The organism is Pseudomonas sp. ADAK7, from assembly GCF_012935675.1.
Taxonomy (GTDB): Bacteria; Pseudomonadota; Gammaproteobacteria; order Pseudomonadales; family Pseudomonadaceae; genus Aquipseudomonas.
The window spans coordinates 5606745-5720054 of the sequence record NZ_CP052861.1 but is presented as its reverse complement, the minus strand read 5'-3'; the positions used below and the strand labels follow the sequence as shown (position 1 = coordinate 5720054).

General features: G+C 60.0%; 109 protein-coding genes, 1 other RNA gene, 1 pseudogene and 1 riboswitch (2 of these 112 running past the window's edge). Of the genes and pseudogenes, 48 read left to right on the top strand and 63 right to left on the bottom strand.

All coding sequences use genetic code 11. From position 1 onward, the window contains the following. The 3 genes in view from msrA to msrB are tightly spaced (at most 43 nt apart) and all read right to left on the bottom strand, a layout consistent with a single transcriptional unit that may run on beyond the window. On the bottom strand, positions 1 to 289 hold the 5' end (the start) of the coding sequence (gene msrA, locus HKK53_RS26335) for a peptide-methionine (S)-S-oxide reductase MsrA (protein WP_169373181.1). It extends 419 nt beyond the left edge of the window; only the first 289 of its 708 coding nucleotides appear in the window; its start codon is at positions 287 to 289; its stop codon lies off the left edge, out of view. A gap of 31 nt (positions 290 to 320) precedes the next feature. Then, positions 321 to 2072 (bottom strand): cytochrome c biogenesis protein DipZ, encoded by a 1752-nt coding sequence (locus tag HKK53_RS26330; RefSeq protein ID WP_169373180.1) that lies wholly within the window; start codon positions 2070 to 2072, stop codon positions 321 to 323. 43 nt (positions 2073 to 2115) lie between these two features. Continuing rightward, positions 2116 to 2634, bottom strand: coding sequence for a peptide-methionine (R)-S-oxide reductase MsrB (gene msrB, locus HKK53_RS26325; protein ID WP_169373179.1), 519 nt, complete (start codon positions 2632 to 2634; stop codon positions 2116 to 2118). 152 nt (positions 2635 to 2786) lie between these two features. Between msrB and HKK53_RS26320 the strand changes: the two genes are divergently transcribed. From HKK53_RS26320 to HKK53_RS26305, 4 genes are all read left to right on the top strand, one after another. Further along, positions 2787 to 3503 carry a response regulator transcription factor gene (locus HKK53_RS26320; protein ID WP_169373178.1) on the top strand — a complete coding sequence of 239 codons (717 nt, stop codon included), beginning with the start codon at positions 2787 to 2789 and terminating at the stop codon, positions 3501 to 3503. Then, complete coding sequence (locus tag HKK53_RS26315; RefSeq protein ID WP_169373177.1) at positions 3500 to 5014, top strand: sensor histidine kinase; 1515 nt, start codon at positions 3500 to 3502, stop codon at positions 5012 to 5014. Before HKK53_RS26320 ends, HKK53_RS26315 begins: the two co-directional genes overlap by 4 nt. A gap of 36 nt (positions 5015 to 5050) precedes the next feature. Continuing rightward, positions 5051 to 5572 (top strand): DUF6622 family protein, encoded by a 522-nt coding sequence (locus tag HKK53_RS26310; RefSeq protein WP_169373176.1) that lies wholly within the window; start codon positions 5051 to 5053, stop codon positions 5570 to 5572. Between the two features lie 91 nt (positions 5573 to 5663). Then, the gene (locus tag HKK53_RS26305; RefSeq protein WP_169373175.1) at positions 5664 to 6368 is read left to right on the top strand and encodes a hypothetical protein; all 705 of its coding nucleotides are present in this window, start codon (positions 5664 to 5666) and stop codon (positions 6366 to 6368) included. Between the two features lie 79 nt (positions 6369 to 6447). Here HKK53_RS26305 and HKK53_RS26300 read toward each other — a convergent pair whose 3' ends face one another. Both HKK53_RS26300 and HKK53_RS26295 read right to left on the bottom strand, forming a co-directional pair. Next, positions 6448 to 6942, bottom strand: coding sequence for a RidA family protein (locus HKK53_RS26300; RefSeq protein ID WP_169373174.1), 495 nt, complete (start codon positions 6940 to 6942; stop codon positions 6448 to 6450). Positions 6943 to 7083: 141 nt separating this feature from the next. Further along, positions 7084 to 7578 carry a RidA family protein gene (locus HKK53_RS26295; protein WP_169373173.1) on the bottom strand — a complete coding sequence of 165 codons (495 nt, stop codon included), beginning with the start codon at positions 7576 to 7578 and terminating at the stop codon, positions 7084 to 7086. A 121-nt stretch (positions 7579 to 7699) separates the two neighbouring features. Here HKK53_RS26295 and HKK53_RS26290 point away from each other — a divergent pair, with 121 nt between their 5' ends. Beyond that, positions 7700 to 9118, top strand: a complete 1419-nt coding sequence (locus HKK53_RS26290) for an aminotransferase-like domain-containing protein (protein ID WP_169373172.1) — start codon at positions 7700 to 7702, stop codon at positions 9116 to 9118. A 118-nt stretch (positions 9119 to 9236) separates the two neighbouring features. Here HKK53_RS26290 and HKK53_RS26285 read toward each other — a convergent pair whose 3' ends face one another. Further along, on the bottom strand, positions 9237 to 9689 hold the full coding sequence (locus HKK53_RS26285; protein WP_169373171.1) for a hypothetical protein: 453 nt from the start codon (positions 9687 to 9689) through the stop codon (positions 9237 to 9239). A 668-nt stretch (positions 9690 to 10357) separates the two neighbouring features. On the opposite strand from HKK53_RS26285, the gene HKK53_RS26280 reads away from it, so the two are divergent. Next, positions 10358 to 11050 (top strand): hypothetical protein, encoded by a 693-nt coding sequence (locus tag HKK53_RS26280; protein WP_237150607.1) that lies wholly within the window; start codon positions 10358 to 10360, stop codon positions 11048 to 11050. Between the two features lie 79 nt (positions 11051 to 11129). Here the strand turns inward: HKK53_RS26280 and cyoE are convergent, their stop codons facing one another. The 7 genes from cyoE to hmpA all read right to left on the bottom strand — a co-directional run bounded on the left by cyoE (position 11130) and on the right by hmpA (position 18665). After that, the gene (gene cyoE / locus HKK53_RS26275; RefSeq protein ID WP_149658140.1) at positions 11130 to 12017 is read right to left on the bottom strand and encodes a heme o synthase; all 888 of its coding nucleotides are present in this window, start codon (positions 12015 to 12017) and stop codon (positions 11130 to 11132) included. 11 nt (positions 12018 to 12028) lie between these two features. Next, positions 12029 to 12364: a cytochrome o ubiquinol oxidase subunit IV gene (gene cyoD, locus HKK53_RS26270; protein WP_054045505.1), complete on the bottom strand. Its 336-nt coding sequence runs from the start codon at positions 12362 to 12364 to the stop codon at positions 12029 to 12031. Then, positions 12364 to 12990: a cytochrome o ubiquinol oxidase subunit III gene (locus HKK53_RS26265; protein WP_169373170.1), complete on the bottom strand. Its 627-nt coding sequence runs from the start codon at positions 12988 to 12990 to the stop codon at positions 12364 to 12366. The genes cyoD and HKK53_RS26265 overlap by 1 nt, the downstream gene beginning before the upstream one ends. A gap of 3 nt (positions 12991 to 12993) precedes the next feature. Next, on the bottom strand, positions 12994 to 15024 hold the full coding sequence (cyoB, locus tag HKK53_RS26260) for a cytochrome o ubiquinol oxidase subunit I (RefSeq protein ID WP_169373169.1): 2031 nt from the start codon (positions 15022 to 15024) through the stop codon (positions 12994 to 12996). A gap of 3 nt (positions 15025 to 15027) precedes the next feature. Beyond that, positions 15028 to 15972 carry a ubiquinol oxidase subunit II gene (gene cyoA / locus HKK53_RS26255; protein ID WP_149658142.1) on the bottom strand — a complete coding sequence of 315 codons (945 nt, stop codon included), beginning with the start codon at positions 15970 to 15972 and terminating at the stop codon, positions 15028 to 15030. Between the two features lie 800 nt (positions 15973 to 16772). Beyond that, positions 16773 to 17282: a disulfide bond formation protein B gene (locus HKK53_RS26250; RefSeq protein ID WP_169373168.1), complete on the bottom strand. Its 510-nt coding sequence runs from the start codon at positions 17280 to 17282 to the stop codon at positions 16773 to 16775. A 201-nt stretch (positions 17283 to 17483) separates the two neighbouring features. Beyond that, positions 17484 to 18665, bottom strand: a complete 1182-nt coding sequence (gene hmpA, locus HKK53_RS26245; RefSeq protein ID WP_169373167.1) for an NO-inducible flavohemoprotein — start codon at positions 18663 to 18665, stop codon at positions 17484 to 17486. Positions 18666 to 18813: 148 nt separating this feature from the next. On the opposite strand from hmpA, the gene norR reads away from it, so the two are divergent. The 5 genes from norR (at position 18814) to HKK53_RS26220 (ending at position 23314) form a co-directional block, all read left to right on the top strand. Continuing rightward, positions 18814 to 20364, top strand: coding sequence for a nitric oxide reductase transcriptional regulator NorR (gene norR / locus HKK53_RS26240; RefSeq protein WP_169373166.1), 1551 nt, complete (start codon positions 18814 to 18816; stop codon positions 20362 to 20364). Positions 20365 to 20633: 269 nt separating this feature from the next. Next, complete coding sequence (locus tag HKK53_RS26235) at positions 20634 to 21536, top strand: chemotaxis protein CheV (protein ID WP_169373165.1); 903 nt, start codon at positions 20634 to 20636, stop codon at positions 21534 to 21536. 26 nt (positions 21537 to 21562) lie between these two features. Beyond that, complete coding sequence (locus HKK53_RS26230) at positions 21563 to 22021, top strand: GNAT family N-acetyltransferase (RefSeq protein ID WP_169373164.1); 459 nt, start codon at positions 21563 to 21565, stop codon at positions 22019 to 22021. A gap of 133 nt (positions 22022 to 22154) precedes the next feature. Beyond that, positions 22155 to 22481: a hypothetical protein gene (locus HKK53_RS26225; RefSeq protein ID WP_169373163.1), complete on the top strand. Its 327-nt coding sequence runs from the start codon at positions 22155 to 22157 to the stop codon at positions 22479 to 22481. A gap of 83 nt (positions 22482 to 22564) precedes the next feature. Further along, positions 22565 to 23314, top strand: a complete 750-nt coding sequence (locus HKK53_RS26220; protein WP_169373162.1) for a YkgJ family cysteine cluster protein — start codon at positions 22565 to 22567, stop codon at positions 23312 to 23314. Positions 23315 to 23371: 57 nt separating this feature from the next. On the opposite strand, the gene HKK53_RS26215 is transcribed toward HKK53_RS26220, so the two are convergent. Then, the gene (locus tag HKK53_RS26215) at positions 23372 to 24514 is read right to left on the bottom strand and encodes a transporter substrate-binding domain-containing protein (protein ID WP_169373161.1); all 1143 of its coding nucleotides are present in this window, start codon (positions 24512 to 24514) and stop codon (positions 23372 to 23374) included. A gap of 141 nt (positions 24515 to 24655) precedes the next feature. Then, a complete protein-coding gene (locus tag HKK53_RS26210) occupies positions 24656 to 24913 on the bottom strand; it encodes a hypothetical protein (RefSeq protein WP_169373160.1) in 258 nt (85 codons plus the stop codon). Between the two features lie 368 nt (positions 24914 to 25281). Here HKK53_RS26210 and HKK53_RS26205 point away from each other — a divergent pair, with 368 nt between their 5' ends. From HKK53_RS26205 to HKK53_RS26175, 7 genes are all read left to right on the top strand, one after another. Further along, positions 25282 to 26442, top strand: a complete 1161-nt coding sequence (locus HKK53_RS26205; RefSeq protein WP_169373159.1) for an efflux RND transporter periplasmic adaptor subunit — start codon at positions 25282 to 25284, stop codon at positions 26440 to 26442. Then, positions 26439 to 29531: a multidrug efflux RND transporter permease subunit gene (locus HKK53_RS26200; protein WP_169373158.1), complete on the top strand. Its 3093-nt coding sequence runs from the start codon at positions 26439 to 26441 to the stop codon at positions 29529 to 29531. Before HKK53_RS26205 ends, HKK53_RS26200 begins: the two co-directional genes overlap by 4 nt. 9 nt (positions 29532 to 29540) lie before the next feature. After that, a complete protein-coding gene (locus HKK53_RS26195; RefSeq protein ID WP_169373157.1) occupies positions 29541 to 30218 on the top strand; it encodes a heavy metal response regulator transcription factor in 678 nt (225 codons plus the stop codon). Beyond that, positions 30208 to 31572: a heavy metal sensor histidine kinase gene (locus HKK53_RS26190; RefSeq protein ID WP_169373156.1), complete on the top strand. Its 1365-nt coding sequence runs from the start codon at positions 30208 to 30210 to the stop codon at positions 31570 to 31572. Before HKK53_RS26195 ends, HKK53_RS26190 begins: the two co-directional genes overlap by 11 nt. A 251-nt stretch (positions 31573 to 31823) precedes the next feature. Further along, positions 31824 to 32048, top strand: a complete 225-nt coding sequence (locus HKK53_RS26185) for a hypothetical protein (protein WP_169373155.1) — start codon at positions 31824 to 31826, stop codon at positions 32046 to 32048. Positions 32049 to 32292: 244 nt separating this feature from the next. Next, positions 32293 to 33561, top strand: coding sequence for an OprD family porin (locus HKK53_RS26180; RefSeq protein ID WP_442962296.1), 1269 nt, complete (start codon positions 32293 to 32295; stop codon positions 33559 to 33561). A gap of 179 nt (positions 33562 to 33740) precedes the next feature. Then, positions 33741 to 35243 (top strand): sensor domain-containing diguanylate cyclase, encoded by a 1503-nt coding sequence (locus tag HKK53_RS26175; RefSeq protein ID WP_169373153.1) that lies wholly within the window; start codon positions 33741 to 33743, stop codon positions 35241 to 35243. Positions 35244 to 35406: 163 nt separating this feature from the next. Here the strand turns inward: HKK53_RS26175 and lpxC are convergent, their stop codons facing one another. The 18 genes from lpxC to rsmI all read right to left on the bottom strand — a co-directional run bounded on the left by lpxC (position 35407) and on the right by rsmI (position 54952). Then, on the bottom strand, positions 35407 to 36318 hold the full coding sequence (lpxC, locus tag HKK53_RS26170) for a UDP-3-O-acyl-N-acetylglucosamine deacetylase (protein ID WP_054045542.1): 912 nt from the start codon (positions 36316 to 36318) through the stop codon (positions 35407 to 35409). 112 nt (positions 36319 to 36430) lie between these two features. After that, positions 36431 to 37624: a cell division protein FtsZ gene (ftsZ, locus tag HKK53_RS26165; protein WP_033061342.1), complete on the bottom strand. Its 1194-nt coding sequence runs from the start codon at positions 37622 to 37624 to the stop codon at positions 36431 to 36433. Positions 37625 to 37690: 66 nt separating this feature from the next. Beyond that, the gene (gene ftsA, locus HKK53_RS26160; RefSeq protein ID WP_054045544.1) at positions 37691 to 38950 is read right to left on the bottom strand and encodes a cell division protein FtsA; all 1260 of its coding nucleotides are present in this window, start codon (positions 38948 to 38950) and stop codon (positions 37691 to 37693) included. Positions 38951 to 38965: 15 nt separating this feature from the next. Beyond that, the gene (locus HKK53_RS26155; RefSeq protein ID WP_054045546.1) at positions 38966 to 39835 is read right to left on the bottom strand and encodes a cell division protein FtsQ/DivIB; all 870 of its coding nucleotides are present in this window, start codon (positions 39833 to 39835) and stop codon (positions 38966 to 38968) included. 4 nt (positions 39836 to 39839) lie between these two features. Further along, complete coding sequence (locus HKK53_RS26150; RefSeq protein ID WP_169373152.1) at positions 39840 to 40796, bottom strand: D-alanine--D-alanine ligase; 957 nt, start codon at positions 40794 to 40796, stop codon at positions 39840 to 39842. Further along, the gene (gene murC / locus HKK53_RS26145) at positions 40793 to 42253 is read right to left on the bottom strand and encodes a UDP-N-acetylmuramate--L-alanine ligase (RefSeq protein ID WP_169373151.1); all 1461 of its coding nucleotides are present in this window, start codon (positions 42251 to 42253) and stop codon (positions 40793 to 40795) included. The genes HKK53_RS26150 and murC overlap by 4 nt, the downstream gene beginning before the upstream one ends. Beyond that, positions 42246 to 43316 (bottom strand): undecaprenyldiphospho-muramoylpentapeptide beta-N-acetylglucosaminyltransferase, encoded by a 1071-nt coding sequence (gene murG, locus HKK53_RS26140; RefSeq protein WP_169373150.1) that lies wholly within the window; start codon positions 43314 to 43316, stop codon positions 42246 to 42248. Before murG ends, murC begins: the two co-directional genes overlap by 8 nt. Continuing rightward, positions 43306 to 44523 carry a putative lipid II flippase FtsW gene (gene ftsW / locus HKK53_RS26135; RefSeq protein WP_169373149.1) on the bottom strand — a complete coding sequence of 406 codons (1218 nt, stop codon included), beginning with the start codon at positions 44521 to 44523 and terminating at the stop codon, positions 43306 to 43308. The genes murG and ftsW overlap by 11 nt, the downstream gene beginning before the upstream one ends. Next, entirely contained in the window at positions 44520 to 45866 is a 1347-nt protein-coding gene (murD, locus tag HKK53_RS26130; RefSeq protein ID WP_169373148.1) for a UDP-N-acetylmuramoyl-L-alanine--D-glutamate ligase, read from the bottom strand. Before murD ends, ftsW begins: the two co-directional genes overlap by 4 nt. Before the next feature lie 5 nt (positions 45867 to 45871). Next, positions 45872 to 46954 (bottom strand): phospho-N-acetylmuramoyl-pentapeptide-transferase, encoded by a 1083-nt coding sequence (gene mraY, locus HKK53_RS26125; protein WP_169373147.1) that lies wholly within the window; start codon positions 46952 to 46954, stop codon positions 45872 to 45874. Beyond that, positions 46954 to 48321: a UDP-N-acetylmuramoyl-tripeptide--D-alanyl-D-alanine ligase gene (locus tag HKK53_RS26120; RefSeq protein WP_169373146.1), complete on the bottom strand. Its 1368-nt coding sequence runs from the start codon at positions 48319 to 48321 to the stop codon at positions 46954 to 46956. The genes mraY and HKK53_RS26120 overlap by 1 nt, the downstream gene beginning before the upstream one ends. Further along, positions 48314 to 49777, bottom strand: coding sequence for a UDP-N-acetylmuramoyl-L-alanyl-D-glutamate--2,6-diaminopimelate ligase (locus HKK53_RS26115; protein WP_169373145.1), 1464 nt, complete (start codon positions 49775 to 49777; stop codon positions 48314 to 48316). The genes HKK53_RS26120 and HKK53_RS26115 overlap by 8 nt, the downstream gene beginning before the upstream one ends. Then, entirely contained in the window at positions 49777 to 51519 is a 1743-nt protein-coding gene (locus HKK53_RS26110; protein WP_169373144.1) for a peptidoglycan D,D-transpeptidase FtsI family protein, read from the bottom strand. The genes HKK53_RS26115 and HKK53_RS26110 overlap by 1 nt, the downstream gene beginning before the upstream one ends. Continuing rightward, the gene (gene ftsL / locus HKK53_RS26105; RefSeq protein WP_133840304.1) at positions 51516 to 51809 is read right to left on the bottom strand and encodes a cell division protein FtsL; all 294 of its coding nucleotides are present in this window, start codon (positions 51807 to 51809) and stop codon (positions 51516 to 51518) included. Before ftsL ends, HKK53_RS26110 begins: the two co-directional genes overlap by 4 nt. After that, positions 51806 to 52753: a 16S rRNA (cytosine(1402)-N(4))-methyltransferase RsmH gene (rsmH, locus tag HKK53_RS26100; protein WP_169373143.1), complete on the bottom strand. Its 948-nt coding sequence runs from the start codon at positions 52751 to 52753 to the stop codon at positions 51806 to 51808. The genes ftsL and rsmH overlap by 4 nt, the downstream gene beginning before the upstream one ends. Continuing rightward, positions 52750 to 53205, bottom strand: a complete 456-nt coding sequence (gene mraZ, locus HKK53_RS26095) for a division/cell wall cluster transcriptional repressor MraZ (RefSeq protein WP_008025967.1) — start codon at positions 53203 to 53205, stop codon at positions 52750 to 52752. The genes rsmH and mraZ overlap by 4 nt, the downstream gene beginning before the upstream one ends. A gap of 411 nt (positions 53206 to 53616) precedes the next feature. Then, an RNA gene (gene rnpB, locus HKK53_RS26090) (RNase P RNA component class A) lies at positions 53617 to 53970 on the bottom strand. Between the two features lie 76 nt (positions 53971 to 54046). Then, positions 54047 to 54952 carry a 16S rRNA (cytidine(1402)-2'-O)-methyltransferase gene (rsmI, locus tag HKK53_RS26085; protein WP_169373142.1) on the bottom strand — a complete coding sequence of 302 codons (906 nt, stop codon included), beginning with the start codon at positions 54950 to 54952 and terminating at the stop codon, positions 54047 to 54049. Positions 54953 to 55128: 176 nt separating this feature from the next. Between rsmI and HKK53_RS26080 the strand changes: the two genes are divergently transcribed. From HKK53_RS26080 to HKK53_RS26065, 4 genes are all read left to right on the top strand, one after another. Beyond that, positions 55129 to 56961, top strand: a complete 1833-nt coding sequence (locus HKK53_RS26080; protein ID WP_169373141.1) for a penicillin-binding protein activator — start codon at positions 55129 to 55131, stop codon at positions 56959 to 56961. Then, a complete protein-coding gene (locus tag HKK53_RS26075) occupies positions 56961 to 57323 on the top strand; it encodes a YraN family protein (protein ID WP_007904371.1) in 363 nt (120 codons plus the stop codon). Before HKK53_RS26080 ends, HKK53_RS26075 begins: the two co-directional genes overlap by 1 nt. Before the next feature lie 104 nt (positions 57324 to 57427). Then, on the top strand, positions 57428 to 58021 hold the full coding sequence (locus HKK53_RS26070; protein ID WP_007904374.1) for a phosphoheptose isomerase: 594 nt from the start codon (positions 57428 to 57430) through the stop codon (positions 58019 to 58021). Further along, complete coding sequence (locus tag HKK53_RS26065) at positions 58018 to 58596, top strand: BON domain-containing protein (protein WP_169373140.1); 579 nt, start codon at positions 58018 to 58020, stop codon at positions 58594 to 58596. The genes HKK53_RS26070 and HKK53_RS26065 overlap by 4 nt, the downstream gene beginning before the upstream one ends. 51 nt (positions 58597 to 58647) lie before the next feature. Here the strand turns inward: HKK53_RS26065 and HKK53_RS26060 are convergent, their stop codons facing one another. The 7 genes from HKK53_RS26060 to rplM all read right to left on the bottom strand — a co-directional run bounded on the left by HKK53_RS26060 (position 58648) and on the right by rplM (position 63531). Then, a complete protein-coding gene (locus HKK53_RS26060; protein ID WP_123410151.1) occupies positions 58648 to 59061 on the bottom strand; it encodes a ClpXP protease specificity-enhancing factor in 414 nt (137 codons plus the stop codon). 16 nt (positions 59062 to 59077) lie between these two features. Beyond that, positions 59078 to 59695: a glutathione S-transferase N-terminal domain-containing protein gene (locus HKK53_RS26055; protein WP_008155978.1), complete on the bottom strand. Its 618-nt coding sequence runs from the start codon at positions 59693 to 59695 to the stop codon at positions 59078 to 59080. A gap of 150 nt (positions 59696 to 59845) precedes the next feature. Next, positions 59846 to 60625 (bottom strand): cytochrome c1, encoded by a 780-nt coding sequence (locus HKK53_RS26050; RefSeq protein ID WP_149661099.1) that lies wholly within the window; start codon positions 60623 to 60625, stop codon positions 59846 to 59848. Continuing rightward, positions 60625 to 61836, bottom strand: a complete 1212-nt coding sequence (locus tag HKK53_RS26045) for a cytochrome b (RefSeq protein WP_169373139.1) — start codon at positions 61834 to 61836, stop codon at positions 60625 to 60627. The genes HKK53_RS26050 and HKK53_RS26045 overlap by 1 nt, the downstream gene beginning before the upstream one ends. After that, positions 61836 to 62429 (bottom strand): ubiquinol-cytochrome c reductase iron-sulfur subunit, encoded by a 594-nt coding sequence (gene petA / locus HKK53_RS26040; RefSeq protein ID WP_054045584.1) that lies wholly within the window; start codon positions 62427 to 62429, stop codon positions 61836 to 61838. The genes HKK53_RS26045 and petA overlap by 1 nt, the downstream gene beginning before the upstream one ends. Positions 62430 to 62695: 266 nt before the next feature. Continuing rightward, on the bottom strand, positions 62696 to 63088 hold the full coding sequence (rpsI, locus tag HKK53_RS26035) for a 30S ribosomal protein S9 (RefSeq protein ID WP_003216038.1): 393 nt from the start codon (positions 63086 to 63088) through the stop codon (positions 62696 to 62698). Positions 63089 to 63102: 14 nt separating this feature from the next. After that, positions 63103 to 63531, bottom strand: a complete 429-nt coding sequence (gene rplM, locus HKK53_RS26030) for a 50S ribosomal protein L13 (RefSeq protein WP_007905295.1) — start codon at positions 63529 to 63531, stop codon at positions 63103 to 63105. 245 nt (positions 63532 to 63776) lie between these two features. Between rplM and HKK53_RS26025 the strand changes: the two genes are divergently transcribed. Then, positions 63777 to 64817 carry an NADP(H)-dependent aldo-keto reductase gene (locus tag HKK53_RS26025; RefSeq protein ID WP_169373138.1) on the top strand — a complete coding sequence of 347 codons (1041 nt, stop codon included), beginning with the start codon at positions 63777 to 63779 and terminating at the stop codon, positions 64815 to 64817. Between the two features lie 121 nt (positions 64818 to 64938). Here HKK53_RS26025 and HKK53_RS26020 read toward each other — a convergent pair whose 3' ends face one another. Beyond that, the gene (locus HKK53_RS26020; RefSeq protein ID WP_169373137.1) at positions 64939 to 66075 is read right to left on the bottom strand and encodes an acyl-CoA dehydrogenase family protein; all 1137 of its coding nucleotides are present in this window, start codon (positions 66073 to 66075) and stop codon (positions 64939 to 64941) included. Positions 66076 to 66318: 243 nt separating this feature from the next. On the opposite strand from HKK53_RS26020, the gene HKK53_RS26015 reads away from it, so the two are divergent. After that, positions 66319 to 67215: a GlxA family transcriptional regulator gene (locus tag HKK53_RS26015; RefSeq protein WP_178117501.1), complete on the top strand. Its 897-nt coding sequence runs from the start codon at positions 66319 to 66321 to the stop codon at positions 67213 to 67215. A 175-nt stretch (positions 67216 to 67390) separates the two neighbouring features. On the opposite strand, the gene zapE is transcribed toward HKK53_RS26015, so the two are convergent. The 3 genes from zapE to HKK53_RS26000 form a co-directional block, all read right to left on the bottom strand. Next, a complete protein-coding gene (zapE, locus tag HKK53_RS26010) occupies positions 67391 to 68485 on the bottom strand; it encodes a cell division protein ZapE (protein ID WP_169373135.1) in 1095 nt (364 codons plus the stop codon). Between the two features lie 91 nt (positions 68486 to 68576). Further along, entirely contained in the window at positions 68577 to 69932 is a 1356-nt protein-coding gene (locus HKK53_RS26005) for a tryptophan--tRNA ligase (RefSeq protein WP_169373134.1), read from the bottom strand. Between the two features lie 24 nt (positions 69933 to 69956). Further along, entirely contained in the window at positions 69957 to 70586 is a 630-nt protein-coding gene (locus HKK53_RS26000; RefSeq protein ID WP_169374295.1) for an alpha/beta hydrolase, read from the bottom strand. 144 nt (positions 70587 to 70730) lie between these two features. On the opposite strand from HKK53_RS26000, the gene HKK53_RS25995 reads away from it, so the two are divergent. Continuing rightward, entirely contained in the window at positions 70731 to 71165 is a 435-nt protein-coding gene (locus tag HKK53_RS25995; RefSeq protein WP_169373133.1) for a YhcB family protein, read from the top strand. A gap of 87 nt (positions 71166 to 71252) precedes the next feature. Here HKK53_RS25995 and HKK53_RS25990 read toward each other — a convergent pair whose 3' ends face one another. Next, the gene (locus HKK53_RS25990) at positions 71253 to 71975 is read right to left on the bottom strand and encodes an OmpA family protein (protein WP_169373132.1); all 723 of its coding nucleotides are present in this window, start codon (positions 71973 to 71975) and stop codon (positions 71253 to 71255) included. A gap of 102 nt (positions 71976 to 72077) precedes the next feature. After that, positions 72078 to 72722, bottom strand: a complete 645-nt coding sequence (locus HKK53_RS25985; RefSeq protein WP_169373131.1) for an MBL fold metallo-hydrolase — start codon at positions 72720 to 72722, stop codon at positions 72078 to 72080. Here HKK53_RS25985 and HKK53_RS25980 point away from each other — a divergent pair. The 3 genes from HKK53_RS25980 to HKK53_RS25970 are packed head-to-tail and all read left to right on the top strand — an operon-like array spanning position 72721 to position 76338. Next, positions 72721 to 74844 (top strand): protein kinase domain-containing protein, encoded by a 2124-nt coding sequence (locus tag HKK53_RS25980; protein ID WP_169373130.1) that lies wholly within the window; start codon positions 72721 to 72723, stop codon positions 74842 to 74844. The genes HKK53_RS25985 and HKK53_RS25980 overlap by 2 nt on opposite strands. Before the next feature lie 25 nt (positions 74845 to 74869). Then, the gene (locus HKK53_RS25975; RefSeq protein ID WP_133840291.1) at positions 74870 to 75544 is read left to right on the top strand and encodes a vWA domain-containing protein; all 675 of its coding nucleotides are present in this window, start codon (positions 74870 to 74872) and stop codon (positions 75542 to 75544) included. Between the two features lie 2 nt (positions 75545 to 75546). Next, complete coding sequence (locus HKK53_RS25970; RefSeq protein ID WP_169373129.1) at positions 75547 to 76338, top strand: PP2C family serine/threonine-protein phosphatase; 792 nt, start codon at positions 75547 to 75549, stop codon at positions 76336 to 76338. Positions 76339 to 76378: 40 nt separating this feature from the next. Here the strand turns inward: HKK53_RS25970 and HKK53_RS25965 are convergent, their stop codons facing one another. The 5 genes from HKK53_RS25965 to HKK53_RS25945 all read right to left on the bottom strand — a co-directional run bounded on the left by HKK53_RS25965 (position 76379) and on the right by HKK53_RS25945 (position 86047). Further along, positions 76379 to 79117 (bottom strand): LuxR C-terminal-related transcriptional regulator, encoded by a 2739-nt coding sequence (locus HKK53_RS25965; RefSeq protein WP_169373128.1) that lies wholly within the window; start codon positions 79115 to 79117, stop codon positions 76379 to 76381. Between the two features lie 286 nt (positions 79118 to 79403). After that, positions 79404 to 80768 carry a DUF1329 domain-containing protein gene (locus HKK53_RS25960; protein WP_133840288.1) on the bottom strand — a complete coding sequence of 455 codons (1365 nt, stop codon included), beginning with the start codon at positions 80766 to 80768 and terminating at the stop codon, positions 79404 to 79406. A 28-nt stretch (positions 80769 to 80796) separates the two neighbouring features. Further along, entirely contained in the window at positions 80797 to 82686 is a 1890-nt protein-coding gene (locus HKK53_RS25955) for a DUF1302 domain-containing protein (RefSeq protein ID WP_169373127.1), read from the bottom strand. Positions 82687 to 83032: 346 nt separating this feature from the next. Continuing rightward, complete coding sequence (locus HKK53_RS25950) at positions 83033 to 84715, bottom strand: fatty acid--CoA ligase (RefSeq protein WP_169373126.1); 1683 nt, start codon at positions 84713 to 84715, stop codon at positions 83033 to 83035. A gap of 147 nt (positions 84716 to 84862) precedes the next feature. Continuing rightward, positions 84863 to 86047: an MFS transporter gene (locus HKK53_RS25945; RefSeq protein WP_169373125.1), complete on the bottom strand. Its 1185-nt coding sequence runs from the start codon at positions 86045 to 86047 to the stop codon at positions 84863 to 84865. An 85-nt stretch (positions 86048 to 86132) separates the two neighbouring features. Between HKK53_RS25945 and HKK53_RS25940 the strand changes: the two genes are divergently transcribed. Continuing rightward, on the top strand, positions 86133 to 86906 hold the full coding sequence (locus HKK53_RS25940; protein ID WP_169373124.1) for an AraC family transcriptional regulator: 774 nt from the start codon (positions 86133 to 86135) through the stop codon (positions 86904 to 86906). A 66-nt stretch (positions 86907 to 86972) separates the two neighbouring features. Here the strand turns inward: HKK53_RS25940 and HKK53_RS25935 are convergent, their stop codons facing one another. After that, complete coding sequence (locus HKK53_RS25935) at positions 86973 to 87602, bottom strand: LysE family translocator (RefSeq protein WP_169373123.1); 630 nt, start codon at positions 87600 to 87602, stop codon at positions 86973 to 86975. 154 nt (positions 87603 to 87756) lie between these two features. Between HKK53_RS25935 and HKK53_RS25930 the strand changes: the two genes are divergently transcribed. From HKK53_RS25930 to HKK53_RS25920, 3 genes are all read left to right on the top strand, one after another. Further along, on the top strand, positions 87757 to 88722 hold the full coding sequence (locus tag HKK53_RS25930; RefSeq protein WP_169373122.1) for a 2-hydroxyacid dehydrogenase: 966 nt from the start codon (positions 87757 to 87759) through the stop codon (positions 88720 to 88722). A gap of 33 nt (positions 88723 to 88755) precedes the next feature. Continuing rightward, complete coding sequence (locus HKK53_RS25925) at positions 88756 to 89754, top strand: class I SAM-dependent methyltransferase (RefSeq protein WP_169373121.1); 999 nt, start codon at positions 88756 to 88758, stop codon at positions 89752 to 89754. A 40-nt stretch (positions 89755 to 89794) separates the two neighbouring features. Beyond that, positions 89795 to 89919, top strand: a riboswitch (yybP-ykoY riboswitch). An 88-nt stretch (positions 89920 to 90007) separates the two neighbouring features. Beyond that, positions 90008 to 90592, top strand: coding sequence for a TMEM165/GDT1 family protein (locus HKK53_RS25920; protein ID WP_054045620.1), 585 nt, complete (start codon positions 90008 to 90010; stop codon positions 90590 to 90592). Positions 90593 to 90777: 185 nt separating this feature from the next. Here HKK53_RS25920 and HKK53_RS25915 read toward each other — a convergent pair whose 3' ends face one another. Continuing rightward, positions 90778 to 91596: a M48 family metallopeptidase gene (locus HKK53_RS25915; RefSeq protein WP_169373120.1), complete on the bottom strand. Its 819-nt coding sequence runs from the start codon at positions 91594 to 91596 to the stop codon at positions 90778 to 90780. 264 nt (positions 91597 to 91860) lie between these two features. On the opposite strand from HKK53_RS25915, the pseudogene HKK53_RS33075 reads away from it, so the two are divergent. Both HKK53_RS33075 and HKK53_RS33070 read left to right on the top strand, forming a co-directional pair. Further along, positions 91861 to 93147 (top strand): annotated as a pseudogene (locus tag HKK53_RS33075) (HAMP domain-containing protein); the annotation flags it as partial. Between the two features lie 12 nt (positions 93148 to 93159). After that, a complete protein-coding gene (locus HKK53_RS33070; protein WP_442962295.1) occupies positions 93160 to 94002 on the top strand; it encodes a methyl-accepting chemotaxis protein in 843 nt (280 codons plus the stop codon). A 105-nt stretch (positions 94003 to 94107) separates the two neighbouring features. Here the strand turns inward: HKK53_RS33070 and HKK53_RS25905 are convergent, their stop codons facing one another. The 3 genes from HKK53_RS25905 to HKK53_RS25895 are packed head-to-tail and all read right to left on the bottom strand — an operon-like array spanning position 94108 to position 95222. Then, on the bottom strand, positions 94108 to 94731 hold the full coding sequence (locus tag HKK53_RS25905) for an SOS response-associated peptidase (protein ID WP_054045626.1): 624 nt from the start codon (positions 94729 to 94731) through the stop codon (positions 94108 to 94110). A gap of 35 nt (positions 94732 to 94766) precedes the next feature. After that, positions 94767 to 95027, bottom strand: a complete 261-nt coding sequence (locus HKK53_RS25900) for a putative signal transducing protein (protein WP_123509219.1) — start codon at positions 95025 to 95027, stop codon at positions 94767 to 94769. A gap of 12 nt (positions 95028 to 95039) precedes the next feature. Next, complete coding sequence (locus HKK53_RS25895) at positions 95040 to 95222, bottom strand: CPXCG motif-containing cysteine-rich protein (RefSeq protein ID WP_008153387.1); 183 nt, start codon at positions 95220 to 95222, stop codon at positions 95040 to 95042. A 142-nt stretch (positions 95223 to 95364) separates the two neighbouring features. Between HKK53_RS25895 and HKK53_RS25890 the strand changes: the two genes are divergently transcribed. Next, positions 95365 to 96528 (top strand): 1-acyl-sn-glycerol-3-phosphate acyltransferase, encoded by a 1164-nt coding sequence (locus HKK53_RS25890; protein WP_178117465.1) that lies wholly within the window; start codon positions 95365 to 95367, stop codon positions 96526 to 96528. Positions 96529 to 96644: 116 nt separating this feature from the next. Here HKK53_RS25890 and HKK53_RS25885 read toward each other — a convergent pair whose 3' ends face one another. Next, positions 96645 to 96929: a hypothetical protein gene (locus tag HKK53_RS25885; protein WP_169373117.1), complete on the bottom strand. Its 285-nt coding sequence runs from the start codon at positions 96927 to 96929 to the stop codon at positions 96645 to 96647. A gap of 174 nt (positions 96930 to 97103) precedes the next feature. Here HKK53_RS25885 and HKK53_RS25880 point away from each other — a divergent pair, with 174 nt between their 5' ends. Beyond that, positions 97104 to 97310, top strand: coding sequence for a hypothetical protein (locus HKK53_RS25880; protein WP_010458215.1), 207 nt, complete (start codon positions 97104 to 97106; stop codon positions 97308 to 97310). Between the two features lie 170 nt (positions 97311 to 97480). Here the strand turns inward: HKK53_RS25880 and HKK53_RS25875 are convergent, their stop codons facing one another. Further along, a complete protein-coding gene (locus HKK53_RS25875) occupies positions 97481 to 98065 on the bottom strand; it encodes a YajG family lipoprotein (protein WP_169373116.1) in 585 nt (194 codons plus the stop codon). A 205-nt stretch (positions 98066 to 98270) separates the two neighbouring features. Between HKK53_RS25875 and HKK53_RS25870 the strand changes: the two genes are divergently transcribed. Then, the gene (locus tag HKK53_RS25870; RefSeq protein ID WP_169373115.1) at positions 98271 to 98504 is read left to right on the top strand and encodes a hypothetical protein; all 234 of its coding nucleotides are present in this window, start codon (positions 98271 to 98273) and stop codon (positions 98502 to 98504) included. Between the two features lie 738 nt (positions 98505 to 99242). Continuing rightward, positions 99243 to 100751 carry a malate dehydrogenase (quinone) gene (mqo, locus tag HKK53_RS25865; RefSeq protein ID WP_169373114.1) on the top strand — a complete coding sequence of 503 codons (1509 nt, stop codon included), beginning with the start codon at positions 99243 to 99245 and terminating at the stop codon, positions 100749 to 100751. Between the two features lie 201 nt (positions 100752 to 100952). Here the strand turns inward: mqo and HKK53_RS25860 are convergent, their stop codons facing one another. From HKK53_RS25860 to HKK53_RS25850, 3 genes are all read right to left on the bottom strand, one after another. Further along, positions 100953 to 101240: a PA4642 family protein gene (locus HKK53_RS25860; RefSeq protein WP_169373113.1), complete on the bottom strand. Its 288-nt coding sequence runs from the start codon at positions 101238 to 101240 to the stop codon at positions 100953 to 100955. Between the two features lie 63 nt (positions 101241 to 101303). After that, complete coding sequence (locus HKK53_RS25855) at positions 101304 to 101789, bottom strand: hypothetical protein (protein ID WP_169373112.1); 486 nt, start codon at positions 101787 to 101789, stop codon at positions 101304 to 101306. 183 nt (positions 101790 to 101972) lie between these two features. Further along, positions 101973 to 102530 (bottom strand): hypoxanthine-guanine phosphoribosyltransferase, encoded by a 558-nt coding sequence (locus HKK53_RS25850; RefSeq protein ID WP_133840271.1) that lies wholly within the window; start codon positions 102528 to 102530, stop codon positions 101973 to 101975. A 164-nt stretch (positions 102531 to 102694) separates the two neighbouring features. Between HKK53_RS25850 and upp the strand changes: the two genes are divergently transcribed. Beyond that, positions 102695 to 103333, top strand: coding sequence for a uracil phosphoribosyltransferase (upp, locus tag HKK53_RS25845; protein ID WP_123410117.1), 639 nt, complete (start codon positions 102695 to 102697; stop codon positions 103331 to 103333). Between the two features lie 2 nt (positions 103334 to 103335). Beyond that, positions 103336 to 104610 carry a uracil-xanthine permease family protein gene (locus HKK53_RS25840; protein ID WP_121757255.1) on the top strand — a complete coding sequence of 425 codons (1275 nt, stop codon included), beginning with the start codon at positions 103336 to 103338 and terminating at the stop codon, positions 104608 to 104610. 45 nt (positions 104611 to 104655) lie between these two features. On the opposite strand, the gene hemH is transcribed toward HKK53_RS25840, so the two are convergent. Together hemH and HKK53_RS25830 are read right to left on the bottom strand one after the other, a co-directional pair. Then, positions 104656 to 105681, bottom strand: a complete 1026-nt coding sequence (gene hemH, locus HKK53_RS25835) for a ferrochelatase (protein ID WP_169373111.1) — start codon at positions 105679 to 105681, stop codon at positions 104656 to 104658. Positions 105682 to 105694: 13 nt separating this feature from the next. Next, on the bottom strand, positions 105695 to 106597 hold the full coding sequence (locus HKK53_RS25830) for a TIGR01777 family oxidoreductase (RefSeq protein ID WP_169373110.1): 903 nt from the start codon (positions 106595 to 106597) through the stop codon (positions 105695 to 105697). Between the two features lie 196 nt (positions 106598 to 106793). Between HKK53_RS25830 and HKK53_RS25825 the strand changes: the two genes are divergently transcribed. From HKK53_RS25825 to HKK53_RS25790, 8 genes are all read left to right on the top strand, one after another. Next, positions 106794 to 107780: an NAD(P)/FAD-dependent oxidoreductase gene (locus tag HKK53_RS25825; protein WP_169373109.1), complete on the top strand. Its 987-nt coding sequence runs from the start codon at positions 106794 to 106796 to the stop codon at positions 107778 to 107780. Continuing rightward, entirely contained in the window at positions 107777 to 107992 is a 216-nt protein-coding gene (locus HKK53_RS25820) for a TIGR02450 family Trp-rich protein (RefSeq protein ID WP_169373108.1), read from the top strand. The genes HKK53_RS25825 and HKK53_RS25820 overlap by 4 nt, the downstream gene beginning before the upstream one ends. Before the next feature lie 239 nt (positions 107993 to 108231). After that, a complete protein-coding gene (locus HKK53_RS25815; protein ID WP_169373107.1) occupies positions 108232 to 109191 on the top strand; it encodes a YbgA family protein in 960 nt (319 codons plus the stop codon). After that, a complete protein-coding gene (locus HKK53_RS25810; protein WP_169373106.1) occupies positions 109192 to 110133 on the top strand; it encodes a MerR family transcriptional regulator in 942 nt (313 codons plus the stop codon). Between the two features lie 20 nt (positions 110134 to 110153). Further along, entirely contained in the window at positions 110154 to 111599 is a 1446-nt protein-coding gene (gene phrB / locus HKK53_RS25805; protein WP_169373105.1) for a deoxyribodipyrimidine photo-lyase, read from the top strand. Next, on the top strand, positions 111592 to 112014 hold the full coding sequence (locus HKK53_RS25800) for a nuclear transport factor 2 family protein (protein WP_169373104.1): 423 nt from the start codon (positions 111592 to 111594) through the stop codon (positions 112012 to 112014). The genes phrB and HKK53_RS25800 overlap by 8 nt, the downstream gene beginning before the upstream one ends. Continuing rightward, positions 112011 to 112793, top strand: coding sequence for an SDR family NAD(P)-dependent oxidoreductase (locus HKK53_RS25795; protein WP_169373103.1), 783 nt, complete (start codon positions 112011 to 112013; stop codon positions 112791 to 112793). The genes HKK53_RS25800 and HKK53_RS25795 overlap by 4 nt, the downstream gene beginning before the upstream one ends. Continuing rightward, positions 112790 to 113310, top strand: the 5' end (the start) of a protein-coding gene (locus tag HKK53_RS25790) for an NAD(P)/FAD-dependent oxidoreductase (RefSeq protein ID WP_169373102.1). Its footprint extends 727 nt past the window's final position; only the first 521 of its 1248 coding nucleotides appear in the window; its start codon is at positions 112790 to 112792; the stop codon falls past the right edge of the window. Before HKK53_RS25795 ends, HKK53_RS25790 begins: the two co-directional genes overlap by 4 nt.

Genomic DNA, 113310 nt, shown 5'->3' with positions numbered 1-113310 from the left:
CCCCCTCGCTGACCTTCTCGTAGTCAGCGGTATTAGCCGCGCCTCCGGCATAACCGGACACGGCTTTCTTCACGCCCTTTACATGCTGGAACACACCCTGGACACCCCAGAAACAACCGCCGGCGAAGACGGCGGTTTCGCTGTGGGCCTGGGTGGTTTCGTCAAGGGTCGGCGCCGGGATAACCACGGCATCTTCAGAAGCACCGAACGAGAATGCCGAGCATTGGCCGATAACACTGGCCGCTGCCAGGCCCAGCAAGGTACGGCGCCAGGTGAGTGAGGTTTTCATGGGGCTGACTCCTTGGAAAATGGGATCGTTATCAACCAAACGTGAAGGCATACGCCGAGACACCCGGGTCGAGAAACTCGATGCTGAAGGTCCGGTCCGAGACATCGCCGGACTGGCGCACCAATTGATACAAACGTTGTTCAGTCACGCTGCCGCTGCCATCGGGCGCCACATCAGTGCCGTGGGCATCGCCCGGTGCCTTGCCGTCGATCAGCACTTTGAAGCGCACCGGTTTGCCGTCAGCGCCAGGGCCCAGCACCAGGTGCAAATCGCGAGCATGGAAGCGGTAGACGATGCGACTGGCTGGCGCGCTGGACGTGGCGCGTTCCGGGCCGACGTTCCATTGCCCGCCCAGGGTCCAGTCATTGAGGGTCAGCTGGGCTGGCGGGGTGTACGTCGCCACCTTGTCAGGCACCAGGCTGGTATCCGGTACGAAATGTTCCGCACGCTGGTAGCCGACATAGGTTTCCGGCGACAGCACTTCCTTCATGTCCGGGGCGAGTTGTACGCCTTCGGCGCTGGCATTGATCAGGCCGTCCGCCACCTTCGTCGCCCCTGCTTCACGCAGTAATTGCTGGATCACCCGCTCCGATTCGGCGTACTCGCCTTCGCCAAAGTGGTGATAACGGATGCGCCCCTGGGCGTCGGCAAAGTAATGCGCCGGCCAGTACTCGTTGTTGAACGCGCGCCAGATCTTGTAATCGTTATCGATGGCCACCGGGTAGTTGATGCCCAGGTCCTTCATGGCCTTGGTGACGTTGCCGACATTGCGTTCGAAGGCGAACTCCGGCGCATGCACGCCGATCACCACCAGGCCTTGATCGCGGTACTTCTCGGCCCAGGCTTTCACATACGGCAGCGTGCGCAGGCAGTTGATGCAGGAGTAGGTCCAGAAATCCACCAGCACGACTTTGCCCTTCAACGCCTCGGCGGTGAGTGGTGGTGAGTTGAGCCATTGCACGGCGCCGTCCAGCGGCGGGAGGTTGCCCTCGACAGGCAGTGTGCCGGGGGTTTTGTCCGCCACTTGCAGGGCACTGCCCGACGTCGGGTTGTTCGGTGATTTACCGGCCAGTCGCCCGACCAATGCCTGTTCGATGCCGCCGGTGGAAGCCGTCGACACCCGTGCCAGAATCCCGGTATCCAGACCCAAAGCGATGGCCGCCACACCGGCCAGCATCAGCGCGCCGAGCCCACGCCGCACCCATTCGCCAGCGCCGATCGAGCGTTTCATCGCCGCGAACACCTTACCGCCAAGAAGCAGCGCCACCGCCAGGGACGTTGCCGCACCGGCGGCGTACGCCAGCAGCAACAACGTGGTGCCGATGCTCGCCCCTTGCAGCGCCGCCCCCGTCAGCACCAACCCCAGAATCGGCCCGGCGCACGGTGCCCAGAGCAGGCCCGTGGCGACGCCGATCAGGAACGAAGCGCCGGGACGCGGCCGGGCATCGGCGCCCGCCACTTCCGACAACCGACTGCCGGCCGCGACCAACGGACGGGTCAGACGATCAGCCAGCTTGGGCAACAGCAGCGTCAATCCAAACAGCGCGACAAACACCAGCGCGAGCCAGCGACCGTATTGATTGAGCTGCACCACCCAGCCGCCGCCCACTGCCGCCAACGTGGCGACGAGCGCGAAAGTCATGGCCATCCCCACCAGCAGCGGCAAGCCACTTTTGACAAAAGGCTGCCCGGTGCGCGCAAAGACAAATGGCAGGACCGGCAGAATGCACGGGCTGACAATTGTCAGCACACCACCGAGGTAAGACAGAACCAGAAGCCACATAGCGTCGACCTGCATCAAATGAGAGAAAGTGAGTGCCCGCGGATCAAGCCGTCTGCGGCTCGAAGGTCATGGCCAGGCCATTCATGCAGTACCGCAGCCCCGTGGGTTTTGGCCCATCGTCGAAGACATGACCCAAGTGACCGCCGCAACGCCGACAGTGGACTTCTTCGCGCAACACGCCAAACGAGCGGTCTTGACGCGTGGCAACGGCCTTGTCCAGCGGCGCCCAGAAACTCGGCCAACCGGTGCGGCTGTCGAACTTGGTATCGGATGAAAACAACGGCAGGTCACACCCGGCGCAGGCAAACGTGCCCGCCCGATGCTCGTTGTTCAATGGGCTGCTATAGGCCCGCTCGGTGCCTTCTTCACGCAGGATTTCGTACTGTTCGGCGCTGAGGATGGCGTGCCATTCGCTGCCCGTGTGGGTCACCTCGAACACCTCAGCCGCATCAGCATCACTGAGCAACGCCGAACTCGCCGCAAATTTTGGCAATACACCGATCACCAGGGCTGCAGCCCCCAGCCCGCCGCTGGTTAAAAGAAATTGTCTGCGTGAAAACATGGCCGTCTCCAAAAATCCCAGGTACCTGTCATGGAACACAGCCTAGGCTTGGGTTGATCGCCAAATCCTCACGGGGAGTTAAACAATTCGTGATAACTCCGCCCGAGGAAAACCCGCACAATGTGCCCATTCGCAGCAAAGGATTGAGCTTCATGGAACAGACCAAACGTGTCCTGGTGGTCGAGGACGACCTGCATATCGCCGACCTTATCTGCCTGCATCTGCGCGATGAGCAGTTCGAGGTGGTGCATTGCGCCGACGGGGACGAAGGCATGCGTCTGTTGCAGCAAGGAAGCTGGGACGCGCTGATCCTCGACCTGATGCTGCCCGGTGTCGACGGCCTGGAAATCTGCCGCCGCGCCCGGGCCATGGCTCGCTACACACCGATCATCATCACCAGCGCCCGTTCCAGCGAATTGCACCGCATCCTCGGTCTGGAGCTGGGCGCAGACGATTACCTGGCCAAGCCGTTTTCCATGCTGGAGCTGGTGGCCCGGGTCAAGGCGCTGCTGCGACGGGTCGACGCCATGGCCCGCAACCTGAAAATGGACGCCGGCAGCCTGACCGTCGACGGCTTGTCCATCGACCCGATCACCCGCGACGTCTCCCTCGATGGCCGCCGCTTGGACCTCACGCCGCGGGAGTTCGACCTGCTGTATTTTTTCGCCCGCCAACCGGGCAAGGTTTTTTCGCGCATGGACCTGCTCAACGCTGTGTGGGGCTACACCCATGAAGGCTACGAGCACACGGTCAATACCCACATCAATCGCCTGCGGGCCAAGATCGAGAAGGACCCGGCGCAACCGGCGCGCATTCTCACGGTGTGGCGACGCGGTTACAAATTCGCCGCAGCGGAGGACCAGCCATGAGACTGACCCTGACGCAGCGCCTGTCCCTGGTGTTCGCCGTGTTGCTGCTGGTGTGTTGCGGCACCTCGGCGTGGATGCAGGTGCGCGCCAACCAGATGCATGAGTTGGAAGTGGTGCAAGGGCTGTCCCGGGACCTGGCCCAGCACATTGCCCGTGACACCGTGCTGATGGACGCCAAGGGCCTGATGCCCAACGCCGTGCGCGACCTGTTCGGCCAACTGATGCTGGTCAACCCGAGCGTCGAGGTTTATCTGCTGGACACTCAGGGGCGGATTGTCGGCAGTGCCGCGCCGGAGGGACGGATACGCCGCAATCAGGTCGATCTGCAGCCGATCCAGCATTTGCTCAAGGGTGACGCGCTGCCGATTCTTGGCGATGACCCGCGTAGCGTCGATGGCCGCAAGGTGTTCAGCGCCGCGCCGTTGCAGGTCGACGGCAAACCGGCTGGCTACCTGTATGTGGTGTTGCTCAGTGAAGAACACGATCGCTTCGCCGAACGCGGTGCGACCAGCGCCGCGCTGAATACGGCGCTGCTGTCCATCGGCCTGGTGGCGCTGTTATGCCTGATTGCCGGCCTCACGGCGTTTGCCCTTATCACCCGACCGCTACGGCGCTTGACCGAGACCGTCAGCCAGTTCGACATTGACGGCATCCCGGTCACACCACCCACGGCAGTCCCGGTGGAAAAAGCCGCCAGCCACGATGAAATTGCCGTCCTCGACGCCGCGTTCCGGCAGATGCAAACCCGTCTCAGCGAACAATGGCGCTCGCTGACCCGCCAGGACCAGGAACGCCGCGAACTGGTGGCGAACATCTCCCACGACCTGCGCACGCCGCTCGCTTCGCTGCACGGTTATCTGGAAACCCTGTCGCTCAAGGACGCGACACTGTCCTCCGCCGACCGCCGACGCTATCTGGGCATCGCCCTTGATCAAAGCCGCAAAGTCGGTGGCCTGGCGCAATCGCTGTTGGAACTGGTGCGGCTGGAACACGGGTTTGTGCAACCGGTGCTCGAGCGTTTCTCCGTGACCGACCTGGTGCAGGACATCTTCCAGAAATTCGAACTCACCGCCGAAGCGCGCCAGGTGGAACTCAAGGCCACCTTCGCCCCCAACGTTTCCGCCGCCTGCGCCGACCTCGGGCTGATCGAACGGGTGCTGACCAACCTGTTCGACAACGCCCTGCGCCATACACCCCAGGGCGGTGAAATCGAACTCAGCCTGCGACCTCAAGGTTCTTTCGTCGAAGTGACCATCAGCGACACCGGACCCGGCATCGCCGCCGAACTGCGCGAAGGTTTGTTCCTGCGGCCATTCAACATTGGCGGCGCACGGCGCGATGGTGGGCTGGGGTTGCGGATCGTGCATCGGATCCTGCAACTGCATGGCCGCGACATCCAGTTGATCGATATTCCGGGACGCGGCGCAACCTTCCGCTTCACGTTGCCCGTGGATGAGCAAACGGCCGAGCAAATGGTGGTTCGTTCGATGAATCTGAACTCGCCGGGTTAATATCCCGGCACTCAATTTCGGCAAGGATGCTGCGTCATGTTGAACGCCCTGCAAAACACCCCGCTGTGGGTTTACGTGGTATTTCTGCTGCTGTGCTACGACGGCATCAAAACCCTGTCCCCAACTCGAGAAAGCAAAACTTCATTGCTGATCACGCCGGCGATTCTGCTCGCTTGGTCGCTGTATTCTCTGAATCTGACGCTCAATCCACCGTTGTCGCTGACTTGCTGGTTGATCGCGGTCTTGATCGGCAGCCTCGCTGCGCTGTTGATTTTCTCGCGCAAGGGCATCGAGCTGGATGATCCGGAAACCGGGCTGATCCTGCCGGGTTCGTTCAAGGCACTGACGCTCTACCTCATGTTTTTTGCCGTGAACTATTACTTCGGCTATCAGGCCGAGGTGCAGCCAGAACTGTCGGTGACGCTGCAGATGGTGTTGTTCAAGGCGTGTACGTCAGGCTTTGTCAGCGGGTTGTTCTGTGGGCGGACGATCAAGCTATACCGTGTGTTTCGATCATTGACGCAAAAGTCTTTGGCCCGCTCGCCTGTTGGGTCGTGACAACACGGCGCGGGTCCAATAGATTAGGCGGCCTGAAAAGGCCCAGCGCTTTCTCGTCTCAACTCAAGTTAAAAGAAGTAGTGAAATTTCAATGTCCGATTCCAATACCGCTGAATCCGTAGTCACCTTGTCGTCCAAAGCGGAATACGAAAACTCCATCAATCTTTCACAGCATGTGCCCCAGGCCAAGACCATCAGCGAGATGGTGCTGGACGCTTTCCAGTCCACTCGCGAAAGCGACCAGATCCGCGAGCTGCGCGCCGCGATCCGCCACGCTCACGACAGCTTCGACGACGATAAAGCCTACGAACTGATGGGCGAACTCAAGCAGCTCAAGGACGCCGAGGCGTCCGACATTGCCGCCCTCGAAGACCTGAGCAGCAAATTCCCGATCAGCCGCATCCTGTCCAGCTTCAAGGACGACCCGGCGTTTCAGGAAATCGTCTACGGCCTGGCGCTGAAGGTGCTCAACCAGACCCATCAAGCCATCAGCAACCCGGGCAGCGGCAAGAGCAAGACCGCTCGGGCGAAGAAAGAAGTCGAAGTGTTCACCATCAGCAAGGATGGCGTGAATGTCACCCTGCCGTTGCGCACACCACGCTCACGCCTGAACGTTGACCGCGAAGCCCTGGAGTTCCTCGGTTTCACCTTTGTGGGTGAAGGTGAGGAAGCGGAGCTGGAAAGCGAAACGTTCCTGGACAACGCCGGGACTGAACAAGCGGTCAACCGCAAGAACATCATCACCGCGCTGCAGCAACAAACCGCGTTCGAGGGTTACAGCATCACCGCGCAGTAATACAACCTGGCGGTACGGCAAAACCGAAGCCCCGCGCTGACGCTCAGCGCGGGGCTTTTTGTTGCCCGGATCAGCGGCGTTACAACGCGGGAGGACGTAGAGCAACCATCATATCCAGCTCCACAGCCGCGTTTTTCGGCAGTTGATAAACCCCGATCGTCACTCGTGTATGTTTCCCGGCATCACCCAACACATGCCTGAACACATCCGATGCGCCATCGGCCACTTCGCTCAGCTCAACAAAGTCCGCTGTCGACTTTATGTGCACCGTGATGCGCAACAGCGACTTGATTTTATCCAGCGAACCGATGGTTTCGACAATCAATGCCAGGCCACGCATCGCACAAATGCTGGCGGCGACTTGTGCATCGGCCAGGGTCAATTCAAGGCCCACTCTGCCGGGGTACTGAACCTTGCCATGCTTAAGCGCAATCAACCCGCTGACATACAGTTCATTGTTGTGCCGAACCAGTGGCTCGAAATGCCAACCGGTGGTGCTTTCGCCGTAAATGTCGTAGTCAAGTTCAGTTGCCAGGGCGATGAAGCGTTCATCGCACGTCATGTGGTCAGTCATTTCCCCCCACCTACCCCTTTTACCTATCCATTAGTAATCCAACTTCTGACAGATTAGCCCAAGGTGGGTCTTCACCACGCCCCTGAATGAAAAAGCCCCGCGCTTCTTGCAAAGGCGGGGCGTTTTAACCGCTGATTTCATTTACAGCGTCTTGGGTTGCAAGGCGACGATCATATCCACTTCTACCGGGGCGTTTTTCGGCAGTTGATAAACACCGACGGTCGTTCGGGTATGTTTACCGGCATCGCCCAGCACATGGGTAAAGACATCCGATGCACCGTTGGCCACTTCACTGAGATCAACGAAATCAAAGGTGGATTTGACATAGACCGTGATGCGAATCAGTGACTTGATGTTATCCAGTGAACCGACGGCATCCATGATCAGCGCCAGTGCGCGGATGGCGCTGATGCTGGTGGCGGCCTGGGCGTCCGCGAGGTTGAGTTCCAGTCCCACTCGGCCGGGGTACTGAATTTTGCCGTTCATTCGCGGCACCAGGCCACTGACGTAGAGTTCATCGCCATGGCGGATCAGCGGGGAGTAATGGCCGCCGACGGTGTTCTCGTCGTAGATGTCGAAGCCGTGCTCCCTGGCCAGCTCGATAAAGCGTTCGTCGCGGGTGGTTGGCTTGTTCATTGACTGCACCTTCTTGATCATTCAGGCAAACACGCCGTCGAGGGTAAGCACAGTCGCTTGCCTTGAGCAGGGCAAGTTCGGATAGAATCCAGCGAACTTTACTGCCAGGGAGACCAGTAAAATGCAGGCTCAACGCGCCGTGATTGCCGCCATTGAGTTCCAGCCGGGCGTGCCGCTGGTGCAGCAGATCGTTGATCAATTGTCCGTCGCCATCAGCCAGGGCGGGCTGCCCCACGGCGCCAAGCTGCCGCCGATCCGCGAACTGGCCGAGCTGTTGAGTGTGGGCAAGTCCACGGTGGTCGACGCCCTCGATCACCTGCGCGCCAAGGGTCTGGTGGTGTCACGCCAGGGCTCCGGGCATTACGTGCACCGTTCCAGCACGACCATCCCGATCGAATCCGGCCCGGACTTGCAGCCCCAGGACACCCTCAGCGTCGTACGCCGTGCCGTGCTGGTGGATAACGGCGCCCTGCGCCCCGGTTGCGGGTTCCTGCCCTCTTCCTGGCTGCCTGCCGAAGAACTGCTCAAAGCCGTGCGCGGCACCCTGCGCGCCACCGCCCTGCGCATGGGCGAATACGGTGTGGTGGGCGGTTACCTGCCGCTGCGCCAGGCGTTGCGGGTCAAGCTGTCGACCTTCGGCATCGAAGTGCCGGTGGAACAGATCATCACCACCTCCAACACCATGCAGGCCATCGACCTGCTGATGCGCCTGTTGATCAAACCCGGCGACACGGTGATGCTCGACGATCCGTGCTACTTCAACCTGCACACCAACCTCGCGCTGCATGGCGCCAGGGTCATCACCATCCGCCGGGATTGCGACGGCCTGGACCTCAATACCTTCGAGCAACAGGTGATCGCCCACAAACCCGTGCTCTACATGACCAACAGCACACTGCACAACCCGACCGGACACTCGTTCTCCCCGGCCCAGGCTTATCGTTTGCTGGAGTTGAGCCATCGGCATGGTTTCCACATTGTCGAAGACGATTTGTATGGCGACCTGCAGCAACGCCGGACACCGCGCCTGGCGGCGAGCGGGTTGGACAATGTGAGTTACGTGTCCGGGTTCTCCAAGACATTGACCGCCAATAGTCGGGTCAGCTATGCCGTGTTATCGCCGCAATTGGCGGCACGGCTGATCACCGTGAAAATGGCCTGCGGTGGCGTGACTTCGGAGTTTGCGGAGCAGATTACCTGCACCATGCTCAGCAATGGCAGCTATGCCAAGCATGTGCGGCGCACGGTGGATCGGTTGTATGAATCAAGCAGTCGGGTGGCGCGCTGGTTGGTCGAGGCCGGATGTTCGGTGTCATCCCTGCCCGGTGAAGGCCTGTTTATCTGGACGCGTTTACCCGATGGGGTGCACGCCGAAACACTGGCGCGCAAAGGCCTGGAAAACGACCTCGTCCTCGCTCCTGGCACCTTGCTCAGCAAAGCGCCTGACGCCAGCCATTTTTTGCGATTCAACGTGGCGCATAGCGATCAACCTCAGGTGCGTGAGCGATTCTTCCGCCTGCTCGACACACCTCACAAATAATCGATCGCACTTTCCATACGGACTGCGCCTGGCTGGCATTTGCTGACATCAACTCCCGTCCTGAACGAAAAGCGCCGCTCTTCTCTCGAAGGCAGGGCTCTTGTCACGCAGCCTGCTTTCAGGAAATCGTGGAACGCTGCTCAGCCTCATAATGCCGAGTCTGAAATGGCATGAGGGTTTGAGCCTTTAAGCCAAGGCCTTCACTTAACCCCCAGGAATCGGCAAGTTCATCACGACGAAGGCGAAGTGGAGTAACTGCTTGAAGCTTCACATCTTGCTTGGAAGTCGTGTACGCAAAAAGCTCCAGCACGTTGAAGGTTTCCAGCACGCGGCTATCAGACACACACGCAAAACGGGTGAAACGCTCGAGCAAGTAGCCTGCACGACGAACCTCGATCTCAGCAGAGTGACGACTCAAAAATGCTGTGACTTCACTTTCAAGATTCGCGTTCGAGTACCAAACAGCCTTGGCCGCACTGACAAGCGCAGCATCATCTGCCTGATTCAAAGGGCTTTTGACCAGCGTGTCCAAAGCGGCTGAGAGGACGTGGCCGTTACGGGACTTCGTCATCTGCATTCTCCAGATAATCTTGCAAAATATTGTCGAGGACTGAGGTTGGTGGCTCTTTGTTGCCAACCTATACATCAATCGCCTGCAATGCCAGTCGACGAAGTTCTGTGGTCAGTATGAAACCACTCCTGAGAAGCGCCTTGATATCGCCGATGTCCTGATCCGTAGCCCTACCCAATTTCCTATCGCCAAAGCAGGAGACAACATCTACCGCCCACTCGTACCTAGTGCAGCTGAGTTTTCTCACTTTGAACATCCTGATTCCTTTTCCAACGCGATACTTTATCGCTTGGTAATCCAACGCGTCCTTGCCTGAAGCCCTATGATTTTTAGTGCAGCCCTATCGGAGTTCGACGCGTCCTGAACAGTACCGTTTTGTCGCGTTATCTTGCCTTCACGCTGAGCTTTCATTTCGGCCACGCCCAACATCAACTCTTCAAATAAATTTCGTTTTTTCATAACACTCCGATTTTGTAACGAAGGCCTCAAAGCGGGGGAAACATCCATCCTTGTTGATAGGAAGCCAAATGTGCCATGGAGCATCCATTCACTACAATTAAGTGCTCGGTGAACCGTACCTGGCTGATTAGGCGATGGCGCTAGGACATTTCCCAAATCCCAGACAGCGCTTTCCTAAAGGACTTGGTCCATCGCTGTCGGTGATGGTTATGAGTGAGGAGATTTTAATGGAGTTGTTCAGTTACAAGATGACCCATGACACAGGGTTCGCGCCTAACCCCTTTGGCCATACGCTCACGCTGGCTACCTGCAAGCCATCGATTCGTCTGCATAAGCGCGTGGGGCAGTGGATCGCCGGGTTCACTTCGGTGACATTGAACCGTGACCCTGTAGGTGAAGAGCGATTGGTTTACTTGATGCGGATTGGCGAGAAATGCCATGTGCGCGATTACTTCAGCGATCCTCGCTTTCAAGACAAGGTTCCGGGTTCTCATCTAAATGACCCTATCGCCAAAGCAGGAGACAACATCTACTGCCCACTCGTACCTGGCGCAGCTGAGTTTTCTCACTTTGAACAGCTAAAGAATGAGAACCACTGGGCAGATTGCGGACCAAGTAGAACTCATTTGGAGGAAGACATCTCCGGCCAATACGTGTTGGTAGCAGATGTGTTTTATTACTTTGGTTCTTGCCCATTAAGCATCCATGACTTCTGCCGGCCTCAAATACCGAAGGGTCAGGCAAACCATGGGTACCTAACGCAATCAGAGCAGGCGGAACGTTTCATTCGGTTCGTTCAAGACAACTACAAGCCCGGAATACAGTGCAGCCCCACCAAGTGGCGGTCATGCGAAGCGATTGAAAAATCTTTCGACACAGGGAAGTCTTACGGCTCATGTTGATGAAGATCACCGGAACAAGGCCAATAAAAAACCCCACTCTCCTCTCAAAGGGCGGGGCTTTTCGTACAGCAGCTAAACCTTACGGCGCATAAGTCAGCAACAGCTCACTCGGCACTTTGAAGTCCAGCGACATCATTACGCTCAACGCGGTAATGGTGAAGATCGAGAACACGAACAGCTTGCGTGCCCAGACCGTGTCATCCACTGCCTTGTAGCCGGTCCAGGCCATGTACAACCAGTACATGCCCATGGCCGCGGCGACGGCGAGGTAGCTCATGCCGGCGTAGCCGCTGAAGGTCAGCATCAAGGTCGCGATCAGGAAGGCCAGGATGTAGAGCAGGATGTGCTTCTTCGCTACTTGAATCCCGCGCTTCACTGGCAACACCGGAATCGATGCGGCCAGGTAATCGTTGAAGCGGAAGATCGCGATGGCGTAGGAATGCGGCATCTGCCACAGGCTGAACATCACCAGCAGGGTCAGCGCGGCCATGTCGAAGCTGTTGGTCACGGCGACGTAGCCGATCACCGGTGGCATCGCGCCCGACAGACTGCCCACCAGCGTGCCGTGAACCGACTTGCGCTTGAGGTACAGGCTGTAGAAGCCGACGTAGATGACAAAACCGATCACCGCGAACAGCGCGGCCAACGGGTTGGCCACCTTGTACAACAGTGCAACGCCGGCGATACCCAGGACGGTCGCGTAGATCAGGGCCAGTTTCAGGGAGATCAAGCCCTGGACCAGCACCCGGTTCTTGGTGCGTTCCATCTTCAGGTCGATGTCGCGGTCGATGCAGTTGTTGAACACGCAACCGGAAGCCACCACCAGGGACGTGCCGATCATGGCGGCCAGGAAGATGGCCAGATCGACATGCCCTTTCGAGGCCAGGAAAAATCCGCCCGCCACAGAAAGCACGTTACCGAAAATGATCCCCGGTTTGGTGATTTGGATAAAGTGCTTAAAGGACATCCGGACTTTCCTCAGTGCGCCATCATGACGGTGTGGATGCTGAACATGATCCACAGCGACAAGCCAACCAGCAGGACGATCACCATCGCAGCGAACACAAACGCAATCACGTTGTTACGCTGGGCGGCGGAGCGGTCCAGGTGGAGGAAGTACACCAGGTGAACCAGCACCTGGATCACGGCGAAGGCCAGTACGATCCACAGCGTCCAGACTTTCGGCAGCGATGGGTACATCACCAGGCCGAACGGAATGATCGTCAGGATCACCGACAGGATGAAGCCGATGGCGTAGGACTTTACGCTGCCATGACCGGCGTCGTGGCTATCGTGGGAATGTGCATTAGCCATTACAGGGTCCCCATCAGGTAAACAACGGTGAATACGCAGATCCAGACCACGTCCAGGAAGTGCCAGAACAGGCTCAGGCAGCTCAGGCGGGTCTTGTTGGTCGACGTCAGGCCGTGCTTGTTGACCTGATACATCATGATCGCCATCCAGATCAGGCCGCTGGTCACGTGCAGACCGTGGGTGCCGACCAGGGTGAAGAACCCGGACAGGAAGCCGCTGCGGCTAGGGCCGTAGCCTTCGGAGATCAGCATGTGGAACTCGTTGATCTCCATGCCGATGAAGCCCAGGCCGAACAGGAAGGTGATGGCCAACCAGCCCAACACTGCCTTCTTGTTGCCCTTGAACAACGCCAGCATGGCGAAGCCGTAGGTGATCGAGCTGAGCAACAGGCAGGCGGTTTCGCCCAGCACGTAGGGCAGCTCGAAGATGTCGTGGCCCGACGGGCCACCCGCTACGTTGTTAACCAGTACCGCGTACACCGCGAAGATCGACGCAAACAAAATGCAGTCGGTCATCAGGTAGAGCCAGAAACCGAATACGGTCATCTCGCCCGAGTCGTGGTGATGGTCATCGTGCCCATGTCCATCGACATGGACGTGTCCAGCATTGGTCACTAAGTTCGACATGGTTTAAGCCTGTTCCAACGAGGTTTCAACACGGGTGGCGCCAGCCGGGATTTTCCCTGCTGCTACCAGACGCTTGTGCTGCTCGGCTTCGATGCGCTCGATCACGTCGACCGGCACCATATAGCCCTGGTCATCACGGGCAGCATGGATTACGAAGTAGATCACGGTACCGGCGAGGCCGAAGATGGCCATCCACCAGATGTGCCAGATCATGGCGAAACCGAACACGGTCAACAGAGCACCCATGACCAGGCCGGTCGCGGTGTTGTTTGGCATGTGGATCGGCTCGTACTTGGCCGGAGTCTGGTACGCAGTACCGTTTTCCTTGGCTTCAGTGAACGGGTCGATGCCTGGGGCTTTCGGCAGTACGGCGAAGTTGTAGAACGGCGGTGGCGACGAGGTCGACCATTCCAGCGTGTGGGCATTCCACGGATCGCCGTGTTCGCACATGTTCTCTGGCTTCTTGCGGTCACGCACACTGACGTACAGCTGGATCAACTGGCAGGCGATACCGACAGCGATCATCACCGCGCCGAACATGGCGACGTGCAGGTAAGGCACCCACTCAGGGTTGGTGGTGGCGTTCAGACGACGGGTCATGCCCATGAAGCCCAGTGCATAGAGCGGCATGAACGCGACGAAGAAGCCCGAGATCCAGAACCAGAACGCTGCCTTGCCCCAACCTTCGTGCAGCTTGAAGCCGAACGCTTTAGGGAAGAAGAAAGCGAAACCAGCGATGTAGCCGAATACTGCGCCGCCGATGATCACGTTGTGGAAGTGAGCGATCACGAACAGGCTGTTGTGCAGCACGAAGTCAGCACCCGGGATGGCCAGCAGTACGCCGGTCATGCCGCCGATGGCGAAGGTCACCATGAAGCCCAGGGTCCAGAGCACCTGGCTGGTGAACTGCAGGCGTCCGCGGTAGATGGTGAACAGCCAGTTGAATAGCTTCACCCCCGTCGGAATCGAGATCAGCATCGTCGCCAGCCCGAAGAAGGCGTTGACGCTCGCACCCGACCCCATGGTGAAGAAGTGGTGCAGCCAGACCATGAAGCCCAGGATCGAGATCGCGCCCGAGGCGTAGATCATCGAGTGGTGGCCGAACAGACGCTTGCCGGAGAAGGTCGAGATGACTTCGGAGAAGACCCCGAACGCCGGCAGAATCAGGATGTAAACCTCGGGGTGACCCCAGGCCCAGAACAGGTTGACGTACATCATTGGATTGCCACCAAGTTCATTGGTGAAAATGTGGAAATCCATGTAACGGTCAAGCGTCAGCAGTGCCAGGGTAGCGGTCAGAATCGGGAACGAAGCGACGATCAATACGTTGGCCCAGGTGCAGGTCCAGGTGAAGATCGGCATGTCCATCATCTTCATGCCCGGGGTACGCATTTTCAGCACGGTGGCCAGGAAGTTGACCCCCGTCAGTGTCGTACCTAGCCCGGACAGTTGTAATGCCCAGATGTAGTAGTCCACACCAACGCCCGGGCTATAACCCAGTTCCGACAGCGGTGGATACGCAACCCAACCGGTACGGGCGAATTCGCCGACACCCAGGGACACGTTTACCAGCACAACGCCGGACACCAGCAGCCAGAAGCTCAAGGAGTTCAGGAACGGGTAGGCAACGTCACGGGCGCCGATCTGCAGCGGCACTGCAAGGTTCATCAGGCCGGTGAAGAATGGCATCGCCATGAAGATGATCATGATCACACCGTGAGCGGTGAAGATCTGGTCATAGTGTTCAGGTGGCAGGTAGCCAGGCGAGCCCTCGGTGGCCAGGGCCAGCTGGGAACGCATCATGATGGCGTCGGCAAAACCGCGCAGCAGCATGATCATGGCGACGATGATGTACATCACGCCGATTTTCTTGTGGTCGACCGACGTCAGCCACTCGGTCCACAGGTAGGTCCACTTCTTGAAATAGGTGATCAGCCCGAATACCGCCAGACCACCGAGCGCGATCATGGCGATGGTAATCATCACGATCGGTTCGTGGAACGGGACCGCTTCCCAACTTAATTTACCAAACATCGTTTACTCCTCTGCCCCGGCAGCTGAATGCGAACTCATGTCCATCCCTTCCATGGCGGCCATTTCGTGCTCTTTTTTCTCGTGATGCATTGGCTGGCCCGGTTTCATGCCTTCGTACTTGTCGACGATGATCTGGAACAGGTTTGGCGTGAACGAGGAGTAGAGCTCGACTGGGTTGTTCTGGCTTGGTTTGGAAAGGGCTTCGTATTCAGCTTTTTCCAGCTGTTTAGGTGCCTTCTTGACATCACTGACCCAGGCATCGAAATCCGCCTGGGAAGTGGCGATAGCTTTGAACTTCATGCCGGTGAAACCCGCGCCGCTGTAGTTGGCGGAGATACCGTCGAATTCAGCGTTCTGGTTGGCAATCAGGTGCAGCTTGGTTTCCATGCCCGCCATCGCGTAGATCTGGCCACCCAGGCCCGGGATGAAGAACGAGTTCATCACGGTGTCAGAGGTGATTTTGAAATTGATGGGCGTGTTGGCCGGGAACACCAGTTTGTTAACGGTGGCGATGCCTTGTTCCGGGTAGATGAACAGCCACTTCCAGTCCATGGAGACCACCTCAACGGTGATCGGCTTGACGTCGGATTCCAGCGGCTTGTAAGGGTCCAGGGCGTGGGTCGAAATGTAGGTCACGTAACCCAGGGCAATGATGATCAGGACTGGAACAGCCCACACCGCGATTTCGATCTTGGTGGAGTGCGACCACTTTGGCGCGTACACCGCGTTCGGGTTGGAAGCGCGATATTTCCAGGCGAACAGGAACGTCATGACGATGACCGGCACAACGACCAACAGCATCAGCAGCGTTGCGGTGATGATCAGGTTTCGCTCATCCAGGCCGACCTGGCCCTTGGGGTCGAGCAAGGTCATGTTGCAGCCTGACAGCAACAACGTGCCGAGCAGCGGCAATAAGCCTAGTAGTCTGGGGTACCTGTTTTTACTCATCTCACGACCTCTAAAGCAGCTTGCGCAATGCAGTTGGGTTTTGATCGCCAACACTTCACCCTGCCAAGGGTTGGCATTTTTCTTGGATTGAATAAGGGCTGCCCGTCGCGCGTCAGACGCTGTTCGACAAATCCTGGGCTAGCGGTGAGTTCTTATTCGAATTCGTGGTCAAAGGCCTTGTTACAGACCAATTCCATTTGGTGCGGATAGTCGGAAAGGCACCGACACCTGGGAGTCGCATAAAGCCGTCAGGCCTTTCGACGCCCTATCTGCTCAGTAGAGAGCAGCGCCGGGAATTCAGTGCGGGCGATTGTAGATACGTCGCGACGCATAAACCATGTCTCATCCCGAAATAATTTTTATCCATTCCAGCAACAATCATTAACGGATTTTGCAAAAGTTCGGCATGGTATCGAAATTAATTCTCAACAAAAACACCAAAATTTGTGGGGCTACCACCCTCGGTTCAGACAGCCTTCATGGCGCGTGGCCATCCGCCAGGGCCACCAAAGCCCCGGTCAGCAAGGGGTCTGGCGATTCGCCGGCGCTTGTTAAAACTGCCTGTTACACCATTGAGATGAACAAATGGGCTGAGGCTAAAATCGACTCAAATCGTTGCGTAGCTATGCACCGATTCCGCGCCTTGAAATGAGTTGCGACACTCCAGCTGTGACAACATGTCGCACACGTTGCGCACCCTTCGCTGTCGCACATCACGATCTGTTTACTTGCGCTCTGAAATGCAAAACGCCCCGGCCCTCTCAACGAGGACCGGGGCGTTTTTTGTTTGCTGCCGCGGGTTAGCGCAAGGCCTTGCGGTTACGCGAGACCAGCAGCGGCACCAGCACCACCACGAGTACAAACGACACCAACGCCCACTGCGCCAGCGACAGGCCGAGGATCGGCGGGTACGGCGTGTCGCAGAAGCCATCGACCTGGAAGCCCAGCGGGAAGATCTTCGCCAGCGGCAGGCCATCGACGATCGGTTGCAGCACATCAACGCCGCAGCTCACCGCCGGGTAGAACTGCGTATAGACGTGATGCCCGGCCACCGCGACGCCACCAAGCGCGCAGATCACCACCAGCACCTCGAACACCGTGAGGCTGCGACGGGTGCGCATGGCCGCGCCGATGAAGGCGAAGATGGCGATCAGCAGCAACGCATAACGTTGCAGGATGCACAGCGGGCACGGTGCTTCTTCCAGCACCACCTGCATGTACAGCGCGCCGCCGATCAGTGCCAGGCAGATGATGCCCAGCAACACCAGGTAACGCCGCTCACGGCCCAATCGCATCGTTTCGTCACTCATCGCGTTTCCCTTCTGAATATCAATTGCCGGAAGTCTACACGCAGACCATGGCCGTTGAGAGCCTGGCGCGCGCCGGTAGCTGTCGGGGAATAGACGATAGGCTGGTTAAGGAGGGATTAAGTCACGGCTCAAGATCGAGGTGGAGCAAGGCTTGCCCGCGATTGAAGCGACGCGGTGAGACCGACTCACCGCGCCTACTGATTACTCCAGAGCAGAAGCCGGCCCAAAGAACTCATAACGGCTTTGCTTCTCCGGCACACCCAACGCTTTCAAATGACGCTTGATCGCCGCCATAAAGCCTTTAGGCCCCAGGAAATAAGCATCCAGGTCCCGCTGCTGCGGCAACCAGGCGCCCAACTGCTCCTGGCTCAACAACCCGACCTTGTCCGCCGCCGGGCTCACGCCGTCATCTTCGGCGTAGCAATAGAAGCGCTTGAGTTGCGGATGACGCTCGGCCAAGCCGTCAATCCAGTCACGGAACGCGTGGACGCTGCCGTTACGCGCGCAGTGGATAAAGTGCACCGGCCGTTCGGTGGCCAGCGCCGCTTCAAGCATGGCGATGGTCGGGGTGATGCCGACGCCGCCACTGATCAGCACCAATGGTTTGTCGCTGGCGGTCAGGGTGAACTCCCCCGACGGTGGGAACAACTGAATGGTCGCGCCGACATGCAGTTGATCGTGCAAGTGGTTGGAGGCGCGGCCACCGGCTTCGCGCTTGACGCTGATACGGTACTGGCCGTTGTCCGACAGGGACGACAACGAGTAATTACGACGAATCTCTTCGCCATCAAGGATCAGCTTCATACCGATGTACTGGCCCGGCTCGGCGGCGAGGATCGGGCCTTTGTCGGCCGGTTCGAAGTAGAACGAGATGATTTCCGCGCTTTCCTCGACCTTGGCCACGACGATGAAGTCCCGCGCCCCGCGCCAGCCGCCGGGTGCCTGTTCTTTCTGGTCGTAGATGCTGGTTTCCGCGCCGATCAGGATGTCGGCCAATTGGTTGTAGGCCGCACCCCAGGCACCGATGACTTCCGGCGTGGCGATCTCTTCGCCCAGCACTTCGGCGATGGCGCGCAGCAGGCAGGTGCCGACAATCGGGTAATGTTCCGGGAGGATTTGCAGGGCCACGTGCTTGTTAATGATCTTGGCCACCAGATCGCCCAATTGGTCGAGCTGATCGATGTGACGTGCGTACATCAACACGCCATTGGCCAGGGCCCGGGGCTGATCACCGCTGGCCTGGTGGGCCTGGTTGAACAGCGGGCGGACTTCCGGGTATTCGGAGAGCATCATGCGATAGAAGTGAGTGATCAGCGCTTCGCCACCGCTTTCCAGCAACGGCACGGTGGATTTGACGATGGCACGGTCTTGAACGCTAAGCATTAGGGCGACTCCTGAGCTTTTATGTGATTACCCTAGGCTTATCAGTTTCCATGCCAACAATTTAAACCATAAAAATCAACAACTTAAATACTACGTAGTCATATCGACACTGACTGCTTTATAGTCATCTCGACTACACGGAGTCACTATGACTGCAAAATCACTGCTCACCGCCCTGCTGCCCCTGGTCTCCGACCTGTCCCGCGAATTGCCCGAAGGTGAGCGCTATCGGCGCCTGCTCGAAGCCATGCGCGCCCTGCTGCCCTGCGATGCCGCCGCCCTGCTGCGCCTCGACGGTGAATGGCTGGTGCCGCTGGCCGTCGACGGTTTGAGCACCGACACACTCGGCCGACGCTTCAAAGTCAGTGAACACCCGCGCTTCGAAGCGTTGCTCAGCAGCCCGGGCCCGACCCGCTTCGCCGCCGACAGCGACTTGCCCGATCCTTATGACGGGTTGGTCGATGGCTTGGATGAGCACCTGGAAGTCCACGATTGCATGGGCTGCCCATTGTTTATCGATGAACGCCCGTGGGGCCTGCTGACCCTCGATGCGCTGGACCCGGAGCGCTTCGAGCCGATCGAACTCGACGCCCTGCAAGCCTTCGCCAGCCTCGCCGCCGCCACCGTCAACGCCGCCGAGCGCATTCAGCGACTGGCCAATCGCGCCGAAGACGAACACCAGCGCGCCGAGGTTTACCGTCAGGCCAGCGGCCAGCAGAACCGCGAGATGATCGGCCAGAGCAAGGCCCACAAACGCCTAGTAGAAGAAATCAGCCTGGTGGGCGGCAGCGACCTGACCGTGCTGATCACCGGGGAAACCGGGGTCGGCAAGGAACTGGTGGCCCAGGCGATTCACGCCGCCTCCGGGCGCGCCGACAAACCGATCATCAGCCTCAACTGCGCCGCCCTGCCGGACACTTTGGTGGAAAGCGAACTGTTCGGCCATGTCCGTGGCGCGTTCACCGGCGCGACCAGCGACCGGCGCGGCAAGTTCGAACTGGCCAATGGCGGCACGCTGTTTCTCGATGAAGTCGGCGAACTGTCCCTGACCGTGCAGGCCAAGTTGCTGCGGGTGCTGCAAAGCGGCCAGTTGCAGCGCCTGGGTTCGGATAAAGAGCATCAAGTGGACGTGCGGCTGATCGCGGCGACCAACCGTGACCTGGCCGAGGAAGTACGCAGTGGCCGCTATCGCGCCGACTTCTACCATCGCCTGAGCGTTTATCCGCTGCTGGTCCCGGCGCTGCGGGATCGCGGGCGCGATGTGTTGCTGCTCAGCGGCTTTTTCCTGGAACAGAACCGTTCACGCATGGGCCTCAATAGTCTGCGCTTGAACAGCGATGCCCAGGCAGCGCTGCTCGCGTATCAGTGGCCGGGGAACGTGCGGGAGCTGGAGCACTTGATTGGCCGTAGCGCATTAAAAGCGTTGGGCAACTGCAAGGAGCGGCCGAAGATTCTCAGTTTGAGCGCCGCTGATCTGGATTTGCCCCACGGCAGTGTTGAAGTGCCTGCCGAGCAACCGGCGGTCAGCCCTGTGGCTTTAGTCTCGGGTGACTTACGGGTCGCGACCGAGGATTATCAGCGGCAACTGATCAACGCTTGTCTGGAACGCCACCACCACAATTGGGCGAGCGCGGCCCGTGAGCTAGGCTTGGATCGGGCAAACCTGGGGCGGATGGCCAAGCGGTTGGGGATGAAATAACCCGCACCCTGTAGCAGCTGCCGAAGGCTGCGTTCGAGGACGAAGTCCTCGCCACCCGGGCAAAACGCAGTACACCTGTTGCACCGCAAGCTCAGGTTTTACGACTGCTTCGCAGCCGGACGCAGCCTTCGGCAGCTGCTACAGAGATCGCACTGGTCGGCAATGCGGGGATTTAGCCTAAAGCCTGCCCCCAACAAGTCGATAACCCGGCATCAATAGCTTCTGGCGATTCTTTACTCGCCCATCACCTTTGTCCAAAGAAGGTTTTTATGTCCTCCACCAAAGCCCGCGCAGATTCACTTTCGCTTCTTCTGTTTACCTTGCGCAGCGGCAAGCTGATGGCGATCAACCTGCTGAAAGTCAGTGAAATCATCCCCTGCCCGCCGCTGACCAAGCTGCCGGAGTCGCATCCCCACGTCAAAGGCATCGCCACCCTGCGCGGCGCCTCGTTGTCGGTGATCGACCTGAGCCGCGCCATTGGCGAGCGACCGCTGGAAGATCCCAACGGTGGCTGCCTGATCGTCACTGACGTCAGCCGCTCCAAGCAGGGCCTGCACGTGCAGGCCGTGAGCAAGATCGTCCACTGCCTGACCACCGACATCCGTCCGCCGCCCTTCGGTTCCGGCGGTGTGCGTTCTTACATCACCGGCGTGACCTCGGTCGACGGCGTGCTGGTGCAAGTGCTGGACATTGAAAAGGTCATCCACGGTATCGCCCCGGCGCAGATCGAAACGGCCCCGACCGAGCTGAGCATGGAAGACGCCGAAGTCTTGGGCAACGCGCGAATCCTGGTGGTCGATGACAGCCAGACTGCGCTGCAGCAATCAGTACACACCCTGCGCAACCTCGGCCTGCAATGCCACACCGCCCGCAGCGCCAAGGAAGCCATCGACTGCCTGCTGGACCTGCAAGGCACCGCCCAGCAGATCAACCTGATCGTCTCGGACATCGAAATGTCGGAGATGGACGGCTATGCCTTCACCCGCACCCTGCGTGAAACACCGGACTTCTCGCACCTCTACGTGCTGCTGCACACCTCGCTCGACAGCGCGATGAACAGCGAAAAGGCACGCCTGGCCGGGGCGAACGGGGTGCTGACCAAGTTCTCCTCGCCGGAACTGACCAAGTGCCTGATCGAAGCCGCCAAGGCTGTCGCCGAACAGGGTTACTGAGTTTGGCCGAGGAATTTTGCTTTCTGATGCGGCGCAACCTCGCTGAAGCCGTGCCCGCCAGCGCCTGGCCCAGCGGCGTTGAACTGTGCCACTACCGCCCGGAACTCGCCGAAGCCGTGCATCAGTTGATGGAGACGGGTTATCGCGAAGGCGGCGGTCGGGTGCCGGCGCTGGAGGTCTGGCAACAGCGTTTTGAAACTGATCCCGAATACGATCCGAGCCTGTGCTTTATCGCGCTGGATGACGAAGGGATCGTTGGCGTTTGCCAGTGCTGGACCAGCGCCTACATCAAGAACCTGGTGGTGCATCCCCGCGCGCAAGGGCTCGGTCTGGGCCGGGCCTTGTTGCTGCATGCTTTCAAAGTGTTTCAGCAGCGCCGCGAGGGGTTTGTCGATTTGAAGGTGCTGGAAGACAACCTTCGGGCCCAGCGGTTGTATGAAAGCGCCGGAATGCGGGTGGTTCGGCGGGAGCCGGTGCCGGTCTGATAAACCGCCTTCGCGGGCAGGCACAAACACAAATCTGTAGGAGCAAGGCTTGCCCGCGAAGAGGCCCGCACAAACACCCCATCACCATCAGGCATACTCCAACCTTGGCCAACACGCACAAGGATGCCCATTGATGAAAACCACCACCCTACTCTTCCTCAGCCTCACCGCCCTCGCCTCCCAGGCTCACGCTTCCAGCCCCGACGCCTGGGCTGCCTATGACAAAGCCGTACTCGCCAGTTGTACCAAGGCCAGCGGCCTGAAGGACGCCAAACCCGTCGGCACCGCCGCGCAATTCGACGACCGCGTCGGCTATACCGCGCTCCTGCTGCAAGGCCAATACCCGCAAAAACACATGAAGGGCCAGCAAGGCACCGAGTTGTGCCTCTACAACAAGAAAAGCAAAACCGCCTACGTGACCGAATGGGACTCCATCCGTCCGGCCGCCCAAAAGCCGTGAATGGCGCATAACTTGCTTCGGGACCTGCCTTGGCGGTGGCTTTCTGTCGCCCTTTCATGCTCTCACCGGCGGCCGTTCGATCAATGAATACGACGTTTTCCTGCGTAGGTTGCGGCAAATGCTGCAACGATCACCACGTTCCCCTGACCCTGGCCGAAGCCCGCATGTGGGCGAACGACGGCGGTCAGGTGATCGTGCTGGTGGAAGGTTTCCTGGGCAATGGCCTGGGCCTGCCGGAGCAGCAACGCGAGCATGCCGAACGCCGGTCGGTAAGGGTTCGAAGCGGCGCCAGCGACGCCTACGTGGCCATCACCTTCGCCGCCTACAACGTCGGCCCCTGTCGGAATCTTGACGAAGACAACCTCTGCCGCATCTACGAACGCCGGCCGCTGGTGTGCCGCATCTATCCGATGGAAATCAATCCGCACATCCCGCTGAACCCGGCAGTGAAAGAGTGCCCGCCCGAGTCGTGGCAACAGGGCCCGGATTTGATAGTGGGTGGGCAATTGGTGGATCAGGAACTGGTGGCGTTGATCCAGCGTTCGCGCCAGGCAGATCGCGACGACGTTCAAACCAAGGATGCGATCTGCGGGTTGCTGGGGATTCGCACCACAGCGCTGAAAGGCGATGGGTTTACCGCCTATCTGCCAGAGATGGGAGCGTTTGCTTCAGTCATTGATCAGGTTGCAACGCGACCGCTGGACGCACCCGACAGTGAATGGCTGTTTCATGTCTCGGGCGAGGACATTGCCGGGCAAGTGCTGGCCGCCGGGGCTGACGTGGCGATTGAAGCACCGCTCAACTATGCGTTTATCTCGCTGCGGGCGGCTTGAGCCCAGGCAACTGATCGTGCCCACGCTCGTGGGAACGATCAATCCAGGCTGCTGCCCCTAGCGAGCGGCGACCGCCAGGCATTCAACTTCAACCCGCGCATCCAGCACCAACGCCTTGGCCGCGAATGTCGTTCGAGCCGGTAAACGATCCGCCGGGAAGTAGCGCTGGTATACCTCGTTCATGGCTTTGAAATCCTTGATGTCGGTAAGGATGACCGTGCATTTGGCCACATGGGCCAGGGACGAGCCGCTGCGTTGCAGTGCGCTGCGCAGGTTCTCCATGGTCTGGGTCATCTGCGGGCCGATGCCGCCCTTCACCAGTTCACCATCCGCCCCGATACCGAGTACACCCGACAGATAAACCGTCTCGCCGACTTGAACGGCATCGGAGAACGGCAGGCCTTCGTCGTTTGGCAAGTAGCTGGGCGAATCCGCCGTTGCCGGTGGCAGGTAGCGTTGGGTAATCGCCTGGTACTGGCCGTTTTGCTTGAGCCGCTCGAGTGCCGCGTTCAGGTTGTCGCGCAACGCGCTGTCGCTTTTGCGCAGGGCCATCGCCACGCCACTGCCCAGCATCGGATCCTTGAGCGCGGCCCCGGCAAAGGCGAAATCGCGACCATGGGGATGGTTCAGCAATGCATGGGTGATTTCGATGGAATCTTGCAGGGTGGCGTCGATTTCCCCGGCCTGCAGGGCGGCAATCAGTTGATCGTTGAATTGGAAGCTGCGCACCGTCACGCCCGCTTCAGCCCAGCGCGCCTTGGCAAACGCTTCGCGGCTGGTGCCCGCCAGGACGCCTACACGTTTGCCCTTGAGCGCTGCCGCCGTGGGTTGCAGGCCTGACCCGTCACGGGCCACCAGTCGACTGCTCAGCGGGTAAAGGTTGTCGGTGAAATCGATCCGCTCACGACGCGCCGGAGTGGCGGTCATCGGCATGATCACGTCGAAACGATTGGCTTCAAGGGCTTCGATGTTGGTGGCGTAGTCCTGGTCGACCCAGACACAGCGGGATTGGAGTTCGGCACACAACGCATTGCCCAACTCGATGTTCAGCCCGACCAACTCGCCGCTGTCGTTACGGCTCTCGAATGGCGGAACCAGAGCTTCGACGCCGAAGCGAATCTGAGGCTCGACCGCAGACGAAACACAACCGCTGGTCAGAATCGCCAGCGACAGGACAGAGAGGATTTTCAGTAGGGGCATTTCGATGGCCTTCGTCGAGAATTCAGGGACCTGAATCTTCGACGAGTGGCCACCGACTTTCCCAGAGGACGAATCGCTCATCCTTGTGGGAACTGTCTCGATGACAGGGAGACTTTTTACCAACCCAAGAAGGGCTGACGGTCAGCGTTTACCCATCGAACGACGAGTACCCGGTGGCGCTGCGCCAGGGGTCTTGGTGTGGCCGTTCTTGGCGCCGTTCTTGTACCACGGCTGGTTGGCGTTCTTGGCCGCGGCCAACTCGCCCGGCTTGAACGGAAACTTGAACGCCGGGATCGCGACTTTGGTTTCGCTGTCTGCGCTGGAGTCGACGCTGTCTGGCAGGTCTGCCGGGTCGTCGCTCAAGGCGTCGGCGACCGGCGGTTGTGTCGGGGAAGTCATGAAAGCTCCGGGTGGTGCACAAAGAGTCGGGCCCGGTGGGTGGACCGCGAAAGGCGCGAGTATACCTGTGTCGGGAGCGGCAAGCTGCAAGCGGCGAGTTTCAAGCGACAAGTAGTCGGTCTGTGGGTTTGGCGGTGACGGGTCTGACGCCTTCGCGGGCAAGCCTCGCTCCTACAGGGAATGCATTCCAAATGTAGGAGCAAGGCTTGCCCGCGATGAACGATAACTCGGTCTATCTGGCGAAATACGCCTGCCAAACTGACAGCCCCGTCAGTTAGCAGTCACCTTCCTGACCGGGTAACAGGACTATAAGAGGAGGTATAAAATCTGACCCTGTTCCCGTCCCTCTAGCCCGGCGCCCCACTCGCATGCGAATTCAGAAAAAAACCGCCTTGATCGCAGCCCCTCTGATTGTCCTGGCAGCGTTGGGCCTGTGGTACGCGACCAAACCGGCCACCGCCAAACTGGCCGCGCCAACTGCGATTCCGGTGCGGGTGGTCGCGGTCGCCGCGAAGGACGTGCCGCGCTATGTCAGCGGCATCGGTTCGGTGCTGTCCCTGCACAGCGTCGTGGTGCGGCCGCAGATCGACGGCATCCTTACCAAGCTGCTGGTCAAGGAAGGGCAACTGGTCAAGACCGGTGACTTGCTCGCAACCATCGACGACCGCTCGATCCGTGCCAGCCTCGACCAGGCCCGCGCCCAATTGGGTGAAAGCCAGGCGCAACTGCAAGTGGCGCTGGTCAACCTCAAGCGCTACAAGCTGCTGAGTGTCGATGACGGCGTGTCCAAGCAGACTTACGACCAGCAACAAGCCCTGGTCAACCAACTCAAAGCCACCGCCCAGGGCAATCAAGCCTCCATCGACGCGGCGCAGGTGCAGCTTTCCTACACGCAGATTCGCTCCCCGGTCACCGGTCGCGTCGGGATTCGTACGGTGGACGAAGGCAACTTCCTGCGCATGACCGACGCCCAAGGGCTGTTCACCGTGACGCAAATCGACCCGATTGCCGTGGAGTTTTCCCTGCCGCAGCAAATGCTGCCGACCCTGCAAGGCCTGATCGGCGACCCGCAACGCGCCCAGGTCAAGGCCTACATTGGCGCCGACACCGATGGCGAAACCGGCAACCTGCTGGGCGAAGGTCACCTGACCCTGATCGACAACCAGATCAACGCCAACACCGGGACCATCCGCGCCAAGGCTGAATTCAACAACCCCGGCCAGAAGCTTTGGCCTGGCCTACTGGTCACGGTGAAAATTCAGACAGCGCTGGATAAAGATGCGCTGGTGGTGCCGCCGACGGTCGTACAACGCGGCCTCGATCAACATTTCGTGTACCGGGTAAAAGGCGACAAGGTTGAGACCGTGCAAGTGCAAATGGTCTACCAAGGCAGCGGCCAGGACATCATCAGCGGCGTCAAACCGGGTGACGTACTGGTCAGCGATGGCCAGTCGCGGCTCAAGCCCGGTTCCACGGTGCAGGTGCTGACCGACCCGCCACAAGTGGTGCAAGCGGAGCCTAAACAATGAGAGGCCCGTCCGCGTGGTGCATCGATCACCCGGTCGCCACCATTCTGTTGACCTTTGCCCTGGTGCTGCTGGGCGTCATCGCCTTCCCGCGCCTGCCCATCGCGCCACTGCCGGAAGCCGAATTCCCGACCATTCAGGTGAACGCGCAACTGCCCGGCGCCAGCCCCGACACCATGGCGTCATCGGTGGCCACACCGCTGGAAGTGCAATTCAGCGCCATCCCCGGCATGACCCAGATGACGTCGAGCAGCGCCCTCGGCTCCAGCCTGCTGACCCTGCAATTCACCCTCGATAAAAGCATCGACACCGCCGCCCAGGAAGTCCAGGCCGCGATCAACACCGCCGCCGGCAAACTGCCCAAGGACATGCCGACCCTGCCGACCTGGAAGAAGGTCAACCCGGCCGACAGCCCGGTGCTGATCCTCAGTGTCAGCTCAACCCAGATGCCGGGCACCGAGCTCAGCGACCTGGTGGAAACCCTGCTCTCGCGTCAGATCAGTCAGATCGACGGTGTAGGCCAAATCAACATCACCGGTCAGCAACGTCCGGCGATCCGCGTCCAGGCCTCGGCGGACAAGCTCGCGGCCATCGGTCTGACCCTGGCGGACATTCGCCTGGCGATCCAGCAGACCAGCCTCAACCTGGCCAAAGGTGCGTTGTATGGGGAATCGAGCATTTCGACCCTGTCCACCAACGACCAATTGTTCCACCCCGACGAATACAGCCAGCTCATCGTTTCCTACAAGGACGGTGCACCGGTTCACCTGAAAGATGTCGCCAAAGTCGTCAACGGTTCGGAAGATGCCTACGTCCAGGCGTGGGCCGGCGATCAACCCGGGGTGAACCTGGTGATTTCGCGGCAACCGGGGGCGAACATCGTCGAGACCGTGGATCGCATTCAAGCCGCTTTGCCGGGCCTGGAAGCGATGTTGCCGGCCTCGGTGCAGGTCAAGGTGTTGATCGACCGCACCCAGACCATTCGCGCCTCGTTGCACGAAGTGGAAATCACCCTGCTGATCGCGATCATGCTGGTGGTGGCGGTGATGGCGCTGTTCTTGCGCCAATGGTCGGCGACCATGATTGTGTCGGCGGTACTCGGTGTGTCGCTGACCGCCAGTTTCGCCCTGATGTACATCATGGGTTTCAGCCTGAACAACCTGACCCTGGTGGCGATCGTGGTGGCCGTGGGGTTTGTGGTGGACGATGCGATTGTGGTGGTGGAGAACATCCACCGGCATCTGGAGGCCGGCGACGGCATGCGCGAGGCGGCGATCAAGGGCTCCGGCGAGATTGGCTTCACCGTGGTTTCGATCAGCTTCTCGCTGGTGGCGGCGTTTATTCCGCTGCTGTTCATGGGCGGCGTGGTCGGGCGGTTGTTTAAGGAATTCGCCCTGACCGCGACTTCGACCATCATGATTTCGGTGGTGGTGTCCCTGACCCTGGCACCAACCCTGGCCGCGCTGTTCATGCGCGCCCCCGTCCATCACGCCCACAGCAAAAAGACCTTCGGCGACCGCTTGCTGGCCGGTTATGAGAAGAACCTGCGCCGCGCCCTCGCCCATCAGAGAACCATGATCGGCGTGTTCTGCCTGTCGTTGTGCCTGGCCATTGCCGGTTACATCTTTATCCCCAAGGGCTTCTTCCCGGTCCAGGACACCGGTTTCGTCCTCGGCACCACCGAAGCGGCTGCCGATATTTCCTACGGCGACATGGTGAAAAAACACCTGGCGATGGCGGAAATCGTCGCCGCGGATCCAGCGGTTCAGGCGTTCTCCCACTCGGTCGGCGTATCCGGCAGCAACCAGACCATCGCCAACGGCCGGTTCTGGATCGCCCTGAAGAAACGCGGCGACCGCGATGTCAGCGCCAGCCAGTTCATCGACCGGATTCGCCCGCAACTGATGAAAGTCCCCGGCATCGTGCTGTACCTGCGCGCCGGCCAGGACATCAACCTCAGCTCCGGCCCGAGCCGCGCCCAGTACCAATACGTACTCAAGAGCAACGACGGCCCGACGCTCAGCACCTGGACCCAGCGCCTGACGGACAAGCTGCGGACAAACCCGGCGTTCCGCGATATTTCCAACGACTTGCAACTGGGCGGCAGCATCACCCACATCAGCATCGACCGCAGTGCGGCCGCGCGTTTCGGCCTGACCGCCAGTGACGTCGACGAAGCGCTGTACGACGCTTTCGGCCAGCGGCAGATCAACGAGTTCCAGACCCAGATCAACCAGTACAACGTAATCCTGGAACTGGACACCAAGCAGCGCGGCAAGGCCGAGAGCCTGAACTATTTCTACCTGCGCTCGCCGTTGAGCGGGGAGATGGTGCCGTTGTCGGCCCTGGCGAAGTTCGATGCGCCGACCATTGGCCCGTTGTCCATCGCCCACGACGGGATGTTCCCGGCGGCCAACCTGTCGTTCAACCTGGCGCCCGGCGTCGCGTTGGGTGATGCGGTGATTCTGCTCAACCAGGCCAAGGCTGAAATCGGCATGCCGGCGGCCATCAGTGGCAACTTCCAGGGCGCGGCCCAGGCGTTCCAGAGTTCGCTGGCCAGCCAACCGTGGCTGATTCTCGCGGCACTGGTGGCGGTGTACATCATTCTCGGCGTGCTCTACGAGAGCTTCGTCCATCCACTGACCATCATCTCGACCCTGCCGTCGGCCGGGCTCGGCGCGGTGATCATGCTGTGGATCTGGGGCCAGGACTTTTCGATCATGGCGCTGATCGGCCTGGTGCTGCTGATCGGCATCGTCAAGAAAAACGGCATCCTGATGATCGACTTCGCCCTCGAAGCCCAGCGCAAGGGTGGCTTGCCGCCGGAAGAGGCGATTTTCCAGGCCTGTATCACTCGATTCCGGCCAATCATCATGACCACCCTCGCCGCCCTGCTCGGCGCGTTGCCGCTGATGCTCGGCTACGGCACCGGCGCCGAACTGCGCCAGCCATTGGGGATTGCCGTAGTCGGCGGGCTGCTGGTGAGCCAGGCGCTGACGCTGTTTACCACTCCGGTCATATACTTGTGGCTTGAGCGGCTTTTCCATCGGCCCAAACCCGCACCGCTACCGGTGCTGGCGACCACAGACTGAGGCGGGGTCATGCGCGTTCTGATTATCGAAGATGAAGAAAAAACCGCGGATTATCTGCACCGCGGCCTGACGGAACAGGGTTACACCGTGGACCTGGCGCGGGACGGCGTCGAAGGCCTGCACCTGGCGCTGGAAAGCGACTACGCGGTGATCATCCTCGACGTCATGTTGCCGGGCCTCGACGGCTTCGGCGTGCTACGGGCCTTGCGCGCGCGCAAACAAACCCCGGTGATCATGCTCACCGCCCGCGAGCGTGTGGAAGACCGGATCAAAGGCCTGCGCGATGGCGCCGACGATTACCTCGGCAAACCGTTTTCCTTCCTTGAACTGGTGGCGCGCCTGCAAGCCCTGACCCGGCGCAGTGGCGGCCATGAACCGGTGCAAGTGAGCATCGCCGACCTGTGGATCGACTTGATCAGCCGCAAGGCTACTCGCGCCGGCGCGCGTCTGGACCTGACGGCCAAGGAGTTCTCGCTGCTCAGCGTGTTGGCGCGTCGGCAAGGTGAAATTCTGTCGAAAACGGCGATTGCCGAGATGGTCTGGGACATCAATTTCGACAGTGACGCCAACGTCGTCGAAGTCGCGATCAAACGCCTGCGGGCCAAGCTCGACGGGCCATTTGACGAGAAACTGCTGCACACCATCCGCGGCATGGGTTATGTGCTGGAGAGCCGTGGTGTCCAGTAACTCGATAGCGCTACGGTTGAGCGGGATGTTCACGCTGGTGGCGCTGCTGGTGTTTCTGCTGATCGGCTGGGCCTTGTACCAGCAGGTCGACAAAGGCCTGGGCCTGTTGCCCGAAGCCGAGCTGGATGCGCGTTACAGCGTGCTCGAATCCACGGTCGGCCGATACGGCACGCCCGAGCATTGGGTGAAGATCAACAACAAGCTCAAGCTGCTCGGCGAAGAAGACAAGCGCATCAGTTTCTGGATCGTCAGCGGCGATTCGCAGTACGAATACGGCAACATTACTCCGCAGATCCGCGCCTTCGCCGAAGGGCCGTTGGGGCGGCGCGACTTGCTGTTGCCGGATCATTCCTCTCCGCTGAAAGTGCTGGTCAGCCAGTTCCCGGCCAAGGACCAGCGCCCGGCGCTGCGCTTCATGATCGGCATCGACACCGAGACGTTTCTGCAGACTCAGCATCATTTGCTGATCGCTCTGATCAGCCTGGCGATCATCGGCGTGCTGCTCGCCTCGGCGCTGGGTTATTGGGTGGCGCGGATTGGCCTAAAACCGTTGATCAAGTTGTCCCAGGAAGCCCAGCGTCTGGCACCGCCGTTGCGTTCCGGCCGTTTGCGCCTGTCGCCGTTGCCACCGGAGCTGGATCAGTTTGTCAGCTCATTCAACTCGACCCTGGAACGGGTCGAACAGGCCTATTCGCGGCTGGAGTCGTTCAACGCCGACGTCGCCCACGAATTACGCTCGCCGCTGACCAATCTGATTGGCCAGACCCAAGTGGCGCTGACCCGCGGGCGTTCGGCCGAACATTACTTCGAAGTGCTGCAATCGAACCTCGAAGAGCTGGAGCGGTTGCGTTCGATCATCAATGACATGCTGTTTCTCGCCAGCGCCGACCAGGGCAGCAAGGCCACCAAACTGACCTCTACCTCACTGGCCGATGAAGTGGCGACGACCCTGGAGTATCTGGATTTCATTCTGGAAGATGCGCAGGTTCAGGTGCAGGTCAGCGGAGATGCGCAGGTGCGGATCGAGATCGCACATCTGCGTCGGGCGTTGATCAACTTGCTGAGCAACGCGGTGCAACATACCGAGCCTGGGCAGGTGATTCAGGTGCGCATTGAGGTCGAGGAGCATCAGGTGAGTATCGGTGTGGCCAATCCGGGGTCGCCGATTGCCAGCGAGCATTTGCCGAGGTTGTTTGAGCGGTTTTATCGGGTGGATGCGTCGCGCAGCAACAGCGGGAACAACCATGGGTTGGGTCTGGCGATTGTGAAGGCGATTGCGCTGATGCACGGCGGGGACGTGTTTGTGCGCAGTGATCATGGGATGAATACCTTCGGCATCCACCTCCCCGTCTGACTGTGGCGAGGGAGCTTGCCCCCGTAGATCGTTCCCACGCTCTGCGTGGGAATGCAGCCCGGGACGCTCCGCGTCCCATTGGAACGCGGAGCGTCCCTTGAGGCATTCCCACGCAGAGCGTGGGAACGATCAACACTCAACTGTTGCTTCCAACGCAACAGTCCTTTCTGAAATCCGCTCTGTTTCCCATCGCCCATGAACCTTAACCTTGGCGCACCAAACAGCACTTGCCAAGCAAGAAGGTTTTAAAGATGTCCAACACTATGGGTATTGCCAGCGCTTTCGTTTTGTCGACTTTGTTCCTGTCCCCGTTCGCCATGGCTGAAGAGTCGCCAGCTTTCGTCGCGCAAAATGCGGCGCGGGCCAAAGCGTTCGAACAATCCCAGGCCGAGTTGACCGCCAAGGCCCACGAGGCTGAGCAAACCCCTCAAGCGTCCACTTCTGCAGCCAAGCCACAGGTTGAGAAAGACAGCTGACCCACCGTATCGCTCTGTTTCCCTCGACACTTTTCATTGGCTCTTTCCTTTGAAAAGTTGTCTTCAAAGCCGCTGCTATCAGCGGCTTTTTTTATTGTGCAGAAAACACGCCTCGCTTCGTCTCCCTAAACAAGAAATAAAAAACGTCGATCCATGAACTGACGTTAATGACCCAAAAGGAGCTGTACCGCACGTGTCTTTTTCTCTAAAGCTCAGCCCGTTGTTCATTGCAATCGCTGCAACGATGGCCACCAACACCCAGGCCGCCGATGACTCCAGCCGCGAAGGTTTTGTCGAAGGGTCGAGCCTCAACCTAAACGCCCGCAACTACTACATGAACCGCAACCGGCATCAGAACACCGATGACAACATCGAGTGGGGCCAGGGTTTCCTCGGTAAATTCGAATCCGGTTTCACCCAGGGCACCGTTGGTTTCGGCCTTGATGCCCACGCCATGCTCGGGTTGAAACTCGACGGCGGTGGCGGCACTGACGGTTCGAGCATCCTGCCCATCAGCGATGGCAACGGCAAAGCACCGGGCTCGTTTTCCACGGCCGGCGGTACGTTGAAAATGCGTGCCTTTGATACCGAATTGAAGGCCGGTGACCTGTTTCTCACCAACCCGGTGATCGCCGGTGGCGACAGCCGCATGCTGCCTCAGACCTTTCGCGGCGTCAGCCTGACTAACCACAGCTTCGACGGTTTTCTCATCGAAGGCGGCCAGGCCAGCTTCACCAAACCTTACAATCAGAGCGGCCACACGCGAATCGGCACCTCTTATGGCAGCCTCACCGATGGCGACGACAGCCAGCACCTGAACTGGGCCGGTGTGGCCTGGAGCGGTTTGCCGGGCCTGACCAGCAGCCTGTACGCGTCTGAGCTCAAGGACATCTGGAACCAGTACTACTACGATCTGGATTACACCTACCAGCTCAATGACCTGGTCAGCCTCAACCCGGGCCTGCACTTCTATCACACACAAGACACCGGTGACGCGCTGCTGGGCAACATCGACAACAACACCTACAGCCTGCATTTCACCGTCGGCGTGGGCAATCACAGCGTCACGGCCGCGTACCAGCGGGTCAACGGCAACACGCCGTTCGACTACATCAGCCAGGGTGACAGCGTCTTTCTGGACAACTCCCAGCAGTACTCGGACTTCAACGGCCCGAACGAGCGCTCGTGGAAACTCAAGTACGCCTACGATTTCGTCGGGCTCGGCCTGCCTGGCCTGACCTCGGCGGTTTCCTATTCACGGGGTGAAACCGACCTGACCAAGGTCGACCCGGACAGCAAGGGCTACGCCTCGTGGTACAGCGCCGACGGCAAACACGCCAAGCACTGGGAACGCGACATTGATCTCAAGTACGTGGTCCAGGAAGGCAAGGCCAAGGACCTTTCGCTGCGCCTGCAATGGGCGACCAACCGTGGCGGCAATGGATATGGCGCGCTGGATCAGGACACCGATGAATACCGCGTGATCGTCGATTATCCGATCAACGTGTTCTAAAGCCTGTAATAAATCAAAAGGCCAGCATGTTTTGCTGGCCTTTTTTTCGCCCCACATTTATACATTCGCCAAGTAACAGCCGAATATCCATGACTGATTGCTGCGATGAGCGCGCGCCCTTCGGGAAACGACGTTTATGGAACTACGCTTATTAAGTCCCTTCAGCAGACATCAGAACCATGACAGCAAGCCCAACCCCCTACATTCCAGGCAGGACCGGACGTCCCGTGCTCCTGCTGATTCTCGGCAGCGGCCTGACTGTCATCGCGATCCTCAGCATCGTTGCCTTTCTGCTGATCCGCGAACACGCCAACGCCCAGCAGGACGCGACACGCGGCGCGACCACCATCGCCCAGTTGATCGACGCCGATGTGTTGCGCACGGTCGAACTCTACGACCTGACCCTGCAAGGGCTGATTGCCGCCTCGCAACGCGATGACTTGAAACAGATGTCAGCCCAGGTCCGCCACCTGGTGCTGTTCGATCGCTCCACCACGGCCCGCTTCAAGGGCGACATTCTGTTGCTGGACAAGCACGGCGAGGTACTGGCCGACTCGTCGCTGATCGAGCCCAAACCAGGCAACTTCGCCGACCGCGACTATTTCCTGGCCCATATCTCCAACAGCGATACCGGAATGTTCATCAGCCGCCCGTTCAAGCCTCGCTGCGATTGCGAAGATGCCGACCAATGGCGGATCAGTTTCAGCCGGCGCATCGCCTCGCCCACCGGGGAGTTCCTTGGAGTGGCCGTGGCGTCGATGCGCCTGGCGTACTTCGATGAGTTGTTCAACAGCCTGAACATCGGCAGTGACAGCACGCTCAACATCATCAACAACGATGGCCTGCTGCTGGCGCAAAAGCCTTACTTGGAAAATGACTCGATCGGCAAAAGCTTTGCCAGCCGGCCAAACGTCGTGCGAATCCTGCGCGAGGGCAGCGGCAGCTTCAGCAGTGTGTCGAGCATCGATCACCAGAAGCGCCTGTACACCTTTTCCAGGGTCGGCAACCTGCCATTGACGGTGATCGTCGCCCTCTCCAGCAACGAGGTGTTCGCCACTTGGGAGCGAACGGCGGTGGTGATCAGCGGCGCCACCGGCGTGCTGTGCATCGGGCTGCTGTGGCTGACCTGGCTGCTGTGTCGCGAATTGCGCCTGCGCCACAACGCCGAGCAGGAACTGTCGCAACTGGCGGCCACCGATGCCTTGACCGGCATGGCCAACCGTCGAACCCTGGATCAGGTCCTGCGCCACGAATGGTTTCGCGCCCAGCGCTCGGGTCAGTCGTTATCGGTATTGATGGTCGATGCCGACCACTTCAAGGCGTTCAATGACCGGCATGGCCATCAGGGCGGCGATGATGCGCTGCGTTCGTTGGCCAAGGTGATCAGCGCCAATGTGCGGCGGCCAGGCGACTTGGTCGCCCGCTATGGGGGTGAGGAGTTTTCGGTGATCCTGCCGGAAACCGACAGCGCGGGGGCGCGTCAGATTGCCGAAGCCATCCGTGTCGCCGTGGAGCAATTGCCGTTGGTGGCGGGGGCTGATTCGCCGATGACGGTCAGTATCGGGATCAGTACCTGGACCAGCGCGAGCGAGACCACCCTGGAACAATTGCTGTTTGCGGCGGACAAGGCGTTGTATCAGGCCAAGGAAGGGGGGCGGAATCGAGTCGTTGCCGCGCAATGATCGTTCCCACGCTCCGCGTGGGAATGCCTCACCGGACGCTCCGCGTTCGGCTCTGGATGGGACGCGGAGCGTCCCGGGCTGCATTCCCACGCAGAGCGTGGGAACGATCGGCATAAAAAAAGGCCACCCGAAGGCAGCCTTTAAAAACTAGAGAGGTTTTTGCTTACACGGCCGCAACAGGACGCATGTAAGAGATCGGTGCGGTGCTGGCGTCTTCGAAAGTCACGACTTCCCAAGCATCTGTCTGCTCAATCAACTTGCGCAGCAGCTGGTTGTTCAATGCATGTCCGGACTTGAAGCCCTTGAACTCACCAATCAGGCTATTGCCCAGCAGGTAGAGGTCACCAATTGCATCGAGGATCTTGTGCTTCACGAATTCGTCTTCATAGCGAAGGCCGTCTTCGTTCAGTACACCATCCGCGTCGACCACAATAGCGTTTTCAACGCTGCCGCCGAGTGCGAGGTTGTGCTTGCGCAGGTACTCGATGTCACTCATGAAACCAAAGGTACGGGCGCGGCTGACTTCTTTTACGAACGAAGTGCTGGAAAAATCCACGCTTGCACTTTGTGTGCGGTTACGGAAAACCGGGTGATCGAAATCGATCTCGAAGCTCACTTTGAAACCTTCGAAAGGGACGAAAGTGGCGCGCTTGTCGCCGTCTTCCACTGTCACTTCCCGCAGGATCCGGATGAACTTCTTGGCCGCGTCCTGTTCTTCCAGGCCGGCCGATTGAATCAGGAATACGAAAGGTCCAGCGCTACCATCCATGATCGGGACTTCGGACGCGGAGAGCTCGACGTAGGCGTTATCGATGCCCAGGCCAGCCATGGCCGAGAGCAAGTGCTCCACCGTATCCACTTTGACGTCACCGTTGACCAGCGTGGTCGACATCGTGGTTTCGCCAACGTTTTCCGCGCGAGCAGGAATCTGCACCACAGGGTCCAGATCGGCACGAACAAACACGATGCCGGTGTCGATAGGTGCAGGCTTGAGGGTCAGGTATACCTTCTCCCCGGAGTGCAGGCCTACACCTGTGGCACGGATAATATTTTTCAGTGTGCGTTGTTTAATCATGGCTTGGGCCGCTTCAGCGCAAATTGCGAACTGGTATCAACAAAGGCTGGCGATGATAGCAGACCAGACCTTTGCTGAACACCAATCACCTTCATCGCCCTGATACATTCCATCAATCAGCCTGACGACGCAGGAATGCCGGGATGTCCAGGTAGTCCAGATCGTCTTGCGGATTCATCTTCGCGGCAGTCGCAGCACCGGCCTGAGCCTGGTTGCGCATGACGGTCGGACGGTCCAGGTCACGGTAGTTCACAGCCGGCGCTTCCTGACGCGAAGGCGCTTGTTGCTGCGGCTGCGAAGCCACGGACGTGTGCATGGTGTTGTCGATGACCTTTACAGGCTTCTCGATTTTCGCGCCCAGACCCGTGGCAACCACGGTCACGTGCAGCTCGTCGCGCATGTCCGGATCGATAACGGTACCGACCTTGACCATTGCGTGCTCGGAAGCGAAGGCTTCGATGATGCTACCCACATCGGAGTACTCACCCAGGGACAGGTCAGGACCGGCGGTGATGTTCACCAGGATGCCGCGTGCACCTTGCAGGTTCACGTCTTCGAGCAACGGGTTGCGAATGGCCGCTTCGGTGGCCTCGCGTGCACGGTTCGGACCGCTGGCGCAGCCAGTGCCCATCATCGCCATGCCCATTTCGCTCATGACAGTCCGTACGTCGGCAAAGTCGACGTTGATCATGCCCGGACGCTTGATGATGTCGGAGATACCGCGAACGGCACCAGCCAATACATCGTCAGCCTTGGCGAAAGCCGACAGCAGGCTTGCGTCTTTACCGAGGATGGTCAGCAGCTTCTCGTTGGGGATAGTGATCAACGAGTCGACGCTTTCAGACAGCAGACGGATACCTTCGTCGGCGATCTGCATACGCTTGCGGCCTTCGAACGGGAACGGACGGGTCACCACCGCAACGGTGAGGATCCCCATTTCCTTGGCCACTTCGGCAATGATCGGCGCAGCACCGGTACCGGTACCGCCGCCCATGCCAGTGGTGATGAACACCATATTGGTGCCCTGCAGGACTTCGGCAATGCGCTCACGGTCTTCGAGAGCGGCCTGACGACCTACTTCAGGGTTGGCGCCGGCGCCCAGACCTTTGGTCACGCCGGTGCCCAGTTGCAGGATGGTCCGCGCGCCGATGGATTTCAGCGCCTGGGCATCAGTGTTGGCGCAGATGAATTCAACGCCTTCAATGTTGCTCTTGACCATGTGGTTGACAGCGTTGCCGCCGCCTCCGCCAACACCGATAACTTTAATAACCGGGCTTGCGGGGATGTTGTCTACGAGTTCGAACATTTTCCCTCTCCTTACATTCTCTAGTTTTTTCGCCTACTGCGTTTGTTGCGGTGTTGCGGTAATTCTTTAGAAGTTGCCTTGTACCCAGCTCTTGATGCGATCGAGCAAGGCGGGTTTGGCTTCTTCATTGCTGTAACTGTCGCGGCTGCTGATGCCCGAGAACGAAATCCCGTCGGACTGCTTTTGCAGGCCGTACATCAACAGGCCAACGCCAGTGGAATAAATCGGGTTGCGGACCACGTCATCCAGACCCTTGACGCCGTGTGGCACGCCCAAACGGACCGGCATGTGGAAGATTTCCTCGGCCAGTTCGACCGCGCCTTCCATTTTCGACGTACCGCCGGTCAGCACGATGCCGGCCGGGATCAAGTCTTCGTAGCCGCTGCGGCGCAGTTCGGCCTGGATCAGCGTGAACAGTTCGTCGTAGCGCGGCTCGACCACTTCGGCCAGGGCCTGGCGGGACAGTTCGCGCGGTGGACGGTCGCCAACGCTTGGCACCTTGATGGTTTCACCGGCACCGGCCAGCTTGGCCAGGGCGCAGGCGTAGCGAATCTTGATTTCTTCGGCGTACTGGGTCGGGGTGCGCAACGCCATGGCGATGTCGTTGGTTACCTGGTCGCCCGCAATCGGGATCACCGCGGTGTGACGGATCGCGCCTTCGGTGAAGATCGCGATGTCGGTGGTGCCGCCGCCGATGTCCACCAGGCACACGCCCAGCTCTTTCTCGTCGTCGGTCAGGACCGAGTAGGCCGAGGCCAGTTGCTCGAGAATGATGTCGTCGATTTCCAGGCCGCAACGGCGCACGCATTTTTCAATGTTCTGTGCGGCGTTGACGGCGCAGGTGACCACGTGGACCTTGGCTTCCAGACGTACGCCCGACATACCCAGCGGCTCGCGAACGCCTTCCTGGTTATCGATCACGTAATCCTGCGGCAGGGTGTGCAGCACGCGCTGGTCAGCCGGGATCGCCACGGCCTGGGCGGCGTCGAGGACGCGCTCAAGGTCGGCGGCGCTGACTTCACGATCACGAATCGCCACGATGCCGTGGGAGTTCAGGCTGCGGATGTGATTGCCGGCCACGCCGACGAACGCCGAGTGGATCCGGCAGCCGGCCATCAGCTGCGCTTCTTCGATGGCGCGCTGGATCGACTGCACGGTGGACTCGATGTTCACCACCACGCCTTTCTTCAGGCCGCGGGACGGATGAGTGCCGATCCCGACGATTTCCAGCGTGCCGTCGTCCGAGACCTCGCCGACCAGCGCCACCACCTTGGAGGTGCCGATATCGAGACCGACGATCATTTTGCCGCTTTGCACGTTTGCCATGGGTCCTGCCTCTTCTTAATTCTTCGCGACAGCGGGTTGGGCTGTCGTGGGCGCTACAGGTTCCCGCCAGCCAACAGCGAGGCCGTTGGCGTAGCGCAGATCGATGCGCGCAATGTTCGTAATCTGTTCTTTGAGCGTCTTGTCATAGATGGCAATGAAGCGGCGCATCTTTTCCACCAGGTTGCCGCGTCCCAGCAGCAGTTCGATCCCGGGGCCAGAACTGCCGGCACCGGTGGTCAGGAACCAGCTGCCTCGTTCACGCAATTCCAGGCGTGCAATCGAGAAGCCCAATGGCCTGAGCATCTGGCTCAGCACCTGGTATTGCTGCATCACTTGCTGCTGGGCCCGCTGTGGGCCGAACAGCTGTGGCAAGTGTTCGTAGTTCGCCAGCTCACGCGGGGTGAACGCCTGGCCCTGGTTGTTCAACAGCGACTCATCGCCCCAACGGGCCACCGGCAGTTGCTCTTCCAGGCGAATCACCACCTGGTCCGGCCACACCCGACGCACTTCGGCGTGGGCAATCCATGGCATCGTTTCCAGCTCGGTGCGCATGCTCTCCAGGTCGATGGTGAAGAAGCTCGACGCCACGTAGGGGGCGATCCGCTGCTGCACCGCTTGCTGGCTGATGTAACTCAAATCGCCCTGCACGTTGATCTTGGTGATCGGCCGGTCGGCGTAGGGCAGCAAGCGCTGCGCGCCTTCGTAAGTACCGAAGCCGAGCGCGACCAGCAGCACCGGCCAGAACAAGGCTTTGAGAAAACCAAAATTGGCTTTCGGCAGGCGCGCAGACATCGGCTCTTTGGCCACCATTCGGCTGGCACCCCGCGGCACCGGCTTGCGGCCGGGTGGTGCGGGGGGCTGATGTCTCAACTGAGCGCCTTGCATGCTCTTACCCTCGCGGCTCAATGCTGGCGGTCAAAATCGCCAGGACCAGTTGCTGGAAATCCAGACCGGCAGCACGGGCCGCCATCGGCACCAGGCTGTGATCGGTCATGCCCGGTGCGGTGTTGACTTCCAGGAACCAGAACTGCCCGTCGGCGTCCTGCATCACGTCTGCCCTGCCCCAACCGGCGATACCCAGCGCCTCACAGGCTTTCGCCGTCAGGTCCATCAGTTCTTGTTCTTTGTGGCTGTCGAGACCGCACGGGATCCGGTACTGGGTATCGGAAGCCACGTACTTGGCGTCGTAGTCGTAGAAGCTGTGCGTCGTGCCCAGGGCAATCGGTGGCAACACCTGGTCACGCAGGGTGGCGATGGTGAACTCCGGACCTTGAATCCATTGCTCGACCAACACTTGCGAATCGTAGGTAGCGGCCGCTTTCCAGGCGTCGATCAACTCCGACGCGGAACTCACTTTGGCCATACCGATACTTGAACCTTCATGGGCCGGTTTGACGATCAAAGGGAAGCCCAGTTCCGTCGCCGCCGAAATACAATCGGCCTCGGAGCTCAGTACGGCGTGGCGTGGCGTCGGAATCCCGAGGCTGTGCCAGACCTGCTTGGTACGCAGCTTGTCCATGGCCAGGGCCGAGGCGAGGATGCCGCTGCCGGTGTAGGGAATGCCCAGGCATTCGAGCAGGCCCTGCATGCTGCCGTCTTCACCGCCACGACCGTGGAGAATGATGAAGGCGCGATCGATTTTTTCGTTGAGCAGACGCTGCAGCAGGTCATCGCCGACGTCGAGGCCGAACGCGTCCACACCGGCGCTTTGCAGCGCTTCGAGAACCGCGTTACCCGACTTCAGGGACACCTCACGCTCGGCACTCTTGCCGCCGAATAGCACGGCGACGCGGCCGAAGTCTTTCGGCGCGAGAGTGGAGACGAGGTTGGCGTAAGCAGCAGTCATTTCAACTTCCCCACGGCAGGCGCGGCAACCGCACCGGCGAACAACGGACTAATCAATAATTTCGGCGCAAGACCACCGATATCACCGGCGCCCTGGCACAGCAGGATGTCGCCGGCACGCAGCAGCGGCTTGACGATTGGCGCGAGGTCGACACCGCGCTCGATGTAGATCGGGTCCAACTGACCGCGCTGGCGGATGCTGTTGCACAGCTTGCGGCTGTCGGCGCCCGGGATCGGTTCTTCACCGGCCGGGTAGACTTCCATCAGCAGCAGGACGTTGGCGTCGGCCAATACATTGACGAAATCGTCGTACAGGTCCCGCGTGCGGCTGTAGCGGTGCGGCTGGTAAACCATCACCAGGCGACGCTCCGGCCAGCCACCGCGTACGGCTTTGATCACCGCCGCGACTTCGGTCGGGTGGTGACCGTAGTCGTCCACCAGCATCACGCTGCCGCCGTCTACCGGCAGTTCGCCGTAGACCTGGAAGCGTCGGCCGACACCCTGGAACCCGGACAGGCCCTGGACGATGGCTTCATCGCTGACGCCCTCGTCGGAAGCGATGCAGATGGTCGCCAAGGCGTTCAATACGTTGTGGTTGCCCGGCATGTTCACCGAGACATCCAGCGGCTCGCGCTCAGGACGCAGCACGGTGAAGAAGGTCTGCATGCCTTGCTGGCGCACATTGATCGCGCGCACGTCGCAATCGTCGCCGAAGCCGTAGGTGACGGTCGGGCGTTTGACCAGCGGCAGGATTTCGCGCACCACTGGATCGTCCAGGCACACCACTGCCAAACCGTAGAACGGCAGGTTGTGCAGGAACTCGACGAAGGTTTTCTTCAGTTTGTTGAAGTCACCGTCGTAGGTCGCCATGTGGTCGGCGTCGATGTTGGTGACCACGGCCACCAACGGCTGCAAGTGCAGGAAGCTCGCATCGCTTTCGTCGGCTTCGGCGATCAGGTAACGGCTGGTGCCGAGCTGGGCATTGGTGCCCGCGGCATTCAGGCGGCCACCGATGACGAACGTCGGGTCCAGGCCACCAGCGGCGAACACCGAAGCGATCAGGCTGGTAGTCGTGGTTTTGCCATGGGTACCGGCGACGGCGATGCCGTGGCGATAGCGCATCAGCTCGGCGAGCATTTCGGCACGCGGCACCACCGGGATCCGGCGTTCCAGGGCAGTGGCGACTTCCGGGTTGGAAGTGTTCACGGCACTGGAGGTGACCAGTACATCGGCGTTCGCGGCGTTCTCGGCGCGGTGGCCGATATAGATGTGCGCACCGAAAGATTCCAGGCGCTCGGTCACCGGCGATGCTTTCAGGTCGGAACCGGACACTTCATAGCCCAGGTTCAACAACACTTCAGCGATACCGCACATGCCCACGCCGCCGATACCGACGAAGTGGATGCGACGGATGCGGCGCATTTCCGGGTGCGGCATGGCTTTCTGATTCTCAACCATGGGCCACCTCCAGGCAGGTGTCGACAACGTTACGGGTTGCATCGGGTTTCGCCAGGCGGCGGGCCGCGTTGGCCATGTCATTGAGTCGTTGCGGTTGCATCAGGACCTCTGTCAGGCGTGCGGCAAGATCTGCGGCGCCAGTCGTTCTTTGCGGCATCAGGAAGGCAGCGCCTTCACGGGCCAAATATTCGGCGTTGCGGGTCTGGTGATCGTCGATCGCGTGGGGCAAAGGCACCAGCATCGAGGGCAGACCGGCGGCGGCCAGTTCACTGATGGTCAACGCGCCTGCGCGGCACACCACCAGGTCGGCCCAGCCATAGGCTTGGGCCATGTCTTTGATGAACGGCTGCACTTGCGCCTCGACGCCAGCCGCGCGGTAGCGCTCTGCAGTCACTTCATCGTGGTTTTTGCCGGCCTGATGAAACACTTCCGGGCGCAGGTCGGCGGCGACTTGCGACAGGGCTTCAGGCAGCAACTTGTTCAACGGTTCTGCGCCAAGGCTTCCGCCCAGGATCAGCAAACGCGCCTTGCGACCGGCCAGGGCTGGTCGCGGTGTTTCGAGGAACAGCTCGGTGCGCACCGGGTTACCGGTGGTCCGACGGCTGTCCGACAGGGTAAAGGTGTCGGGGAACGCTTCACAGACTCGGGCGGCCAACGGCATGAGCAACCGATTGGCGGTACCCGCGACGGCGTTCTGCTCGTGAACGATGACCGGCACGCCAGCCAACTTGGCCGCAACGCCGCCCGGGCCGGTCACATAACCACCAAAACCGACCACACACACCGGCCGCAACCGACGAATGATCGCCCGCGCCTGCCAGATCGACTTGAGCAACATGAACGGTGCCTTGAGCAGCGACAGCTTGCCCTTGCCCCGCAAACCACTGGCATTGATGCGATGCAGTTCCAGACCGGCCGCCGGGACCAGGTCGTTTTCGATGCCGCGCGGCGTGCCAAGCCAATGCACGGTGTAACCGCGGGCCTGGAACTCGCGCGCGCAGGCCAGCGCCGGGAACACGTGCCCGCCGGTGCCGCCGGCCATGATCAGTACGTTAGCGCCCATGGGGTGGCTCCTCGGCGAAGTCACTTTCATGGAACTCCATCTCTTCACTGCCCAAGTGGGTTCGACTCTCCCACTCGATGCGCAGCAACAAGCCGAGACAGGCACAGCAGATCACCAACGAGCTACCGCCATAACTGAGGAACGGCAGGGTCAGGCCCTTGGTCGGCAACAGGCCGACGTTCACCCCGATGTTGATCAGGAACTGACCGATCCACAGGAACGACAAACCGTAAGCCACGTAGGCTGCGAAAAACTGCTTGGCTTTTTCAGCCCACAAACCGATGTACATGCCACGAATACAGACAAAGACAAACAGCGCGACGGTGCACAAGGAACCCACGGCGCCCAGTTCTTCGGCCAGGACTGAGAACACGAAGTCGGTGTGCGCCTCCGGCAGGTAGAACTGTTTCTGCACGCTGTTGCCCAGGCCGACGCCCAGCCATTCACCGCGACCAAACGCGATCAAGGCTTGCGACAACTGATAGCCGGCACCGAACTGGTCGGCCCACGGGTCGGCGAAGTTGGTCAGTCGCGCCATTCGATACGGCTGCACCTGAATCAACAACACCACGGCCCCGACCGCGAGGACCACCATCAATGAGAACCGGAACAGTCCGACCCCGCCGAGGAACAGCATCGCCGCCGCCGCGCCCATCATGACCACGGTGGCACCGAAGTCCGGCTCCATCAGCAACAGACCGGCCATTGGCAGCAGCACGATGAATGGCTTGAAGAAGCCCATCCAGCTCTCGCGCACTTCTTTCTGCCGACGCACCAGGTAACCGGCGAGGTAAATCACCACGAACACCTTGGCGATCTCGGACGGCTGCACGTTAAAGAAGCTGAAACCGATCCAGCGCATCGAACCGTTCACTTCGCGGCCGATGCCGGGGACGATCACCATCACCAGCAAGCCGAACGCACCAATCAGCATCAGCCAGCCCAGTCGTTGCCAGGTGGCAATCGGAATCATCATGGTGACGATGCAGGCAACCAGACCCAACACGATGTAGATCAAGTGGCGAGTCATGTAGTACAGGGCACTGCCCGACTGCACGGCGGCCACTTCCGTCGATGCCGAGGCGATCATGACCAGCCCCAGGCCGATCAATGCCAGGCAACCGACGAGCATCGGAAAGTCGAGGTCGATACCGCGCCCGGTGATGATTGGCGATGGATACGGCTTGATGATATTTCGCAGGCTCATGCCAGATCCTCCACAGCGCGGACGAACTGGTGACCACGGTCTTCGTAATTCTTGAACATGTCGAAACTGGCGCAGGCCGGCGACAACAGCACCACATCGCCAGGGTGCGCGGCGGCGCGGCTCTGCTCCACCGCTTCGACCAGCGAACCGACGCGGATCAGCGGCACGGCGTCGCCGATGGCCTCGCCAATCTTGTCGGAATCACGGCCCATCAAAATGACGGCTCGGCAGTTAACCGCTACCGGATCACGCAAATCCTTGAACTCGGCACCCTTGCCATCGCCACCGGCAATCAGCACGACCTTGCCGTCGATGTCCGCGCCCAGGCCTTCGATGGCTGCCAGTGCGGCGCCGACGTTGGTGGCTTTGGAATCGTTGTAGTAGCTCACACCATTGAGGTCGCGGACCCACTGGCAACGGTGTTCAAGTCCGGCGAAGGTTCGCAGGCTCGACAACATCGCATCGAACGGCAAGCCGACGGCGTGCCCCAGTGCCAATGCCGCCAGGGCGTTGGACTGATTATGGGCGCCACGAATCTTCAACTCGCGCACCGGCATCAGGTTCTGGAATTCGAAGGCCAGGTACTTTTCGCCGTCTTCTTCGCGGATACCGAACGCCTTGAAATCAGGTTTGCTCAAACCGAAGGTCCAGCACGGCTGGCCCTCGCCCATCAGCGGACGGCTCAGGGCATCCTGACGGTTGACCACAAACTGTTTGGCCCCACGGAAGATCCGGTGCTTGGCCAGGTGATAGGCCGGCAGGCCGCTGTAACGGTCCATGTGGTCTTCGCTGACGTTGAGCACGGTCGCCACTTCGGCGTTGAGTTGATCGGTGGTCTCGAGCTGGAAGCTCGACAGTTCCATCACATACAACTCGACGTCATCGCTGAGCAGATCCAGCGCCGGCGTACCGAGGTTGCCGCCGACGGCAACACGCTTGCCCGCCGCAACCGCCATCTCGCCGACCAGGGTGGTGACGGTGCTTTTCGCGTTGGAACCGCTGATGGCGACAATCGGCGCCTTCGCGTTACGCGCGAACAACTCGATGTCGCCGGACAACTTCACGCCACGGGCGGCGGCAGCCTGCAGGGCTGGGGTCGCCAGTGCCAGGCCGGGGCTCACGTAGAGCTCGTCGGCACGGCACAGGAACTCGACGTCCAGCTCGCCACAACGCACTTCCACGTGCGGATAGTCACGCTTGAGCGTGGCTAGTTCCGGTGGATTTTCCCGCGTATCGGCCACGGCAAACGACGTGCCCCGGTTCGCCAGGAAGCGAACCAGGGACATGCCGCTCTTGCCGAGGCCGACAACGATGCGGAAGTGGTCAGAAGCGATCAGAGACACTCGTTCTACCTCAGCTTCAGGGTGGCAAGGCCGACCAGTACGAGAATCACGGTGATGATCCAGAAACGGACGATCACGCGCGGCTCAGGCCAGCCCTTGAGTTCAAAGTGGTGGTGTATCGGTGCCATGCGGAACACGCGGCGCCCGGTCAACTTGAAGGAGGCCACCTGGATCACCACCGACAGGGTTTCCATCACGAACACGCCGCCCATGATGAACAGGACGATTTCCTGACGGACGATCACCGCGATGGTGCCCAGGGCGGCGCCCAGCGCCAACGCGCCGACGTCGCCCATGAAGACTTGCGCCGGATAGGTGTTGAACCAGAGGAACCCCAGGCCTGCACCGATCAACGCGCCGCAGAACACGATCAGCTCACCGGCACCCGGTACGTATGGGATCAGCAGGTACTCAGCGAATTTCACGTTACCCGACAGGTAGCAGAAGATTCCCAGGCCGCCGCCGACCATCACCGTCGGCATGATCGCCAGGCCATCGAGGCCATCAGTCAGGTTGACCGCGTTGCTCGAACCGACAATCACGAAATAGGTCAGGACCACGAAGCCTGCGCCCAGCGGAATGCTGTAATCCTTGAGCATCGGCAGGATCAGGGTGGTTTCCACCGGGGTGGTCGCGGTCATATAAAGGAAGAGCGCTGCGCCGAGGCCGAACACCGACTGCCAGAAGTATTTCCAGCGACTCGGCAAGCCACGGGAGTTCTTCTCGATGACTTTGCGGTAATCGTCGACCCAGCCGATGGCGCCGAACAACAAGGTCACCAGCAGCACGGTCCAGACATAACGGTTGCTCAGGTCAGCCCACAGCAGGGTACTGACGCCGATGGACGACAGGATCAAAGCGCCACCCATGGTCGGAGTGCCCGACTTGGACAGGTGCGATTGCGGACCATCATTGCGAACGGACTGGCCGATCTGGCGGTTCTGCAACGTGCGGATCATCCACGGGCCATAGCACAGCGACAAAACCAGCGCAGTCAGCACACCGAGAATCCCGCGCAGGGTCAGGTACTGAAAGACCGCGAAGCCTTTGTGGAACTGTTGCAAGTACTCCGCTAACAGCAGCAGCATTAATGTTTCTCCAGACTGGACCCGCACAAAGCGGCAACGATGTTTTCCATCGCCGCGCTGCGCGAGCCCTTGATCAAAATAGTGGTGTTTGTATCTTGCTCGGCACCCAGGGCCTCGATCAGCTCAGCCTGAGTACTGAAGTGACGGGCCTGCGGGCCGAATGCGTTCACGGCGTGGGCCATCATTGGCCCGACTGCATAAAGCGCAGAAACCTTGCCACGGGCGTACTCGCCCACGTCGCGGTGCCCCTGCTCCGCCCAGTCGCCCAACTCGCCGATATCCCCGAGCACCAGGACGGTGCGGCCGGAAAAGCCGGCGAGTATATCAACGGCAGCGCACATGGAGGTGGGGTTCGCGTTGTAAGTGTCATCAATAACGCGCATGCCGTTGGTCGCCAGTTGCGCGACGGTGCGGCCCTTGACCGGTTGCATCGCGCCGAGACCGGTGGCGATGCCGAACGGCGACACGCCCAAGGCATGGGCAGCAGCCGCAGCGGCCATCGCATTGGCAACGTTATGGGTGCCGAGCAGGTTCAGTTGCACCCGCTCCACACCTTCGGGACTGTGCAGGTTGAACGATGGGCAACCGCGCGCATCACGGTCCAGGTCGCTGGCATAGAAATCGGCGCTTGGGTTGTTCAGGGCGAACGTCAGCACTTTGCGACCGGCAGCGCGGGCCTTCCAGATACCGAACGCCTTGTCGTCGAGATTGAGCACGGCGACGCCATCGGCGTCCAGCCCTTCGATAATCTCGCCCTTGGCTTCAACGATTTTGTCCGGCCCGCCGAACTCGCCGACGTGGGCGGTCCCGGCGTTATTAAGAATGGCCACGTGAGGCTTGGTCATGCCCACGGTGTAGGCAATTTCACCCAGGCGCGAAGCACCGAGTTCGATCACGGCGGCGGTGTGTTCCGGCGCCAGTTCGAGCAGGGTCAACGGTACGCCGAGGTCGTTGTTCAAGTTGCCACGGGTCGCATGCACCGGACCGCGGGTGCGCAGGATGCTCGCGAGCATTTCCTTGACCGTGGTCTTGCCGCTGGAACCGGTAACGGCCGCGACCGGATGGCTATAAGCAGCACGGTTCAGCGCGCCCAGTTGGCCAAGGGCCTGGCGGGCGTCTTTCACAATGAGCTGCGGCAGCGTGCTGTCGGCGACTTCGCGCTCGACCAATGCCGCGACGGCGCCTTTGGCGGCCACGTCATTGAGATAGTCATGACCATCGAAGCGTGGACCGGTCAGCGCAATAAACAGCTGGCCTGGCTTGATCGCACGGCTGTCGATGCTGACACCGTCGAAACTGGCGTCGGCAGCCACCAGGCGAGCATTCAGTACGCTGGTCAGCTCGCTCAGCTTCAAGGCTTTAAGCATGAGCCACCTCCCACGCGGTCAAGGCATGATCGGCCTCGACCAGATCGGAGAACGCATGGCGCTCGCCGTTGATTTCCTGATAGTCCTCGTGACCTTTGCCGGCCAGGACAATCACGTCATCCGCCGAAGCACTGGCGATCAATTGCGCAATCGCCTGACCACGGCCAGCGACGAAGGTGACGTTATCCGCAGCCGTGAAACCGGCGCGGATGTCGTCGAAAATGACGGACGGGTCTTCGGTGCGCGGGTTGTCGTCGGTGACCAGCACGCCATCGGCCAGACGCTCGACCACTTCGGCCATCAGCGGACGCTTGCCGCGATCGCGATCACCGCCGCAACCGAACAGGCACAGCAACCGGCCTTTGGCGTGTGGGCGCAGGGCCAGCAAGACTTTTTCCAGCGCATCCGGGGTATGGGCGTAATCGACCACCACCAGCGGCTGAGTACCGCCGCCCAGGCGCTGCATGCGACCGGCGGGGCCTTCGAGTTTCGGCAGGACCTTGAGGATTTCGTCCAGCGCGTAGTCCAGGCCAAGCAAGGCACCGACCGCAGCCAGGACGTTGCTCAGGTTGAAACGGCCGAGCAAAGTGCTGCGCAAATGGTGCTCGCCTTGGGGCGTGACCAACGTGGCGCGCACGCCTTCGTCGTCGAACTGCGCTTCGCGGCAATAGAGGTAGGCGCTGGCGTTTTCGAGGCTGTAGGTGATCAGGCGCGACTCACGTTTGTCAGCAGCCAGTTCGCGGCCGAATTCGTCGTCGAGGTTGATCACCCGGCACTTCAGATCATTCCAGGCGAACAGCTTGGCCTTGGCTTCGCCGTAGGCCTGCATGGTGCCGTGGTAATCCAGATGATCGCGGGACAGGTTGGTCATCACCGCCACATCGAACGCCAATGCAGTCACGCGGCCCTGATCCAGACCGTGGGAAGACACTTCCATCGCCACGGCTTTAGCCCCGGCCTTCTTCAGGTCGGCGAGGGTCGCTTGTACGGCAATCGGGTTCGGCGTGGTGTGCAGGCCGCTTTCCAGCGCGCCGTAGAAACCGGTGCCCAGGGTGCCGACGATGCCGCAGTGCTGCCCGAGCAAATCCAGGGCCTGCGCAACCAATTGGGTCACGCTGGTCTTGCCGTTGGTGCCGGTCACGCCGACCAGGTTCAGGTGGCGGCTCGGGTCGCCATAGAAGCGCCCGGCAATGTCCGACAACTGCGCCGCCAGGCCTTTGACCGGAATCAGCGGCGCATCGGTAATCGGCAGCACGGTGGCGCCTTCGACTTCATAAGCCACGGCAGCCGCACCGCGCTGCAAGGCATCGGCAATGTGCGCGCGCCCGTCGAACTTGCCGCCAGGGACCGCAAGGAACAAGTCCCCTGCCCGCACATTGCGGCTGTCGAGGGTCAGTTCGCGGATCAACAGATCACGACCGGCGTGGGCAAAAATTTTATTCAGACTCAGAGACATCAGCCGCGCCCTCCATTGGCTTTCAGCGGAACGACCGGTGCTGCGTTGGCCTGTTGGGTCGGCGGCAGGTTGTCCGGGGTGATGTTCATCAGGCGCAAGGTCCCGGACATCACTTTGCTGAACACCGGCGCCGATACCAGGCCACCGAAGTAACCGGCCTTGGTCGGTTCATCGATGACTACGACGATGGCGAAACGCGGATCGCTCATTGGGCCGAAACCGGCGAACAGCGAGCGATAGGAATTCTCGGCATAGCCTTTGGTGCCCACCGAGGTCTTACGCGCAGTACCCGACTTGCCGGCCACGTGATACGCCGGCACCTGCGCACGGAATACACCGCGCGGGGCCTCGATCACCTGGGTCAGCATGCCTTGCATGGTTTTGGCTACGTTTTCCGGGATCACCTGGGTGGTCTGCGGCGGCTTGTCTGTCTTGATCAGGGTCAGCGGCGCAATGCGACCGTTGTTAGCCAGTGCCGAGAAGGCGTGGACCAACTGGATCGCCGTCACCGAAATACCGTAGCCGTACGACAGCGTGGCGGTTTCAGCCTTGCGCCATTCGCGGTAGTTCGGCAGGTTGCCGACGCGCTCGCCCGGGAAGGCGAGGCCGGTGTCCTGGCCGAGGCCGACTTTCTGCGCCAGGCGGAAAATGGCTTCGCCACCGATATCGAACGCGACCTTACTCATGCCGACGTTGCTGGAGTTGATCAGGATGCCGGTCAGGTCGAGCACCGGGCCTTCGGACTTCGATACGTCCTTGATGGTGTACTTACCAATCTGCAAGGTACCCGGATAGACCTCTACGGTGTCGCTCGGCTTCCAGCGCCCGGTTTCCAGGGCGGCACTCATGGAGATCGCCTTCATGGTCGAACCGGGTTCGAACACGTCGATCATGGCGCGGTTACGCATCATCGCCGGTTGCAGGTTGCGACGGTTGTTCGGGTTGTAGGTCGGCTGGTTGACCATGGCGAGGATTTCGCCGCTCTTCACGTCCATGATCACCAGGCTGCCGGCCTTGGCGCCGTTCTCGATGATCGCGTTGCGCAGTTCGCGGTTGGCCAGGTATTGCAGGCGCAGGTCAATGGACAACGCCAAGGGCTTGCCGGCCTTGGCGTTTTTGGTGACCTGGACATCCTTGATCAGTCTGCCGCGCCGATCCTTGATGACCTGTCGCTTGCCGGCGACCCCGGCCAGCCATTCGTCGTAGGCCAGCTCGACGCCTTCGCGCCCGTGATCGTCGATGTCGGTAAAGCCGACCATGTGCGCGGTGACTTCGCCGGCAGGATAGAAACGGCGGAACTCTTCGATGCCATAGACGCCGGGCACTTTCAGGTCGAGCACCGACTGGCCCTGCTCGGGGGTCAAGCCGCGCACCAGATAGATGAATTCTTTGTTGGCCTGGGCTTCGAGGCGCTCGCTCAGGGCTTTCGGGTCCTGGCCCAGCGCGGCGGCCAGTGCTGGCCACTTCTCTTTGGCCAGCTGCATTTCCTTGGCGTTGGCCCACAGCGTGGTGACCGGGGTACTCACGGCCAAAGGCTCGCCGTTACGGTCGGTGATCAGACCACGGTGAGCCGGGATAGGAATGTGCCGGACGCTACGCGCATCGCCCTGACCTTTAAGGAAGTCACGATCGACCACTTGCAGGTCGATGATGCGCCAGCAGATCGCTGCGACCATGATGCCGAGCAAACCCAGCACCACGCGGAACCGCCAAGGGAAGAGTGCACCTTCGATGTTCATCATGGCGCCACCATCCGTACTTCAGCGGCACCAGGGATGCGCATTTTCAGTTGTTCGGTGGCCAGCACTTCGATACGGCTGTGGGCGGTCCAGGTGCTCTGTTCGAGAATCAACCGGCCCCACTCGGCCTGCGCCTTGTCGCGCACGCTCAACTCGTTGTACAGCGAGTTCAACAGCTGACGGTTCCAGTGGGCGCTGTAGGACACGCCGATGGCCGACACGAGCACGCCGATGAACAGCAGCATCATGAAAAAGCTTCCGCCGGGAAGTGGCTTGGCGAAAAGCTTGCTCACCGCAGCTTCTCCGCGACGCGCATGATGGCGCTACGGGAGCGTGGGTTGGCTTTGAGTTCGGCCTCGGAGGCGGACTGCGCTTTGCCATGGACTTTGATTTTCGGTTCGAAAGCGACGTGACGGACCGGCAGGTTGCGCGGCAGGTTGTCGGCTTCGCCTTTCACCAGTTTGCGCATGAACAGTTTGACGATGCGGTCTTCCAGGGAATGGAAGCTGATGACCACCAGGCGACCGCCGATCTCCAGACTTTCCAGCGCAGCTTCGAGGCCGGCCTCCAGATCGCCCAGTTCGTTGTTGACGTGAATACGCAGGCCCTGGAACGCACGGGTGGCCGGGTTCTTGCCCTTTTCCCATGCCGGGTTGGCAACTTTCAGGACTTCGGCCAGGTCAGCGGTGCGCTCGAACGGCTTGATGTCGCGGCGCTCGGCCACGGCACGGGCCATGCGGCCGGAGAAACGTTCTTCGCCATATTCCTTGAACACCCGGGCGATTTCTTCCACCGGTGCGGTGTTGACGAATTCGGCCGCGCTGATCCCGCGGGACGGGTCCATACGCATGTCCAGCGGGCCATCGTTGAGGAAACTGAAGCCGCGCTCGGGATCGTCGAGCTGCGGCGAGGACACGCCGAGGTCGAGCAAAACACCGCTGACCTTGCCGGCCAGGCCGCGCTCGGCCACTTCCGAACCCAGCTCGGCAAAGCTGCGCTGCACAACGACAAAGCGGCCGTCTTCGGCCGCTAGCGTTTGCCCGGTGGCAATCGCTTGAGGATCTTTATCGAATCCGAGCACCCGACCATCGGGACCGAGCTGGCTGAGGATCAACCGGCTGTGTCCGCCGCGTCCGAACGTACCGTCCAGATAGCAGCCATCAGGACGTACGGCGAGAGCCTCCACGGCTTCGTCGAGCAGTACGGTGATGTGGTTAAAGCCGCTATCAATAGTCACAGGATCAAATCACGCAGTTCATCAGGCATGGCGCCCGGTTGTTGAATAGCAGCCAGGTCAGCGGCAGAAACCGCATCCCAGGCATCCTCGTCCCATAATTGGAACTTGTTCAGTTGGCCCACCAGCATTGCGCGCTTATCCAACCGGGCATATTCGCGCAGACGCGGTGGAACCAGAAAACGACCACTGCCATCGAGTTCGAGGTCGACGGCATTACCAATCAGCAAACGTTGCAGGCGGCGGTTCTCTTCGCGAAGCGAAGGCAGTGCGCGCAGTTTGGTTTCAATAATTTCCCACTCATCGAGGGGATAAACACACAAACACGGATCAACGGCATCGATTGTCACGATCAATTGACCGGAACTGCGCGAAACCAGCTCGTCACGGTACCGGCTCGGCATAGCGAGACGGCCCTTTGCATCGAGACTGATAGCGTTAGCTCCGCGAAACACGTCTGCGTTTCTCCAATTTTTATCGTTTTGAGCTCAAAAAACCCACTTCATGCCACTTTCCGCCACTTGCGCACACTATAGGAATGCGCCCACCACACCGTCAAGGCGCGGATTAAAGGAAAACCCTTACAGAACGGAGATTTAGGAGGACAAAAGGAAGGGTAACGAGAATCTGGCGTTTGTTTTTGCTCAATAACTTGAATCAGCACGGATGGCTGCGTTCGAAAGTTAAAGTAGTTTGTTAAGAGTAAGATTTTTTCGGTATTACGACGGAGGGTCTGCTGGTGTTTAAGTAAGGAGGGAAATCGTTGTCGCGGGGAGATTTGTAAAGTGCTGTCAGTGCAGGCTAATGAATATCACAAAAGCCTGCCACCAGCACCTGCCTGATGATTCAAGCAGGGAAAGAAAAAGGTGGAGAGTCGATCTGTAAGCCGGGTTCTGTCGTGAACAGTCATTCGTCTACGATGGCCATCACTGGACATCTTTAGCAACCTACCCGGTCCCAGCGCGGGCCACGCCTTGGGACCCTATTTGGTCTTGCTCCAAGTGGGGTTTACCTAGCCACGAACTGTTGCCAGACGTGCGGTGCGCTCTTACCGCACCTTTTCACCCTTACCGGCGCCGAAGCGCTTAGGCGGTTATTTTCTGTGGCACTTTCCGTAGGCTCACGCCTCCCAGGCATTACCTGGCACTTCGCCCTATGGAGCCCGGACTTTCCTCCCCCCCCTAATTTTCATAGAGGGCAGCGACTGTCCAATCGACTCTCCGCCGCGAAGGTTAACGGCAGAGCGGCCGAAGAACAAGCGCTAAACGCCTCTGGCCGCTCCTGCGCGTCGGGTTTTCATTCGCCCTTCTGTTTATCCAGCGCGACTTGATAGAGAACATTCTTACGCTCGCCGGTAATTTGTGCCGCCAGGGCTGCAGCCCTTTTGAGCGGCATTTCTTCGAGCAACAGATTGAGGATGCGCATGGCTTCGCTGCTGACCGCGTCTTCAGTCTCCGGCGCCGACCAACCGGCAACCAACACCACGCATTCACCACGCTGCTGGTTGCTGTCGGACTCGACGAACTCGCGCAGCTCGGCCAGCGGCAGACCCTTGAGGGTTTCGAAAGTTTTAGTGATTTCACGGGCCAGCAACGCCGGACGCTCGCCGCCGAACACCAGCTCCATGTCTTGCAGGCATTCAAGGATGCGGTGCGGCGCTTCGTAGAAAATCAGCGTGCGCGGCTCTTCCTTGACCAGCTCAAGCCGAGCCCGACGACCCACGGCCTTGGCCGGCAGGAAGCCTTCGAAGATAAAGCGATCCGACGGCAGGCCCGCCGCCGACAACGCTGCGATCAAGGCACAGGCGCCCGGCACCGGCACCACATTGATCCCGGCCGCACGCGCCTGACGCACCAAGTGATAACCCGGATCGGAAATCAGCGGCGTCCCCGCATCGGAGATCAACGCCACATCGTCGCCGGCCAGCAGACGCGTGATAAAGCGGCTACCTTCATCGCGTTCGTTGTGTTCATGGCAGGCCGCCAGCGGCGTGGGGATACCGAAGTGCTGCATCAAACGCTGGGAGTGACGGGTGTCTTCGGCGGCGATCAACGCTACCTCACGCAGGATTTTCAGCGCGCGGGCACTGATGTCGTCCAGGTTGCCGATGGGCGTCGCCACCACATAAAGCGAGCCAGCAGCGGAATTCAAAGCACCTGGAGCAGTCAAAGCGCACACCTCATGATCGGTAAAAGTCGCCATTGTAGCGCGTAGTGACACTTGCGATACCCGCGAGCCACCCTTGGTTTTGCGGCCCTTTGTGCGGTACTGCAACATTTACACGAGCTAAATCGACAGTTTGATGCCAGTAACATCGCGCCCCGGCCAGCGCTTGGGTACAATTCCACGCTAATTTGATCGAGTATCAGGAACACTACATGATCGCTTGCCTGCGGCTGTTCACTGCCCTCTGCCTCGCTGCCTTGCTGGCGGCTTGCGCCAGCTCGCCCTCCTCCAGCCTTGGCGAACTTCCACGGACCCCGGACGCCAGTATCGAGCAACTGCTCGAAAAGGCTGCCCAGAGCAAAACGCCGGAACAAGCCGCGCTGTTTCGCCTGAGCGCGGCAGACCTGGCTTATCGCCAGGGCAATGCCGGCCAGTCCGCGCAAATCCTGCAACAAGTGCCGGTGGAACAACTCAAGCCTGGCCAACAGGTCTTCGCCAGTACCCTGGCAGCTGAACTGGCCATGGTGCGTAATCAGCCGAAAGCGGCGCTGACGGCCTTGAGCCATCCGAGCCTGCAACGCCTGGGCGAATTGCCCGTCGAGCAACAAGTACGCACCGGCACCGTTCACGCCCGCGCCCTTGAAGCCGACGGCCAAACCCTCGCTGCCGCACGGGAGCGCATCTTTATTGCGCCAATGCTCGAAGGCGAAGCCGCCAGCAAGAACCACGACGCGATCTGGACTCTGATCGCCTCGTTGCCGACCGATCAATTGCAGCCAACCACCACCGACGACCTTGGCGGCTGGATGAGCCTGGCCCTGGCAGTGAAAACCGCCGGCACCCTGGAACAGCAGCAAGCAGCGATCGACAACTGGCGCGTACAGAATCCAAAGCATCCGGCTGCGCTGCAACTGCCGCTGCCACTGACCCAACTCAAGGAACTGGCCAGCCAGCCCCTGAGCAAAATCGCCGTCCTGCTGCCCCAGACAGACGGCCCGCTGGCGGCGGCCAGCAAGGCACTGCGTGAAGGTATCGTGGCTGCTCACTATCAGGCGCAACAAGCCGGGCAGAAGCCACCAGCCATCGTATTTTATGACAGCTCGCCAATGACCACGACGCCGCCACGGATGTCGATGGACGAGTTCTATCGCAAGGCCCAGGCCGACGGCGTGCAACTGGTTATCGGCCCGCTGGAGAAGCCGCTGGTCAAACAGCTCAGCACTCGCCCGCAATTGCCGATCACCACCCTGGCGCTGAACTACAGCGAAGGCCAACAAGGCCCGGCCCAACTGTTCCAGTTCGGCCTTGCCGCTGAAGACGAAGCCCGCGAAGTGTCCCGCCGCGCTCGTGCCGACGGCCTGCATCGCGCCGCCGCCATGGTACCGAAAGGCGAATGGGGCGACCGCGTATTGAAGGCGTTCAGTCAGGACTGGCAGGCGAATGGCGGTAGCATCGTCGCCGTCGAGCACATCGACCAGCCGGTGCAACTGGCGCAACAGATTGCCGACATGTTCCAACTGCGCCAGAGCGAAGGCCGCGCCAAGACCTTGCAGAGCACCGTTGGCTCGCAAGTCGCCGCACAACCTTCCCGCCGCCAGGACATCGAGTTCATCTTCCTTGCGGCCTCCCCGAAACAGGCGCAACAGATCAAACCGACCCTGAACTTCCAGTACGCCGGTGACGTGCCTGTCTACGCGACCTCCAATGTGTTCAGTGCCAGTGGTGACGTAAACGAGTACAACGACATGAACGGTGTTCGCTTCTGCGAAACCCCGTGGTTGCTGGACGCCAATGACCCACTGCGCAAACAGGTCACTGCACAATGGCCACAGGCCGGGACCAGCCTCGGCCGCTTGTTCGCGATGGGTGTTGACGCTTATCGCCTGGCACCGCGCCTGGGGCAACTCAAGACCTTGCCGGACAGCCGCATCGAAGGGCAATCGGGCAGCCTGGGCATGACCCAGAACCAACGCGTGGTTCGCCAGATGCCGTGGGCACAGTTCGTCAGCGGCCAGGTTCAACGCCTGCCGGACACCCCGCGCTGATGCCCGACCGGTCACGCCAGCAAAGCGGCAAAGATGCCGAGCGCCATGCGCTCGAGCATCTTCAACAACAGGGTCTGCGCCTGCTGGCGCAGAACTGGTTGTGCAAACGCGGCGAGCTTGATCTGGTCATGCTTGATGGCGATACAGTAGTATTCGTTGAAGTCCGCTACAGAAAAAACACTCAATGGGGTGGCGCGCTCGATAGCATCGATGGGCGCAAACGGCAGAAACTGATTTTCGCCGCGCAGTATTTTCTTCAGCGCGAGTCGCGTTGGGCCAATTCCCCTTGCCGCTTCGACGTGGTTGCCATCGACAGCAACCTTGATCAGTTGAACTGGTTGCAGAATGCCTTCGACAGCTGATCGCTTGCACCCCGAACCGGACACCTTCACCCGATATTTTTGCTCTTTGCTTTGCGGGCTGCACATTCATGTGCCGAGTAGCCGCGCTAATTAAGGTCACACAGATGGACATGCAATCCCGAATTCGCCAGCTTTTTCAGGCCAGTATCGACACCAAGCAACAGGCGATGGACGTACTTGCACCGCACATCGAGCAAGCCAGCCAGGTGATGGTCAACGCCCTGCTCAACGAGGGCAAAATGCTTTCCTGCGGCAACGGCGGCTCTGCCGGTGACGCCCAGCACTTCTCGTCGGAGCTGCTCAACCGCTTCGAACGCGAACGCCCGAGCCTGCCAGCCATCGCGCTGACCACCGACAGCTCGACGATCACCTCGATCGCCAACGATTACAGCTACAACGAAATCTTCTCTAAACAGATCCGTGCCCTTGGCCAACCGGGGGATGTATTGCTGGCGATTTCCACCAGCGGCAACTCGGCGAACATTATTCAAGCGATCCAGGCCGCACATGATCGCGAAATGATTGTCGTAGCATTGACCGGTCGCGATGGCGGCGGCATGGCGTCGCTGCTTTTGCCTGAAGACGTCGAGATCCGCGTACCGGCCAATGTCACCGCACGTATTCAGGAAGTCCACCTGCTGGCGATCCACTGCCTTTGCGACTTGATCGACAGCCAACTGTTCGGGAGTGAAGAATGACCCCTAATCGCCTAGGCCTTCTGGCCTTGACCCTGTGCCTCGGCATCGGCGGCTGCACCTCGGTGGTTAACGCCAGCCGTGAGAAACCCATCGAAGACGACCGCGGCACGCGCACCTTCGGCAGCAAAATCGACGACTCCCTGATCGACACCAAGGTCGGCGTAAACGTCGCCAAGGCCGATCCGGCGCTGGATAACGACTCGCACATCGTCGTCACCAGCTTCAACGGCGTGGTACTGCTGGCCGGGCAAACGCCCACTGCCGACCTCAAGGCCAAGGCCGAACAGGCTGCTTCCGCCGTCCAGCGCGTGAAGAAGGTGCATAACGAGCTGCAAGTCCTGCCGCCGTCCGGCTTCCTGGCCCGCCAGAACGACACCTGGCTGACCTCCAAGATCAAGACCCAGATGCTCACCGACCCGAACATCCCGGGCTCGCGTATCAAGGTCGTCACCGAGAATGGCATCGTCTATTTGCTGGGTCTGCTCACCAAGCAGGAAGCCGCTCAAGCCACCAACCTGGTGCAGAGCGTTTCTGGCGTGCAGAAGATTGTGAAGTTGTTTGAGTACATCGACTGATACAGAAAATGCAGGCATAAAAAAGGCGATCCTTTCGGATCGCCTTTTTTATTACTTCACCACCTTCAAACTCGGTCGACCGCTGGGACGCGGCGGTTCGTTGTCGGGTGGCGGGACATCATCATCCGGCTCGATCTCTTCATCGTCTTCCAGAGGCGATTCCAGATCGAACACCATGCCTTGGCCGTTCTCCCGGGCGTAAATGCCCAGGATCGACGCGATAGGCACGAACAGGGTGTGTGGCACGCCACCGAAGCGCCCTTCGAAGCTGACCGCTTCGTTGTCCATGTGCAAGTGACGCACGGCAGCCGGTGATACGTTCAGGACAATCTGTCCGTCACTGGCGAAACCTTGAGGCACCTGCACCGACGGATATTCGGAATTGACCAGCATGTGCGGGGTGCAATCGTTATCAACAATCCACTCGTAGAGCGCGCGGACCAGATAAGGTCGACTGGAGTTCATAGCGGCTCCTTAAGCCTTAGCGCATATCGCGTTCGACACCAGACAGACTCGCCTGGAAAGCCTCACGCGCGAAAGAGCGCTCCATGTAATCAAGCAGCGGCTTGGCAGGCCGCGGCAGTTCAATACCCAAAATCGGCAATCGCCAGAGTATTGGCAATAGGCAGCAATCCACCAGACTTTGTTCCTCGCTGAGGAAAAACGGCTTGTCGGCGAACAACGGCGACACGCCAGTCAGGCTTTCGCGCAGCTCTTTACGAGCCACGACGCGGGCTGCTTCCTTGGACCGGGAATCAAGGATCAGATCCACCAGGCCACACCAGTCACGCTGAATACGATGAATCAGCAGACGGCTGTTTGCACGCGCCACAGGATAAACCGGCAGTAAAGGCGGGTGCGGGTAACGCTCATCCAGATATTCCATCACCACGGTCGACTCCCACAACGCCAGGTCACGATCGACCAGGGTGGGCAAGCTGCCGTAAGGGTTCACTTCGATCAGTTTAGGCGGCTGGCGACCAGCTTCCACATAAATGATCTCGGCGCTGACACCCTTCTCTGCAAGTACGATGCGTACTCGGTGGGAATAGTGGTCGGCGGGGTCGGAGTAACAGGCCAACCGATTGGTCACGCCCATGGCGGTCCTCCTCGCTTGTTGAAATTATCGGAAGCGGAAAAACGCGCGCGCCCAGAGGACGCCTCCCGTAACGCCTGGCTTGCCAGACTCGTTACACCTTCAGAGACGCCCCTGGGCGCGCGCGATCAACAGCAATTGCTTACAGCTTTATCAATGGACGTCTTTCCAGTATTCACGCTTGAGCAAGTAAGCGAATACGAAGAAGAACGCCAGGTAGAGCAATACATAGGTACCGATGCGCTGATGTTGCAGCTTTACCGGATTAGCCGAGTAAGCGAGGAAGGTTACCAGATTCTTGACCTTCTCATCGAACTGCTCTTCATTGAGCGCACCGCTCTTCGGCACAATGGTCAACTGATCGCACGCTTCATGAGTCAGCGGCGTACCGGTCAGCGGATCATACTGCTTCTTGCCGTCTTCGACGATTTGAACCTGTTTGCAGCCGACCACCTGACGACCTTGCAGGCCGACCAGGACGTTAGGCATGCCAACGTTCGGGAACACCTTGTTGTTCACGCCCCATGGACGCGCCGGGTCTTCATAGAACGAACGCAGGTAACCGTAGAGCCAGTCGGTGCCACGAACGCGAGCCACCAGGGTCAGGTCCGGCGGTGCAGCACCGAACCAGGTCTTGGCGTCTGCCGGCTGCATGCCGATGCTCATGTGGTCGCCGATCTTGGCGCCGGTGAACACCAGGTTTTTCAGCATCAGATCGTGAGGAATCCCCAGATCGTCGGCAACGCGCTCATAGCGCTGAAACTTGGCACTGTGGCAGCCCATGCAGTAGTTGGCGAACGTACGCGCGCCGTCCTGCATGGCCGCTTTATCGGAAACGTCGATATCGACTTTTTCCAGTTCCGGACCGTGTTCGGCCGCGAAGGAGAACACAGGCAAAGCCGCGAGAATCAATACAGCAAATAGCTTTTTCATCAGCCAGTCACCCTTTCCGGAACCGGTTTGGTCTTCTCGAGCCTGGTGTAGAACGGCATCAGAATGAAGTAGGCGAAGTACAGGAAGGTGCACACCTGCGACAGCAGCGTACGCCCAGGGGTTGGAGCCAATACGCCCAGCACGCCGAGGATCACGAAGCAGATGCAGAACACCCAAAGCCAGATCTTGCTCAGCCAGCCCTTGTATCGCATGGACTTGACGGGGCTGCGGTCGAGCCACGGCAGGACGAACAGCATGGCAATCGAAGCACCCATGGCGATAACGCCCATGAGCTTGTCCGGAATCGCCCGCAAAATCGCGTAGAACGGTGTGAAGTACCAGACCGGAGCGATGTGCTCTGGAGTCTTGAAGGCGTTCGCCACTTCAAAGTTCGGCTTCTCGAGGAAGTAACCGCCCATCTCCGGGAAGAAGAACACGATCGAACAGAAGATGAACAGGAACACCACCACGCCGACGATATCTTTCACGGTGTAGTACGGGTGGAAGGCAATGCCGTCCAGCGGTACGCCGTTTTCGTCTTTGAATTTCTTGATGTCGACGCCGTCCGGGTTGTTCGAACCGACTTCGTGCAGCGCCAGGACGTGCAACACCACCAGACCGAGGATCACGATCGGCAACGCCACGACGTGCAAGGCGAAGAAGCGGTTCAGGGTAATACCGGAAATCAGGTAGTCACCACGAATCCACTGGGTCAGGTCGTTACCGATGACCGGGATCGCACCGAACAGCGAGATGATCACCTGGGCACCCCAGTAGGACATCTGGCCCCACGGCAGCAGGTAACCCATGAAGGCTTCAGCCATCAGCGCCAGGTAGATCAGCATGCCGAAGACCCACACCAGCTCACGAGGCTTCTGGTATGACCCGTAGAGCAAGCCACGGAACATGTGCAGATAGACCACGATGAAGAACGCCGAAGCGCCGGTGGAGTGCAGCAGGCGCAGGATCGAGCCGTACTCGACGTCGCGCATGATGTATTCGACGGAAGCAAACGCTTCTTCCGCCGACGGGGTGTAGCTCATGGTCAGCCAGACACCGGTAACGATCTGGTTGACCAGAACGAGCAGTGCGAGGGAACCAAAGAAATAGAAGAAGTTGAAGTTCTTCGGGGCGTAATACTTGCTGAGATGGTCTTCCCACATTTTGGTCGCGGGAAAGCGCGCATCAACCCAATCCATGAACTTGCTCATCACGCTTTCTCCGTATCGACGCCGATGACAATGATCTCATCGGTCTCATAGGAATGCGGGGGAACTGGCAGGTTCAAAGGCGCAGGTTGCGACTTGTAGACGCGACCAGCCAGATCGTAGTGGGAACCGTGGCAAGGGCAGAAATAACCACCTACCCAGTCTTTGCCCAGATCAGCAGGTGCCACTTCAGGGCGGAAGGTCGGCGAGCAACCCAGGTGTGTGCAGATACCGATCAGCAGCAGAACCTCTGGCTTGATCGAACGCGTTTCTGGATCGACGTAGGTCGGTTGTGTCGAGTTCTTGGAGGTCGGGTCAGACAACTGGCCCTCGATCTTCTTCAGATTCCCCAGGATTTCCGCGGTTCGGCGGACAATGAATACTGGCTGACCGCGCCACTCAGCAATCATCTGCTGGCCTGGCTCGATTTTGCTGACATTCACTTTCACCGGTGCACCTGCGGCTTTCGCCTTGGCACTGGGAAACCATGACCCCACGAACGGGACCGCAGCCCCCACCGCTCCTGCAGCACCCACCACGGATGTGGCTGCTACCAAGAAGCGACGCCGGCCTGCATTCACGCCGTCATTGCTCATTCAGTCCTCTCCCATCAGCTTTGTGGCCTGTTAAATCAGGCATCTACTAAGTAAATCTATGTACTTATAAAAATTTTGCCGAATGGTAATGAAAAGCCCCAATTCTGACAAGGTAATTACCCAAGGGCTCCACTGCCAAGCCTTGCAGTATAGGGGCTCTACGGCTGTGGCAAGTTGTCACAGCGCAATTCTTTGAGAAATCGCACGCATAAAAAAACGCCCAGCTCCGTGAGGAGATGGGCGTTCTTTTTGAACGCGGAAGCGAATTAACGCTTCGAGTACTGCGGACGCTTACGCGCTTTACGCAGACCAACTTTCTTACGTTCAACTTCACGAGCATCGCGAGTAACGAAGCCAGCTTTGCGCAGAGCGCCACGCAGGGTTTCGTCGTACTGCATCAGTGCGCGAGTGATACCGTGGCGGATTGCGCCAGCTTGACCACTTACACCACCACCGATCACGGTGACGTAGATGTCGAATTTCTCGACAGTCTCAGTCAGTTCCAGCGGCTGACGAACTACCATGCGGGCAGTTTCGCGGCCGAAGAAATTTTCCAGGGTGCGGTTGTTGATGGAGATGTTACCAGTACCCGGACGCAGGAAAACGCGTGCGGTTGCGGTCTTGCGACGGCCAGTGCCGTAATTTTGAGTCGCCGACATAATGAACTATTCCGTTAAAACTTCAGTTCTTGGGGCTGCTGAGCAGTATGAGGGTGTACAGCGCCCGCATAGACTTTCAGCTTACGATACATGTCGCGACCCAGCGGGTTCTTAGGCAGCATGCCTTTGACCGCGGTCTCGATCACGCGCTCAGGGGCTTTAGCGATCAGCTTTTCAAAGTTGATCGACTTGATGCCGCCCGGGAAACCGGAGTGGGAGTAGTAGATCTTGTCGGTGGTTTTAGCACCGGTTACACGAATCTGCTCGGCATTGATAACAACGATGTAATCGCCGGTGTCAACGTGAGGAGTGTACTCAGCTTTATGCTTGCCACGCAGACGGCTCGCGATTTCGGTGGCCAGACGACCCAGGGTCTGACCTGCAGCGTCGACGACAAACCAGTCGCGCTGTACTGTTTCCGGTTTAGCAGTAAAAGTTTTCATTCTTTATAGCCTCAGGGGCCGCCCTGTAAATTAGACGGCGGATCTTACTGAATAGTGCGTACTTTGACAAGTCAAAGGCAGCCGGATACAGACGCTTTCGGGGGCTCGGGTCGGCGCGTCCGTTCAACGGCAAGATTCTTCGGCGGCGGCGCATCACTTCCACTGCAGAAAGAGGTGCGCAATTATGCAGATTGCGAAAAATAATTCAACCTGCTTTTATGATTGTTTTGCCCAAGGAGCACCCGATGGACTATCGCCAGCTAGGCCGAACCAATCTGAACGTGAGTGCAATCTGCCTCGGAACCATGACCTGGGGTGAGCAAAACAGCGAGGCTGAAGCCTTCGCCCAGATCGAGCGAGCCAAAAGCGCCGGGATCAATTTCATCGACACCGCCGAAATGTATCCTGTGCCGCCCAAGGCCGACACCTACGCCACCACCGAGCGCTACATCGGCAATTACTTCAAAAGTCGCGGCGACCGTGCCGACTGGATCCTGGCCAGCAAGATCGCCGGCCCCGGCAACACCATCGACTATATCCGCGACAAAAACCTGCGCCACAACCGCCAGCACATCACCGAAGCCGTGGACGCCAGCCTCAAGCGCTTGCAGACCGACTACATCGATCTCTATCAACTGCACTGGCCGGAACGCAGCACCAATTTCTTCGGTCAACTGGGCTACAAACACAAGATCGAAGCCAACCTGACACCGCTGGAAGACACCCTCGAAGCGCTCGACGAACAGGTCAAGGCCGGCAAGATCCGTCACATCGGCCTGTCCAACGAAACGCCGTGGGGCACCATGCGTTTCCTCGCTTTGGCCGAAGCGCGTGGCTGGCCGCGCGCCGTGTCGATTCAGAACCCGTACAACCTGCTCAACCGCAGTTTTGAAGTCGGCCTGGCGGAAATCGCCATTCGCGAACAGTGCGGCCTGCTGGCCTATTCGCCCCTGGCGTTCGGTTTCCTGTCAGGCAAGTACGAAGGTGGCGCGCGTCCGCCGAAGGGTCGCCTGAGCCTCTACAGCCGCTTCAGCCGCTATTTCAACCCGCAGTCGGAAGCCGCGTGCAGCCGTTACGTGGCACTGGCTCGTGAACACGGCCTGGACCCGGCGCAGATGGCGCTGGCCTTCGTGACACAGCAGCCGTTCGTAACCAGCAACATCATCGGGGCGACGACGCTTGAGCAACTGGACAGCAACATTGCCAGTTTCGATCTGAAACTTTCCGATGAAGTGCTGGCCGGGATCGAGGCGATTCACAAGGATCACCCGAATCCAGCGCCTTAATTGAGCTGATCGTTCCCACGCTCTGCGTGGGAATGCCGCCAGGGACGCTCCGCGTTCCGCTTTGGATGTGACGCAGTGCGTCACGGGATGCGTTCCCACGCAGAGCGTGGGAACGATCGTATTACAGCGACCGCGCAATAATCTCCTTCATGATCTCGTTGGTGCCGGCATAAATCCGCTGCACTCGCGCATCTGCCCACGCCCGGGCCACCGGGTATTCCCACATGAACCCGTAACCGCCATGCAGTTGCACGCACTCGTCGAGCACCTTGCATTGCAGGTCGGTACCCCAATATTTCGCCATCGCCGCCGTCGGCACGTCGAGCTTGCCTTGCAGGTGCAGCTCCAGGCACTTATCGACGAAAACCCGGCCAATCTGAATCTCGGTGGCCATCTCCGCCAGTTTGAAGCGGGTGTTCTGGAAGTCGGCGATCGCCTTGCCGAAGGCCTTGCGTTCGCGGGTGTAATCCAGCGTCCATTGCAACGCCGCTTCGGCTGAAGCGAGCCCACCGACAGCGACGGTCAGGCGTTCTTGCGGCAATTCCTGCATCAGGTAAGCAAAGCCCATCCCGGCCTGACCCAAGAGGTTTTCTTTCGGCACTCGTACGTCCTGGAAGAACAATTCCGACGTGTCCTGAGCCTTCATTCCGACTTTTTCCAGGCGCTTGCCTTTAGCGAAGCCTGGCGTGTCGGCCTCCACCAGAAACAGACTGGTGCCCTTGGCGCCGGCCTTCGGATCGGTCTTGGCGACGACGATCACCAGGTCCGCCAGATAGCCGTTGGTGATGAAGGTTTTCGAGCCGTTGATCACATATTCGTCGCCGTCCAGCACCGCGGTGGTTTTCACCCCTTGCAGGTCAGAACCGGCGCCTGGCTCGGTCATGGCAATGGCCGTGACCATCTCGCCGGACACCAGTTTCGGCAGGTATTTGTGCTTCAGCGCTTCGCTGCCGTAATGCAGGATGTACGGCGCGACGATGTCCGAATGCAGCGAGAAACCGATCCCGGTCAGGCCCAGGCGACCGACCTCTTCGATCACCACGGCGCTATAGAGAAAGTCCGCGCCCAACCCGCCGTATTCCTCCGGCAGATGCGAGCAGAGCATCCCCGCCTCCCCCGCCTTGTTCCAGAGTTGGCGGTCGATGTAGCCTTGCTTTTCCCATTGCCCATGAAACGGCACGGCCTCTTTTTCGAGGAACGTTCGTACGCTGTCGCGAAAAAGTTCGTGCTCGGAGCTGAACAAAGTTCTGGGGATCATGCGGCACCTGTCGTTATTGTTGGAAGGAATTGACCTCAGAGACTAAGCCTCGCTTCCGACACAGGACACTGGACACATCAGACAAAAAATAAGACGATCCAGCCGTCTGGTGACCACTTTCCCCTATAAGAATAAAGTTGAATTATGTCTAACCAAGTCTCCACGCCCCTGCGGCGCGTCAGCATCCTGGCTATCGACCGGGTTTTCGCTTCCACCCTCATGCAAGCCAAGGATTTCTTCCACCTGGCCAGCCTGCGCTACGGCAAACAACTGGGCCACGGCCTGACACCGGCGTTCGAAACCCGGCTGGTCAGCCCCGACGGTAAACCGGTGAACAGCTTCAGTGACGTGATCATGCCGGTGGACGGCGGCCTGGAAAACGCTGACATCATCATCCTCCCGGCCTTCTGGGACGATTTCGAAACACTGTGCAAACGTTATCCACAGGTCCTGCCGTGGCTGCGCGAACAACATGCGCGCGGCGCCGTGCTATGCGGCGAAGCCACCGGGGTGTTCTGGCTGGCCGAAGCCGGGCTGCTCGATGGCAAGGAAGCGACCACCTACTGGCGTTTCTTCACGGCGTTTGCCGAGCGCTTCCCACGGGTCCAACTCAACCAGGACAAGCACCTGACTGACGCGGACAACCTGTATTGCGCAGGCGGTACGACCTCGGCGTGCGACCTCTATATCTACCTGATCGAGCGCTTCTGCGGCGCCAATGTGGCCCAGGCTGTGGCCCGGGATATTTTGTATGAAGTGCAGCGCAGCTATGCGCCGGGGCGGATCGGTTTCGGCGGGCAGAAGCTGCACCAGGACGTGATCATCCTGCAAATCCAGCATTGGCTCGAAGAACACTTTGCCGACAAATTCCGCTTCGAAGACGTCGCCCGCGAACACGGCATGAGCATCCGCAACTTCATGCGCCGCTTCCAGACCGCCACCGGCGACAAGCCGCTGCATTACCTGCAACGCTTGCGTATCGAGACAGCCAAGGGCCTGTTGTCCGGCAGCCGCAAGAGCATCAAGACCATCAGTTATGAGGTCGGTTACGACGATGCGAGCTTCTTTGCGCGACTGTTCCGCCAGCACACCGAATTGTCGCCGAACCAGTATCGGCAGCAGTTTCAGCAAGCCGCTTAATCCACAGACCGATCGTTCCCACGCTCTGCGTGGGAATGCCGCCATGGAGGCTCTGCGTCCGCTTCGGAGCGGAGCGTCACGGGATGCATTCCCACGCGGAGCCTGGGAACGATCAGCATCGGCGCGCATAAAAAAGGGCCTGCATATGCAGGCCCTTTTTATTTTCCGAATAGTCCTACGGCTTATGCGCCCGGGACAGGAATTCGTGTGACTGCATTTCGAGCAGACGGCTGAGGGTACGCTGGAACTCGAAGTTCAGGCGACCGCCGGTGTAGAGATCCTTCAGCTCGACTTCGGCAGAAATGATCAGCTTCACGTTACGGTCGTAGAACTCGTCGACCATGTTGATAAAGCGTCGGGCGATGTCGTCGGTGGTGACGCTCATCTGCTCGACACCGCTGAGCAACACGGCGTGGAAGATCTTGCCCAGCTCGATGTAATCGTTCTGGCTGCGCGGACCGTCGCACAGTTCGCGGAAGTCGAACCAGGCCACGTCATCGCAAGTGCGCAAGGCACGGATTTCGCGGTTCTCGATCATCAGCACGTCGTTTTCGGTGGCGGCCGTGCATTCCGGCGTCAAGGCGCGGAAGCTCTTGCGCAGGCTTTCCTGGGACGCCTCGTCCAGCGGGAAGTGGAACAGTTCCGCTTGTTCAAGGTGACGCAGACGATAATCGACGCCGCTGTCGACGTTGACGATGTCAGTGTTTTGCTTGATCAGCGCAATCGCCGGCAGGAAGCGCGCACGCTGCAGGCCGTCCTTGTACAGGCCGTCCGGCACGATGTTCGACGTGGCGACCAGGGTCACGCCGTTCTTGAACAGCTCTTCCATCAGCGTGCCGAGGATCATCGCGTCGGTGATATCCGACACGAAGAATTCATCGAAACAGATGACCCGGGCTTCGTCGGAGAAACGCTTGGCGATAATGGTCAGCGGGTTTTTCTCGCCGCCCAGGGTCTTCATCTCTTCGTGCACGCGCTTCATGAAGCGGTGGAAGTGAGTGCGGACCTTTTCCTTGAACGGCAAGGCTTCGAAGAAAGTGTCGACCAGGTAGGTCTTGCCACGGCCAACGCCGCCCCAGAAGTACAGGCCCTTGACCGGTGCCTGGTCTTTCATGCCAAACAGTTTGCCGAACAGCCCCGGCTTGCTCTGCGAGGCCGCGACCAGATCGTCGTACAGGCGCTGCAAATGGCGCACGGCCGTTTCTTGCGCCGCGTCATGGAAGAATTCCGGGCGTTTCAGATCAGCTTGATATCGTTCTAGGGGCGTCATAATTCGTTAGCAAGGCAACAAAAACGGGCCGTCACTGTAGCGACGGCCCGTGGGAATGGCAATCAGCCCTTGGTCGGGCCGAGCCGCTGATTTATTCCTGGACCGGCGTCAGGGCCACACGCAAGGCGTCGATGGCGACGTCACGCGCGGCGCTGTCGGCAAACGCCGGACTGTCGCCGACGCACTCGCCTTCCAGCCAGACACTGAAGCTCAGGTCTTCGCTGCGCACGTCCAGCGGTTGGCCGGCTTGCAGCTGCTTGGTCACCTGACCAGCGGTTTTACCGTCGGCGAAGTTGCGCGACAGCAGCAGTTGCTCGCCATCGGCCGCCAGCAGACGGAAGCGGAAGCTGCCGTCGTCTTCACGGAAACTGACGAAACGCGCGGCTTTCGCGGCTTTCTTCTTCGTGGTGGTCGCGACTTGGGTCTGGGCGACGAAAGAACGCAGGCCGACCGCCTCACGCAGCTCGTGGAGGAACGGCGTCGCCACCGAGCGGGCCTTCTTGGCGCCGATCTGCAGCATGTCTTCCAGATCCGCCGGGCGTTCGATCAACTGGTGATAACGCTCGCGGGATTCACCCAGTTCGCTGTCGAGCAGCTGGAACAGACGATTCTTCGCCTCGCCCCAACCCAGGCCCTGCAACAATTCACTGCGGAATTCGTCGGACCGCGCTGGGGTGGCGAAGGCCTGAAACAGGGTGAACAGGTGCGAGTTGTCTGGATCTTTCGCTTCGCCCGGCGCGCGGGAGTCGGTGACGATCCGCGAAATCGCGTCCTTCATCTCTTTGGCGCTGCTGAACAACGGAATGGTGTTGTCGTAGCTCTTCGACATCTTGCGACCGTCGAGGCCTGGCAGCGTGGCGACGCTTTCTTCGATCAGCGCCTCCGGCATGGTGAAGAATTCTTTGCCCTGGCCAAACAGGTGGTTGAAACGCTGGCCGATGTCGCGGGCCATTTCCACGTGCTGGATCTGGTCACGACCGACCGGCACCTTGTGCGCGTTGAACATCAGGATGTCCGCGGCCATCAGCACCGGGTAGCTGTACAAGCCCATGGTGATGCCGGCGTCCGGGTCTTCGCCGGTCTCGACGTTCTTATCCACCGAGGCCTTGTAGGCGTGGGCCCGGTTGAGCAGACCCTTGGCGGCGACGCAGGTCAGCAGCCAGGTCAGCTCGGGGATCTCCGGGATGTCGGACTGGCGATAGAAGGTCACGCGGTCTACATCGAGGCCACCGGCCAGCCAGGTCGCGGCGATTTCCAGACGCGAGCGCTGGATGCGCAGCGGGTCATCGCATTTGATCAGGGCGTGGTAGTCGGCCAGGAAGTAGAACGAATCGGCATTGCTGTCGCGGCTGGCGAGGATCGCCGGGCGGATGGCGCCGGCGTAGTTGCCCAGGTGCGGCGTGCCGGTGGTGGTGATGCCGGTGAGGATACGGGTACGAGTCGTCATGGGTAATCGCTTGTCAGACTGCAATCAATTCGAAAGACGCGGCAGGATCAGATCCTTGAGATCGGTCAGCTTGCCATGAAAAAAGTGTCCGCATTCTGCCACTTTCAGCAGCTCATGGGGGCGATCGAGTTTGTCGGACCAGTCGTAGACGAGCTGTGGGTCGATGACTTCGTCGGTTTCGGGCTGGATCAGGGTCAGCTCGCCGTGTTGCGGCAGTTGATCTTGATCGCCGAGGCGCATGACCGCTGGCGCGACCATGAACAGATGTTTCAATTGTTCGCCCTTGGCTTCCAGGCGTCCGCCGAGACTTGCTGCAACAAAACCGCCGAAGGAGAAACCGAACAGCGTCAGCGGCAATTCCGGGTGCTTGGCTCGCAGCCATTCAGCAACCGCCTGGGCATCGTCGACTTCGCCGGTGCCCATGTCGTGGGTGCCTTCGCTGGCACCGACGCCACGGTAATTGAAACGCAAGGTAATCAAACCGGCATCACGGGCGGTGCGCTGCAAGGTCGACACGACTTTATTGAGCATGGTGCCGCCCTGCACCGGGTTTGGATGGCAGATCAGCGCCAGGCCGCGAGGTTCGTCGCGGCCAAGGTAAAGGGCTTCCAGTTGGCCGACCGGGCCATCAATCACTACAGGGGTTTCGCGCATAAGCAAGGAAGGAACTCCGTGACCTCGAATCGGGTCGACTCGTCTAGCAAATTGTCTGTGCCAATCTATTGCGAGTGAATCGCGGTATACAGCGCAGGTTCGAGCCGTTAACGTAAAGCAAAGCCGTTTATAGAGGAAGGACTCGTGGAACACTCGCTCTTAGTTTGGTTGTTGCCGACTCTTGCCCTGGTTGTGGGTGTCGCCATTGGATTCCTGGTCGCTCGTCTGGCACCGAATGCCGCGCCTAACCGCACGCAACGTCAGCTGGATGATATTCAGGAACGTTTCGACAGTTATCAGAACGAGGTGGTTACCCACTTCAACAGCACGGCCACCCTGGTCAAGAAAATGACTGCGAGCTATCAGGACGTGCAGGATCATCTCGCCGAGGGTGCCAACCGCCTGGCCCTGGACGAGCAGACTCGTCAACGCTTGCTGGCCGCCCTGCACGCCGACGCCGCCGTAGCCCCACGGGAACGCCTGACGCCACCGCGCAATCAGGAGCCACCTCGCGACTACGCACCAAAAGCCCCGAACGCGCCGGGCATGCTCGATGAACATTACGGCCTGAAGAAGTAATCAGGTTTCGCGCGGTACAAAAAAGCCCGCCCGATCTGTTGAGGATCGGGCGGGCTTTTTTACGCCTGGGGTTCAGTCAGACGGTTTTCAGTACTGCTGAACAGGCTGCCCCTGCTGCTGATACTGCTGGCCCGGAATCGCCTTCAGGTTGACTTCGACCCGACGGTTCTGCGCGCGGCCATTGACGTCACCGTTGCTGGCAATCGGGTTATCCGGCCCGGCACCGCGTGCCGACAGGTTGGCACCGCTCACGCCTTGGGAAGTCAGGTAAGTCGCCACGCTTTGGGCGCGACGCTGGGACAGGTCCATGTTGTGTTGACGGGCACCGGTGCTGTCGGTGTAGCCGACGATCTCGATCTGGTTCTGGCTGAATTCCTTGAGCGAGCCCGCCAGGTTGTTCAACGGCTGGTAGAAGCTTGAAGCGATATTCGCCGAATCGGTAGCGAAGGTGATGTTGCCCGGCATGATCAGCTTGATCTGATCGCCCTGGCGCTGCACTTCAACCCCCGTATTGGCCATGCTGGCCCGCAGCTTTTTCTCTTGCTGGTCGGCGTAGTAACCGTAACCGGCGGCGGAAGCGCCCACTACCGCAGCGCCAATCAACGCACCTTTGCCGCGGTTATCGTGACCGATGGCGGCACCGGCCAACGCACCGGCCAAGGCGCCGAGGCCACCGTACTTGGCGGTTTTACTCATGCCTTGGGAGCCGCCGTCGGCTTGCCCCTGGTTGTCATAAGGATTAGGTGAAGCGCAGCCGGACAACAGGGCCACAGCAGTTGCGACAATAATCAAACGCTGCTTGGTGAACATGAAGAGCTCCTACTTTTTGCATTCTGAGGTGCAACGGACCCAGGCATCGGCCTTTGCGGGCGTTGGATCATTTGCGCGAGTAAAAATTCCGCTGGTTACAATTCAGGCCCGCACAAAAGGGTTCTCGCGCATTTCATCGCCCAGACGTGTGTCCGGACCATGCCCGGTGACCACGGTCGCGTCCTCATCGAGGGTATACAGCCGCTGCTTGATCGAGCGCACGATGGTCGCCTGATCGCCACCCCACAAATCCGTGCGCCCTACCCCGCGTTTGAACAACGTGTCACCAGCAATCAGCAGCTTAGCCTCTGAAAACCAAAAGCTCATGGAACCTGGCGTATGCCCCGGCGTATGAATCGCGACGCCACAACCACAGGCCAGTTCTTCGTCATCGGCCAACCAGCGATCCGGCGATGGCACCGGCGTGTAAGGCACGCCGAACATCTGGCATTGCATCTCCAGGTTGTCCCAGAGGAATTGATCTTCTTTGTGCAGGTGGAGGGTTGCGCCGGTTTTCTCCTTGAGCTGACCGGAGGCCAGGAAGTGATCGAGGTGCGCGTGGGTGTGGATGATGCTGACCACCTTCAGGCCCAGAGCGTCGAGCCGGGCCAGGATCAACTCGTGATTGCCGCCCGGGTCGACGACGATGGCTTTTTTAGTGATCGGGTTGCCGATGATGGTGCAGTTGCACTGCAGCGGACCGACGGGGAACGTTTCGCGGATAAGCGCGGTATTCGGGGTTTGCATGGTTTTTATCCTGGTGCCTGAGCGCGGTGCTGCGGTTGTGATCCGCAAAATTGATAGGGTATCCTCGCGCCCGCCTATTTTGAAACAAGACGGCAGGAAGCCAATGCCCCCCTCTATGGAACACGTGCTCGTCGATCAAAGCGTCCTTTTCAAGGACCCGGACATTATCAACCGGGTTCGCGGCAAGAATGGCCTGCCGTTTGTCGCTCATAACGCGCTGCTGGAACTGCGGTCCCTGACCGAGGGCGAGGGGCAGATTCACCAGAATGCTCGCCGTTTTTTCCGCTCGTTTGTCGCCCAGCCGTCTCGCCCACACCGTGCGCTGCCAAAAGGCACAGCGCTGCATGACATTGATCTGCTCGCCGAATGTGCGTTCGATGGCCAGCCCATATTCGTGCTCAAGCGCACCACGGTGGCCGTCGGTTCAACGGTTGACGCCGTCGACTTGTGCCTTGATTACGACCTGCTGCTGCTGACGTGCGATAAAGCACAATTGCAACAGTGCGAAGCTGCCCAGGCCCGAGCCATACGCTGGACCGGTCCCTCGACGAAAGCAGCTGCAGTGCAAAAAGCAGCAGCGCAAATAGCTCAGGCTGCACCAAAAGCAGCGCCTGCTGCCAAAGCAGCGTCTCTTCCGAAAGCTGCTGCGAAGGCGCCAAGCGTGCCAATCAAGCCATTCGATTTGCCCGCAAAACCGCTGAACAGCCCCGACCGCAAAATCCACAACACCGGCGCCACGGTCAAGCAAGGCTCGGTCGTCTCGACCGCTTTGGGCCGTCAGTTGACCCTCCACACCTTCATCAGCGCCGGTGGCGAAGGGACGATTTACGCCGTGGCGGGCACCCGCGAAGTATGCAAGATCTATCACCCCGACAACCTCACGACGCGCCGCCGCGAGAAGATCGAACTGATGGTCACGCGCCGCATCGACGCGCCCGGCATCTGTTGGCCAACCGAGCTGGTGTTCAACGACAAAGAAGAATTTGTCGGCTACGTCATGCCACGGGCGCAGGGTAAAACCCTGACAACCTCAGTGTTTGTGAAACCGTTGCTGATGAAAAACTTCCCAACATGGACGCGCCGGGATCTGGTGAACGTCGCGATCGCGTTTCTCAAACAAGTGCAGTACCTGCATTCGCTGAACATCATCATCGGTGATATCAACCCGATGAACCTGCTGGTGACGCCCGACAGCAACCAGGTGTGGATTGTCGATACCGACAGTTTCCAGATCGGGCATTTCCCCTGCGAAGTCGGTACCGTGCCGTTCACCGCGCCGGAGATTCAGGGCGAAAAATATGGCAACTATTTACGCAGCAAAAATCACGAATTATTTGCCGTCGCGACAATGCTGTTCATGATCCTGCTACCCGGCAAACCACCGTATTCGCAGCAGGGTGGCGGCACAGCGGCGGACAACATCCGCAATATGAACTTTCCTTACCGGTTCAAAAAGGACAGCGGCAAGGGCAAGGTCAGCGTGACGCCAGTGGGTATGTGGCAGAACATCTGGAGCCATTTGCCTTACCCGCTGAAACAGGCGTTCAGCAACACGTTCGAAGACAATCAGCGCCGGCCCATCAGTGATTGGCTAGCGCTACTGGAGCAGTACGGCAAGGATCTTTGCAAGAGCGGCAAGCATTCCGACGAATTGTTTCCGCAGGCGTTTCATATTGCCGATCCGGTCGAGGCTGTCTGTGGCGGCTGCAAGAAAACCTACACCGAATCAAAAAAGTGGCTGGATAAAATGAAATCTGCCGGCCGATCAACGCGCTGCGCAGACTGCCAGAAAGCCGCAAAACTGAAAAAACTCGCTGAAGAAAGCCGAAAGGACACCGAGCAGGCAGTCCAGCGCCCAGCGCCACCGCCCGCTCCCGCGCCGCGACCGACGCCGGCGCCGGCGCCAGTACGCAATATTCCAGCGCCAGCACCTGTGCCCAAACCGGTGGCTGCGCCGATGCCGCCCCCGGCGCGACCCGCCCCGCCACGACCGGCGCCGCAGCCACAGCGACAGCCGACGGCGCCTCGGGCACAACCTCACCAATCCGCGCCAATACGCGCGCCCCGCCAGGAAAGCATTGCGCTACGCTGGCTCAAACGACTCTTGAAGCGTTTCTTGTAACGCTCAACCGAAAAAGGACATTGCCATGCAAGACGATTACCTCCTTCGCCAGGAAGATCTCGCCGAAAACCCTACCACCCGCGTACCTGTGTGCTTGGTGCTGGATGTCAGCGGTTCCATGGACGGCGCGCCGATTGCCGAACTACAGGCCGGCGTGAAGATGTTTTTTGACGCTATCCGTGACGATGAAGTGGCGCAATACGCTGCGGAGATCTGCATCGTGACCTTCGGCGGGACGGCGCAAAAAGTCCTCGATTTCAGCTCGATCAGCCGCCAGGACGTTCCGCCGCTGGTCGCTTCGGGCATGACGCCGATGGGCCATGCGGTGGGCATCGCACTGGATCTGTTGGAAGCTCGCAAGGCCGATTATCAACGTGCCGGCGTCGATTACTTTCAGCCGTGGATGGTGCTGATGACCGACGGCGAACCGACCGACGATATCGAAGAAGTGGCCACCCGCGTCAGCAACCTGATCAATCAACGCAAACTGACGGTGTTCCCGATTGCGATCGGTGAAGCAGCGAATGTGCAGTCACTGGCGCGGTTCTCGCCAAAACTCCCGCCTTTACGCCTGCAAGGCCTGCGCTTCAATGAGTTCTTTGACTGGTTGAGCCGCAGTGTTTCCCAAGCCTCGGCGTCGACACCAGGCGACGAGATCAAGCTGGACGTCAAGGGCATCGAAGCCTGGGCAACGATCTGACCATGCCTGAGCTCCCGATGAACTTCAGCGGTAAAACGTCCTGCGCCTTCGTCGTCGGACGCTCGCACCTCAAAACTCAGACGCCTTGTCAGGATTACGTCGCGGCGCGGCAGTCGAACGACGTGACGTGCATTGCATTGGCCGACGGAGCCGGTTCCAGGGCCCGATCCGACATCGGCGCCCAGGTCGCAGTGACTGCGACCCTGGGTTTTGTCTGCAAGAACTTCGAAACCCTCTGGCAACACATGGACAAGCACCACGCGAAAGCCGCCCAGCGCCTGACCAATCGCTGCCTCGATGCTTTTCGGCGCAAATCGACGAAGCTCGGCTGCGATATCAGTGAGCTAGCCTGCACCTTGTCGTTTGTTGCCTATTCACGCGGGCGTTATCTGGCCGGCCATTTGGGTGACGGAATCATTGCCAGTGTGGATGTCGAGGGCCAATTGCAGACGCTTTCCGCGCCTGAAAATGGTGAATTCGCCAACACCACACTGTTCCTGACCGACCCGAAGGCGGTGTCAAAGTTGAGGCTTTACCGTGGGCCAATCGAAGCGCAAAACGGCTTCGCGATCATGAGCGACGGCAGCGCAGAGAGCCTTTATCACAAATCCACCGGTCTGCCCGCCTCAGCCGTGCAGAGATTGCTGGAGTGGAATGCGACGCTACCGCACAAAAAAATGAAGGTCGTATTGGCCGACAACCTGCAACAGTCCATTGCCCTCAAAACCGGCGACGATTGCTCGATCGGTTTACTGTCGATTTTGCCGGGTGATGCCTCAACCGTAACCGCATGAGTGAAAGCCTCTGACGCGGATTTGCGGGTGTCGGAGGAATTTACTGCAACACACCCAACTCTTTCGCCCGCGCCACCGCTTGTGTGCGCCGCTCCACGCCGAGTTTGCTGTTGATATGGCTGGCGTGGGTTTTCACCGTGTGCAGGGAAATAAACAGCTGATCGCTAATTTCCTGATTGGAACAGCCTTGGGCTATCAAGCGCAGGACCGCCAGTTCACGGGCGCTGAGGTTGTCCGCGCCTGGGGATAACTCCAAGGCGGGACGCGCGACGGCGGCAGGCAAATGCTCGATGAGGGTTTGCGCAACAGCGCTCGACGCAGCGAGCTGAAGTTGCCCGCGCAGCCAATCCGAATGCTCATCCAGCAACCCATCGAAAGGTTGCAGCACGCCACCCGCCGCCGCTTCCAGCGCTTGCGCCAATGCCTTGCGCGCCTCGGGTTCTCGTCCGCCCGCCAGCAGCAACGCAATCTTCTGCGTCAACGCCATCACGCTGAGCATCTGCCGTCCCGTTTGCTGCCCATGCTCCAGCAGCGCATTCAATCGCCCTTCCGCCAGCATCGGTTGACCCTGAATCACTTCCAGCAAGGCTTGCTGCAATTCGATGTGCAGCGGCAGCTGTGGATGGAATTCCGGCGGTGCGGCGGCGCGTTCGCCGTTGTAGGTCTGGCCCAGTCGGGCGAGCCAGGCTTCGGCCAGGTCGGTGCGGCCCTGGGCCAGCCAGAGTTCGCATTTGACCAGGGTGATCATCGCCAGGTAGTAGATCGGCGGGACGTCCCAGATATGCATCAGCCGTTCGGCTTCGGCCAGTTCGGCGAAGGCCTTGGCGAACTCGCCACTGCTGCCCTCGAGCCGGGCGATCACGCAGTGGCCGATCAACACGCTGATGTCGCGACAGGCCCGGGCTTCGCCCAAACCAGCCTGCAAACGCAGCCGTGCGGCCTGGGGTTGCGAGCGCAGGGCCAGCAGGAAACCTTCGTACAAGATCAGTCGGGCCCGCACCGCGTAGAGCCGTTGCGGCGACAAGCCGTGCAGGCGTTGCAGGCCCTGCCGGACTTCATCCAGCGAGCGCAGGATTTCTCCTCGGGCCTGCAATACTCGGGCGCGATCGTAATGAGCCAGGGCCTCGAATAATGGATTGCCGACCCGCTGCGCCAACTCCAGGGACTCACGATTCAACCCCCGGGCACGCCACAGGTCGCCATCGGCAATCGCCAGGTTGGACAAGGTCGAGAGACACATCAGGCGCTGGCCGTAACGCTTGGCGGGCAGGCTCTCCAGGGCTTCGGTGCAATAGAGCAGCGTCAGATCCCGATTGCCACGCCCACGGGCGATGATCCCGCTCAAAGCCAGCCATTGGGCGAGCATGGACTTCTGCGCCGTGGCCGATGGCGCCGGCAGGAAGCGGCTCAAATGATTGGCCAACTCTTCGGCAGCGTCCAGCTGGCAAGCCAGTCCCAGCGCCCAGCTGTAGAGCACGATCAGCCGTGGCGTGCTGATCAGCAAGCTGTCGGGCAAGTCCATTTTCCAGCGCAGCAGCATGCCGACGTTCTGCTCGGCCAGCAGTTGTTCCTCCGACAGGTTCTGCACCAGGTTCGCCGCGACATCCAGGTGCCCGGCGCGCAAGGCCTGCTCCACGGCTTCATCGAGCAAGCCCTGGGCGTTGAACCAGCGGCAGGCGCGCAAATGCAGGCTGGCGGCCGGCACCAGGGCCTGGGTCTTGGGCCGCGTGCGCAGCAAGTCGGAAAACAGGTGGTGATAGCGGAACCAGTGACCGTGCTCGTCCAGCGGCACCAGAAAGACCTGGTGGGCCAACAGGAAACGCAGGATTTCGGCGCTGTCATGGGCCTCGCGCACCGCGTCGCACAGCTCGCTGCAAAAACGCTCCTGAGGCGCCGTGTCATAGAGGAATGCCTGCACTTCGGCAGGTAAACAGTCGATGACTTCTTCCAGCAGGTAATCGCGGATCAGCCCTTCCCCGCCATGCAGCGACTGCGGCAACGCGCCATCGCTGCCCGCTTCGGAAGCCGCCAACAACCAGAAACGCAGGCCGGCCACCCAGCCTTCGCTGCGCTGGATCAGGTTTTCCAGCGCCTCGCCGCGCAACGAACTGCTGTGGCGATCAAGCAGGGTCAGGGCTTCGTCGTGGGTCAGGCGCAGGTCTTGCTCATGCAGTTCGAGCAGTTGCCGCGACAGGCGTAGCCGCGCCAGGTGCCAGTCCGGACGTTGCCGGCTGGTGACCATGACCAGCAGGCCATCGGGCAGGTGATTGAGGAAAAATTGCAGACAGCGATCGAGCACCGGGCCCTGGGCCAAGTGATAGTCGTCCAGCACCAGCAACAACGGCGAACCCGGTGACAGGTGCACGGCCAGCTCATCGAGCAAACCGTCCAGCCATTCTTCGAACGCAAAGGGTTGATGGCGCTGGCGCATTTTCAGCAGCCCGAGCGCTTTGCTGCCCAACTGCGGAAAATAATCCTGGAGGCCTTCGAGCAGGCGCTCGAGGAAACGCCCCGGATCGTTGTCACGCGGGCTCAGCCCCAGCCACAGGCTTTGCCAGTGCGCCGGCAGGCCCTGACAGAACTCCACCGCCAACGAACTCTTGCCGAACCCGGCCGGGGCGCTGACCAACAACAATCGACCACCGAGCCCGGCACTCAGGCGCTCGCACAGGCGAGGCCGAAGCACATGGCCGTCAGGCAACGGGGGCCGGAAGAAACGCCCGTCCAGTGCCGCGACGGCAACGCTTGCAGGACCCGGAAGTGGGGACAGATCAGTCATGGCCGGCTCTTGTTTGAAATGCTGTTGGCGGCGTTGCAGATGTCCGCAGACTAGCGGTAAACGGAGCGCTATTGAAGGTTGTTGCTACAAATGGCTACAAAAAGACCGTAGGAGCATGGCTTGCCCGCGATTGGGGTTGGCGCGATGTATCGGAATTCATGCGGTGTGGGTACGGACGCCATCGCGAGCGAGCTTTGCTCCTTCGGGGGGTGTGGATGGTCAGACAAAAAAACGCCCCGAACCAGTCGGGGCGTTTTTCGAGGATGCGGCCTCTGTCTACAGCGAGTTAGCGAACACCATCCTGACGCAGTGCGGCCGGGGTGAAGTCACTGGTGGTGGCGGTGAAGCCGAAGTCATACGCCGATTTCTCTTCGTTCTTCATGCCCAGCGCCAGGTAGCGACCCGATTGCAGGTCATACAAGGTTTCCAGGGCGTACCACGGCACTTGCTTGTCGTAGTAGTTCTCGGCATGGGCTTCTGCAACGCGCCACAGCTGGTTACGACCGTCGTAGTGGTCGATCACCGCAGCCTGCCAGGTGTCTTCGTCGATGTAGAAGTCACGTTTGGCATAGATGTGGCGCTGACCTTCCTTCAAGGTCGCGACCACATGCCAGACGCGGCGCAGCTCGTAACGCGCCAGGTCCTGGTTGATGTGGCCGGCCTTGATGATGTCGGCGTACTTCAGTTTCGGATCATCGAGCTTGTAGCTGTCGGAGGCGATGTACATCTCTTTCTTGCCTTCGAGTTTCCAGTCGTAGCGGTCCGGCGCACCGTTGTACATGTCCAGGTTGTCGGAGGTACGCAGGCCATCGGCGGCAGTACCCGGCCCGTCATAGGACACTTGCGGAGCACGGCGCACACGACGCTGACCGGCGTTGTAGACCCACGCCGAACGCGGTTCCTTAACCTGGTCGAGGGTTTCGTGCACCAGCAGCACACCACCGGCCAGACGTGCCGGCGCGGTCACTTTCTGCTTGAAGTAGAACAGGATGTTGCCCGGGTTTTTCGGGTCGTAGTCCTTCATCTTGTCGCGGAACACGAACTGGTCCTGGAAGTACACTAGGCTGAACGAGCCGTTCGGCTGTGGCGTGGCCTGGGTGACCAGACGAGTTACGCTGCCGCCGCGATAGCGGGTGATGTGGTTCCAGATGACTTCGACGCCACTTTTCGGAATCGGGAACGGCACGGCGGTTTCGAAGTTTTCCAGACCGTTACCGCCGGACACCAGGTTGGTGTTGGTGGCATTTTTCTTGATGGAGGCAAACACGTCATCCGGTACGGTGGCGCCGCGATGGGACGGGTAGACCGGCATCTTGAAGGTTTCCGGGTAGCGCTTGAACATCGCGTACTGGCCCGGGGCAAGCTTTTCCTTGTACTGGTCGACGTTCTGCGCGGTGATGGTGAACAGCGGTTTTTCACTGGCGTACGGGTCGGACAGGAAGCCCTTGCTGTCGACGGAACCGGCATTCTTCGCCAGTGGTTTCCAGGCCGGAATCGAACCGTCGGCATTGCCCGCCATCTCGGCGCCCATCGGCGTCAGGCTCTTGCCCAGCTTGTCCGCTTCAGCGGCAGGCACCGCTGCCATGACGCTTGTCGCCAGCAGCGAAAGCCCCAGAACACCGGCGTGGAACAGACTCTTTGTTATTTTCATATGTGTGTTCGTCCTGAAAAAACAGTGCTTAGAAGTTCACGCCGAAGCTGAGCGCAACGAAGTCGCGGTCGTCCACGGTGGTGTACTTGCCGTCGAAGAAGTTGGTGTAGGCCAGGCTCGCGGTGTAGGTGTTCTGGTATTCGGCATCGACGCCCAGGCTGACCGCTTTGCGACCTTCCTCGAAGTTGCCGCCAGGACCCGGCGAGTAACCGCTGACGTCATGGGACCAGGCCACGTTCGGCTTGAGGTTCACGCCGGCGAACACGTCGTTGTATTCCCAGATGGCCCGGCCGCGATAACCCCACGAAGTGGAGGTGGTGAACCCTTCGTCGTTGCAGTTACGGCTACGGTTGTTCTGCGGTGAACCCGGGCCGGCGCCGTTGATGGTGCTGGCGTTGAGGATGTTGGCGCAGGTGTTGGCGCCGCCAGTGGCGGGCAGTTCACCCGGACCGTAGACCGGATCACGGCCGTAACGGACATCGGACGTGCTTTCCAGGCCGCCGACGTGGGTCACGCCCACTTCGCCCACCACAGTCAGACGGCTGGCGCCCATGACCTGGTCGAAGAAGTGCGTCAGGGTGGTCTGGAACTGGGTGATTTCCTTGCGACGATAACCGTGCAGGTCCTGACCCGGCACGCCGGTCAGCAGGGAAGCGTTGGACAACGCACCACCGATAGGACGTACGCCGGCAAACAGGATATCGGTGGAGTTCAGTTGCACCGGTGCGTTTGGACGGTAGCTGAGTTCACCGCTCCACGCCGTACCGGTAGGCAAGGTGGTGGAGAAGCTCAGGCCATAGAGGCGAATGTCTTCAGGGTATTCGATGAAGTACTTCGAATTGCCTGCCACCAGCAGCGGTGCGAGTGCCGCGAACGGGCCAGGCAGTGCCGCGGCAGTGTTATAGACCGACTGCGGAGCACCGGTGGCGCTGAAGATGGGCGCACGGCTGTGGTAGTTCATGAAGTAGGCACCGAACTCGGTGTCCAGCGGGTCGAACATGTACTTGAAGGACGCGCCCCACTGGCCGCTGTCCCGCGCATCGCGATCGCCGCCGCGCTGGACCAGCACACCTTCTTCGTTGACGTTGACGCCCGCGCTGGCCAACGGCCCTAACGCCACGGCTGGAATCTGCGAGCGCTTGTTCAGCACGCGCAAGTTGCTGTCGCAACCATCGGCAACGATATCCGGCTGAGAGAAGAATGTGCCGCAGTTATCGACGACGGTCTGATCCCATTCCAACTGATAGAACGCTTCGGCCGACAGGTTTTCGGTCAGGCTCTGGGACACGTAGAACATGTTGACCGGAATCAGGCCTTCCTTGATCTCGGCACCCGGACGACGGAATGCGGACACGTCGATCGGGTTGATCGAGTTGATGCCGCCGCCGATGAAGGTACTTTCACCCCAGCTCACGACCTGCTTGCCCAGACGCACGGACCCCGGCTGATCGGCAATGGAGTAGTTGTGGTAGACGAAGGCGTCGAGGATCTGCCCACCGGAGGACTTGGCGCCTTCCTTGCGGTTGTTGTCGCTGATGTCCTTGAACTCGCGACTTTCGTCCTTGAGTTCAAAGTCGTACCAGTACTTGCCGCGGACGAAGACCCCGGTGTCGCCGTATTTCAGTTCGAGGTCGTGGATGCCCTTGAAGATTTTCGAGAAGGTTTCCCCGCTCTTGAAGTTAGCGTGACCGTCATCGGACGTCTGCGACAGACCATGGCCGCCGTTGTTGACGCCGATAAGGTTCTTGTTGGGACTCTGAGTAGACCAACTGGCACCGATCGACAGGGATGAGTCGAACTGACCTTCGATTTCACCGACGTTGAAACTGACGCCGAATGCAGGCCCGGCGAGCGAAGAGGCGAGACTGACCGCCAGGGGCAGTTTCGCCCGGCGCCAGAACTGGTTTACTGATGTCATCGACGCTACTCCATGTGCATTATTGTTATGGCAGTGAGTACTTTTAAAAACGTTGTGGATGACCGAGAGCCAAGGCGTCCCGAATTCAATCCCAATGTGCATCGCCCCGTTTGTGCGTTTGCTCCGTTCTTAAAAATCCTTGAGCGGACTATAGCCAGCAGGTAGTACTGCTTGATCCCTCTAAAGTGTGATTTGCAGCTGCCGGCCACTCTGGAACAGTCCTTTCGCCAGTCCGACACATGTCGGCACGGCAAGGATGGCTGAAAATTCGGATTTCACAAGCCAAGCGCTTGCTTGGTGGGGCTGGCGTGCCGTTTCGGGCACGCCAGGGGAGGTCAAAACACGCTCAAAGCGTCGAGAGGAAGGTGCTGTTGTTAGCCTGCCATTCAGTGATGTCGAGGCGGATACGCTTCTTGTCGAGCTTGCCGACGCTGGTCTTGGGAATTTCCGTAACAAGGGCGATCTGGCTCGGGATGGCCCACTTGCTCAGATGCCCCAGTTCGACGAACGGCTTGAGGTGTTCCTTGAGTTCACGAGCCCCGATCTCATGCCCCTCACGGATCACCAGTAAGGCAAACGGGCGCTCGCCCCACTGCGGATCGGCAATCCCCACCACTGCTACTTCACGTACCGCTACGTGACGGCTGATCAAATCTTCGAGGTCCAGGGACGAGATCCACTCGCCGCCGGTCTTGATCACGTCCTTGATCCGGTCGCGGATGTCGATCACACCCATGCTGTCCAGGGTCGCCACGTCGCCGGTGTGCAACCAGCCGCCGGCCCAGAGCTCGGCGCCCTTCTGCGGTTCGTTGAAATAACCTTCGGTGAGCCACGGCGCGCGCAGCACCAGTTCGCCCTGGGTCTCGCCATCGGCAGGCAGGAAGTTGCCGTCGGTGTCGACGATCGCCGCTTCCACCAATGGCCCCGGCACGCCGGCCTTGATCCGATACGTGGTGCGTTCATCTTCGGTGCCCGCCATCAACTCGTCATTGAGGTGAGCACAGGACACCAGCGGCCCGGTTTCCGACATCCCGTAGGCGGCGGTCAATTGAATGCCCTTGGCCTTGGCGGCTTCGTACAACGTTCGGTTGAGCGCGCTGCCGCCAATGACGATTTTCCAGCCGCCGAAATCGGTGTCCTGCGCCGCTTTGGCGTTGAGGACCATTTGCAGGATGGTCGGCACGCAGTGGGAGAAGGTGACTTTCTCTTTGCGCCACAGCTCCACCAGGTATTCCGGGTCGTAGCGCCCGGGATAAACCTGCTTCAGGCCGAGCATCGTCGCCACGTACGGCAAGCCCCACGCGTGCACATGGAACATCGGCGTGATCGGCATGTAGACATCGTTGGTGCCCAGCAGCCGCACGCTGTCGATGGCGCCCATGATCGTCGACACACCCATGGTGTGCAGCACCAGTTGCCGATGGGTGAAGTACACGCCTTTGGGATTGCCGGTGGTGCCGGTGGTGTAGAAGGTGGTCGCAACCGAGTTTTCGTCGAAATCCTGGAAGTCGTATTGGGTGCTCGCCGCCGCCAGCAGTTGCTCGTATTCGCCGACAAGGTTCGGCAAATCGGCGGTTTTCTCCGGCAGGTCGGTCAGCAGCAGGGTTTTCTCGACCGTGGTCAGGTGCCCGGCGATGGCCTGGTACAGCCCCACAAACTCACTGTTGACCAGCACGAAGCGGTCCTCGGCGTGGTTCATGGTGTAGAGGATCTGTTCCGGCGACAGGCGCACGTTGATGGTGTGGATCACCGCGCCAATCATCGGGATGGCGAACATGCATTCCAGATAGCGATGGCTGTCCCAGTCCATCACCGCCACGGTATCCCCGGCCTTGACCCCGGCCGCCGTCAGCACGTTGGCCAGCCGTGCGACCCGTTCGATCAGGGTCGGATAGCTGTAGCGCAACTGGTCGCGGTAAATGATCTCGCGGGTTTTCTCGTAACGAGCGCCGGACATCAGCAGTCGTTTAATCAGCAGTGGATACTGGTAAGCGCCTTCGGCTGGCGGGATAACGCGAGTCTGCAACATAAGAATCCCTTTTCTGACTGCACGGTCTTGGCTTTGAAGATAATTACTCTAAAGCCCTTATACGCCAGCCAAATCAGCCAAAGGAATGATTTGCACAGCCGTACAAATGCTAGCTTTGCGCCAGCATTTGCAGGATTTCGTCACTGGTTACGCCGTTTGTCCTACAGCAGCCTCAGACGGCGTCCGTGGGAAAACCAGCGCCGCCAAGAAGGTCAATGCCGCAAAACCCGCCAATATCAGATAAAGGCCTACAAAACCCTGGCGCGGTTCGACGAACGAAATCAGCGGAATCGCGGTCGCACTGGCCCCGAACGATAAACAGTAACGCAGCGCAAAAACCCGGGACTGCCATTGCGGGGCGACGAAGTTGGCGACCATCGCGTCATTCACCGTGACCTGGCCAAACACCACGAACATGAACGCCGCGCCCAATGCAATCACGGCCCAGCCGTCCACATACGCCAACCCGAACAGCAATGGCGCCTGGCACAACGTCAACACAATGAACGGCCATTTCAGACTAAAACGGTGCAACACCCGGCCGATGCTCAGCTGCGCCACGGCACCGAAGGCATACGCCAGGCTGACCACCACGCCAAGGGTTTGTGGCGACGCGAACAAATCATGCAGGCGCTCCTGAAAGAGTTTCGGATAGGTCATGGTCGTGGCGTTGAACACCACGCCGCCGGTCGCGGTGGCCAGGGCCAGCACGCCAAACACCATGACCATGGAAATCCGCTGGCCGGCCGCGCCTTTGAGCGGCGTGTGCGGACGCTTGGGGATCGGTTCTTCACACACCTGCAAGGCGAAACCGATGCCCAATGCAATCGCCACCACCCCCGGCAGAATGAATGCCGAACGCCAGCCAAACTGCGCCACCAGCAACCCGGTGATCAGCGCCGAAAACGCCACGCCGAGGTTGCCCCACATGCCGTTGATGCCGATTTCCCGGCCGCGGTTCTGCGCATAGGCCACCAGCATTGCAGTGCCCACCGGGTGATAGATCGCGGCAAAAACCCCGATCAGTGTCAGGCCGACAACCAGCATCGGCGCGCTGCTGCTCAAACCGGTGAAAATCGCCGAGGCGCCAATACCGAAGAAAAACACCAGCATCATTTGCCGCCGGCTCCAGTGATCCCCCAGCCAACCGGCCGGTAGCGAACAGGCGCCGAAAGCAATGAAACCGCCGAGGGACAAGCCGATCAGCGCGGCGTAATCCAACGCGAAGGCTTGGGTCATGCCGAGAATGGCGGCGGGGAAAATCAGCATGAACATGTGGTCGATCACATGAGCTGCGTTGATGTAGCGGATGACATTTCTGGACTGGTTCATCGCGGCACGCTTTACGTTGTAGTGAGCGGCTTATGCTAAGTTGGCGAAAAAGCGTATTCCTGACAACAAAGTCATCGGAACAGACATGTTAATCAGCCACTTCCTGCACGGCCCGGTCAGCGCTTATCCGCGTGATTACATGGATGGCGCGCACCAGGAACTGCATCAACATCGCGAAGCGCAGTTGCTCTATGCCGTTTGCGGCACCATGCGGGTGGTCACGGCGCAGGGTGCGTGGGTGATTCCGCCGACCCGTGCGGTATGGATTCCGCCGTTGGTGGCGCATGAGATTTTCATGTCGGGCGAGGTGCGCATGCGCTCGCTGTTCATTGCCGCCGAACTGTCGCCGCCGAGCCTGCATCAGTGCTGCGTGCTGGCCGTCACGCCATTGCTGCGCGAGTTGATCCTGCGCGCGGTGCAAGGCCCGCAACACGCAGAAAACCCGTTGATCCAGAAGCTGATGCTGGAAGAAATCGCCGGTCTGGAAAACCTACCGCTGCACATTCCGATGCCCGAGGACCGGCGCCTGCAAGGCATCTGCCTGGCGCTGCTGCGTACGCCAGACCATCCCAACACCCTGGAAGACTGGGCACAGCAGGTCGGCGCCAGTTCGCGAACCTTGGCGCGGCTGTTCCAGCAACAACTGAAGATGAATTTCAATGCCTGGCGCCAGCAACTGCGCCTGATGGAAGCCCTGCCGCGGCTGCTCGCCGGGGAAAGCGTGCAGAGCGTGGCGCGGGATCTGGGCTACGGCAGCGCCCGGGCGTTCAGCGCGATGTTTCGCCGTTTGCTCGGGGAGAATCCCCGGGAGTATCTGAACGCGCTGAACAAACTGAGCGAACTCAATCCGCTTTCGTAGGAGCTGAGCTTGCTCGCGATGGCGATCTCAAGAACGCCATCGCCGGCAAGCCGCGCTCCTCAGGTATCAATGCATCTCGGTAAACGCGAGTTTCACGCCGATGGCGATCAGTACCGCGCCCATGGTCCGGTCGAACCAGTGACCCATGCGGGCGAAACCGGCACGTACCCGTTGTTGGCTGAACAGCATCGCCACCAGACAGAACCAGAACGCCGTCGCCACCGCGAGGTAAACCCCGTAGCCGGCTTGTACCGCCAACGGCGTGTGCGGGTTGATCACCACAGTGAACAGCGACAGGAAGAACAGCGTGGCCTTGGGGTTCAGGCCATTGGTGACGAAGCCCGAGGTAAACGCACCGCGGGCAGTGCGCTCACCGACTTCCTTGTGCAGGTCGTCCGACACCGGTTTTGCCGGTTGCGCGCGCAGGGCCTTGAAGCCGATGTACAGCAGGTAGGCGGCGGCCGCCCATTTCAAGGCGTTGAACAGCACGATCGACTGGGACACGATCAGGCCGATGCCGAGCAGCGAGTAACCGACGTGCAGGAAAATCGCCGTGCCCACACCCAGCGCAGTCCAGGTCCCGGCACGCCGGCCATGGGTCACGCTCTCGCGCACCACCACGGCGAAGTCCGGGCCGGGGCTGGCGACGGCCAGCAGGTGAATCAGAGCGACGGTCAAGAATTCTGTCCAGTACATGGGGGCTCCTCTGGGGTGGATCGGTGGAAATGAAAATTCACAGGATTGACGCTATCCCTGTGGGAGCGTCCGGCCGGGTAGTGCGTAACCATTTGTTTCATCTGGTAGGCTCGGCAGATTACGCCTTCAGTTCATTGCACAAAAGGTACAGTTGATGACGAACTCTCGCCGCGCCGTTTTCCTCGACCATCCGTCCCTGGATCTGGGCGACCTCGACCTGACGCCTTTGCGCGATTGCTTCAGCGACTTGCAGCTGTTCGCCCAGACTACGCCGGATCAAGTGATCGAGCGCCTCAAGGGCGCGACCGTGGCCATCAGCAACAAGATCCTGATCGACGCAGCGGCCATCGCCGCCAGTCCCGAACTCAAGCTGATCCTGATCACCGCCACCGGCACTAATAACGTCGATCTGGCGGCTGCGCGCGCCCACGGGATCACCGTGTGCAACTGCCAGGGTTACGGCACGCCGTCGGTGGCCCAGCACACGATCATGCTGCTGCTCAATCTGGCGACGCGGCTGGCCGATTACCAGAAAGCCGTCGGCGAGGGTCGCTGGCAGCAGGCCAAACAGTTCTGCCTGCTGGATTACCCGATTGTCGAACTGGAAGGCAAAACCCTCGGCCTGCTCGGCCACGGCGAACTGGGCAGCGCCGTTGCGCGATTGGCCGAAGCCTTCGGCATGCGCGTGTTGCTGGGGCAGATTCCCGGCCGCCCTGCCCGGCCGGATCGCTTGCCGCTGAATGAACTGCTGCCGCAAATCGACGCCCTGACGCTGCACTGCCCGCTTAATGAACACACCCGCCACTTCATCGGCGCCCGTGAACTGGCCTCGATGAAACCGGGTGCGTTTGTGGTCAATACCGCGCGCGGTGGTTTGATCGACGAACAGGCGCTGGCCGACGCTTTACGCAACGGTCACCTGGGCGGCGCGGCCACGGATGTGCTGAGCGTCGAGCCACCGACAACGGGCAATCCGCTGCTGGCCCATGACATCCCACGGCTGATCGTCACCCCGCACAACGCCTGGGGCAGTCGCGAGGCGCGCCAGCGCATCGTTGGCCAGTTGACTGAAAACGCCCAGGCGTTCTTCAGCGGTAAAGCGCTGCGGGTCGTCAGTTGATAAACTGCGGCACTTTTTTTCAAGGAGCAGAGTATGGATCCGCGCAGTGAAGTACTGCTTCGTCAAGCCGAGTTATTCCAGGGTTCGGTGTTGCTGGCCGGTTTGCCCGCCGACGATTTGCTCGGCCGCCTGCCCGACGCCCATGGCTGGTGCTGGCATGCCGGTGATCAAGCGGCGTTGGACGCACGTTTTGCCGAGCGCAGCCAGTTTGGCGTGAATGCGCCGGAGCGCGAATTCGACACGGCCGTGGTGTTTCTGCCCAAGTCCAAGGACCTGACCGATTACATCCTCAACGCCCTCGCCTCGCGCCTGGCCGGTCGTGAGTTGTACCTGGTCGGTGAAAAACGCAGCGGCATCGAAGGCGCGGCCAAGCAACTGAACCCGTTCGGCAAGCCGCGCAAGCTCGACAGCGCGCGGCATTGCCAGTTGTGGCAGGTCACCGTGGCCAACGCGCCAGAAGCCAAGTCGCTGGAAAGCCTGGCCCAGGAATACGAACTGCCCTTGGCCGAAGGGCCGCTGAAAGTCATCAGTTTGCCGGGGGTGTTCAGCCACGGTCGGCTGGATCGTGGCAGCGCGCTGTTGCTGGAACATCTGGACAAGTTGCCCAGCGGCCACTTGCTCGATTTCGGTTGCGGCGCCGGGGTGTTGGGCGCGGCGGTCAAGCGTCGTTATCCGCACAATCAGGTCACTTTATTGGACGTGGATGCGTTTGCCGCTGCCAGCAGTCGTCTGACCTTGGCCGCCAACGGTCTGGAAGCCGAGGTGATTACCGGTGATGGAATCGATGCCGCGCCAATGGGCTTGAGCGCGATTCTGAGCAACCCACCGTTCCATGTCGGTGTGCACACCGATTATTTCGCAACGGAAAACTTGCTGCGAAAAGCAGCCAAACATCTGAAAAACGGTGGCGAACTGCGCTTGGTCGCCAACAGCTTTCTTAAGTATCAGCCACTGATCGAAGAGCACTTGGGCGTGTGTGCGATCAAGGCTGAAGGACAGGGTTTCCGAATCTACCGGGCCAAGCGCGGCTGATAAATAAGTGCTTGCCTAACGGATTTTGCCTAGGCAGAATCCGCTCCGTCCTAGGGGAGTAGTCTCCCACGAGCGCCATGCTCGTCCGGCATACGTCAACATACTTGGTCAACAGACCATGGCGTATGCGACCCAAGCGTCCGCACAGACGGATCGCCAGGGTTTGACAAGACCTATGACACGAACACCTTACCCGGGGCGGGAAGGCTGTACGTGTCATAGCCGTGTCGACCCGCCCCTTAGGAAAACCCTGATGCTGGATTCTCTTCTCGTTCCCACCGCAATCGTTGCCTTGGCCGAAATCGGCGACAAGACACAACTGCTCGCGCTCATTCTCGCTGCTCGCTTTCGCAAACCCTGGCCGATCATCGCCGGCATCGTCGCCGCGACCCTGGCCAACCACGCGGCAGCCGGTGCGGTAGGTGCCTGGTTCGGCAGTTTCTTCTCGAATGCAACGCTGCACTGGATCCTCGCCGCAAGCTTCACCGCGACGGCACTGTGGACCCTGGTGCCGGACAAGATGGACGACGACGAAGCCAGCACCGCCCGCAAGTTCGGGCCATTCCTGACCACGCTGATCGCGTTCTTCCTCGCCGAGATGGGCGACAAGACCCAGGTCGCCACCGTCATGCTCGCTGCGCAATACCCGGACCTGTGGCTGGTAATCATCGGCACCACCGCCGGGATGTTGATTGCCAACGTGCCGGTGGTACTGGCGGGTAACTTTGCGGCGGACAAACTGCCGTTGACGTTGATCCGTCGACTGGCGGCGTCGGCGTTCTTCGTGCTGGCGATTGTGGCGGTGTACAAGGCGATGCAGAGCAGCGGGTGGGTATAAAAACAGCGGCAAGCTACACGTCATAAGCCGAAAGATTGAAGCAGAGCAGACCCGCTTGACTGATCGTTCCCATGCTCTGCGTGGGAATGCCGCCCTGGACGCTCCGCGTCCGTTTTTGGGGCGTGACGCAGAGCGTCACAGGATGCATTCCCACGCAGAGCGTGGGAACGATCATTAGAAACCTGTCAGGACTTCGAGGCTTTCTCGTACAACGGCATGACCTTCGGAATCGCTGCCTGCAACGAAGCGATACGGCTGGTCGACGCCGGGTGAGTGCTCATGAATTCCGGTGGCGAACCTTCCGAAGCCTTGCTCATCTTGTTCCACAAGGTGATCGCCGCGTTCGGGTTGTAGCCGGCGCGCGCGGCCAGTTCCAGGCCAATCAGGTCGGCCTCGTTTTCATTGGAGCGGCTGTTCGGCAAGGTCATACCGTAGTTGGCCACGGTGTCGGCCAACGCCAGGCTGTCCTGGCCCAGACCGAACAAGGCACCGGCGCCCTGCTTGGCCATCTCGATGCCGTAAGCCTTGGACATCGCTTCACGACCGTGCTCGCGCAAGGCGTGGGCGATTTCGTGGCCCATGACCGCGGCGATTTCATCGTCGGTGAGTTTCAGGCTGTCGATCAGCCCGGTGTAGAAAATGATCTTTCCGCCAGGACCGCAGTTGGCGTTGAGTTCATCGCTCTTGATCAGGTTGACTTCCCACTTCCACTGGGCCGAATCCGGACGGAAGTTCGGCGCCTGGGCAATCAGCCGATTGGCGATCGCCTGCACGCGTTTGGCCTCGGTACTGGTCTTGTCCAGCACCCCTTTGCTCGTCGCCTCGCCTACTGTCTTCTGATAGGACTGGGCATACATCTGGTCGACTTCCTGGCTCGACAGCATGCTGAACATGTACTGCTTGCGCTCAACCCCGACGGCTCCGCCGCTGGTGGTGTTGACCGACTGACAACCGGCGAGCAACAGACCCGCGCTCAATGCACCTGCAACCAATGTCTTGTTCATCAATAAAGCTCCCTGAAAACATGCCGCGTATCGTAGGCGGTGAATGGTATCGGCGCCAGATACAACAGACGTGTAGCACGCACTTTTCAGACAATATCGTCGGCGCCGCAGAAAAAAATTCACAAACGCCCGCAAGCCACACCCGCCGCGCTTCATTTGCGACCTCCAGCACGCCAAAACAGTCATTTCGCCATTACTTGCTCATGGACCCCGAATCTGCGGCCGATACAACAGCGCAGACGTCCTCTTGCGTGCGGAGCACCCATGAAATTCAAGTCAATCCAGTTTTCCGTAGCGGCCCTTGCCGGCGCCATCGTCCTCAGTGTCGTGGCAGCCCTGGTGCTGTACGCGCTGTTTTCCGGTGCCCGGACGCAAGACATGGTCCAGGAACGGACCCAGGCGCAGTTCGAGCAAGTCATCGAGCAGCGCCTGACTTCCCTGGCACAAACCCAGGTCAGCCAGATCCAGCGCGAACTCGAAGCGCCGCTGCTGATTGCCGGGGGGCTGGTGCGGGTCAACGAACTGATCGGCACCCCGGGCGCCGATGGCCAGCCACAGGTGAACATCAGCCGCGAGCAACTGATCAGCCTGATCAAACAGAACGTCAGCCAGAACCCGAAGATTCTCGGCACCTACATCGGCTGGGAAAAAAACGCCCTGGACCATAACGATGCGGCCTACGTCGACACCAAGGTGGCCGGCATCGACGCCGCCAATGGACGCTTCCTGCCGTGGTGGTTCCGCAACGAGGACGGCAGCCTGGGCCTGGACAAACTGGTGGACGTCGACGACCAGAAAACCCTGTCCACCGGCATCCGTGCCAGTGAGTACTACCTGTGCTCGAAAGAGACCAAAAAATCCTGCGTGATCGATCCGGCGCCCTACAAGGTCGGCGACAAAATCGTCATGCTCGCCTCCTTTATTGAACCGATCATGCTCAACGGCGCCTTCCAGGGCATCGTCGGCGCCGACCTGTCGGTGAACTTCATCCAGGAAATGCTCCTGGGCGCCAACCAGAAACTGTACGGCGGCTCGGGCGTGATGGCGCTGATCGGCGGCAATGGCCGGATCGTCGCCTACACCAAGGACCCGAGCAAATTCGGTGAGAAGGTCAGTGACATCCTCGACAGCCAGCAGATTGCCAACATGGCCAATCTCAAGCGTGGCGAAGTGACCTACAGCGTCGACAAGGCCAATGGCCGCATCGAGTTGTACCTGCCGTTCGGCATCGGCCAGACCGACGCCCGCTGGACCCTGATGCTGCAATTGCCGCTGAACGCGGTGATGGCCGACCTGCAAAAACTCCAGGGCGATCTGGATAAGCAGCGCAAATCCGACACCTTCGGCATGGCCATGGTGGGTCTGTTGATCGCTGGTATCGGCTTGCTGGTGATCTGGCTGGTGGGCCACGGCATTGCCCGTCCACTCAAGCAAATGGTGGCCATGCTCGACGACATCGCCCAGGGCGAAGGCGACCTCACCCGTCGCCTGAGCAGCGACCGCGCCGATGAGTTGGGTTCGATCGCCAAGGGCTTCAACACCTTCCTCGCCAAGTTGCAGGCAATGATCACCCAGGTGGTGACGTCGGTGCAGAGCGTCAGCGATTCATCGGAACACACCGCCGACATCGCCATCCGCACCAACATCGGCGTGCACAAGCAGATGGCCGAGATCGATCAAGTGGCCACCGCGGTGCATGAAATGACCGCCACCGCCCAGGACGTGGCGCGCAATGCGACATCGGCGGCGCAGGCGGCCAGCCATGCCGACAAGGCCGCGGCGCAAGGCATGCAGATCGTGCGCGACACCTCGAATTCGATTGGGGTACTGGCGGTTGAAATCGGTAAAGCCGTGGCCGTGGTGCAGACCCTGGCCAAGGACAGCGAGAACATCAACGCGATCCTTACCGCAATTCGCGGGATCGCCGAGCAGACCAACCTGCTGGCGTTGAACGCGGCAATCGAAGCCGCCCGCGCCGGTGAACAGGGCCGTGGTTTTGCCGTAGTCGCCGATGAAGTGCGCAACCTGGCGCAGAAAACCCAGAAGGCCACCGAAGAAATCCAGACCATGATCCAGCAGTTGCAACAAGGTACCCGTGATGTGGTGCGGGTCATGGAAGACAGTCAGAGCCGCACCGATGAAAGCGTGCAGCATGCGGCGAAAGCGGCTGAAGCGCTGGAGACGATTACCCAGGCAGTGTCGGTGATCAACGACATGAACACCCAGATTGCCAGCGCGGCCGAGGAACAGAGCGCGGTGGCGGATGACATCAACCGCAACGTGATCAACATTGGGCAAGTGGCCAATGAAGTGGCCGGCGGGGCGGATGAGTCGAGTGCGGCCAGTGCCGATTTGACCAAGTTGGCGGAACAGCAGCGGCGCTTGATCAATCAGTTCAAGGTTTGAAGTGATCGTTCCCACGCTCTGCGTGGGAATGAATCCCGTGACGCTCTGCGTCACAGTGGACGCGGAGCGTCCGTGGCTGCATTCCCACGCAGAGCGTGAGAACGATCAACCCGGGGTCAAACACTCCGGCCCATTGAGCTTCGGATCATTCACCAGGTTCGCCAGCACCCGCTCGCGCAACGCGGCAGGTTCACCGGCCAGCAACCCCTGCAGCACATGCAACGGCGTCTCGGGATCCAGCCAGGCGGCCTGCCCTGCTTCATCAAGGATCAATGGCCGACGCTGACTCGCCGCCGGCTGAGTGATCACCGCCGTACTCAACCACACCTGTTCCTGCACCGGATACGCTTCCCAGATCGCCGCGAAAAACAGCGCCGAGCCCTCCCCCGGCGTCAACCAATACGGGCGCTTGCGCGTGGTGCCGCGCCATTCGTAGAAACCATTGGCCGGCAACAGGCAGCGGCGTTCGCGCAGGGCCTGGCGGAACATGGGCTGTTCGGCCACGGTTTCGGCCCGGGCATGGGCCGGGGTGCGCGACAAGTCGGTCAGCCATGGCGGCGTCAAGCCCCAGCGGGCACGGGCCAACTCACGCTGGCCGTCCGTGCCGGCACGCAGCATCAACACCGAATCGTTGGGAGAAATATTCCACTGGGCCTGCTGATCGGCGGGGAAGCCAGGCAGGGCCGCGAAGGCGGGGTTCCAGCGAAACAGGGCATAACGTCCACACATGGGGCAACACGACTCTTGATAAAACGACCGTCAGCCTAACAGACCAGCGTGCCGGGAAAACTTTCCGGTTCATCACCGGGCATCGGCAGCGCGGCATTGTAGGCGGTGATCAGTTCCCGGGCGTACTCGGCCTGATCGTTATCCACTGACAAACCCAGTAAACCGTAGATCGGCAATTCGCCGGTGCCGCCAAGCAAATCCCGCCCCACCAGATGCGCTTCGATGCCCTCGCTGGCCAGCATGCCTTGCAACAACTCGCCTTCCATCAGGTTTTCCGGTTCGTAGATTCGCTGCATCAGGCGCCCCTTTCATTCGTTCTCGCTATGAACTTCGAGCAACCATTCCTGACCATCGGTTTGCAGGACAAACGTGATTGGCCTGCAACACACCGGACAATCCTCGATATAGGTCTGATCGCCGCCGGACAAATCCAGCACGGCCTCGGCCTCTTCACCACAATACGGACATTCGTAGCGCTCGGTTTCCAGCATCGCGGTCTCCCAGGTGACTTGTGCGTATAATCGCCGGTCTATTTGCAGGGCTATTTTTGTCTGGCTACCTTTTCAGACCGTGCCCCGTTGGTTTTCGATCAAAACCTTTACTTACCCTAGCCGTTTCTAACAAGAGAGCATGATGGGCGAATTCGATGCCATCCGACCTTACGACGACAGCGAAGTCCCAGCGGTGCTGGCGCGGCTGCTCGGCGACAAGGCGCTTCTAGATATCCTCATTCACTTTCGCTTCCCGCGTTATGCCGGTGCTTTCGGCTGGATGCTCAAACCTCTTATAGCTCATCGGCTGCGCCGTGAGTTCGCCGGCGTCAACTCGGTGGCCACTTTGCAAGACAAGGTCGAGGTTTACGTCGACCACACCATCGAGCGCGCCACCGACGGTGTCACCTACACCGGCGTCGAGCAATTCAAGTCCGGCAGTGCCTACCTGTTTATCGCCAATCACCGCGATATCGTGATGGACCCGGCCTTCGTCAACTATGCCGTGTACCACGCCGGCCTGCCGACACCGCGCATCGCCATCGGCGACAACCTGCTGCAAAAGCCATTTGTCAGCGATCTGATGCGCCTGAACAAGAGCTTCATCGTGCACCGTTCGATCACCGGTCGCCGCGAGAAGATGGCGGCTTACCAATTGCTGTCGGCCTACATCAACCACTCGATCCGCAACGACTGCGCCTCGATCTGGATCGCGCAGGCCGAAGGCCGGGCCAAGGACGGCGACGACCGCACCGAGTCGGCGATCCTCAAGATGTTCCACATGAGCCGCAAGGACGAGCCGTTCGGCGAAGTGATCCAGTCGCTGAACGTGACCCCGGTGTCGATCAGCTACGAATACGACCCGTGCGACCAGGCCAAGGCCCGCGAGCTGTTCATCCGCGCCACCACTGGCAGCTACAGCAAAGTGCCGGGCGAGGACGATGTGAGCATCGCCAAGGGCATTACCGGCTACAAGGGCCGGGTCCACGTGAACTTCGCCGCGCCGATCACCGAGCTGTTTGACGACACCAAGCAGTTGGCGATCGAGATGGACAAGCAGATCCTCGGCGGTTACCGGTTGTTCCCGGTGCATTACCTGGCGTATGCGCAGTGGAAGGATGCGGATCCGCAGTTGCAGGTGCCGAAAGCCGCCGAGGTGTTCGCGGCGGATGAACTGACCAAGGCGCAGGAAGAATGGCAGCGCCGGCTAGAGGCCTGCCCTGAGGAACATCGACCGTTCCTGGTGTTGCAATATGCGACGCCGGTGAGGAATCAGTATCGGGTGAAGGCTGGGTTGCCGCTTTAAGCGACAAGATCAAAAGATCGCAGCCTCGTTGCACTCGACAGCGCCTACAGGATGAATGCGATCCCATGTAGGAGCTGTCGAGTGCAACGAGGCTGCGGTCTTTTGCTTTTAGCGATTCAGAAGCGGGTACTGACCCACGAAACCACCAGCGCCACGCCCAGGCAGGCAAAACCGAATCGATAGAAAAACCGGTTCATGCGCTGGGTGGCGCCATCGAGCATCAACATCGCGTCATCGCCACGACGGCTCTGGGTATGCGCCTCAAGCACCGCCAGCGCACGCTGTTCGCGGCGACGGGTGGCATGCAGCAGCCAGCAGCCCGGGAAGGCAATCAGCAAGGCCAGCAGGTTGATCAACTTGGCGGGATGGTTGGTAAACAACGAAATCAAATGCAACGACATCACGGACCTCGGGCAAAACTGACGTGGCAGACGCCGAACCGGCGACCGCGGCGCGGATTCTACCGAAAGCGTGCGACAAATAACGAACCATTGGGCCGATTGCTGTCTTGTGTCATGGCGTCGTCATCTGAATGCGCCAGTCTGTCGCCCCTCGAAACCGACACAGAGCACAGCATGCTGCACGCCGAAAACCAGGACCGCCTCTACCTCATCGCCCAAAGTGACGAACAGCAGAATCTCGTCGGCAGCCTCGCCTTCAACGTTCAGGACCGCCATTGGCTGGTGTATTGCGCCCTCGGCGGGCATCAGCATGCCGACTTGCCGGAGACGGATTTGCTGACGGGCGTGAGCGTGCTGGATTTCTACTCTCAAGCCGCATAAGCCCCTTGTAGGAGCGAGGCTTGCCCGCGAAGGCGGCGCAACATCCAACATTGATATCGGCTGACACACCGCTTTCGCGGGCAAGCCTCGCGCCTATAAGGGATCGCGGCGGGCATGAAAAAGCCCGGGGCCATCACTGGCACCCGGGCTTTTTTGCCTCTCGCGAACGCTTATTCGCCGAGAATCTGACCCACGGTCGGGTCCTTGAACAGACGCGTCAGGGCATCGCTCAACACATCGCTAACCAGCTTAGTGTTGGTTTCCTGGTTCGGCGCCATGCCGAAACGCTGGTCCAGGGAAGCACCGTAACGACCGCTATAGCGACGATTGGCGTTCTGCACGTCGGAGCGGAAGGTCGCGCCGATGGTGGCTTCCGTCACGTACATGCCTTCTTTAGGCGACTGGTACTTCAGCTCGGCCAGGGTCACGGTCAGTTGCGGCGCGTTCATGCCGTTGGACACCGGGGTGAAACCCAGCAAACGCACGGCGGCTTCGGCCTGGGCCTGCAACTTCGGCAGGATCTGCGCGCCCTGCACGGTGATCGCGCTGGTCTCAGGGTACAGACCGCCACGGGTGCCCAGGGTTGGCGACGGACGACCGTCCACCACACGCACCACCACTTGCTGGCCATGGCCAACCGCCGCCAGCTGAGTGGTCAACTTTGGCTCCGGGTTCAGTTGTTGCGGGCTGTGGGCGCAGCCAACCAGGGTCAAACTGGTCACAGTGATCAAACCGAACAACAGGCGTTGCAACATGCTCTTCTCTCCAGAATCAGGCACAAACAGGCCCGCAGTATAGCGGTGGGCCATCGTCGCGAACTAGCGTCTCGCAACGATTGCTGAAAACTCTGACAAACCCCGCACCAGCCGGTTCCTGTCACACAGCTGTCACCGCTCATACACATTGGCGTCACGGCCTGCTGGCAACCTTCACAGCAGTCACCCCACAAGGTACTTCGCCATGCGTTATCTGATCTCGCTGTTCGCTCCACGCCCGTTGCACCGCAGCTTTGCCTTGCTTGATCGCAATGGTCATTGCCAGGCCTTCAAGCAGTGCAGCCTCCAGCCGATGGGCGATGGCTGGGTCGAAATCGAAGAAATCCGCCTCAACTGGCTGCACCATCCCCTGCCCCCGAGCGCCCGCATTCGGCAGAGTCAGCCTCGCTCACGAGTGCAGGCGCTGTTGTCCATCTGACCAGACGCCTAATAAAAGTCATTATTCACGACCATTTCCCCGCGTTTCTTAGATACAATCTCCCCCCGATTATAAGGACGTCTCCTGATCGGGCCTCGCAGCACCGTCAATGCTCCGGTATTGGCACCCCGCACCGCCCACAGAGAGCCGCCCACACAGATCGAGTGAAGCTGGCGCGCTTGCTGTTCCCTGAGCAAAACCCCCACTTTTCGCGAATCTGCAGAGCTGTCATTACGCTCGGTCACTGAGCTGTTTGCCCGTTTTGCCTGTCATGTACTCCATGGCGGCAATCCATCCGGGCACGGTGCCAGGCTGGGGCAGCCCTTTTTTGAGGTTCACGTCTTCAAAAGAGCGTGAAAAAAACGGGTTTTCACAACTTCACAAGAGTGTGGCGAGCAAATGAATAGTTTTGCGTCTGAACATGCACCATTAGCGTCTGAAACAGCCCAACGACACAGGAACGGGTACGCCTCGAATACCGGAGCCTGAAGCCTGTCCGCTACGGATTTGGTTGCACAAACGGATGTCTCGACCATAAGTCGAATTGCCAGTCGTGTGCTGAAATGAGTTCATATCACTCATAGGCCCGGCCGGTAGCGTCCGTCGAAGTTGCGAAAAATTGCGAAGATTCGGACATGGCGATCCTGGCCATGGGTACTTGGGGCATCACTGACACGCCCCGGAACGCCTGGCAGCTATGCCGACAATTTGGTGCTGCAGATTTTGGAGACGCGTTAAATGGCGCATAACGAAGCAGTCGACGTAGTACTCGTAGGGGCCGGCATCATGAGTGCCACCCTCGCTGTACTGCTCAAAGAGCTCGACCCCGCGATCAAGCTGGAAGTCGTCGAGCTGATGGATTCGGGTGCCGCGGAGAGTTCCAACCCGTGGAACAACGCCGGGACCGGTCACGCCGGGCTGTGTGAGCTCAACTACACGCCGCAGGCCGCCGACGGCACCGTCGACATCAAGAAAGCCGTGCACATCAACACCCAGTTCGAAGTGTCGAAGCAGTTCTGGTCGTACCTGACCAGGAAAAGCACTTTCGGCTCGTGCAAGACCTTCATCAGCCCGGTGCCGCACCTGAGCTTCGTGCAGGGCGACAGCGGCGTGTCCTTCCTCAAGTCACGCTTCAATGTGCTGAGCAAGCACCACGCCTTTTCCGACATGGAATACACCGAAGACAAAGCCAAGATGGCCGAGTGGATGCCGCTGATGATGCCGGGCCGTTCGCCCGACGAAGTCCTCGCCGCCACCCGCGTGATGAACGGCACCGACGTCAACTTCGGCGCCCTGACCAATCAATTGCTCAAGCACCTGACCAGCGCACCCGATGCCCAGGTCAAGTACTGCAAGCGCGTGACCGGCCTGAAGCGTAACGGCAGCGGCTGGACCGTCAGCATCAAGGACGTCAACAGCGGCAATACCCGTGAAGTCGACGCCAGGTTCGTCTTCCTCGGCGCGGGTGGCGCGGCATTGCCGTTGTTGCAGGCGTCGGGCATCGAGGAAAGCAAAGGCTTTGGCGGCTTCCCGATCAGCGGCCAATGGCTGCGTTGCGACAACCCGGAAGTGGTCAAGCACCACCAGGCCAAGGTCTACAGCCAGGCGGCCGTGGGCTCGCCACCGATGTCGGTGCCGCACCTGGACACCCGCGTGGTCGACGGCAACAAGTCCCTGCTGTTCGGGCCATACGCCGGTTTCACCACCAAGTTCCTCAAGCACGGCTCCTTCATGGACCTGCCGCTGTCGGTTCGCGCCGGCAACATCGGCCCGATGCTGGCCGTGGCGAAAAACAACATGGACCTGACCAAGTACCTGGTCAGCGAAGTGATGCAGTCGATGGAACAGCGCCTGGAATCCCTGCGCCGCTTCTACCCGGAAGCGAAAGCCGAAGACTGGCGCCTGGAAGTGGCCGGCCAACGGGTGCAGATCATCAAGAAAGACCCGAAAAAAGGCGGCGTCCTGCAGTTCGGTACCGAACTGGTTGCGGCCAAGGACGGTTCTTTGGCGGCATTGCTCGGCGCTTCGCCAGGTGCTTCGGTGACCGTTTCGATCATGCTGGAACTGATCGAAAAATGTTTCCCGAACAAAGCCTCCGGTGAGTGGGCGGCCAAGCTGGCGGAAATCTTCCCGGCTCGGGAAAAAGTCCTGGAAACCGACGCTGCGCTGTATCGCAAGATCAACGCGCACAACAACGTCGCGCTGGAACTGGTTGAAGCCAGTAACGAGACCGAAAGCTACGCTTGATTCGGTCCCACAAAAAACGCCCCGTTCTCAGTGAGAGCGGGGCGTTTTTTTGTGCGCCTGAAAAGATCCTTGTGGCGAGGGAGCTTGCTCCCGCTTGAGTGCGCAGCACTCACAAAATCTCCGTTGCTCGCAGAATATTGGGGCCGCTTCGCAGCCCAGCGGGAGCAAGCTCCCTCGCCACAGGTGCCGGAGTGTCTGGAATTAACCGCGAACCTTGGCGATCAACTCGATGTACTCGGCCGCATTGCGCTGATCCTTGATCACCGCGACGAAATCATTACCGTGCTCATCCTTGCCGTCCAGGTCAAACCCGGCAGCGACGAAAAACGTCAGGAAGCGCTCGAAGTCGTCGATGCGCAGGCCGCGATAGGCCTTGATCAGTTTGTGCAGGGATGGGGAAGTGGCGTCGACCGGTTCAAAATCGAGGAACAGTTTGATTTGTTCATCGCCGATCTCGTCACCAATCACTTGCTTCTTATCTTTACGCATTGCCGACTCCAGCTCGCAGACATTTCACGGGGCGGGCAGTTTACCCCTCGATTGCCGCCAGGCTCAACGCGAACGCACGCTGCCAGTGTGCAGATCGGCCCAGACATGGCCGTTGGCGTAGCTGAGGAACTGGCAATACACCGTGTCATTGCGCAGCAGATCGATCACCACCCGGTATTGAGAGACGGGGTAGTAGAGCGTCAGGGTTTTGCTCTTTTCGTCGTAGATCGGCTTTTTCAGGCTTTTGCTTTCGCCGTCGAAGTTGACCAGCACCTGAGTGATGGTCGCACCTTTGTTCAGGGATTTGCCCTTGAGGCGGATCAGCAGCGGCGACGTCACCGGGATCGGTTGCTGGGTCGATTGGCGCTGACTGCCCACCACGACGGAATAATCGGTGACTTGCAGCAGTTGTTGCTGCTCCGGTTCGGCGTCATGCAGGGTCAGGTCGTCCGGCGGCAGGAACTGCGCGTGCATCGGCGCCGGGGCGGCGGCCAGGGGCAGGCTGAGGGTCAGCAACAGGGCGGCGCAGCTGCGGATCAAAAGGCTCATGACGGGCTCCGGAGGGCGGGCTGAGCACTGTAGCAGCTGCCGAAGGCTGCGTCCGGCGGCGAAGCCGACGTGAAATCAAACACTGCGGTTGTCAGTGAAATCGTGGAGTCAGGATTACGACGGCTTCGCCGCCGGACGCAGGCTGCGCCAGCTGCTACAGAGCCAGCGCATACCGCGACGGGTTTACATGCCTTTAACGGCAAAAATCCCGTTGGCGTTACGCCAGTAGCCTTTGTAGTCCATGCCGTAGCCGAAGATGTAGCGATCGATGCATGGCAGACCAACGAAATCGGCTTTGAGGTCCGGGCGAGCCTTGCGGTCGTGGTCCTTGTCGATCAGTACGGCAGTGTGCACGGCGCGGGCGCCGGCGTGTTTGCAGTAGTCGATGATCGCGCCCAGGGTGTGCCCTTCATCGAGAATGTCGTCGATGATCAGCACGTCGCGGTCGAGGAACGAGACTTCCGGCTTGGCTTTCCAGAACAGGTCGCCGCCGCTGGTTTCGTTGCGATAACGGGTGGCGTGCAGGTAGGACGCTTCCAGCGGGAAGTGCAGATGGGTGAGCAGTTTGCCGGCGAAAATCAGCCCGCCGTTCATCACGCAGAACACCACTGGGTTAGTGTCAGCCAGCTGTTCGTTGATGTGTGCACCGACACGGGCGATGGCCGCCTCGACTTCAGCTTCGGTGTACAGGCAGTCAGCCTCTCGCATGATTTGACGGATATGCTCGAGATCAGCAGGCATGGCGCTCTCCAGGAGGGACGGATTCGGGAAAAGCGGGCAAAGGTACGCATCCAGCACGGCCGAATCAAGCGTTTGTGGACTAACGTACTGTATGTCTATAGGACAACACCCTCGGATAGATTAATCTAGGCCGGTTTTTTTGCCCGCCGCCGGAGCCTTTCCCCATGCCCATCCAAGAGATCCGCCATCCGCTGATCCGTCATAAACTTGGCCTTATGCGCCGCGCAGACATTAGCACGAAGAATTTCCGTGAGCTTGCTCAGGAAGTCGGTGCCCTGCTGACCTATGAAGCTACTAAAGACCTGCCGCTTGAAACCTACGATATCGAAGGTTGGGCCGGTACCGTGTCGGTCGAGAAAATCGCCGGCAAGAAAATTACCGTGGTGCCGATCCTGCGCGCCGGTATCGGCATGCTCGAAGGCGTGCTGAGCCTGATCCCGGGCGCCAAAGTCAGCGCCGTGGGCGTGGCCCGCAACGAAGAAACCCTGCAGGCCCACACCTACCTGGAAAAACTGGTTCCGGAAATCAACGAACGCCTGGCGATGATCATCGACCCGATGCTCGCCACCGGCAGTTCCATGGTCGCCACCATCGACCTGCTGAAAAAGGCCGGTTGCCGGGACATCCGCGCGATGGTGCTGGTCGCCGCCCCCGAAGGCATCGCCGCCGTCGAGAAAGCGCACCCGGACGTGATGATCTACACCGCGTCCATTGACGAAAGACTCAACGAGCACGGCTACATCATCCCAGGCCTGGGTGATGCCGGTGACAAGATCTTCGGCACCAAGCAGAAGGACGCTTGAGCATGCAGGAAGAGTTCAACGATCCGCTCTGGCGCACAGTGCTGTCGGGTGCGCAGATGCTGTTCGTGGCGTTCGGCGCCCTGGTGTTGATGCCGCTGATTACCGGCCTTGATCCGAACGTGGCGCTGTTCACCGCCGGCCTGGGAACGATTCTGTTCCAGATCGTCACCGGGCGTCAGGTGCCGGTGTTCCTGGCGTCGAGCTTTGCCTTCATCACCCCGATCATCCTCGCCAAGGGCCAGTTCGGCCTCGCGGCGACCATGGGCGGTGTGATGGCGGCCGGTTTCGTCTACACCTTCCTCGGCCTGGCCGTGAAGATCAAAGGCACCGGGTTCATCGACCGTTTGCTGCCACCGGTGGTGATTGGTCCGGTGATCATTTCCATCGGCCTGGCCATGGCGCCGATTGCCGCCAACATGGCGATGGGCAAGGCTGGCGACGGCTCGGAGCTGATTCATTACCAGACCGCGATGCTAATCTCGATGCCCGCGCTGCTGACCACGCTGATCGTCGCGGTATTCGGCAAAGGCATTTTCCGCCTGGTGCCGATCATCTCCGGCGTGCTGGTGGGTTTTGCCATGGCGTTCTACTTCGGCGTGGTCGACACGGCGAAGATTGCCGCGGCACCGTGGTTCGCGATTCCGCACTTCACCGCGCCGGAGTTCAACTGGCAGGCGATTCTGTTCATCGTCCCGGTTGCGCTGGCCCCGGCCATCGAGCACATCGGCGGCGTGATTGCGGTCGGTAGCGTGACCGGTCGCGATTACCTGAAGAAACCCGGCCTGCACCGCACCCTGCTCGGCGATGGCATTGCCACCACCGCTGCAGGCCTGTTCGGCGGCCCGCCCAACACCACCTACGCCGAAGTGACCGGCGCGGTGATGCTGACCAAGAACTACAACCCGAAAATCATGACCTGGGCGGCAATCTTTGCCATCAGCCTGGCGTTTGTCGGCAAGTTCGGTGCGCTGCTGCAAAGCATTCCGGTGCCGGTGATGGGCGGGATTCTGTGCCTGTTGTTCGGTTCGATCGCGGCGGTGGGCATGAACACGCTGATTCGCCACAAGATCGACCTGGGCGAGGCGCGCAATCTGGTGATTGTCTCGGTGACTCTGGTGTTCGGGATCGGCGGTGTGCTGGTCGGCACCGGTACTGGTCCGGACGACTTCGGCCTCAAAGGCATCGCGCTGTGCGCGGTGGTGGCGATTGCGCTGAACCTGTTGCTGCCGGGCAATGACAGCTGGAAGCACAAGAAGGCGGATGAGCCTTTGCTGTAACCGCTTCTGATCGTTCCCACGCTCTGGTCTGCGTGGGAACGATCATTACAACGCCAACGGCGCTCGCTCGCACAACGCATTCAACGCCTTCGCCCACTGCGGATCATCGTTGAGGCACGGCACCAGCACCAACTCCTCCCCTCCCGCTTCGCGGAACTGTTCCAACCCACGATCCCCGATTTCTTCCAGAGTCTCGATGCAATCGGCGACGAACGCCGGGCACATCACCAGGATCTTCTTCACGCCACTTTTTCCCAACTCATCGAGGCGTGCTTCGGTGTAGGGTTCGATCCACTTCGCTCGCCCCAGACGCGACTGGAACGATACCGACCACTTGCCATCCGGTAAGCCCATGCGCTTGGCGAACTCCGCCGCCGTGCGCAGGCATTGGGCGCGGTAGCAGGTCGCCAAAACCGCCGGCGAGGCGTTCTTGCAGCAGTCTTCATTCTTGAAGCAATGCTGACCGGTCGGATCGAGCTTGGTCAGGTGCCGTTCCGGCAAACCGTGGAAACTCAGCAGCAGGTGATCATAATCCTGCGCCAGATAAGGCCTGGCGCTGGCGACCAGCGCATCGAGGTATTCCGGCTGATCGTAGAACGGCTGGAGAATCGAGAGCTGCAGATCGAGTTTCTTCTCGCGTACCACCCGTTTGGCTTCCTCGATCACCGTGGTCACGGTGCTGTCGGCGAACTGTGGATAAAGTGGCGCAAGGGTGATGCGCTTGTGTCCCTGAGCAACCAGTTGCAGCAGTTTCGACTCGATGGACGGCTCGCCATAACGCATCGCCAGCTCGACGGGGCCATGGGTCCACTGGGCGGTCATGGCCTGTTGCAGACGTTTGCTCAGCACCACCAGTGGCGAGCCCTCCTCCCACCAGATCGAGGCGTAGGCGTGGGCCGACTGCTCCGGACGCTTGAACAGGATCAGCGACACCAGCAAGCGGCGCACCGGCCACGGCAGGTCGATCACATACGGGTCCATCAGAAATTGATTGAGGTAACTGCGCACATCCGCCACCGAAGTGGAGGCCGGTGAGCCCAGGTTGACCAGAAGCAACGCGTGATCGGTCATGCAACGTCCTATTTCAGAGGCGGCTGGACAGATCGTCCAGGGCCGCGCGTAAATCAGTGAACTGGAATGTGAAACCCGCTTCCAGCAAGCGCGCCGGCACAGCCTTCTGGCCGCCGAGCAACAGCAATGACATCTCGCCCAGGCCGACCTTCAACGCCAGCGCCGGCATGGGCATGAACGCCGGGCGGTGCAACACGCTGCCCAGCGTCTTGGCAAATTCGCGATTGCGCACCGGTTTGGGCGCGCAGGCATTATATGGACCGCTGGCGTCATTGCGATGCAGAAGAAAATCAATCAGGGCGATTTGATCCTTGATATGAACCCACGGCATCCACTGCCGACCATTGCCGATCGGCCCGCCCAGCCCCAGTTTGAACGGCAGCAACAACCGCGACAAAAAGCCGCCCTCGGCCGACACCACCAACCCGGTGCGCACCAGAACCACCCGAATGCCCAAGGCCTCGGCACGCTGGGCGGTTTCCTCCCAGGCGATGCACAACTGGCTGGCGAAATCATCGATCACCGGCGGCGAGTCCTCGGTCAACTCGCGCTCGCCACCGTCGCCATACCAGCCCACCGCCGAACCGGAAATCAGCACCTGGGGTTTCTGCTCGCGGGTTTCGAGCCAGGCCAGCAGAGATTCGGTCAAGGAGATGCGACTGCTCCACAGCAACGCCTTGCGCCGGGTCGTCCACCAACGATCGCCAATCGGCGCGCCCGCCAGATTGATAATGGCATCGAGCGGTTCCTCGCCAAGGTCTTCGAGTCGGGCTATCCCTCGCACCTGAGCTCCACAGATTTTCGCGACTTTTTCCGGAGAACGACTCCACACCGTCAGGCGATGCCCCTGACTCAACCAGTGATGGCAGAGCTGACGTCCTATCAAACCAGTACCGCCGGTCAGCAATATGTGCATGACTTCTTCCTCGCGTGGCGTTTTACCTTGATCACTAGTCTATTTTTATAAGCAGGGATCTTTGGTATCGGGCAGTGTCTGTGTTTAACAATAGGCCAAGCTGTCAGAACGAGAACGCTAAAAGTTATACCAAAAAACAATATTGTACAGGTTTAAACCACGGCGTAGTCTGTACAGAAAGGTAAACGAGGCCCCTATGACTGTACCTATCGCAATCATCGGCACCGGCATCGCCGGGCTCTCAGCCGCCCAGGCCCTAACGGAGGCCGGGCATGTCGTTCAACTTTTCGATAAAAGCCGTGGCAGCGGCGGACGCATGTCGAGCAAGCGCAGTGACGCCGGTGCTCTGGACATGGGTGCGCAGTATTTCACGGCCCGTGACCGGCGCTTCGTCACCGAAGTGCAGCGCTGGCAAGCCAATGGCTGGGTCGCCGAGTGGACGCCGCAGCTCTATACGTTCCAGGGCGGCCAGCTCAACCTCTCGCCGGACGAACAGACGCGCTGGGTCGGCACCCCACGCATGAGCGCCATCACCCGCGCGCTGCTCGGTGACCTGGAAGTGCATTTCGCCTGCCGCATCACGGAAGTCTATCGCGGTGAAGAGCACTGGCATCTGCAGGACGCCGAAGGCTTCACTCATGGCCCATTCAGTCATGTGGTGATCGCGACGCCGGCGCCTCAGGCGACCGCGTTGCTGGCCTCGGCGCCGAAACTCGCGGGTGCCGCCGCCGGGGTCAAAATGGACCCGACCTGGGCCATCGCCCTCGCCTTCGACAAACCGTTGGATACGCCCATGGAAGGTTGCTTCGTGCAGGACAGCCCCCTCGACTGGCTGGCCCGCAACCGCAGCAAACCCGGGCGCGACAACACGCTCGACACGTGGGTATTGCACGCCACCAGCACCTGGAGCCGGCAACATATCGACCTGCCCAAGGAAGCCGTGATCGAGCAACTGCACGGTGCGTTCGCCGAGTTGCTGCACAGCGCCATGCCCGCTCCGACCTTCAGCCTCGCCCACCGCTGGCTCTACGCCCGCCCTGCCAGCAGTCATGAATGGGGCGTGCTGGCCGATGCCGATCTGGGTTTGTATGTGTGTGGCGACTGGTGCCTGTCCGGTCGCGTCGAAGGGGCCTGGCTCAGCGGCCAGGAAGCCGCCCGCCGCTTGCACGCGCACCTGCAGTGAACCGCCTCAATCCCGCGAAATTGCTGCTGTCGAAATGGACAGCAGCCCAACCGAAAAACCGCGAAAAACATTTTCTGGTGACGCAGCTGTTCCGCGATGAGGACGGCACGGTGCTGGCGGTTGAGTTGCAGGCGGTGTTGACTCAACGCAGTGAGCGCATTGATTGGCAGACCCTGCGAGACAAATCCCTCTGGCAAATGGGCTGGACGTAGGAAGCTGCCGAAGACTGCGATCTGATCGTTCCCATGCTCCGCGTGGGAATGCCTCTTGGGACGCTCCGCGTCCAGTGACGCGGAGCGTCACGGGCTGCATTCCCACGCAGAGCGTGGGAACGATCTACCTCCCGAAAAAACCTATACAAATAATTTGACTTGTACAGCTTCGAATCTATGATGAAGATTATGTTGTACAGAGCCGTCACTCTGTACAGGTTCAGATTCGAGGTGCTTCGATGTCCATTGCCCCCGCCAAACCGAAAATCGCGATCAGCGCCTGCCTGATGGGTGCCGAGGTGCGCTTCAACGGCGGGCACAAGGAATCGCGGCTGTGCAGTCGCACCCTCACTGATTATTTCGATTTCGTCCCGGTGTGCCCGGAAGTCGCCATCGGCCTCGGTATCCCCCGCGAACCGATCCGCCTGGTGGGCGATCCCGACCGTCCCGAAGCCATCGGCACGGTCAACCCCGAGATCAACGTCACCCAATCCCTCGCTGCATACGGTCAGCAAATGGCGGCCGAACTGGATGACATCTGCGGCTACATCTTCATGCAGAAATCGCCGTCCTGCGGCCTGTTGCGGGTCAAGGTCTACCACGCCAACGGCGCTTCGGTGGACGGCGGTGGTCGCGGCATCTACGCCCAGGCCTTTTGCGAACAACATCCGGATTTGCCAGTGGAAGAAGACGGTCGCCTCAACGACCCGGTATTGCGGGAAAACTTCCTCACCCGAGTCTTTGCCTACAGCGCCTGGCAACAATTGCTCAAGGAAGGTCTGACCCGCCGCGGCCTGATCGACTTTCACTCGCGCTACAAGTACCTGCTGATGGCCCATAACCCGGTGCAATACAAAACCCTCGGCAACTTGCTGGGCAACATGGGCCAGACCGATCCGCAAGCACTCGGCCCGCGCTATTTCAGCGAGCTGATGGAGGCGCTGAAAAAATGCGCCACCCGCCGCACTCATACCAACGTCCTGCAACATATCAGTGGTTATCTCAAACAGGCCCTCAGCGCTGAAGACAAACAGGAAATGCAACACGTCATCGGCCAGTACCGCCACGGCATCGTACCGCTGGTGGTGCCTTTGACGCTGCTTAAGCACTACTTCCGCCAACACCCGGATCCGTACATCGCGCAACAGGTTTACCTGCAACCGCACCCGGAAAACCTCAGCCTGCGAAATGCGATCTAAATGAAAATCCCACTCGACAGCAGTGCCAGCGAAGACCTCGGCGCCGACTTCAAGAAAGCCCTGGACGAAGGCTGGCTGCCGATTCGTGAAGTGGCGCGCCAGACCGGGGTCAACGCCATTACCCTGCGCGCCTGGGAACGGCGCTACGGCCTGATCGTGCCGCAACGCACACCCAAGGGGCATCGGTTGTTCTCCGCCGAGCACGTGCAACGGATTTTGACGATCCTGACCTGGCTCAATCGCGGCGTTGCCGTCAGCCAGGTCAAGCAACTGCTCGATACCCCGCAAGCCTTCACCGATCCGGTGGAAAACGATTGGCAACGGCTGCGCCACACACTGCTTCAAGCCGTCACGCTACTGAACGAACGCACCCTCGACGATACCGTCAACCAGGCCATGGCGCTGTACCCGCCACGGACCTTGTGTGAACAACTGCTGATGCCGTTATTGACCGAATTGGAACAACGCTGGCAGGGGCAGTTCGGCGCGCACATGGAGCGCGTGTTCTTTTATTCCTGGTTACGCAGCAAATTCGGCGCGCGCATCTACCATAACAACCGTCAGTTGCACGCCGCACCGCTGCTGTTAATCAATCATTCGGATCTGCCACTCGAACCTCACGTGTGGCTCACCGCGTGGCTGATCAGCAGCGCCGATTGCCCGGTGGAAGTGTTCGACTGGCCATTGCCGGCCGGCGAACTCGCACTGGCGGTCGAACACCTGCAAGCCCGTGGCGTACTGCTGTATTCCAGCAAAGCCATGAACCTTGCGCAGCTGCCGAAACTTTTGAATGGCGTCAGTTGCCCAAAAATGATTGCCGGAGCAACGGTGTGCATCCACCACGCCGAGTTGTCGGTAAAAACCACTGAAATCGCTGATTTGTTCCTGGCCGAAGATCCCTTGTCGGCGCATCAGGATCTCGTTCAGCGTGGGCTGATTTAATGTTGAGTGCCGATACCACCATGCAATTGATCTGGCTGCGCAGCGACTTGCGCCTACACGACAATAGCGCCCTGTCGGCCGCCGCCGAGCGAGGCCCGACGGTGGCGGTGTATCTGCTGAGCCCGGAGCAATGGCGCGCGCATGACGACGCGCCGTGCAAAGTGGATTTCTGGCTGCGCAACCTGCGCGAGTTGAGCCAGGCGCTGGGCAAGCTCAATATTCCCTTGCTGATCCGCAAGGCGCCGCACTGGGATGACGCGCCCAAGGTTGTGCTGGATCTGTGCCGACAATTGAAAGTCGGCGCGGTGCACGTCAACGAGGAATACGGCATCAACGAAACCCGGCGTGATCAGGCCGTGGGCCAGGTACTGAAGGCCGAGGGCATCGAATTTTTCAGCTACCTCGACCAACTGCTGTTCGCGCCAGGCAGCGTACTGACCAAGACCGGTACTTATTTCCAGGTGTTCAGTCAGTTCCGCAAAGTCTGCTACGACCGCCTGCGCCATTCACTGCCGAGGCGGGTAAGCGCACCGGGGATTCAAGCGCGGCTGGATATCGACAGCGATGAAATCCCGTCCGGTGTCGAAGGGTTCGCCACCCCCACGGACACGTTGAAAGCCCTCTGGCCCGCCGGTGAAGCCGAGGCCCGACGTCGTCTCGACACCTTTGCCGATGCGCAAATCGACTACTACCAGAGCGAACGGGATTTCCCGGCCAAGCCCGGCACCAGTCAACTCTCGGCCTATCTGGCGGCCGGGGTGATTTCCCCCCGCCAGTGTCTGCACGCGGCGCTGCAAAGCAATCAGGGTGAATTCGAAAGCGGCAAGGTCGGCGCCGTCACCTGGATCAACGAGCTGCTGTGGCGCGAGTTCTATAAACACATCCTGGTGGGTTATCCACGGGTCTCACGCCACCGCGCCTTCCGCCCGGAAACCGAAGCCCTGGCCTGGCGCGATGCCCCGGATGAACTGGCGGCGTGGAAAGAAGCCCGCACCGGCCTGCCGATCATCGACGCGGCCATGCGCCAATTACTGGAAACCGGCTGGATGCACAATCGCCTGCGCATGGTGGTGGCGATGTTCCTGACCAAGAACCTGTTGATCGACTGGCGTGAAGGCGAGCGTTTTTTCATGCAGCATTTGATTGATGGCGACCTGGCGGCGAACAACGGTGGCTGGCAGTGGAGCTCGTCCACCGGCACCGATTCCGCGCCCTACTTCCGCATCTTCAACCCGCTGAGCCAGTCGGAAAAATTCGACGCCGAAGGGGTTTTCATCAAGCACTGGCTGCCGGAACTGGCCGGGCTGAATAAAAAAGAAGTGCACAACCCGGACAATCTCGACGGTTTGTTCGGCGTTACCGACTACCCGTCGCCCATCGTTAATCTCGGTAAGTCTCGCGAGCGTGCCTTGGCCGCGTTCAAGAACCTGCCGTCGCGACAAAACGCCGGAGGTGGCCATGAGTGATTTTCTGCGGCGCTTTGCCCGGCAGTTTGCGGACTTGAACAAAGACAATCTGCAACGCCTCGATGAGTTGTACACCGACGATGTGCAGTTCACCGACCCGCTGCATGAAGTACAGGGCTTAAACCAGTTACGCAGCTATTTCGCCGAGCTGTATGCCAACGTCAGCGAACTGCGTTTCGATTTTCACAGCTTCGACCAGATCGCTGAAGGCGAAGGATATCTGCGCTGGGTCATGAGCTACCGCCATCCGCGCCTGGCCGGTGGCCAGTTGATTCGGGTCGACGGCTGCTCGCACCTGCTCTGGCATGACAAGGTTTATCGCCACCGGGATTATTTCGATGCCGGGGCGCTGCTTTACGAACATCTACCCGTATTGGGCCGGGCGATTGCCTGGCTGAAAAGGAGAATGGGATGAGCCTTACACCTCCACGGCGATATTGGTTGACGGGCGCCAGCAGCGGCATTGGTGCCGCACTGGCCGAAGAAATATTGAAAACCGGCGCGCATCTGGCGGTCAGTGCACGCTCGGTGGTGCCGCTCAAAATCCTCTCCCAGCGCTATCCGGGACAAGTGATGGTGGTGGCCGGCGACTTGACCAATAGCCAGACCGTACGTGAAATCGGCGAGCGGATCGCCGAAGACTGGGGCTCGCTGGACACGGTGATCCTCAACGCCGGCACCTGCGAATACGTCGATGCCAAGCAATTCGATGCGTCGATTGTCGAGCACGTGGTGCGCACCAACCTGCTTGCCAGCAGCTATTGCATCGAAGCCGCCCTGCCGTTACTGCGGGCGGGCATCGCGCCGCATCTGGTGGGTGTGGCCAGTTCGGTGACCTACCTGCCATTGCCACGCGCCGAAGCCTATGGCGCCTCCAAGGCCGGGTTGCGTTACCTGTTCGAATCCTTGCGCATCGACCTGGCGCCGGAAGGTATTGAAGTCACCGTGGTCAGCCCGGGGTTTGTCGACACGCCGCTGACCGAGAAAAACGATTTCCCGATGCCGCTCAGTTGGCCTGTGGATAAAGCCGCGCGGCACATCTTCGCCAAACTCAAGAATCGGCCATTGGAAATTGCCTTCCCGGCGCTGTTCATGGCCGCCCTGTGGCCACTGTCGAAAATGCCCAATCAGATAAAACTGGCGATCGGCAAGCGCATGGTGCGCAGCAACCCGCCGATCAAGGATCAACCGTGAACATCGCCATTATCGGCAGCGGTATCTCGGGCCTGACCAGCGCCTACCTGCTCAATCGCAGCCACGAGATCACCCTGTTCGAAGCCGGCGACTGGATCGGTGGGCATACCCACACGATCGAGGTGACTGTCGACGGCCAGCGTTACGCCGTGGACACCGGGTTCATTGTGTTCAACGACTGGACCTACCCGAATTTCATCCGCCTGCTGGAGCAACTCGGTGTGGGGTTCAAGCCGACCGAGATGAGTTTCTCGGTCACCGACCCGGATTCGGGTCTGGAATACAACGGCAACAACTTCAACAGCCTGTTCGCCCAGCGTCGCAACCTGTTGTCGCCGGGGTTCTGGAGCATGTTGCGCGACATCCTGCGCTTCAACAAAGAAGCCCTGCGCGATCTCGAAGAACAACGGATCGCCGCCGACACCACCCTCGATCAGTACCTGAAGGCCGGGGGCTACGGCGAGCGCTTTATCCTGCATTACATCGTGCCGATGGGCGCGGCGATCTGGTCGATGTC

Coding starts and splice junctions, on each gene's coding strand:
- HKK53_RS26330 (WP_169373180.1), bottom strand. CDS start 2,072: ATGTGGCTTCTGGTTCTGTCTTACCTCGGTGGTGTGCTGACAATTGTC.
- msrB (WP_169373179.1), bottom strand. CDS start 2,634: ATGTTTTCACGCAGACAATTTCTTTTAACCAGCGGCGGGCTGGGGGCT.
- HKK53_RS26320 (WP_169373178.1), top strand. CDS start 2,787: ATGGAACAGACCAAACGTGTCCTGGTGGTCGAGGACGACCTGCATATC.
- HKK53_RS26315 (WP_169373177.1), top strand. CDS start 3,500: ATGAGACTGACCCTGACGCAGCGCCTGTCCCTGGTGTTCGCCGTGTTG.
- HKK53_RS26310 (WP_169373176.1), top strand. CDS start 5,051: ATGTTGAACGCCCTGCAAAACACCCCGCTGTGGGTTTACGTGGTATTT.
- HKK53_RS26305 (WP_169373175.1), top strand. CDS start 5,664: ATGTCCGATTCCAATACCGCTGAATCCGTAGTCACCTTGTCGTCCAAA.
- HKK53_RS26300 (WP_169373174.1), bottom strand. CDS start 6,942: ATGACTGACCACATGACGTGCGATGAACGCTTCATCGCCCTGGCAACT.
- HKK53_RS26295 (WP_169373173.1), bottom strand. CDS start 7,578: ATGAACAAGCCAACCACCCGCGACGAACGCTTTATCGAGCTGGCCAGG.
- HKK53_RS26290 (WP_169373172.1), top strand. CDS start 7,700: ATGCAGGCTCAACGCGCCGTGATTGCCGCCATTGAGTTCCAGCCGGGC.
- HKK53_RS26285 (WP_169373171.1), bottom strand. CDS start 9,689: ATGACGAAGTCCCGTAACGGCCACGTCCTCTCAGCCGCTTTGGACACG.
- HKK53_RS26280 (WP_237150607.1), top strand. CDS start 10,358: ATGAGTGAGGAGATTTTAATGGAGTTGTTCAGTTACAAGATGACCCAT.
- cyoE (WP_149658140.1), bottom strand. CDS start 12,017: ATGTCCTTTAAGCACTTTATCCAAATCACCAAACCGGGGATCATTTTC.
- cyoD (WP_054045505.1), bottom strand. CDS start 12,364: ATGGCTAATGCACATTCCCACGATAGCCACGACGCCGGTCATGGCAGC.
- HKK53_RS26265 (WP_169373170.1), bottom strand. CDS start 12,990: ATGTCGAACTTAGTGACCAATGCTGGACACGTCCATGTCGATGGACAT.
- cyoB (WP_169373169.1), bottom strand. CDS start 15,024: ATGTTTGGTAAATTAAGTTGGGAAGCGGTCCCGTTCCACGAACCGATC.
- cyoA (WP_149658142.1), bottom strand. CDS start 15,972: ATGAGTAAAAACAGGTACCCCAGACTACTAGGCTTATTGCCGCTGCTC.
- HKK53_RS26250 (WP_169373168.1), bottom strand. CDS start 17,282: ATGAGTGACGAAACGATGCGATTGGGCCGTGAGCGGCGTTACCTGGTG.
- hmpA (WP_169373167.1), bottom strand. CDS start 18,665: ATGCTTAGCGTTCAAGACCGTGCCATCGTCAAATCCACCGTGCCGTTG.
- norR (WP_169373166.1), top strand. CDS start 18,814: ATGACTGCAAAATCACTGCTCACCGCCCTGCTGCCCCTGGTCTCCGAC.
- HKK53_RS26235 (WP_169373165.1), top strand. CDS start 20,634: ATGTCCTCCACCAAAGCCCGCGCAGATTCACTTTCGCTTCTTCTGTTT.
- HKK53_RS26230 (WP_169373164.1), top strand. CDS start 21,563: ATGCGGCGCAACCTCGCTGAAGCCGTGCCCGCCAGCGCCTGGCCCAGC.
- HKK53_RS26225 (WP_169373163.1), top strand. CDS start 22,155: ATGAAAACCACCACCCTACTCTTCCTCAGCCTCACCGCCCTCGCCTCC.
- HKK53_RS26220 (WP_169373162.1), top strand. CDS start 22,565: ATGAATACGACGTTTTCCTGCGTAGGTTGCGGCAAATGCTGCAACGAT.
- HKK53_RS26215 (WP_169373161.1), bottom strand. CDS start 24,514: ATGCCCCTACTGAAAATCCTCTCTGTCCTGTCGCTGGCGATTCTGACC.
- HKK53_RS26210 (WP_169373160.1), bottom strand. CDS start 24,913: ATGACTTCCCCGACACAACCGCCGGTCGCCGACGCCTTGAGCGACGAC.
- HKK53_RS26205 (WP_169373159.1), top strand. CDS start 25,282: ATGCGAATTCAGAAAAAAACCGCCTTGATCGCAGCCCCTCTGATTGTC.
- HKK53_RS26200 (WP_169373158.1), top strand. CDS start 26,439: ATGAGAGGCCCGTCCGCGTGGTGCATCGATCACCCGGTCGCCACCATT.
- HKK53_RS26195 (WP_169373157.1), top strand. CDS start 29,541: ATGCGCGTTCTGATTATCGAAGATGAAGAAAAAACCGCGGATTATCTG.
- HKK53_RS26185 (WP_169373155.1), top strand. CDS start 31,824: ATGTCCAACACTATGGGTATTGCCAGCGCTTTCGTTTTGTCGACTTTG.
- HKK53_RS26180 (WP_442962296.1), top strand. CDS start 32,293: ATGGCCACCAACACCCAGGCCGCCGATGACTCCAGCCGCGAAGGTTTT.
- HKK53_RS26175 (WP_169373153.1), top strand. CDS start 33,741: ATGACAGCAAGCCCAACCCCCTACATTCCAGGCAGGACCGGACGTCCC.
- lpxC (WP_054045542.1), bottom strand. CDS start 36,318: ATGATTAAACAACGCACACTGAAAAATATTATCCGTGCCACAGGTGTA.
- ftsZ (WP_033061342.1), bottom strand. CDS start 37,624: ATGTTCGAACTCGTAGACAACATCCCCGCAAGCCCGGTTATTAAAGTT.
- ftsA (WP_054045544.1), bottom strand. CDS start 38,950: ATGGCAAACGTGCAAAGCGGCAAAATGATCGTCGGTCTCGATATCGGC.
- HKK53_RS26155 (WP_054045546.1), bottom strand. CDS start 39,835: ATGCAAGGCGCTCAGTTGAGACATCAGCCCCCCGCACCACCCGGCCGC.
- HKK53_RS26150 (WP_169373152.1), bottom strand. CDS start 40,796: ATGACTGCTGCTTACGCCAACCTCGTCTCCACTCTCGCGCCGAAAGAC.
- murC (WP_169373151.1), bottom strand. CDS start 42,253: ATGGTTGAGAATCAGAAAGCCATGCCGCACCCGGAAATGCGCCGCATC.
- murG (WP_169373150.1), bottom strand. CDS start 43,316: ATGGGCGCTAACGTACTGATCATGGCCGGCGGCACCGGCGGGCACGTG.
- ftsW (WP_169373149.1), bottom strand. CDS start 44,523: ATGAGCCTGCGAAATATCATCAAGCCGTATCCATCGCCAATCATCACC.
- mraY (WP_169373147.1), bottom strand. CDS start 46,954: ATGCTGCTGCTGTTAGCGGAGTACTTGCAACAGTTCCACAAAGGCTTC.
- HKK53_RS26120 (WP_169373146.1), bottom strand. CDS start 48,321: ATGCTTAAAGCCTTGAAGCTGAGCGAGCTGACCAGCGTACTGAATGCT.
- HKK53_RS26115 (WP_169373145.1), bottom strand. CDS start 49,777: ATGTCTCTGAGTCTGAATAAAATTTTTGCCCACGCCGGTCGTGATCTG.
- HKK53_RS26110 (WP_169373144.1), bottom strand. CDS start 51,519: ATGATGAACATCGAAGGTGCACTCTTCCCTTGGCGGTTCCGCGTGGTG.
- rsmI (WP_169373142.1), bottom strand. CDS start 54,952: ATGGCGACTTTTACCGATCATGAGGTGTGCGCTTTGACTGCTCCAGGT.
- HKK53_RS26080 (WP_169373141.1), top strand. CDS start 55,129: ATGATCGCTTGCCTGCGGCTGTTCACTGCCCTCTGCCTCGCTGCCTTG.
- HKK53_RS26075 (WP_007904371.1), top strand. CDS start 56,961: ATGCCCGACCGGTCACGCCAGCAAAGCGGCAAAGATGCCGAGCGCCAT.
- HKK53_RS26070 (WP_007904374.1), top strand. CDS start 57,428: ATGGACATGCAATCCCGAATTCGCCAGCTTTTTCAGGCCAGTATCGAC.
- HKK53_RS26065 (WP_169373140.1), top strand. CDS start 58,018: ATGACCCCTAATCGCCTAGGCCTTCTGGCCTTGACCCTGTGCCTCGGC.
- HKK53_RS26060 (WP_123410151.1), bottom strand. CDS start 59,061: ATGAACTCCAGTCGACCTTATCTGGTCCGCGCGCTCTACGAGTGGATT.
- HKK53_RS26055 (WP_008155978.1), bottom strand. CDS start 59,695: ATGGGCGTGACCAATCGGTTGGCCTGTTACTCCGACCCCGCCGACCAC.
- HKK53_RS26050 (WP_149661099.1), bottom strand. CDS start 60,625: ATGAAAAAGCTATTTGCTGTATTGATTCTCGCGGCTTTGCCTGTGTTC.
- HKK53_RS26045 (WP_169373139.1), bottom strand. CDS start 61,836: ATGAGCAAGTTCATGGATTGGGTTGATGCGCGCTTTCCCGCGACCAAA.
- petA (WP_054045584.1), bottom strand. CDS start 62,429: ATGAGCAATGACGGCGTGAATGCAGGCCGGCGTCGCTTCTTGGTAGCA.
- rpsI (WP_003216038.1), bottom strand. CDS start 63,088: ATGTCGGCGACTCAAAATTACGGCACTGGCCGTCGCAAGACCGCAACC.
- rplM (WP_007905295.1), bottom strand. CDS start 63,531: ATGAAAACTTTTACTGCTAAACCGGAAACAGTACAGCGCGACTGGTTT.
- HKK53_RS26025 (WP_169373138.1), top strand. CDS start 63,777: ATGGACTATCGCCAGCTAGGCCGAACCAATCTGAACGTGAGTGCAATC.
- HKK53_RS26020 (WP_169373137.1), bottom strand. CDS start 66,075: ATGATCCCCAGAACTTTGTTCAGCTCCGAGCACGAACTTTTTCGCGAC.
- zapE (WP_169373135.1), bottom strand. CDS start 68,485: ATGACGCCCCTAGAACGATATCAAGCTGATCTGAAACGCCCGGAATTC.
- HKK53_RS26005 (WP_169373134.1), bottom strand. CDS start 69,932: ATGACGACTCGTACCCGTATCCTCACCGGCATCACCACCACCGGCACG.
- HKK53_RS26000 (WP_169374295.1), bottom strand. CDS start 70,586: ATGCGCGAAACCCCTGTAGTGATTGATGGCCCGGTCGGCCAACTGGAA.
- HKK53_RS25990 (WP_169373132.1), bottom strand. CDS start 71,975: ATGTTCACCAAGCAGCGTTTGATTATTGTCGCAACTGCTGTGGCCCTG.
- HKK53_RS25980 (WP_169373130.1), top strand. CDS start 72,721: ATGGTTTTTATCCTGGTGCCTGAGCGCGGTGCTGCGGTTGTGATCCGC.
- HKK53_RS25985 (WP_169373131.1), bottom strand. CDS start 72,722: ATGCAAACCCCGAATACCGCGCTTATCCGCGAAACGTTCCCCGTCGGT.
- HKK53_RS25975 (WP_133840291.1), top strand. CDS start 74,870: ATGCAAGACGATTACCTCCTTCGCCAGGAAGATCTCGCCGAAAACCCT.
- HKK53_RS25970 (WP_169373129.1), top strand. CDS start 75,547: ATGCCTGAGCTCCCGATGAACTTCAGCGGTAAAACGTCCTGCGCCTTC.
- HKK53_RS25965 (WP_169373128.1), bottom strand. CDS start 79,117: ATGACTGATCTGTCCCCACTTCCGGGTCCTGCAAGCGTTGCCGTCGCG.
- HKK53_RS25960 (WP_133840288.1), bottom strand. CDS start 80,768: ATGAAAATAACAAAGAGTCTGTTCCACGCCGGTGTTCTGGGGCTTTCG.
- HKK53_RS25955 (WP_169373127.1), bottom strand. CDS start 82,686: ATGACATCAGTAAACCAGTTCTGGCGCCGGGCGAAACTGCCCCTGGCG.
- HKK53_RS25950 (WP_169373126.1), bottom strand. CDS start 84,715: ATGTTGCAGACTCGCGTTATCCCGCCAGCCGAAGGCGCTTACCAGTAT.
- HKK53_RS25945 (WP_169373125.1), bottom strand. CDS start 86,047: ATGAACCAGTCCAGAAATGTCATCCGCTACATCAACGCAGCTCATGTG.
- HKK53_RS25940 (WP_169373124.1), top strand. CDS start 86,133: ATGTTAATCAGCCACTTCCTGCACGGCCCGGTCAGCGCTTATCCGCGT.
- HKK53_RS25935 (WP_169373123.1), bottom strand. CDS start 87,602: ATGTACTGGACAGAATTCTTGACCGTCGCTCTGATTCACCTGCTGGCC.
- HKK53_RS25930 (WP_169373122.1), top strand. CDS start 87,757: ATGACGAACTCTCGCCGCGCCGTTTTCCTCGACCATCCGTCCCTGGAT.
- HKK53_RS25925 (WP_169373121.1), top strand. CDS start 88,756: ATGGATCCGCGCAGTGAAGTACTGCTTCGTCAAGCCGAGTTATTCCAG.
- HKK53_RS25920 (WP_054045620.1), top strand. CDS start 90,008: ATGCTGGATTCTCTTCTCGTTCCCACCGCAATCGTTGCCTTGGCCGAA.
- HKK53_RS25915 (WP_169373120.1), bottom strand. CDS start 91,596: ATGAACAAGACATTGGTTGCAGGTGCATTGAGCGCGGGTCTGTTGCTC.
- HKK53_RS33070 (WP_442962295.1), top strand. CDS start 93,160: ATGATCACCCAGGTGGTGACGTCGGTGCAGAGCGTCAGCGATTCATCG.
- HKK53_RS25905 (WP_054045626.1), bottom strand. CDS start 94,731: ATGTGTGGACGTTATGCCCTGTTTCGCTGGAACCCCGCCTTCGCGGCC.
- HKK53_RS25900 (WP_123509219.1), bottom strand. CDS start 95,027: ATGCAGCGAATCTACGAACCGGAAAACCTGATGGAAGGCGAGTTGTTG.
- HKK53_RS25895 (WP_008153387.1), bottom strand. CDS start 95,222: ATGCTGGAAACCGAGCGCTACGAATGTCCGTATTGTGGTGAAGAGGCC.
- HKK53_RS25890 (WP_178117465.1), top strand. CDS start 95,365: ATGGGCGAATTCGATGCCATCCGACCTTACGACGACAGCGAAGTCCCA.
- HKK53_RS25885 (WP_169373117.1), bottom strand. CDS start 96,929: ATGTCGTTGCATTTGATTTCGTTGTTTACCAACCATCCCGCCAAGTTG.
- HKK53_RS25880 (WP_010458215.1), top strand. CDS start 97,104: ATGCTGCACGCCGAAAACCAGGACCGCCTCTACCTCATCGCCCAAAGT.
- HKK53_RS25875 (WP_169373116.1), bottom strand. CDS start 98,065: ATGTTGCAACGCCTGTTGTTCGGTTTGATCACTGTGACCAGTTTGACC.
- HKK53_RS25870 (WP_169373115.1), top strand. CDS start 98,271: ATGCGTTATCTGATCTCGCTGTTCGCTCCACGCCCGTTGCACCGCAGC.
- mqo (WP_169373114.1), top strand. CDS start 99,243: ATGGCGCATAACGAAGCAGTCGACGTAGTACTCGTAGGGGCCGGCATC.
- HKK53_RS25860 (WP_169373113.1), bottom strand. CDS start 101,240: ATGCGTAAAGATAAGAAGCAAGTGATTGGTGACGAGATCGGCGATGAA.
- HKK53_RS25855 (WP_169373112.1), bottom strand. CDS start 101,789: ATGAGCCTTTTGATCCGCAGCTGCGCCGCCCTGTTGCTGACCCTCAGC.
- HKK53_RS25850 (WP_133840271.1), bottom strand. CDS start 102,530: ATGCCTGCTGATCTCGAGCATATCCGTCAAATCATGCGAGAGGCTGAC.
- upp (WP_123410117.1), top strand. CDS start 102,695: ATGCCCATCCAAGAGATCCGCCATCCGCTGATCCGTCATAAACTTGGC.
- HKK53_RS25840 (WP_121757255.1), top strand. CDS start 103,336: ATGCAGGAAGAGTTCAACGATCCGCTCTGGCGCACAGTGCTGTCGGGT.
- hemH (WP_169373111.1), bottom strand. CDS start 105,681: ATGACCGATCACGCGTTGCTTCTGGTCAACCTGGGCTCACCGGCCTCC.
- HKK53_RS25830 (WP_169373110.1), bottom strand. CDS start 106,597: ATGCACATATTGCTGACCGGCGGTACTGGTTTGATAGGACGTCAGCTC.
- HKK53_RS25825 (WP_169373109.1), top strand. CDS start 106,794: ATGACTGTACCTATCGCAATCATCGGCACCGGCATCGCCGGGCTCTCA.
- HKK53_RS25815 (WP_169373107.1), top strand. CDS start 108,232: ATGTCCATTGCCCCCGCCAAACCGAAAATCGCGATCAGCGCCTGCCTG.
- HKK53_RS25810 (WP_169373106.1), top strand. CDS start 109,192: ATGAAAATCCCACTCGACAGCAGTGCCAGCGAAGACCTCGGCGCCGAC.
- phrB (WP_169373105.1), top strand. CDS start 110,154: ATGCAATTGATCTGGCTGCGCAGCGACTTGCGCCTACACGACAATAGC.
- HKK53_RS25800 (WP_169373104.1), top strand. CDS start 111,592: ATGAGTGATTTTCTGCGGCGCTTTGCCCGGCAGTTTGCGGACTTGAAC.
- HKK53_RS25795 (WP_169373103.1), top strand. CDS start 112,011: ATGAGCCTTACACCTCCACGGCGATATTGGTTGACGGGCGCCAGCAGC.